Origin of the sequence: Halomicrobium zhouii (assembly GCF_900114435.1) — an archaeon.
Lineage (GTDB): Archaea > Halobacteriota > Halobacteria > Halobacteriales > Haloarculaceae > Halomicrobium > Halomicrobium zhouii.
Genome location: NZ_FOZK01000003.1, coordinates 219,565 through 332,122 on the forward strand (window position 1 = coordinate 219,565; position 112,558 = coordinate 332,122).

A 112,558-nucleotide genomic window follows, 5' to 3' on the forward strand; every position below is an offset into this window, starting at 1 on the left:
GAACCGGTTGAGGATGTCCCCGAGCGGGCGTGCGTAGCGTTTGAGTTTCTCCGCTCGCGAGGAGACCTCGTTCAGCTCGGCGGCCTGTTCCTCGGCCGCACCGGCGACGTTCTCGGACTCGGCCATCATGCGTTCGCTGGTCTCGGCCGCCTCCTGCATCGTCGTCGCGACCTGGCGGAACTGGTCGATGGAGTCGCCCATGTCGACCGAGGGGTTCTCTGCCTGAAACCGTTCGAGCGTGTCGACGAGTTCGTCCAGGTTCTCGGAGACGCCCTGGAGCCGGTCCTTCTGCTCGTAGGCGTCGTCGGAAATCTTCTGGATGGACTCTGCGACCTGCTCGGAGGCGTCCCGGACGGACTCGGAACTGGCCAGCACGACGTCACCGGACTCAGCGACCTCGTCGGCGAAGCTCTTGAGCTGGCCCGTCGTCTTCTCGAGTTCCTCTATCATCGAGTTGAACTCGTTCGCGATGCGGTCCATCGACTCGTTCTCGCCTTCGGTCTCCATCCGCTGGGTCATGTCCCCGGCGGCCGTGGCCTCCATGGCCTGGCTGAACTCGTCGGCCTTCTGCTGGAGGTAGTTGTTGACCTCCATCGCCTCGGCGCGGGACACCTCGGCCTCCTTCCGCGCCCGTTCGGCCTCGTCGATCTGGTTCTTCAGGGAGTCGCGCATGTCGGCGAACCCGTCGTACAGTCGACCGATGTTGTCGATGCGGGAGGAGCTGATCTCGACGTCGAGGTTGCCCTCGCGCATCTCCTCGGTCTTCCGGGTGAGTCGGTCGATCGTACTCGACGTACTGTATCCGAGGATGGCACCGACGCCGCCGATGAGGACGACACCGCCACCGGTAGCGATCAGGCCCCACTGCTGGACGTCCTGCACGAAGCCGAACACGGAGGAGTACGGTGCGTGAACGAGCACGACCCAGTCCGTGCCGGAGACCGGTGAGTACCCAACCGTGTACCGCTCGTCGATGACGTTGTCGTTGGCCTGCATCTCCTGGATGACGCCGGCGTCATCGCTCGAGGAACGGAGTTCGATGGCCTCCTGGAGCGGCCTGTCGGCTTCTCCGCCGCTGTAAGAGTACAGCGTCACGTTACCGACGCCGGATTCGCCCTGTCGAGGCTCGTCGATCATGACCGTGCCCTCTTCGTTGACGACCTGCGTGAACCCGCCCGTCGCCCGGTCGGCTCCCTGCAGCGAACCGGCGATGTCCTCGATACTGTACTCGATGAGGATGTAGCGACCCTCCCCGGACGGGACGGGACTGACGAAGCCGACGACGTGTTGCCGGTTCGTGAGATACGTCTCCGACATCGCGACGTCGCTGGCGCTGGAGAACGACTCCTCGAGGATCCAGCTCTGGGGTCTCCCCGAGAGCGTCGGCCCCTCTCGAAGGGTGTTACTGGCGACGACCTCGGCCTGCTCACCCGAGGTGTCGACGATGTGCATCCCTACCACTTCCCCGGAGAGTTCGGATTTCTCGTTTTCCAGTTTGAGACTGAGGTCCTCGTTGCTGTCCCAGCCCTCGTCGCTGGACATCAACTTGGTCGAGAGGCGGTTCCGCGACACCCACTGTTCGATGATGTCCGCTTCCTGGAGCGCGCCGTTCCGGTACTCGTTTTCGACGTTCGTCTGCGTCTCGCTCTTGACCTGTTCGGTCGCGACGAGTCCGATGACGCCCACGGACATCCCCATGACCAGGAGCACCAGGCCGAATTTGAGCGCGAAGCTCTGTCTGATGAAGTTCGGCGTCACCGTCTGGGCGATCCCCCCGGAACTGCCCGCCGCTGAGTCGTCTCCGCTCATTTTCGATACCCTCCACTGCCACCCTGCGTCGGTACGACACCCTGGCGAGACGTGTCACAGTCGGACCGACGTGAACACGGCTCCGCTTGCCGTACTGTCCTGCAGTACATAGCTCTCCTTGTAGCATTTGATCACATAAGGGTTTGGGACGTTTCGGGCTACCACTAGGGGTGCACGTGGACCGTCGACGCTCCCGCGACCCCACTCCGGTTGGTCGGGATTTATACTCGCTGCCGGCCCATCCGACTGTATGACGGACCTCGTGACCTTCGGCGAGACGATGCTCAGGCTCTCCCCGCCGGGAGACGAACGGGTCGAGACGGCAGACGAGTACGACGTCGACGTCGCGGGCGCGGAGAGCAACGTGGCCGTGGCCGCCCAGCGCCTCGGCCTCGACGCCGCCTGGCTCTCGAAAGTGCCCGACAGCCCGGTCGGGCGTCGGGTGACGAGCGAACTGCGCCAGCACGGCGTCACCGTCGACGTCGCGGAGTCCCCCGACGGACGGCTCGGGACGTACTACCTCGAATCGGGAGACGTCCCGCGCGGAAACAACGTCATCTACGACCGGGCGAACGCCGCCGTGACGACGGCGACGCCCGACGAACTTCCGACAGAACGGGTGCGCGAAGCGACCGCGTTCCACACCACCGGTATCACGCCCGGGCTCTCGGAGACACTGTTCGAAACGACGCGAGACCTGCTCTCGCTCGCCAGCGAGGCCGGAACGACCACGACCTTCGACCTGAACTACCGGTCGAAAGTCTGGGACCCGGCGGAGGCCAGAGCCGCGGTCGAGGCACTGTTCCCCGACGTAGACGTCCTCTTTACGGCCCAGCGCGACGCCGAACACGTGCTCGGGCGCGACGGTGACGCCGAAGCCATCGCCCGTGGACTCCAGGCGGAGTTCGACTTCGACGTCACCGTCGTCACTCGCGGGAGCGAGGGAGCGCTCGCGGCCATCGACGACGAGGTGTACGAACAGCCCACGTTCGAGGCGACGGACGACCACCCCGTCGGTACCGGCGACTCGTTCGTCGGTGGCTTCCTGTCCCGATTCGTCGACGGGGCCGACGTCCCGACGTCGCTCGAATACGGCGCGGCGACGGCGGCCCTCAAGCGGTCTATCCCCGGTGACATCGCGGTCGTCACGCCCGGCGAGGTCGAATCGGTCATCGACGGTGCGACGGCCGCTATCTCCCGGTAACGGCCCCTCTCTGTCTCGCCTGCTCCCGTTCGCGGTAGATAAGGTTCTTATCCCCTCCGTCGGTAGTTCCCCGTATGTTTACTGTCGCTATCGAGTCGAGATCCGGAGGTCGGTGGGATGATACGTAGCGCGAAGATCGTCTGCACGCTCGGCCCGGCCTCCGAGTCTGTCGAGCAGATAACCGCCCTCGCGAAGGCGGGGATGTCGGTGGCTCGGCTCAACGCGAGCCACGGTTCGCCGGAGCACCGCCGCGAGATGATCGAGCGGATCCGCGAGGTGGATTCCCGTATCGAGGCGCCGGTCGCGTCTATGCTGGACATGCCGGGCCCGGAGGTCCGGACCGCTCCCATCCGAGATTCAATCGAACTCGTGGAGGGAACCACCATCAGGTTCGTCGAGGGAGACACGGCGACGCCGGAAGAGGTCGGCCTCTCGACGTCCATTGCCGCCGTCGAACCCGGAGACGTCGTCCTCCTGGACGACGGCCGGATCGAGACGACCGTCGAGCGGGTCGAAGACGACGTCGTCCACGCGACCGTCGAGAGCGGCGGAGAACTCGGTGCCCGGAAGGGAGTCAACGTGCCGGGCGTCGAACTCGGCCTCCCGGTGATCACGGAGAACGACGAGCGGGAACTCGACGTCGCGGCCGAGATGGAACCCGACTTCGTGGCCGCCTCGTTCGTCCGCGACGGAGAGAACATCTACGAGATCGAGGAAGCACTTGAGGACCGGGGCGTGGACATCCCCATCATCGCGAAGATAGAGCGGGCCGGCGCCGTCGAGAACCTCGATTCTATCGTCGACGCGGCCGACGCAGTGATGGTCGCCCGGGGCGACCTCGGCGTCGAGTGTCCGCTCGAAGACGTCCCGATCATCCAGAAACGGATCATCCGCAAGTGCCACGTCGCCGGCGTTCCGGTCATCACCGCGACGGAGATGCTCGACTCCATGATCCACGAACGCAGGCCCACGCGCGCGGAGGCCTCCGACGTCGCCAACGCGGTCCTCGACGGAACGGACGCCGTCATGCTCTCGGGAGAGACGGCCATCGGCGACCACCCCGTCCGCGTCGTCGAGACGATGGACCGCATCGTCCGCGACGTCGAGTCCAGCGAGGAGTACGCCGAGTCGCGGGAACAGCGCGTGCCGAACGCCGACAACACCAGGACCGACGCGCTCGCTCGCTCGGCCCGGTTTCTCGCCCGCGACATCGGCGCGTCGGCAGTCGTCGCAGCCTCCGAGTCCGGGTACACGGCGCTGAAAGCCGCCAAGTTCCGCCCCTCGATCCCGATCGTCGCGTCGACGCCGAGCGACAAGGTCCGCCGCCAGCTGGCGCTGTCCTGGGGGATCATCCCAGTCACGACGCACTACACGAACGAGGGCGCGGACGCGATCATCCAGCAGGCGGTCCAGGCCGCGCTGGACACCGACGCCGCGACGGGCGGCGACACCGTCGTCGTCCTCGCTGGCATGATGACCGAACTCGAGGGGCTCAACACCGCGAACACGCTCAAGGTCCACGTCGCCGCGGAGACCGTCGCCAGTGGCCGGTCCGTCGTCGACGGCCTCGTCTCGGCGCCCCTCCACCGGGTCCCGGACGGTGACCTCACGTCGATACCGGACGGCGCCATCGTCTCCGTCTCCGCCGACTTCGAGGGAGAGTTCGAGGGCGACATCGGGACGATCGGCGGCATCGTCGACGCGCACGAGGGGATGACGAGTTACGCCGCCATCGTCGCCCGCGAACTCGACATCCCGATGGTCTCGGACGCACAGATCCCCGGACACGTCGCCGACGGTGACGTGATCACCCTCGACGCCGAACGCGGCGTCATCTACGAGGACGCCATCGGCGAGCACGACGTCCGCGAATAGGATCGAACACGGGACGACGAGTTGGCCGACCCCGCCGGCGGCGAATTTTTAATTCAGTTCCGTGCTTGAAGATCTGTGTAGTTAAGTAGCGAAAGGTACACCCCACAGATAGCATGCCCGCTTACGCAGGGGTCGACCTGGGCGCCACGAACGTCCGGGCGGTTATCGGCGACGAGACCGGCCGCGAACTCGGTTCGCACGCGGCCGAGACGCCGCGCGGGCCGACCGGCATCGCCGTCACCGAGGCCATTCTCGACACGGTCCGACGGGCCGCCGACGAAGCCGACGTCGAACCGACGGCCATCCGGGCGGCCGGCATCGGCTCTATCGGGCCGCTGGACCTGGCCGAGGGGATCATCGACAACCCGGCGAACCTGCCTGACACCATCGACCGCATCCCACTGACCGGCCCCATCTCCAAGCTGATCGACTCGGAGGACGTCTACCTCCACAACGACACGACCGCCGGCGTCATCGGCGAACGCTTCTTCTCCGACCGGAACCCCGACGACATGGTGTATCTCACCATCTCCTCGGGCATCGGCGCCGGCGTCTGCGTCGACGGAAACGTCCTCACCGGCTGGGACGGCAACGCCGGCGAGGTCGGCCACATGCAACTCGACCCGACGGGGTTCATGCCCTGTGGCTGTGGCTGGGAAGGCCACTGGGAGGCGTACAGTTCCGGCAACAGCATCCCCCGGTACGCCACGCAGCTCCATCGTGACGACCCCGTGGAGACCTCGCTCCCGGTCGAGGACGACGAGTTCGGCGCCGCGGACGTGTTCGCCCACGCCGAGGAGGGCGACGAGTTCGCCGACTTCGTCCTCGAACAGGTCAACCACTGGAACGCGATGGGCGTCGCCAACCTCGTCCACGCGTACGCACCGCTGGTCGTCTACGTCGGCGGCGCCGTGGCGATACACAACCCCGACCAGATTCTCGACCCGATCCGGGAGCGCATTCCGGATATGATCCTCGGCAACATCCCGGACGTCCAGTTGACGAACCTCGGCGACGACGTCGTCGTCATGGGCGCGCTCGCGAGCGCGCTCACGGGCGGAACCGGAAAACGATAGAACCAGGCCTAGCTGTTCTGGAGGTCGTACAGGCGCGCGAACACCGTCGACGGAAATCGGGGCTCGACCCGGCTGGGCGGTCGACCCTGGCGGTCGGCGTCGGTGTTCTCCTCGCGTGCGAGTATCCCTGCCTCGGCCATCTCGTAGAGGAACCGCTTGACCGTCCCCGGAGAGAGGTCGACCCGGTCCGAGGCCGCGATGGCGTCGGTGGCGTCGGTCACGGTGGCCCGATCCACGGTGTCGAGGCTCACGAGTTCTCGCAACACGGACTGCCGGTTGGTAGGTAACGCCAGCACCCGGCCGAGCGAGACGGACGGACGTGGGACGTCGGCGATGCCGGCCGAGACGTCGGCTGGTTCGATGCGGTCCCGGCCGGCCGCCGCGGCGGCGTCAGCGGCGGCGAACAGGGCGGCGAGGGCGTCGTGGGCGTTCCCGTCGGCCCACTCGGCGATCTCCCGGGCCTGGTCGTGGGCGAGCACCCGGGTGGCCAGCCCCGCCGAGGCCCGGTCCATGACGACGTCGACGAGCACCTGTCGCCGGTAGGCCGGCACTTCGAGTACCGTCGCGTCGGTCTCGTCCCACCCGTGTCGATCGGGCGGATCGCGACCGACGCAGATCCAGCGGAGTCCGTCGAAGGGCTCCAGCGCGTCGAGTACCGTTGCCCGGTCCAGCGTCGCCGGTTCGTCGACGTGGTCGAGGACGGCGACGACCGGTCGGTCGGTGACTCGGTCGGAGAGGCGCCTGCGAACCTCCTCGGTCCCGACGCCGTGTTCCGGGACGGGGTCCTCGACGAGCCCGTCCAGCAGGCCGTGGTAGAGCCCGAACTCGCTGGCGGCCTCCCGGAGGTCCAGGGAGACGAACGACGGCGTCGAGACGGGTCGTGACCGCGTCGTCGTGTGGATGACGGCGTCCGCGTGGGCTGGCAGGTCACGGAGGTGGGCGAACAGTGCCGACAGCACGGCAGACTTGCCCGCGCCCTGGGGGCCCCACACGTAGGCGTTCTCCGGCAGGTCTCCATCGAAGACCGGGTCCAGGTGGTCGAGGAGGCGTTCGAGGAACGGTCCCCGGTCGGCTGGTTCGGTGACGTGAGTCACCGGCGAGAGGTCCCCGTAATCGAGGATCAGCTCGGCCGCGTCGCCGCGGCGACGCCGACTAATTCGCGATTCGATGTCCATGCTCTCGTTCGCTAGGTGACCGTCGACCAGTTGTGTACTTCGATACGACGGCCGTTTCGCCGGAAACGCAGTGGTGGGATACCACGGCTAGAGGGCCAGGTACCCCGCGTTCGGCAGCACGCCCAGCAGGAAGAGGACGCCGATGACCAGCGTGTATATCGCGATCGACATCGCCGGCGGGTCCACGTGCGTTCCGGAGTGGGCGTACGCGACCCGCTGGGTGACCTCGCCCAGGAGCGCACCGACGAGTCCGCCGAGCGCGGCGACGACCATGAGCGTCGGCTCGCTCACGGCGTAGGCGCCGGCGACGACCGCGAACGTGGAGCCACCGAGCGTGATGTGGTGGGTCACGGGGAAGTTCGCGACGCCGAGGTTGAGAAAGAGCAGGCTCGCCGCGGAGATGCCGTAGGCCATGAAGACCGTCCCGGTGATCATCCACGTCCAGCCGCCGAGGACGCCGCCGACCAGGCCGATGGCCGCGACGCCGGACCACCTGTACTGCTGTGGCAGCCACGGCTCGACGGCGGGGCGCTCGCTCCCGTCGTCCCGGAGTTCGTCTCGCTCGAACGGCGTCATGTCGAAGTAGCCGTCCCCGGCCGGAGCGCCAATGAGCGGATAGCCGAACACCAGACGGGCCAGGAATGCGGTCGCCACGACGGAGAACGCGATGCCGTCGATCGGCACGCCGAGGCCGCCGAAGAGGCGGGCGATGAGCATCCCGAGGACGCCGAAGGCGGCGCCGACGGCGAGGATGTCTGGCTTCGTCCCGAACGCGAACAGGATGTCCTTCCCGAAGTGGTAGTCCCAGTCGGGTTCCATCTCGGGGTACCGCTTCGCCGCGTACGCGGTGGCCGCGACGCCGGCGGCGAAGCCGACGTGTGGCCCGGTCACGGGGCCGAACCCGACGACCCCGGTGACACCGGAGGCCAGTTCCGCGCTGGCCAGTTCGTTGTATCGCGTGCCCGGTCCGGCGAGGGCCGCGAGCCCCTCGCCCAGCAGCACGACGAAGCCGGTGAAGACGAACGCCGGGAGGGCACCGACGGCCGCGCCGAACGCGCCGCCGGCGGCTGCGGCGATGACGAGCGCGGCGAAGTGCTCCCACGGCACGTCCAGGAGTGGAACCTGGAGGACGACACCGTCGATCATCTCACTCCTCCCGCGCCCAGTCGAGCGAGCGTTCGACGGCGTCACCCCACCGGTCGTACAGCCGGTCGGCGCGCGCGGCGTCCATCTCCGGCGTGAACTCCCGGTCGACGTGCCAGTTGTCCCGGAGTTCGTCCACCGACTCCCAGTAGCCGACGGCCAGGCCAGCGGCGTAGGCCGACCCGAGCGCCGTCGTCTCGTCGACCTCCGGGCGGACGATGCCGGTCCGGATGATGTCGGCCTGGAGCTGACAGAGGAAGTTGTTCTTGACGGCGCCGCCGTCAACCCGGAGCTGTCCCATCTCGATGCCGGAGTCGGCCTCCATCGCCTCGGCGACGTCGCGGGTCTGGTAGGCGATGGACTCCAGCGTCGCGCGGACGATGTGTTCTTTCCTCGTGCCGCGCGTCATCCCGACGATCGTCCCGCGTGCGCGCCCGTCCCAGTGGGGCGCGCCGAGGCCGGTGAACGCCGGCACCATGTAGACCCCGTCGGTCGAGTCCACGGAGCTGGCGAGTTCGGCCGTCTGGGCGGCGTTGGTGATCAGGTCGACGTCTTCGAGCCACTCGATGGCCGCGCCGGTGATGAAGATGGACCCCTCCAAGGCGTACTGGACCGGCTCGCCGGAGCGCTGGAACCCGACGGTGGTCAGCAGGCCGTGCTCGGAGTCGACGGCCTCGTTCCCGGTGTTCATCAGGAAGAAGGAGCCGGTGCCGTAGGTGTTCTTCGCGTCGCCCTCGTCGAAACAGGTCTGGCCGAACAGCGCGGCCTGCTGGTCGCCGAGCGCGCCGGCGACCGGAATCTCCGCGCCGAGGAACCCATCCGGGTCGGTGTGACCGTACAGGTCCTCGTCCGAGGAGGGCCTGACCTCCGCGAGCATCGACCACGGGACGCCGAACTCCTCGAGCAGTTCGTCGTCCCAGTCCATATCGTGGATGTCGTACAGCATGGTCCGCGAGGCGTTCGTCACGTCGGTTATGACGTTGCCGGTCAGCTTCGAGATGAGCCACGTGTCGATGGTCCCCATCCGGAGCTCCCCGGCCTCGGCCCGGTCCCGGAGGTTCTCCGGACGACTGGCCTCCAGTTTGAGCGGGTCGGCGTTGTCGAGGATCCACTCCACTTTCGTCGCCGAGAAGTAGGCGTCGGCTTCCAGTCCAGTCTTGCCGCGGATCCACTCGACCTTGTCCTCGGCCTCCAGTTCCTCGACGCGGTCCGTCGTCCGCCGGTCCTGCCAGACCAGCGCGTTGTGGACCGGGTCGCCGCTATCGTGGTCCCAGACCAGCGTCGTCTCTCGCTGGTTCGTGATACCGATGGCGGCCAGCTGGTCGGCCTCGACGTCCGCCTCGTCGAGGGCCCTGCCGACGACGGATTTCGTGTTCTCCCATATCTCGACGGGGTCGTGTTCGACCCAGCCGGGTTCGGGGTAGATCTGCTCGTGTTTCTCGTACGCGTTTGCGACGACCTGGCCTCCGTGGTCGAACACCATGAAGCGTGTGCCGGTCGTCCCCTGGTCGATCGCGCCTACGTATGTGTCGGTCATGTCAGTGATCTCTCTGGAGCTGGCGGGTAGTTACGCTCGTCACCGCCTTGTCGGTAAAGTTCATGTGGAATCAGTATAAAACTTCGCGTCGTGCCGACACGTCCGGGCAGAATATCCTGAAAGGCGCCAGAATAGCGAATGTGGCCACGACGAGTGATGCACGGTGTCGAATAACAATCTGGTACGAACGTGATGATTACTGTCTGGGCAAGGGTGCCGGTAAAGATTGAAGTGGCCGGCCCGAGACCGTTCACGCAGTTGCATGGCATCGACACCCAGGGTCGTCGTCGTGGGCGGTGGGTCGACGGGCGTCGGCGTCGCCCGCGACCTCGCGATGCGCGGCCTCGACGTGATCCTCGTCGAACAGGGGAACCTCACCCACGGGACGACGGGTCGGATGCACGGACTGCTCCACAGCGGCGGTCGGTACGCCGTCTCGGACCAGAAGAGCGCCCGCGAGTGCATCGAGGAGAACCGCGTCCTGCGGGACATCGCTTCGCACTGCGTCGAGATGACCGGCGGACTGTTCGTCAAGCGCCCCGAAGACACCGGGGAGTACTTCGAGCAGAAACTCCGCGGCTGTGAAGAGTGCGGCATCCCCGCCGAAGTCCTCTCCGGGCGCGAGGCTCGCGAACGGGAACCGTACCTCGCGACGGACGTCGAGCAGGCCATCGCCGTCCCCGACGGGGCCGTCGACCCGTTCCGCCTCGTCGTCGCGAACGCCGGGAGCGCGCTGGAACACGGCGCCCGCATCGAGACGCACACGAGAGTCAGGGACCTGATCGTCGAGGACGGCGAGGTGGTCGGCGTCGAGGTCGAACACGGGGCCAAGTCCGGTGAGCGCGTCCACGGCGTCCAGTCCGGGCGCGAGGAAATCAGGGCCGACCACGTCGTCAACGCGACCGGCGCCTGGGCCGGCCGGATCGGCGACATGGCCGGTCTCGACGTCGAGGTCCGCCCGTCGAAGGGCGTGATGACGATCATGAACGTCCGCCAGGTCGACACCGTGATCAACCGGTGCCGGCCGAAGGGCGACGCCGACATCGTCGTCCCCCACGAGACTACTGCGATCCTGGGAACGACGGACGAGGAGGTCGAGGACCCGGAGGACTACCCCGAGGAGCAGTGGGAGGTCGACCAGATGATCGACACCCTCTCGGAACTCGTTCCGATCCTCTCGGAGGCCCGCACGATACGGTCGTTCTGGGGCGTCCGGCCGCTGTACGAACCGCCGGAGACCGGAACCGCCGATCCGACGGACATCACGCGCGACTACTTCCTGCTCGACCACGGGGACCGCGACGGCGTCCCCGGGATGACGAGCATCGTCGGCGGGAAGTTCACGACCTACCGGATGATGGGTGAGGAGATCGCCGACCACGTCTGTGCGAAGTTCGGCATCGACGCCGACTGCCGGACCGCCGACGTCCCGCTCCCCGGGAGCGAGGATTTCGACGTGCTACGGAACTACATGGAGGATTTCGGCCTCCGGTCCCCCATCGGTCGTCGCAGCGTCGAGCGACTCGGGTCGCGGGCCGACGAGGTGCTCGGCACGAACGCGCCGAACCCCGTGGTCTGCGACTGCGAGGGCGTCACGCGGGCGGAGATCAGAGACGCCATCGACCGGGCGGGCAGCGACCTGAACGCGACCCGGATACGCACGCGGGCCTCGATGGGCAACTGCCAGGGCGGGTTCTGCTGTCACCGGATGGCCAGTGAACTCCATCCTTCGTACGCGGAACCGGTCGTTCGCGACTCGTGGGACGACCTGCTCCAGGAGCGCTGGAAGGGCCAGCGTCACGCGCTCTGGGGGGAACAGCTCTCCCAGGCGATGCTCAACTACGCGCTCCAGGCGACGACACAGAACCGTGACAGTGATCCCGCGAATCGGGAGGATTCGATCGACTTCGACGCGTTCGACGGCGGGCCGGGCTCGTCCGCCCCTTCGACCGCGTCGGCCGCCACCGACGGCGGCCTCACGGAGGGCGAAGATGGCGATTGACTCCGACGTCCTGGTGATCGGTGGCGGCCTCGCCGGGACGATGGCGGCCCTCTCGGCGGCCCGCGAGGGAGCGACCGTCCGACTCACCTCCTACAAGCAGAGCACCCTCCGGATGGCGACGGGGCTCGTCGACGTCCTGGGCTACGTCGACGGCGAGGGCCCGGTGGCCGAACCCTTCGAAGCGATGGAGCGCCTGCACGACGAACATCCCTATCGACTCCTCGGCGAGGCGACGGTCCGGGACGGGCTCTCGCTGTTCGACGATTCGGTTCCGGGGTATCGCGGCGGCCACACCGACGCGAACGCGCTCGTCCCGACACACGGCGGGACGGTCAAGCCGACGGCGCGCTACCCCGCGAGCGTCGCGCCCAGCGTCGCGTCGGCCGGCGGCGACGTGCTCCTGGTCGGCTTCCGGACGGTCACGGACTTCGACGCGCCGCTGGCGGCCGGCCACCTCGAAGCGGCCGGCGTGCCCTTCGCTGTCGACGGCGTGACGCTGCCGTTCCCGGGCGACCTGCGCGACGACGCGAAGGTGACCCGGTACGCCCGGGCGCTCGACGAGAACGAACGGGTGACCGGGGGCGGCCGAGCGATCGGTACTCGGCGGGACCTCGCCGAGCGAGTGAAAGCGAAGCTCGACGGCCACGAGCGCGTCGGCTTTCCCGCGCTGCTCGGCGAGGAGGACCACGACGAGGTGCGCGCCGACCTGGCCCGGTATCTCGACGTGCCCGTCTTCGAAGTTCCGATGGGGCCGCCGTCGCTCCCGGGAATGCGCCTCGAGGACCGGCTGTTCGCGGCCCTCGACGCCGCGGGGGCCTCCATCGACAGCGGCAACCCCGTCGTCGACTACGAGGCCGGCGGCGACGGCCGCGTCGAGAGCGTGATCCTCGACCGCAACGGGAGTCGCGTCCCCTACTACGCGGACCAGTTCGTCCTCGCGACGGGCGGCCTCGTGGGGAAGGGAATCGAGTCTGATCGGGGCGGTGTGCGCGAACCGATTTTCGACTGCCACGTCCCCCACCCGGCGGACCGCTACGACTGGTTCGAGGACGGCGTCTTCGACGACCACGAGTTCGCCCGGTTCGGCGTCGACGTGGGACGGGAGTTGCGGCCGCGGGAAGACAGCGGTGATCCGACGTTCGACAACCTGCGGGCGGCCGGGAGCGTCGTCGGCGGCTACGACCTGGCCGCGGAGAAGTCGGGCGCGGGCGTCTCGATAGCGACGGGGTACGAAGCAGGCCGGCGGGCGGCGACGGAGGTGTGACCAATGAGTGACGCAAATACGACCGACGAGACGACGTTCGACGCGGGAGAATCGGGACCGGACGAGGAGTTCGAACCGGTCCAGGTGTTCCCCGAGGCCGAGGAGATGGACCTCCGGCCCGGCGCGGACTCCTGTTACAAGTGCTCGACGTGCGACACCAACTGTCCGGTCGCCGAGGTGGACGACGAGTTCCCCGGCCCGAAGTTCCAGGGCCCCGAACAGTGGCGACTCAAGCAGACCGACGAGGACTACGACGTCGACGACTCGGTGATGAAGTGCTCGAACTGCATGCGCTGTGACAGCAGTTGTCCCTCGGACGTCCCGCTCAGCCAGATGCACAACACCGCCCGGGGCGAGTACGTCAGCGAACAGCAGTCGAAGACGTCCGTCGAGTACTGGCGGAATCGGTTACTCGCCAACTACCGGACGTCGGCGTGGCTGGCGAGCTACGTCCCCCGCCTGGCGAACGCTGCGATGAACTTCGGGCCGGCGCGCTGGGTCATGGAGAAGACGATGGGCGTCACGAGCGAGCGGGAGTTCCCCGCCTTCGCGACGGAGACGTTCCGCGAGTGGTGGACGGCGCGAGGCGGTGCGGAGGCCTCGCGTGAACGCGCCCGGCAGGCCCGCGTCGAGCGGGGGCTGGTCGCCGCGGACGGCGGGGTCGGTAGGGACGGCGGAGACAGTGGAGAGGGCGGCGGCGAAACGACCGAAGCCGACGCGGTCGACCGGAAGATCGCCTACTTCCACGGCTGCTACGCGAACTACAACACGCCGGAGGTGGGCAAGGCCCTGGTCCGCGTGTTCGAACAGTTCGGCTACGAGGTGGTCGTCCCCGAGCAGGGCTGTTCAGGGACGCCCATGTTCGCCAACGGGATGCTCGACGACGCCCGGCGCCACGCCGAGACGAACGTCCCCTCGCTGTCCGCCCTGGTCGAGGAAGGATACGACGCTATCTGTTCGTGTACGTCCTGTTCGATGGCGCTCCGCCAGGAGTACCCCGAACTGTTCGACTACGACGGCGTCGACGACGTCGCCTCGAACACGTACGAGGCGGTCGAGTACCTCCGCATCAACGAGGATCTCTTCGGAGCACTCGCCGACGTCGAGGTGGAGTATCCGGACCTGTCCTATCACGCACCCTGTCACGCGCGCAACCAGGGAATCCACCGGCAGGCGGTCGAACTGTTCCGCGACCTGGAGGGCGTCACCGTCACCGACGTCGGCGACTCCTGCTCGGGCATCTCGGGCACCTACGGCTGGAAGGCGGACCGGTACGACGTCTCGATGGCCATCGGCGAGGAGATGTTCGAGCACATGGAAGCGGCCGAGGGGACGACGGGCCTCACCGAGTGTCCGACCTGTGCGATGCAGATGGAACACGGGACGGGCTACGAGATACGTCACCCGCTGCAGGTGCTCGAAGCGGCGCTGGTCGACGCCTGAGAGGCGTCGTCGGGTCAGAATCGGGAACGTGAGTGGTGGCTCAGTCGCCCCGGACGAACGTCACGGGGGCGGGCGCCTCCAGCATCACCTGCTGTGCCGTAGAGCCGAAGACGGCCTTGCCGGTCGGCGAGCGTTTCCGACCGCCGACGACGACGAGGTCAGCGTCGACGTCCGTCGCGATGTCGACGATGCGGTCGCCGTGGTCGCCGATCTCCGAGGTGATCTCGTAGTCTATCATCGCGTCCTCCAGTCGGCTGGCGATGTCGCGGACGGTCGCGTGCCTGCTCGCGACGTCCACCGCCGTCGCCTCCTCCGGTTCGTCGAAATCCAGACGCGAGGCGGCCTCGCTGAATTCCTCGTCGGTGAATACGTGCGCGAGGGCGACGTCAGCCCCCGCGGGACCGGCGATGTCGATGACGGTGTCGGCGAGTTCGTCCACGCGGTCTCTGTCGTTCGGTCCGAGTGCCAGAAGTATCGTTTCGAGTGCCATAGAGGTAGATACGGTCCGAACACCGTAAAAATCCCGGCCGTCACAGCCCCTACCTCTCATCGAAACGTCACGTCCGGCCCCGTTCGTGGATCAGGTCAGCGATCCGTAACAAAGGTTCTAATGGATAGCTCGAATAACTCGATCAAATGGTTTCGGGTGCCGATCTCTACGGACTTCTCCTGCTTCTGACGGTCGTCCCGGCAGGCTGGTTACTGCAACTCGCGTGGGAGAAACGCGAGAAGCCCGGTGGCCGATGGCTCGCTCTCCTCCTCGTCGGGATGGCCGGTTGGTCGGTGAGCTGGGCACTCCTCGTGCTCGTCGACGACCACTCCTGGTCGCTGGCCAGCGTCGACACCCTCCTCCTGTTCGTGAACCTCTCTGTCATCGGATGGTTCATGCTGTCGCTGGAGTTCACGCGACAGAAACGATACGCACTCAGACACGTTCTCCCGCTGTTCGTCGTCCCGGCAGTGACGCTGCTACTCGTGGTGACGGACGCGTCCCACTCGATGCTCTGGGGACCGGAGCTGACCCTCGACGCCGCCACCGGCATCACCCTCGACCAGGGTCCGTGGTTCTACGCCCACGCGACGTTCAACTACCTCCTGTTGCTTGTCAGCGGCGTCCTCCTCGTGAACAACCACACGGAACTCGAGGGGATCTACCGGAAACAATCGGCGATTCTGATCGCCGGCTGGTCCATCCCAGTCGTGACGAGTATCGCCTACAACTTCGGCGTCTTTCCCCAGAGCTACCTGAATCCGACGCCGATCGGGTTTCTCGCCGGGGCCGCACTGTGGGGGTGGGGACAGTACCGGTTCCAGTTACTGGAGATCGCCCCCGTCGCTCGCCGTCACGCCCTCGACGAGATGGACGAAGCAGTCGTCGCCGTCAACGACGACGACGTCGTCGCGTACCTGAACGAGGCAGCCATCGAGATGTTCGACCTGGAACCGACGGCGACGGGCAAACGCCTCCCGTCGTTGCTGGCGGCGTACCCGGAGATACTCGAACGCCTCGAAGACGGCGAGGTCGACGACGAGATCGTCCTTGAGCGTGAAGGCCGTCGCCAGTACCTCTCCGTACAGAAGACCCCCCTCGGCCGGAGCGACGGGTCGGAGGGGTCGGTGGTCGTCTGCGAGGACGTCTCCGAACTCAAACGTCACCAGCGCGACCTCGAACTGCTGAAACAGGTGTTCGCGCGCGTCTTCAGGCACGACCTCAGTAACGACCTGAACGTGATCCGGGCCCACGGTGAGTTACTCTCGGCCAACATCGACGGCCCGCGGGCCAGTCACGCGGAGACGATAGTCCGCACGTGTGACGACGTCATCGAGACGAGTCGGAAGGCCCGCGCCATCGAGAAACTCGTCGACGCCGGCCGGGACCGGTACGAGACCGACCTCGTCCACGTCGTCTCGGAGGCCGTCGAGTGGTTGCGGGCGAACTTCGACGACGTCACCGTCGAGACCGACCTTCCGCGGGACGGGTTCGTGCTCGCCGACGGGGAAATCGAACTCGCGGTTCGCTGTCTACTGGAGAACGCCGTCGTCCACAACGACTCGGCCGAGCCGTGGGTCAGGATAGCCGTCACTGAACGGCCTGACGAGTTCGTACTCACCGTCGAGGACGACGGCCCCGGTATCAGGCCGAACGAGCGCCACGTCTTCGAGGACCGCGAGGTCGACCCGCTGTCCCACAGTAACGGACTCGGCCTCTGGACCGTCAACTGGGTCGTCCGGAACTCGGGCGGTGAGGCCCACTTCGAACACACGGACCGGGGGACGAAGTTCGAACTCCGTCTCGAACGGGTCCACCGGGCAGACGCGACCCCGCCGGGTCCACAGGACTAGTCCTCTACCTCGTCCAGTCCCCAGGAGTACAGCGCGAAGGTGCACGAACAGTCGGAGTCGAACCCACACTGGGGGCACTGTCGGCCCGACAGGTCCACGTCCTCGAACCTGGCGAGTTCTTCCCCGCCGAACTTCGCAGCGAGACTCTTCGTCGCCCCGTCGTCACGGAGCCACAGGACCGTCAACACCGGTGGCGTCTCCGCCAGGTACGCCAGGCCGTGGCTCGCGAGCGCCGTCCCGATCCCTTCCTGCTGGTGTTCGGGGTGGACGGCCGTCGCTTTGAAGACGCCGACGGGGAAGTGTTCGGGCTCCAGGTCGGAGTCGGCCATCGCCCGCTCGGCCGAGACGACCATCACGTCGGAGAACGACGCCTGGTCGAAGACGGCCGTGACCGTGAACCCCAGAATCGTCTGCTCCCTGGTCAGCTGCGCGGCTGTCTCGATTTCGTCGACGCCGTCGTCCTCGACGTAGACGTAGATGTGACGGTCGTCGGGCCGGACGTACGATTCGAGGACGTCCTCGACGGATTCGAAGTATCCTGGTCCGAGCGACGCCTCGCTGATGCCCAGTATCTGGGCGCCGATGTGGGACCCGTCCTCCAGTAACTCGATCCTGTCGGCGAGATTCCGGAGTGCCGCCGTCCTGTCGCCCGCTCTGGTGACGAGGCCGGTCTTTCGGTCTGTTATCCGGTAGGACCCCTCGTGGGCGTGGCCGACGAACGTCTCGATTGGGCGTTCCCAGCCGACGTACTCGTCTCCGAGTTCCACTTTCTCCAGCTCTCCACGCTCTGCGAGACTGTCGAGATGTGCGCTCACGACCGCCTCCTCCTCGTCGACGGCTTCGGTCACCGTCCGGGTGCTCAGGGCCGCCTCGGTGCTCTCGTCGAACACGTCGAGGATGGCGTCCTCGAGTTCCGGTTCCACCACCACCTCATGGTCGCCTGTTTCCTCAGGCATACTGGTACCACATGGACGGGGACGTGAAATAGTTATGCGGAGATTTGGCACACGTAACGAGGGTTCTCCGGCGTGGAGGTGGGATCTATCCGGTTCAGGATAGAACTGCGGCTGGAACGGGTCTCGGGTCCCGACGATACCCGTCCCGGTACCGCGTGATTAGCCGGTGTTCTTCATCCCGGCTGCGACGCCCTGGACCGTCAACCGGAGCGTCCGCTGCTCGGACTCGGTGAGGTGAGATTGCTGTAGCAGACGGACCTGGAGGAGGTTGAGCGGGTCGACGTACGGGTTCCGTCGTTCGAGGTTCTCCCGGAGCCACTCCCGGTCGAGCAGTTCCTCGCGTTCCGTGATGGTCGTCACGAGGTCGACGGTGTGGTCGTACTCGGCTTCGATGCGCGAGAAGATTCGTTCGCGCAACTCGTCGTCGGCCAGGTCCGCGTACTGGTCGGCAATGTCGAAATCGGTCCGGGCGAGCGCGAGCGTCGCGTTGTCGAGTTTCGTCCGGAAGAAGGGCCACTCCCGGTACATCTCCCGGAGCGTCTCCATCTCACCACCGTCGTCCAGGTACGCCTGGACGCCGGTCGCGACGCCGTACCAGCCGGGGATGATACAGCGGGCCTGTGTCCACGAGAACACCCACGGAATGGCACGGAGGTCCTCGACGCTCCGGTCTCCACTGCGCGAGGCCGGCCGCGACCCCATGTTGAGGTTCTCGATGACGGTGATGGGCGTCGCCTGTTCGAAGAAGTCGACGAAGCCGTCGGTCTCCAGGAGTGACCGGTACTCCAGCCGGGCTGCCTCGGCGGCCGTCTCCATCGCCGTCTCCCACTCCGCCGGCACCTCCTCGACCGGCTCTTCCATCGCGTTGAACCGCGCCCGCATCTGGGCGTCGAGCATCTGTTCGAGGTTGCGCTCGGCGATGTTCGGATTGGCGTACTTCTCGGCGATGGACTCGCCCTGCTCGGTGAACTTGATCTGGCCCGACACCGACTCGTTCGGTAGCGCCAGCATGGCGTCGTTCATCGGCCCGCCGCCCCGCGAGATAGAGCCACCACGGCCGTGGAACAGCCGCATGTCGACGTCGAAGTCGTCGGTGATCGCTGCCAGGCGCTTCTGGTTGCGGTAGAGGCTCCAGTTGGCCGCCAGAAAGCCGTTCTCCTTGTTCGAGTCGGAGTAGCCGAGCATGATCTCCTGGACGCCGCCGCGCGCTTCCAGTGCCTGCTCGTAGGCCTCGTTCTCGAACAGGGTCCCCATGATGCGCCGGGCGCCGTCCAGGGCGTACTTCGACTCCAGCAACGGAACGACGTCGAAGCCGCAGTAGCCCGGCAGGTCGACGATCCCGGCCTGGTCGGCCAGGAACAGCACCTCGAGGACGTGGGACGGTTCCTCGCACCAGCTGATGCAGTAGGTGTCGATGGCGTTGACACCGAATTCCTTCTGCCACTCGGCGGCCTTCCGGAAGAGGCGAACGACGCGAGCGGCTTCGTCCGAGAGTTCGTCGGTGTCGTCCACGTCGACGATGGGTTCGTCCTGCAGGATGGCGTCGGTGAGGAGTTCGACCCGTCCCGCCTCGTCTTTCGCCTTGTAGTCGATGCCTTCGGGTTCGAGCGCCTCGTCGATGGCGTCGGTGTGCTTCTGGCGGTGGTCGCGCAGGTCGAGGCTCGCGAGCGTGAACCCGAACGTGTCGACTTTGCGGATCAGTGGGTCGACGTGGGCTTCGGCGATCACGTCGGCGTCGTTCCGCCGGAGGTCGTCTGCGAGGATCCGCAGGTCCGCGAGTAGCGCGTCGGCGTTCTCGTACCCACCGGAACGGACGTCCGCGACGCGGAGGACGGACTCGCGCATCAGCTTGAGTTTCTGGCGATACGGCTCGTCCGGGTAGCGCTCCTCGGCCTCGACAGCGACGCCGGCCAGTCGTTGCTTGTGGTCTTCGAGGCGCTCGTCGAACGCTCCGCTCGTCTCGATGTTGCTCGCGTCCTGGCTCAACACGCCTGAGAGCGCCTTGAGCCGGTCGCGGTACAGCGGCAGGACGACCTCGCGCTGGCGTTCCAGGGTCTCTTCGGTGACCTCCGGGGTTACGTAGGGGTTGCCGTCGCGGTCCGACCCGGCCCACGACCGGAACTCGTAGAGCTTGGACACGTCGACCGCGTCCGGGTCGTACTCGTCGGCGAGGGCCGATTCGAGCGCCTCGTACACGTCGTCGATGACGTCGAAGAGGACGTTCTCGATGTACCACTGGACGTTGAGCGCCTCGTCGGTCACCTCGGGACGTCGATCACGCACCTGCGGCGTTTGCCAGAGGCTCGTCACCTCCGCGGCCAGGTCGCGCTCGACGTGGCGCTGCTCGTCGTCGGTGAGCCGGACCTCGTCCAGCGTCTCCAGGTCGCTCGCGACGGCCCGGAGCTTCGCCTTCACCGTCTTGCGGCGGGCCTCCGTCGGGTGGGCCGTGAAGGTGGGCTGGATGAGGACGTCGTCGAGGACTGCCTCGACCGTCTCCGGGTCGGCCCCGCGGTTCGACAGGTTCTCGACGGCCTGTTCGACGCTGTCGTCGAGCGTGCCGTCCTGACTCCCCTGACGGATCTGGCGCACGCGCTGGCGCTCTTCGGCGAGATTGATGAGTTCGAAGTACGTCGTGAACGCGCGCGCGACGACGTCTCGTCTCTCCGGGTCGAGTTCCGCTATCGTCTCCCGAACGGCGTCGCGCGTCTCGGCGTCCCCCCGTCGGTACGCGATGGAATCGGTCCGTAGCTGTTCAACAGTCTCGAACGCGCTCGTCGACGACTGGGATTCGAGCACGTCACCCAGGAGTTCGCCGAGTTCTCGGACGTCCTGGTTGATCTCTCTGGCGTGCAAAGTCATACCCGAGAGTGCAGAGGCGAGTCCTAAAACATTAGCGGAAGCCCACACCCAGGCGGACGAGCCGTCACAGTTCGTTTCTCGGAAGGATTCGAGTAGCGAGGATTATAATTCAGTGATGGTGAACGCATGTTCACCGTCTGTTCACCGGATTGTAACTGCTCTCCTCCCAGCCGGCTGGAACGAACACCGTCGAGAAAGCGGACGAACGGCGGCCTCCGACGACTGTCGGGTTCGACGCGGACGAAAGTCTGGACGAAGTCCACTGGCCGTCTACTGGCCGCACCAGGATCGGGGTCGGGACGGGGGACGGGACCGAGACCCGGTTTCAGACAGAGGCTGAGACCGAGCCCGAGACAGAGACCGAGTCCCAGACAGAGGCTGAGACCGAGCCCGAGGCTAAGTCTGTGCCGGTACAGGGCCGACTAGCTGACTGCAGGCCGACTGCAGGCCGACTGCAGTCCGAGGTGATTCGTTCAACCTGAACGAATACCAGTTACGTACTGGTAATACGAACGGGACGGCCCGACTCTCTCGACGGCGAGAACTGCCTGATGCCGGTAGATTCCGACAGCCCAATATCGATTTTAATAATTTCGGCCCCCGATCGGCGGTAGATTTAAGCGATACTGGGTGCGTTTATTTACCAAATTTCACCGATGACACTCAGAAATCCTCTCCAACGTCGGATGGTCGTCGCGATCGGTGGCCAGTTCGTCCACGGGCTGTACCAGCTCGTCGTCGTGGCTGCTGCGCCGCCAGGGGTCCGTGCCGCACTGGTGGGTGCGGGACTCCTCGCCGCAGTCGCTGGCGGCGCGTACTCTCTCCGGTGTCTCACTCGACGGACGTCTTCTTTAGAGTCCGAACTCGCACGTGTGCGCGAAGAGCGAGACGACGAACGAACCGAGGCGGCAGAGCTCCGGGCCGAACTCGAAACGGTAACGTCTGACCTTCGCGCCGCGCGCGAGGCCACTCCTGCCTCACCGTCACCGACCGCCGTTTCGACCGACGGTGGCCTCGCGGCGGCGGACGGTGCGTCGATGGCGGAGATAGACGACTACCTGTCCGAGGCGGCCCAGGTGGTCGACGCCGCTGGCGAAGGTGACCTGACTCGTCGCATGTCGGTCGAGATTCCCTCGGAGGCGCTCGCGCAACTCTCCGCGGAGTTCAACGAGATGGCCGACGCCTTCGAACAGACCATCGAGACTGCGGAGGGGTTCTCGGAGGAGGTCGCCGGGTCCAGCGAACAGGTCACGACCGCGACAGAGGCGGTCAAAGACGCCAGCGAACGGGTGGCCGGCAACATCCAGGAGATCGCAGACGTCTTCCACGAACAACACGATCAGATCTCCCAGATCAGCGACGAGATGTCCGAGATGTCCGCGACGATCGAGGAGATCGCCGCCTCCAGCAACGAGGTCTCGGAGATGGCCGACAAGACGGAACGCCGGACGGTCGAGGGGATCGAGGCTGGCCGCGAGGCACACGAGGCGATGGTCGACTCCTCGAAGCAGACCGAGACGGTCGTCGAGACGGTCGAGGAGCTGAACGAGCAGATGGACGAGGTCGGTCACATCGTCGACCTCATCGACAACATCGCCGAACAGACGAACATCCTCGCGCTCAACGCGTCGATCGAGGCGGCACACGCCTCCAATGGATCGAACAACAACGGGTTCGGGGTCGTCGCGGACGAGGTGAAGTCCCTCGCCGAGGAGACGAAGGGCGCGACCAACCAGATCGAGAGTCTCATCGCGGAGATACAGGACCAGACCGACGACGCAGTGGCGGAGATACAGAACATGCAGGGCTCCGTCGAACACGGCCGCGAGACCGTCTCCGAGAGCGTCGAGGCGCTGGAGTCCATCATGGAACACGTCCAGGAGACCTCCAGCGGCGTCAAGGAGATCAGCAACGCGACAGACGACCAGGCCGCCTCCTCCGAAGAGGTGGCTTCCATCGCAGACGACGTGGCGAAGACGTCCCAGGACAACGTCGAAGCGGCCGAACACGTCGCTGCCATCGCCGAGGAACAGAACCTCGCGCTCGGCGAGATGTACGTCAACGTGAAGATGCTGACGATGCGGTCGAAACAGCTCTCGGCGCTGTTCGAGCGCTACGAAACGGGCGAGTAGCGACCGCCGCCGCCCCTATTTTTATATCGCCACCTGTCGCAACTGTGGGTATGGAGGTAGGCGTACTCACAGTTCCGCTGGGCGACCAGTCCCTCGAAGACGCACTCGAATATCTCGACGGCATCGGCGTCGAGGCCGTCGAACTCGCCTGTGGCGGGTTCACCGGTGACGACCACCTGAAACGCGAGGAGTACCTCGATAACGAGGAGAAACAGGCCGAGTTGCACGCGCTGCTCGACGAACACGACATGTACGTCAGCGCGCTCGCGACGCACAACAACCCGCTCCACCCCGACGACGAGCGGGCGGCGCGGGCCGACACGGAACTGCGCGAGGCGATCGAACTGGCGGGTCAGCTGGGCGTGGACGCCGTCACCACGTTCTCCGGGCTGCCGGCGGGCAGCGAGGCCGGTGACGTTCCGAACTGGATCACTGCGCCGTGGCCACCCGAGCACGGCGACGCGCTCGAGTACCAGTGGGACGTCGCTACCGACTACTGGAGCGACGCCGCCGAACACGCCGCCGACCACGACGTGAAGGTCGGCCTGGAGATGCACCCGAACATGCTCGTCTACGAGCCCCACGGCCTGCTCCGCCTGCGTGAGGCGACCAACGAGTACATCGGCGCGAACTTCGACCCCTCGCACCTCTACTGGCAGGGCATCTCCATCACCGACGCCATCCGACTCCTCGGGGAAGAGGACGCCATCCACCACTTCCACGCCAAGGACACGAAGGTGTACGAGGAGCAAGCCCGGGAGAAAGGCGTCCTCGACACGGCGCCGTACACGGACGAACCGAACCGCTCCTGGCTGTTCCGCTCCGTCGGCTACGGCCACGGCGAGGACCACTGGCGCGACGTCGTCTCCACGCTCCGGATGGTGGGCTACGACGGTGCGCTCTCCATCGAACACGAGGACTCGCTCACCTCCGGCCGCGAGGGCCTGGAGAAGGGCGTCGACCTGCTCAAGCGCGTCGTCTTCTCGACCCAGCCCGGCGACGCGTACTGGGCGTAGACGGACGTACTCACTGGCTCCGGGGACTAACGCCAGTTCGGACCGGGTTTCATTTCGCTACACAATCTTATTACACAAGGCGGACAAGGGAGCGTCGGGTGGGTGAGACACCCAGTGATACCATGGATTTCGAACTGACGCACCAGCCGGCGTACACGCACGTGATCGTAGAACTCGAAGACGGTGAGACGGTACTGGCCGAACCCGGCGCGATGACCAGTCACTCCCCGAACGTCTCGATGGACACGACGACCAGTAACGACGGCCTCCTGAGTTCCGCGAAGTCGATGCTGGGGGGTGAGTCCTTCTTCGCCAACGAGTTCACCGCGACAGGTGGCTCGGGCAAGGTGACGCTCGCGCCGCCGACGCCAGGTGACGTGATGCACCACCACCTCGACAGTGAGAAGCTGTACGCCGTCGACGGCGCCTGGCTCGCCTCCGACCCCTCTATCGACATCGAGACGGAGTTCGGCGGGCTGAAGTCGATGCTCGCCGGCGCCAGTATCACGCCGCTGACCCTCGAGGGGACGGGCGACGTCTTCGTAGAGGCCTTCGGCGGCCTGGAGACGGTCGAACTCGAGGCCGGCGAGTCCTACCACGTAGACAACGAGAACGTCGTGGCCTGGGACGGCTCGGTGGAGTTCGACGCCCACCGCCCCGGCGGGATGAAGTCGACGCTGTTGAGCGGCGAGGGCCTCGTCTTCGAGTTCACCGGCCCCGGCACGGTCTGGTACCAGACCCGCGGGCTCAACGCGTTCGCCTCGTCGCTCGCACGGGTGCTCCCCGGCGGGGACAGCGGCGGCGGGAACAGCGACGGGAACATCGGCGTCGACGACTTCCTCTGATACTGGCCCATCAGTTCCCGGGCTTCCGCGACCATGAGAGTTATTCCCTGACCGTCCGAGAGGTCAGGTATGACACTCGATGTCGGTATTCTCGGATACCGCTTTATGGGTAAGGCCCACTCGAACGCGCTCGACCGCCTGCCGATGTTCTTCCCGGACGCGCCGGAGACGAACCGCGACGTCGTCGTCGGCCGCGACGAGGAGGCACTGGCCGACGCCGCCGACCAACTCGGCTTCGACCGCACCGCCACCGACTGGCGCGACGTCGTCGACGAGGTAGACGTGTTCTACAACCTCGGGCCGAACCACGTCCACCGGGAACCCTCCATCGCGGCGCTCGAAGCGGGAACCCCGGTCTTCTGTGAGAAACCCCTCGCGCCGACGCTGGCGGGCGCCGAGGAAATGGCCGACGCCGCCGAGTCGGCTGGCGTCACGGCGGGGACGGCGTTCAACTACCGTTTCGTCCCGGCCATCCAGTACGCCAAGAACCTGATCGACGACGGCGAACTCGGCGAGATTCACCACTTCCGCGGCCGGTACCTCCAGGACTGGCTCGTCGACCCGACGGCGCCCTGGAGCTGGCGCAACGACGAGGAGATGGCCGGCAGCGGTGCCCTCGGGGACCTCGGCGCACACACCATCGACCTGGCGCACTTCCTGCTCGGCGACGCAGCGGGCGATATCGACAGACTCAGCGGCCACCTGAAGACGTTCGTGGACGAGCGGCCGGTGCCTGGCGAGGGCGGCGGGACCCTGGACGGGTCCGGCAGCGACGACGCCGTCGAGACGCGCGAGGTGACCGTCGACGACGCCTACACCGCACAGGTCGAGTTCGAGAGCGGCGCGATTGGGACGCTGGAGGCCTCCCGGTTCGCCAACGGCCACGACAACGCCCACACCGTCGAGATCGACGGTTCGAAGGGGAGTCTGAAGTTCGACCTCGAACGCCTCAACGAACTGCAGGTCAAACGCGAGGGCGGACGCGGCTTCGAGCGCGTCCTCGTCACGGACGGGGACGACCCGTACATGGAACACTGGTGGCCCCCGGGCCACGTCATCGGCTGGGAGCACACCTTCGTCCACGAGAACTACGAGTTCCTCTTGGCCGTGCGGGACGGCACCGACTACGAGCCGAGTTTCCAGGACGGCCTCGCGGCCCAGCAGGTCCTCGACGCCGTCGAACGAAGCGACGACCGCGGCGAGTGGGTCACGGTGGAGTGACCCCGGCGACGGTCCAACGTACCCCCGGGCGGTTTTAAGCGACTGGCGGCGCCACAGTCGATATGACACTCCAGGAGCGACTCGACTCGTATCTCGACTCGAACGACCTCGAAGCGGTCTGGTTCGCCCGGCCGAACTCCTTCGCCTGGATTACTGGGGGCGGCGACAACGTCGTCGACCGGAGCGGCGACGTCGGCGTCGCCGCCGCGGGCTACGACGGTGACGGCATCACGGTCGTCACGGACAACATCGAGGCCGGCCGCCTCCGGGACGAAGAACTCGCCGGGGACGTGAGTATCGAGACGTTCCAGTGGTACGACCAGTCGCTGGGCGAGGCCCTCACAGCGTTCAGCCCGGAGCCGGCTGCGGCGGATTTCGACGTCACCGGGATGGACTCCGTCGACGCATCGACGCTCCGCCAGCCGCTGACAGAGGGACAGGTCGCCACCTACCAGAAGCTCTCTCGCGACGTCGCGGACGCGATCGAGGCCGTCGCGAGAGACGCCTCGTCCCCGGACACCGAACTCGAAGTCACGGCGGAACTCCGCCGGGAACTCGAAGCGCAGGACATCGCCGTTCCCGTCGCGCTCGTGGGCAGCGGCGACCGCGCCCAGTCCTACCGTCATTACACCTCGACTGACGCGGAACTCGGCGACTACGCCCTGCTCTCGGTGACGGCCGAGCGCGACGGCCTGTTCACCAGCTGTAGCCGGACCGTGACCTTCGACCCGCCGGAGTGGCTCGAAGAGCGAACCCACGACGCGATGCGCGTCGAGGCGACGGCGCTGGCAGCGACCCGAGCGGTCGGCCGCGACGGCGGCACCGCCGGCGACGTGTTCGAAGCGATCCAGGACGCCTACGCGACCCTCGGCTGGGAGGGCGAGTGGAAGAACCACCACCAAGGCGGCGCCGCGGGCTTCGCCGGCCGGGAGTGGATCGCCACCCCCGACAACGACGCCCCGGTCGAGCTCCCGATGGCCTACGCGTGGAATCCGACCGTCCAGGGCGCCAAGAGCGAGGACCTCCACCTCGTCACGGCGGAGGCCGTCGAACCGATGTCGGTCACCGGCGACTGGCCCACGACCGAGGTCTCGGCCGTCGGGTACGACCTCGAGATCGAGCGGCACCTGCCCCTAGAACTGTAGTCAGCGTCTGGAAAGGAGGTCATTCTCGGTCACGGGTCGCCCCGTTCGCCGCTCGCATCCACGCAGATTCCGAGCCCATCGAGGAACTACCCTACCTCACGGCTCCCTTCGGTCGCCGTTCGGCTTAAGGTGGTTTCTCGCTTCGCTCGTCTCGGATCTGCCTGCTCACGGCTCACTTCGTTCGCCGTTCGGCCTCGAGGTGGTTCCTCCCTGCGGTCGGAACCACCCTATCTCACGGGTCGCTACGCTCCCCGTTCGATGTCAAGGTGGTTTCTCGCTCCGCTCGAAACCACCCTACTCCTCACTCCCGACCCGAATAACCTGCAGCAGAGAGTAGACAGGTACGTCGGCGATGTCGCCGACGCCGCGCTTGTCCGCGAGTACGACGCAGGCGACCGGGTTACCGCCCTGCTCGCGGATTGCCTCGACCGTCTCCGTCATCGTCGTGCCGCTCGTGATGGTGTCGTCGACGACGTAGCAGTCGCGGTCGCGGATCTGGGCGAAGTTCCGGGAGAAGGATCCGTCGAGCCCCTGGTCCTTCTCGTCGTCCCACTGGTGCTTGGTTGGCGCGTAGGTGCCCAGGTCGGTCTCGAGTTCTCGCGCGACGGTCGTCGCCAGCGGGGCGCCGGCCTTCTCGATACCGATGGTGAGGTCGACGTCCTCGCCCTCCTTGGAGAGGAGGTCGGCCATCGCCGCACCGAGGTGGGAGAGGCGCTTGCTGTCGCGACCGATGGCGCTCCAGTCGACGTGGATGTCGTGGGGGCCACTCGTGGGTTCGACGACTGGTTCGGCGCCCGTGTCGCTTCGCTCGACGAGCCAGCTCGCCGTCTCGCGCGAGACGTTCAGTTCGTCCGCGATCTCGCCTTTCGAGAGGCCGCGCTCGGCGAGCTCGGCCGCGCCCTCGATGAGGTCGTCGATGTTTTTCATGGTCCTAGGAGTATCTGGGCGGGGGAGGGATTAATAGCCAGTGCAATCGATCGCGAAATCGATCCTTCGTTTCCCAATGACAGATTTGTAATATATCGGCACCTATTTACTTCGTCTGGTGGTACAGTAACGTGGCTGGGTCGTGTCCGACGACGTCGTCACCGGACGTCGATTCGAACAAGCGCCACTGCCACCCACTGCCGCGTGAAACGCCACGCCCGGCCACGAGTCGTGAACCGGCGGGGAACAGCGCAGTTTACACTGCCATGGTCCTATCATTCCCCGCCGGTGTCTCGACGCCTGCGCCACGCCTGTTCCCGGCTGAGGATTCGTGCTGCACTGTTCTCTCGACCGAGTCTGCCGGTCACCGACTGGGCAGGCCAGCGTGACTGAACGCTCGCTGCCGTCAACGTTTTTACTCGCAGGTGTAGTGGGTGCTGTATGGACTGGGAACGGTTGGATCTGACAGGGGGATCGGTGCACGGCACGGCCGGCGCTGGTTCGTGGACATCGGCGCAGCGCTCCCGACGCGAACGGCCACACCGCAGACGTGAGTGCGCTGCAGGAGAACATCCGGCGAACGTCCCGAACCCGGGTCGAAGTCCACCGGGAGGGCACGGACCAGCGAGCACGAACCGATGAAGGACAGCGAACTGATTCAGATCCTCGAAGACGCGGGGCTCTCGCCCTATCAGTCCGAGGCGTACGTGACGCTCCTCGCGCTAGGGAACGCCTCGGCGACCGACGTCGCCGACGCCTGTGACGTCCCCGACCCCCGGATCTACGACGTCCTGCGGGACCTGGAGGCGAAGGGGTACGTCGAGACGTACCAGCAGGACAGCCTGACGGCCCGGGCCCACGACCCGGACGTCGTCCTCGACGACCTCCGGTCGCGGTCCAGCGAGTACCTCGACGCGGCCGAGGAGATCGAAGAGCGGTGGAACGAACCGGCCGTCACGGAACACGAGGTGAGCATCGTCAAGCGCTTCGACACGGTGATGAACCGCGCGAAGACGCTCGTCGGCGACGCGGAGACACAGATCCAGTTCGCGGGCCACGTGGACCAGTTCCGGTCGATGACCGAAGAACTGGCCGCCGCCCACGAGCGGGGCGTCACCGTCAAGATCAGCCTCTGGAGCGACGAGGGGAAGGGGGACCTGCCCGACGAGGCAGCACTCGAGGGGGTCTGTACCGAGGCCCGGTACCGGGACCTGCCCTCGCCGTTCGTCGTCATCGTCGACCGGACGTCGACGAGTTTCGCGCCGAACCAGCGCTCGACCAACGAGTACGGCGTCCTCGTGAGCGACCGAACCTACACCTTCGTCTTCCACTGGTTCTTCCTCACTGCGCTCTGGGAGAGCTGGGATACCATCTACACCGCGCGGACGGCCGACACGCCCACCACCTACGTCGACATCCGGTACGCGGTCCGCGACCTGGAGACGCTCCTGAACGAAGGGGCAACCGTGGAGGTGACGGTCCAGGGCTACGAGATGGAGACGAACGATCCCACCGAGGTTCACGGCGTCGTCACGGACGTGACATTCTCCGGCGACCCGACGGAGAACGACCAGCAACTACCGCTCTCCCATCTCGCGGGCCGCGTGTCACTCACCGTGGACACGGGGTCGGACGTCGTCGACGTCGGGGGCTGGGGCGCCATCCTCGAAGAGATCGAGGCCGAGTCCATCACTATCGACGACGTCCAGTACGAGTAATCTATCCAGGCGAAAATCGCGTCGTCGCTCGGCGTGTGCGACACTGTCGTGTGCTACTCCGAGCTCTCGCCGACGGTGACGCAGCCGCCGTCCGCCGCCGAGCGGTAGAGAGCGTCGATGACTCGCTGGACCGTGAGCGCCTGTTCGACGGTGTTGCGCTCTGGCTTCTCTCCGCGCGCGACGGCGTCGAGGAAGAGCTTGTCGCCCCCTTTCCAGCCGGTGTACTCCAGCGACGCGTCGGTCACGGTCGACTCGACGAGGTGGTCGGTCCCCTGCCGACCAGCGTCGAACATCTTCAGTTCCTCGCCACCGAGTTCGAGGCGGGCGCCGGCCTCGGTCCCGCGGACGACGAACTCCTCGGTCTCCGTCTGGTTGGCGGCCCAGGACACTTCGAGCGAGATGGTCCGGTCGTCCGCACAGCGGATCATCGCCGTGGCGGAGTCCTCGACGTCGAACACTGCCTGGTCGGTGCTGTCGTACCAGTCGTCCGGGTCGACGTAGTCCTCGCGCGCGCCGAAGGCCGACCGCGTCACCGCGAACACCTCCTCGACGGGGGGGAACTCCATGAGGTAGAGTGCCAGATCGATGGCGTGGACGCCGATGTCGATGACGACGCCGCCACCGGAGAGTTTCTCGTCCGTGAACCAGGAACCGACGCCGGGAATACCCCGCGAGCGGACGTAGTTCGCCTGGACGTGGGTCACCTCGCCGAAGCGCCCCTCGCGCTGATAGCCCTTGAACACCTCCGTCCCCGTCGCGATGCGATTGTGGAAGTTGACCAGGCAGAACCCATCAGAGTCCCGGGCGGCCGCGGCGATGCGTTCGGCGCTCGCCAGGTCGTCCGCCAGGGGCTTCTCGCAGAGGACGTCGTAGTCCCGTTCGAGGGCGGGGACGACCGCCGCCTCGTGAAAGGTGTTCGGCGTCGCGACGACGACAGCGTCGAGGGGCTCGGCGTCGTACATCGTTTCGAACTCGTCGTAGGTCGTCGCGCCGTACTCGTCCGCGAACGCCGCGCGCGTCTCCGGGACGACGTCGGCCCCCGCGACCACCTCGTGGCCAAGTTCCGTCGCGTTCGTCGCGTGCGTCTGGCCCATGAAGCCGAGGCCGACGATACCTAGCCGTACCGAATGCGTGTCGTTACTCATTGTCGTGTCTCGAATCGTGTAGCGGTGTCTTCTGGTCGTCGTCTGCGCAGGGGACCCGGAGCTGTGGGGCGTCGACGGTCACGAGTCCTCCCCCGCGGAGAGCGTGACGTCCGTCGCCTCGTACTCCTCGACGAAGGCGCGCGGCCCACCGACGGATATCGTCTCGTCGCCCGACTCGACGAGGAGTGATTCCTGGGTGGGGAACCCGTTCGCGTACGGTCGAACGAGGCTCTGGTTCACGTCGACGACGGGTCCGGTGAGCGTCTCGACGGCACCTGTCGTCCGGGCTGGTCTGACGGCCACCTCTGCCTCGAGCGACCGGTCCGCGGCGAGGTGCAACGCCGCGTCGAATATCGCGTGACGGAACCCGTCGTAGGCTTCGGGGAGCCCCGACGCAGTCGCGACGTGGGCTTCGCTCCCCATCGGCCAGTAGTTCGCGACGAAGGAGTCGAACAGGGCTGCGGCGATGTGGGCGTCGGCGTGGTAGATGGCGTACTCGCTGGAGTTCGAGTCCAGGATCGCGTCGGCGGCCCCCACCAGTCCGTCGGTCCGGTCGGTCGTGAGGATGACTGGCGCCGGGGCGTCCCAGGTCTGAACGACGTGGGCGAGTCCGTCGTCGACGGTGGTCTCGCCGTCGTATTCGGTGACCAGCAGCAGGCAGAACGTCCCCGTCTCGTGGGCCGCCTGGAGAACCTCCGCGACCACAGGGACGGCGGCCGCGGGCAGCGAGAGGACGACCTCCGTCTCCGCCGAATCGACGAGTTCGGTGACCTTCCGGAGGATCGTCTGGCGGGACTTGATGACGCTGAACGTCTCCTCCTCGTAGCTCTCCGAGTCGAAGATGCTCTCCAGTTCCGCCTCCATCGTGTACAGCTGCGAGACCAGGTTCTCGATCCCTTGCGAGGGGGGCAGCGCCCGTATCTGCGTCGGGACGACGTGGTCGTCGATGGCTATCAGACTCTTCGCTTCCAGCCTGTCCGCGACGTCGTACGTGTAGCTCTTCGAGAGGTCGGCTTCCTCCGAGACGACGCTGATCCTGGTGGTTCCGTTCCGGAGGATCGTCAGGTACGCCAGCGCCTCCTTGTCCGAGAGGCCGAATCGCGTGAGTCTGTCGACGATGTCGTCTTCGTTCATCGTGCGTGGTTCGTTGTCCGTTCGATGGGGTCCTCAGGGGGCAGGGCGTTCCGGACGGTCCCAGCGGGTCGGGTCGTGTCGGCGAGAATGGTTGGCGCGAGTATATGTCAGTGATATTCTCGCCTCATTCGTCGCCGTTCGTCGCGTCGCGAAACGCCACGTACTGAGTTGTTTCCAGCGGGTCAATAATCTTTCTTGTGATATTACAAATCACTTCCCTAACCTATTTGTTTCTGTGAGAACAATACCAGAAGAGAGCAATGACAGCAGCGAACACGGACCACGATCGAGAACGGAGTAGCGTCTCCCGGCGCCGATTCGTCGTCAGTGCCGGTGCGTCGGGTCTCGCCACCGGTCTCGCCGGGTGCTCGGAGCTACTTGGCGGCGGTAACGGCGGTGGCGGCGGAGGGACGAACGGAACACAGACCGGCGACGCGGGCGGGGGCGAGGCGACGACCGTCACCTGGGGGTTCGACGCGACGGTGGCCCAGGACCACGCCGACGAGATCAGCACCGCGTTGCACGAAGAGGGCGGCCTCGCGGACGACGTCGAGGTCCAGTTCGAGCAGGGCCAGCCCGACACCGGCGAGCGACGGGCGAACTACAATCGGCTCCTGAACGCCGGCGAGGCCACGCCCGACATGTTCATGATGGACAACGGCTGGGTGAACATCTTCATCCAGCGCGGCCAGATCCAGAACCTCTCGGAGCTGCTCTCCGACGAGCAGTTGACCACCATCGACGAGGAGTACTTCTCCGGGTTCACCGAGACGGCCATCGACCCAGAGAGCGGCGACCTCTTCGGCGTCCCGCTCTACCCCGATTACCCGACGATGCTCTACCGGAAGGACCTCGTCGAGGCAGCGGGGTACAGCCCGGAGGAGAACAACTGGGCGACGGAGCCGATCACCTGGGAGGAGTGGTCCAACGTCGCGGCGGACACGTACGACAACGCGGACGTCGAGTACGGGTTTACGACCCAGTGGGACATCTACGAGGGGACGGCCTGTTGCACGTTCAACGAGGTGATGAGCTCGTGGGGCGGCGCGTACTTCGGCGGCCGTGACAACCTCTTCGGGCCCGTCGGCGAGCGACCGATCACCGTCAACTCCGAACCTGTGATCCAGTCGCTGAACATGATGCGCAAGTTCGTCCACGACGAGGACTTCGAGAACCTCCAGGGGTACGGCGGCGGCTTCACGACGTCGAACATCCTCGGCTGGATCGAGGACGGCTCCCTGGCGCCGTTCACGAACGGGAACGCCATCTTCCACCGGAACTGGCCCTACGCGATCAACGCGGCGGCCTCCGAGTTCGGCGACGACCTCGGGACGATGCCGATCCCGTACGCGGTCCCCGAGAACGAAGCCCAGTTCCAGGGCACCGGCGGGACGACGTCGGCCCTCGGTGGCTGGCACATCACCGCCAACCCCAACAGCCAGAACCTCGACGCCGTCGCCCAGGTCATCGACGCGTCGATGCAGGAGGAGTTCCAGCTGTTCCTCCTGGAGACGGAGGGGTGGCTACCGCCCCGGAGCGAGCTGTTCAACTCCGAGACGGCCGCGAACGTCGACCCGATGGGCAACTACATGAACACGCTCCAGGTCGCCGGTGAGAACACCATGGCGCGACCGGTCACGGCCGTCTGGAGCGACGAGTCCAGCGCCATCGCCGAACAGGCCAACGCCGCCGTCAACCAGGACCTCTCCTCGGCCGACGCGATGGCCCAGCTCGAGTCGACGCTCGAGAACATCGAGGGATAACGCGAGCGCTTCCAGATTAACTCCGACCGACACACACTATCCATGAACGACCTGGCAACGGAACGGGGTACCAGTCGATGACGCCGGAACCGGCGACCGAATCCGGTCGCGAGTCTCGGCGGACCGGACCGCTGGTCACCCTGACGCGGCGAGTAGAGAACCTGAGCGACACGCAGTACGCCTACCTGCTCCTGTCGCCCGTGTTCGTCCTCCTCGGAATCGTGGCGCTGTATCCGCTGTTGCGGACGTTCGAGCTCTCGCTGTTCGAGACCAGCATCAACCAGGCGTCCCAGACGTTCGTCGGGTTCGACAACTACGTCGAGCTATTCACCGGCGAGAAGGACCGGTGGCTCCCCGGGACGTCGACGTTCCTGCCGACCAGCCTGACCTTCGACGCGATGATTTCGAGTGCGCTGGTCGTGACGCTACTGTTCGCGGTCGTGGCGGTGTCCTTCGAGACGGTCATCGGCCTGGGGCAGGCGCTCGTCCTCGACCAGGACTTCCCAGGCCGGCGCTGGGTGCGCGCGGCGATCATCATCCCGTGGGCCGTCCCCATCGTCATCCAGGGGATGATCTTCTTCCTGATGTTCCACCCCGAGATCGGATTTCTCGTCCAGCCGCTGGCCGACCTGGGGCTGCTCGCCGAGCGGAACACGCTCAACGACCCGGCGAGCGCGCTGTTCATCATTACCGTCGCCGACATCTGGAAGACGTCGGCGTTCATGGCGCTGCTCATCCTCGCGGGGCTCCAGAGCATCGACCGGAACCTCTACGACGTCGCGAAGGTGGCCGGCGCGACCCGGTGGCAGCAGTTCAAGCTGATCACGTTCCCGCTCATCTTGCCGACCATCGGAATCGCCGTACTCTTCCGCACCGTCCAGGCGATGCGCATCTACGGCCTCATCGACGCGGTCGCCGGCTGCGAGGTCGTGCCGTCGCTGTCCTGCATGGTCGTCACGACGTTCCTGACCAGACAGGGAACCTCGGCGGCCATCGCCTTCGTCACCGCGGCCATCATCGGTGTCGCGGTGACTGCGATCATCTACCAGCAGTACAAGGAGGGTATCTGAAATGGCGACGCCAGACCGACGCGACGACAGAGTCGAACCGGACGAGACGGAGGGCGGCCCGCTCGAACGCTGGACCCAGCGGGCCATGCAGAACCCCGAGCGGGTGTACCGCGCCCTGTTCTACGTGGTCATGATCTTCTTCATGGTGACGACACTCTTCCCGTTCTACTGGCTGCTCGTGCTGGCCCTGACGCCACAGAGCCGCCTGTTGCAGGGGAGCTTCCTCCCGCAGATCGACCTGTTCGGGGCGGCCGCCGAGTTCCCGCTGCCGGTGGCGAAGGGATTCAATCCCGCGGCGTTCGTCTCGGTGTTCGAGCAGGTGCCGTTCCACCTGTTCATGCTCAACAGCTTCGCGCTCGCGGTGACGACGACGGTCATCGTCCTCGTCATCGCCAGCCTCGCGGGGTACGCGTTCGGCCGCCTCGACTTCCCGGGGCGGGGGGCGCTGATGCTCGGCATCCTCGCGATCAGTTACTTCCCGCCGGCCGCGTTCGTCATCCCGCTGTTCGAGGCGTTCACCGGCAACGTCCCGATAACGATCCCGTTCACCGAGATCCCGCTGTTCACGCCGCCGCGATTGCTGAACACGCCCGGCTCGATGGTGATCCCCTTCAGCGCGCTGTTTCTGCCGCTGTCCATCTTCATCCTGACGACGTTCTACGCCCAGATACCCGACGGACTGGAGGACGCCGCCCGCGTCGAGGGGACGACCCGGATCGGCGCGCTGTTCCGGGTCATCATCCCGCTGTCGGCGCCCGGCGTGGCGACCGCGGCCATCCTGACGTTCATCGCCGTCTACAACGAGTACTTCTTCAGTACGATCATGGCGACGTCCTTTGCCGCGGGCAACTGGTCGCCCCTCGTCGGCGGCATTCTCAGCTACCAGACCCAGTACACCACCCAGTTCAACCTCATGGCGGCCGCGAGCATCGTCGGGGTCCTGCCCGTCGTCCTGCTCGTCGTCGTCGCCCAGGAACGCATCGTCAGCGGGCTGACCGCGGGCGCACTCAAGGAGTAACCATGGCACGACTCAAACTCGAACACGTCACGAAACGCTACGAAGACGTCACCGCGGTCGACGACATGAACCTCGACATCGACGACGGCGAATTCGTCTGCCTCGTCGGGCCGTCGGGGTGTGGCAAGTCGACGACGATGGAGATGGTCGCCGGACTCACCACCCCCTCCGGGGGGACCGTCACCATCGGCGACCGCGACGTCACGAACCTGCCGCCGAAAGACCGCGGGGTCGCGATGGTGTTCCAGAACATCGCGCTGTTTCCCCACATGGACGTCTACGACAACATCAGCTTCGGGCTGCGGCTGCGCGACTACCCGCGGGAAGAGATCGACCGCCGCGTCGAGCACGCCGCAGACATCGTCCAGCTAGAGGGGATGCTCGACCGGATGCCCGACGAGATGTCCGGCGGCCAGCGCCAGCGCGTCGCCATCGCGCGCGCCATCGTCCGCGAACCGGACGTCTTCCTGATGGACGAGCCGCTGGCGAACCTCGACGCCAAACTCCGCGTCCACATGCGGACGGAACTCCAGCGCCTCCACAAGGAACTGGACACGACGATAATCTACGTGACCCACGACCAGGCCGAGGCGATGACGATGGCCGACCGCATCGCCGTCCTCGACGCGGGCAAACTCCAGCAGATCGACCCGCCGCTCGTCTGTTACAACGAGCCCGCCAACCTCTTCGTCGCCGGCTTCATCGGCTCGCCGTCGATGAACTTCGTCGACGGGACCGTCACCGAATCGGGGCTGGAGTCCGAGTACTTCGACCTCGAGTTCGACCACGCGGCGTTCCAGGGGGTGGGAGTCGGCGACGCGGTGACCATCGGCGTCAGGCCGGAGGACGTCTACCCGGCGTCGGAGGCGGCGTCGCTGGCCAGCGGTTCCAGACCGATCGAGGTGATCACCGACGTCCTCGAACCGATGGGCGACGAGATATTCACCTACCTGCTGATGGGCGAGGGCGAGACGTCGATGGCCCAGGAGGCGGCAACGAACGACCAGTTGCTCATGAGCATCGATCCCAACACCGACATCACGGAGGACCAGGAGATGGACGTCGTCCTCGACCGGCGCAACGTCCACCTCTTCGACGCGGCCAGCGGCCAGGCGCTGACGCACGGCATCGTCTCGCCGCCGGACGCCGACGGCGCGGCAGGGTCCCCTGCGGAGACCGACGACTGACCATGGCGGGTGAGACAGTCGCGCTCGTCTACTGGGGCGGGATGGTCGTCCTCTTTTTCTTCTGGGTGTATGGTATCGTCTCCTTCCTGTTCGACCTGAAGAACAAGATCGTCCCGGGGATCGTCCAGTACAGGCGGGGTCGCCGGAAGCTGAAAGCCGAACGCGAGGAGGAGGCCGAGCGGGAGGAGCGGGAACGGCAGCTCTACTAGCCGCTCGAGGGAGGGCTACGCTTCGCTTGCCGAATCGGGTTCCGGAATCGTCAGTACTCGCTGTTCACACTCGGGACAGACGCGCGTCTCCTGTGCGTCTCGAGGTGATCCGCAACAGCCGGTCGTCGACGACGGGACGAGTTCGGTCTCGCACACCGGACAGGCCTCGAGGAACTGCCGGAGCACCCGTGAGGCCGCCAGCCGTACCGCTTCCGGCTCGACGTCGTCGGGCAGCGTCCTGACGGCGGCGAGTTCCGCGACCACGATGGGACGCGGGATCAGGTCGTGGCGGCCGTCGACGACGAACCAGCGGTTCCCGCCCGACCGGACGTGTTCGACGGATTCGACCGAAGGGATCGATGCGGCCGCTTCCGCGAGCGCCGCGGGCGACCGATCCGCGAGGGCTGCCATCTCCTCGTGCCAGCGTCGTTCGAACGCATCCTCGAGTACCACGTCCTCACCCTCCAGTCGGACGACGCCGGCCACGTCTAGCGCCGCGAGGACGTCCCCACCGTCGACCGATTCGTCGTCCGAGAGCGAGCCCTGCTGTGGCGGGTTCCGGAACCAGTCGTCGGGGAGCGGAAGCGTCTCGACGATCCCCGGGGCAAAGCGCGGCGTGTACGGGACCAGGTAGCCGCGTTGCCAGACGAGGACCGCCCCGGTGACGAGCACGGCGACGGCGAGCCAGGGGGCGGACGCTACGGCGACCAGCGCAGTGACGACGACGAGGAGGACGCCGTTGACCGCGGTACACGGCAGGCACCGGTTCGGCCCAGTGTGGGCGGGGTCATGCAACCGGGAGAGACCGCGCATATCTGCTAGAGAGGTGGCGCTGCCGTTTGAACGTTGGTGCGCGAATCGTGATGGTCGGGCCCGCCTCCTGGGGTCCAAACCACTCCGACGCCGGTGGTCTGCTTGTGGGATCCCTCACGCTTTAACCGTCCGTGCCACGATACGTCGGATGTCGATGACTGACGAGTGCGGTCCTGGTGACGGACGGCGTCCCGTCTCGCGACGTCGATTCCTCGCGAGCACCGCCGGGACCGGTCTCGCCGCGGCACTGGCGGGCTGTCCGATCGGGGGCCGCGAAACCCCACACGGAGCGACGGTGACGGAACGGTCCGAGAGTGAGACGGTGGGTACGACTCGGGAGACGACAGACGACTCGACCGTCAGGTGGGCGTTCGAACCACTCACGGAAGCGGAGGGGAAGGCGATCGAGCGCGCGCTCTACGACCACGGCCTCTCCGCCGACGTCGACGTGCGGTTCGAGCCCGGAGACCCGGACCCGGCCCAGCGTCTCGCCGAGTTCGAACAGGCCCTCGCGTCGGACGAAGGCGGTCCTGACGTGTTCCTCGTGGAATCCGACTGGGTAATCCCGTTCGCCGCTCGGGGCCAGCTGGCCGAACTCTCTGCGCTCGTCTCCGAGGAGCGCCTGGCGGAAGCCGACGGGGAGTACTTCGAAGCGCTCGCCGCGCTCGGTGGCAGTCCCGACGGGGAAACACAGTTTGGCGTGCCGGTCTCCGCGGATTTCGGGACGATGCTCTACCGGACGGACCTCGTCGAGGCAGCGGGGTACGACCCCGTCGAAGACGACTGGGCGACCGAGCCAATGACGTGGGAGGAGTGGTCAAACGTCGCGGCGGACGTGACCGACCACGCGGGCGTCGAGTACGGCTTTACGACCCAGTGGGACATCTACGAGGGGACGGCCTGTTGCACGTTCAACGAGGTGATGAGCTCCTGGGGCGGCGCGTACTTCGGCGGCCGTGACAACCTCTTCGGGCCCGTCGGCGAGCGCCCCATCACCGTCGGCGCCGACCCAGTCGTCCGGTCGCTGAACATGATGCGAAAGTTCGTCCACGACGAGGGCGTGTCGGGGCTGGAAGCGTACGCCGGGGGGTTCGCGCCGACCGAGATACTCGGCTGGATCGAGGAGGGGTCACGGGTTCCGTTCACGAACGGCGACGCGGTGTTCCACCGCAACTGGGCGAGCACGTTGACGGCGATCGTCAGTGACCTCGAAGACGGGGGCGCGTCCGAGCGCGCCGAACGGATTGGTGCCATCCCTCTCCCGTACGCCGTCACCGAGGACGAGGCCCGCACAGACGGTACTGGCGGGACGACGTCGGCTGTGCGCGGTCGATACGTGACGGTGGATTCCGACAGCCGGGACCGGGACGCGGTCGCGCAGGTCCTCGAGGTGGTGACCGACCCGGCCTTCCAGACGGACCTGATCGCTATCCTGGGGTGGTTGCCGCCACGGCCCGCGCTGTACGAGTCGGGTGACGTGTGGAACGCCGAGGGAGTCGGCGAGTACGCACCAACCTTCGGCGTCGCCGGCGCGAACGCGATGCCGGCGCCGGTGACGCGGGTGTGGAACGACCAGGCGAGCCTCGTCGCCCAGCAGGCGAACCGCGCCGTCGGGCAGGAGGTGTCTTCGAGCAAGGCGATGGCGGACCTCGCATCCAACCTCGAGACGATCGAACGGTCGGCCCGATAGAGGCGGTTGTAATTCGTTACCGGTGTCTCTTCGCAACCGGCTGGTTCAGCTCCGGTTCACCACTGGTAGTGTCTGCCTCCTGAAAATAGTTCCAAGCACCACTATGAATGAGTCCCTCGAGACCGGTCTGCCGTCGTAGGCTCTGCTTACCGCAGTACTGACGGCTGCTCTCCCTCGAATCGTCCCCCCGGTTCTCCCTGCACAGTACAGCGGGCGTACTGCTTCTGCCGAGAGAAACAGGAGATTACCGGCCGCGTTCGGATTCGGGAGCCGTTCTGCGACGACTACCGCAACACAGCGGCGGCGCCACGACCCGTCTCTAATTTGTGGGTTCTGTTCGTTTCAGTCTGGGCAGTACGTGTCGTTTATCCGTAGCTTACTACAGTGAAGTCGGCTTCCACGATGGAACGAGACGAGGAATCCTGGATTACCGAGTGATGGCGATCAGGAACAACAGGTGTACTAAATGAAACCTCACCGTTTATGCGAGTGTAGCCATTACTACCAATTAACGAGTATTATGATGGCCATACCAGAACACCCCTCCCCCGTCGTTCGATTCCTGACCACTTCTCACCGGCCCGGTGGAGGAGCGAGATGACTGCTGTCTCGGACGTTCGCGTTGGCTTCGTCGGCCTCGGGAACATCGCCCAGCTCCACGCGGACGAGATAATCGGCCACGGCGGTCAGGTCGTCGCCGGCACCGACGTCTCCCCGGAGGCGCGCGCGATGTTCGCCGAGGACTACGGCGCGGAAGTGTTCGAGGACCACGCCGAGATGTACGAACTCGTCGACGCCGTCGTCGTCTCGACGCCCAACCGCTTCCACGAGGAGTACGTCGTCGCCGCGCTGGAGGCCGGCCTCGACGTCCTCGTCGAGAAGCCCCTCGCGCACACGCTCGAGAGCGCCCAGCGCATCGCCGACGCCGCCCGTGACGCCCAGGGGTTCTGTATGGTCGGCTTCCACAACCGGTTCTGGGGCCCGGTCCAGGTACTCAACAGCTACCGTGAACAGGGCAAACTCGGCGACGTCAACCACGTCGAGGCCAACTACATTCGGCGACGCGGTGTCCCCGGCCGTGGGAGCTGGTTCACCCGCAAGGACGTCTCCGGCGGCGGCGCCGTCATCGACATCGGAACGCACGCTATCGATCTCGCACTCTATCTCATGGGCTACCCGGACGTGGAGGAGGTATCGGCGACGACCCGGTCACAGTTCGGTTCAGAGGAGGAGTACAGCTACCTCTACATGTGGGGCGAGGACCGCGGCGTCGGGAACTTCGACGTCGAGGACTCCGCCACCGCGTTCATCCGCTGTGCCAACGGCGCCACCATCTCGCTGGAAGTCGCCTGGGCGGCGAACCGCGAACCCAGCCAGGACTTCTTCGTCCGCGGCACGGACGCCGGCGCACAGTTCGACATCTCCGAAGAGGGGATGACCGTCCACGAGACGGCCGACGACGGCGTCAACCACCACCGGGACATCGACGTCGAGACGACGGACCGGGAGGCCCACGGCATCGAACAGCAGCACTTCCTGCGGGCCGTCGCCGAAGGAAAACACCCGGTCATGAACACCGTCGAACAGGGTCTGGAGGTCCAGAAGATAATGGACGGTATCTACCGGTCGAGCGAGGAAGGACGAGCCGTCGCCATCGAGTGAGAGACCGGTCGGACCAGACCTCACGTGAGACGGGCCTTCAGCCACGAGGACACTTCGCTCTCGTCGTCTGTTTCAGTCCAGGTGGCTCAGTCCCGGACCGTGTCGAGACGCTCCTCGGCGGCGGTCGCCGCCGCTTCGAACCGCCCGATGTCGGACGATAACGTAACCGTCATCGCGTCCCGGTCGAAGGAGACGAACCCGTGCTCGGAGAGCCGCGGGACGCAATCGTGGTACAGTTCTCTCTCGACGGCCTCGACGGCCTCGACGGCCACTGACGACGTCGGTTCGCCCGCTTCGAGTCGACGGGCCAGTTCCCGGATCGTGAGCGTCTCCCCCGCCGTTTCGAGGACCGAAACGACGGTCCTGAGTCGGCGGTCGGCGAAGACGTCCAGAATCGGATCGGAGGTCGTTGTGCCTGTCATCCGTACGAGAGTGGAACGGCCCCACCACGGCAAAGTGGGAGCCTCATAATTCAACTCTTTAAGTCCCCCATCGCTAGTCTGCGGTTACCTCGGCGGGTTCGACCACGAGCGCGTCGGCGATCCAGTTGCGATTCGCCCGTCGGATCCGGTCGCTCACGGACTGTTTGCTGATGTCGAGTTCATCGGCGACTGCCCCGAGCGTCGCGCTCCGCGGGGTGTCGAAGAACCCAAGCTCCCACGCCGTGAGGAGGGCTTCCTCCTGTTTCGGAGTCAGGCCGTACTGTTCGGCCGGTTCCGCCCGTTCGATCTCGTGTAACCGGGACAGCTGGAACGAGACGCCCGCCCCCTCGCAGAACTCACAGAACGACTGTAACTGGCTGCGGTCGTCGAACTGGAAGCGGATCTCCCATCCCTCGCGTCGCCCGCTCGCTTCGAGTATGCCGGCGTTAAGTTCCGAGTAAGCGTGCTGTACCGGCTCGACCGACTCCGTCCAGTCCGCCCGATAGAGCCCCGCATCCTCGAATTCGTCCAGCCGGACGAGTTGCGAGACGGTCTCGTCCGACTCTGCGGCCGACTCGAAGGCCGCGAAATCGTGAGTAGCGACCCAGAAGTACGGCGCGATGTCGTCGTCCGTCGCGATGACCCGTTCGATGTCGACCGTCGCGTCCGGAACGGCCTGCAGCGTCGAGGACAGTGCGAACTCGTCGACTGGCACCGTTATCTCTGCGAACAGACTCATTAACTGGGGGCTAGAGAGCGAACGGGAAAAGCGACGCTGCGGGAACGGTTCGATTGGTCGCAAAGAAGGTTCGGTTCGTCACGGGACGGTTGCGGGAAACGTCACGTCGAGGCGGCCCACGTGCGCCTGCGGGATTCGCCGAGGCCGTCCAGATCGGAGGTCGGTAGCGCCGTGCCTGTTCCCGTGGCCTCCTGTCGGAAGACTGATTGTGAACGTCACCGAACGCTCGCCCATGGCTGCCCCCGATCTGAGGGACGCACTGGAACGGGTCATCACGCACTTCGATCTCGGCGAGTACGAGGTCTCCGCCTATCTCGCAATTCTCGAACACGGAGAGGTGACGGCGTCGGAACTGTCCGAGACGACCGACATCCCACAGCCGCGCGTCTACGACACGGTGCGCAGCCTGAGTGACGTGGGACTGGTCGAACTGAAGGACACCCGCCCGATGAAGGTACTCGCTATCGACCCGCGCGAGGCCTTCGACGAAGTGCAGGAGTCCCTGGACGAACTGGTCGAGGACCTGTCCCAGCGCTACACCGCGCCGACGCGGAAACCGGAGGCGGTCTCCCTCGTCAAGTCGCGACCGAGCATCCTCCGCTACCTGGACGACATCATCGCGTCGGCCGAGTACGAACTGATGCTGTCGCTGACCCCCGGCCTCCTCGAACGGTTCGCGGGGAAACTGCAAGAACGTGCCGAGGGTGGCATCGCCATCGAGATACTGGTCTCCCCGGCCACGGAAGCCCCCTCGGCCGACGACGTCGACTACCCCTCGATCGCGTCGACGGTCCGGGCCAGGCGCGGGATCACGACACCCGTCGTCGCCGTCGCGGACGGGAACTACTCGATGTACGCGACGCGAGAGAGTATTCGGGGCGACAACGACCGCTACGGCGTCATCTTCAACCGCTCGGAGCTTGGCTTTCTCGTCTCCGGCTTCTTCAACATGGTGCTGTGGACGACCGCCGAGGAGATCTACTCCGACGGGGAGAACCTCCCGTTCCCGCGGCGCTACGGGACGATTCGCCGGTGCATCTCCGACCTGCAGGTGCTCGAGGGCGATTTCTACGCGACTATCGAGGGCCGGGACGTCGAAACCGGCGACCACTGGGTCGTCGAGGGACGCATCTCGGAGGCGACGTTCGGCCAGAACCGGGAGGTGGCGACGCTCACAGTCGCCACCGACGACGGGCCCGTCGACGTCGGTGACCAGGTCGCCTCCTACGAGGACATCGAGGCCTTCGAGATTCGTGTCGGCCGCGAGGAACCGCCGGGGACCGTCGCCGACTAGTCCACCGGTACCCAGTCGCCCCGTTTCGACGGACAGGGTAAACTATTATTTGGCTCGGAGCGCCGATTGTGTACATGAACGCGAGACGCGACGGGTCGAGTCCGGCCCGACGCCCTGTCGCCCACGTGGGCACTCTTTCGAATCCGGAACCCGACCCCGTCGAGCCCGAATTCCACGCCGATAGCGGGCCTGCGGTGGGGCGCGTGCTGACGCGTCGCCGAGGTGAGCGGCTGTGAGCAAGCAAGAAGAGTCAGACGGCGACGACGCGGCCGAGTCGACCGAGCCGTCGGACCCGGTCGAGGAACTCCGGGAACGACGACGCGAGGCCGAACGCGGCGGCGGCGAGGCGCGAATCGAGGCCCAGCACGAGAAGGGGAAGATGACCGCCCGCGAGCGCGTCGACTTCCTCGTCGACGACGGGACGTTCACGGAAGTCGACGCGTTCGTCGAACACCGCTCGACCAACTTCGGGATGGGCGAGAAGACGTTCCCCGGCGACGCCGTCGTCACGGGCTACGGTGAAGTCGACGGCCGGAAGGTGTTCCTCTTCGCCCACGACTTCACGGTCCTCGGGGGCTCTGTCGGCGAAGTCGTCGCCGAGAAGATCTGCAAGGTGATGGACCGGGCCATCGAGAACGGCGTCCCGGTCATCGGACTCAACGACTCCGGCGGCGCACGCATCCAGGAGGGGGTCGACTCACTGGTCGGCTTCGCCAAGATATTCAATCGCAACACGGAGGCCTCCGGCCTGATCCCCCAGATTTCGGCGGTCATGGGGCCGTGTGCCGGCGGCGCGACCTACTCCCCCGCGCTGACGGACTTCACGTTCATGGTCGAGGACACCAGCCACATGTTCATCACCGGCCCGAACGTCATCGAGACGGTCACCGGCGAACAGGTGTCCAAAGAGGAACTCGGCGGCGCCGGCTCACACTCCTCGAAGTCGGGCGTGGCCCACTTCGCGTACGACTCCGAGGAGGAGGCCCTGGAGAACATCCGGCGGCTCCTCTCCTATCTCCCGCAGAACAACATGGAGGACCCGCCGCGGGTCCAGCCCTGGGACGAACCGGACAGGGAGGTGCCGGAACTGGCCGACATCGTCCCGAACGCGCCGCGCAAGCCCTACGACATGACGAAGGTCATCGACCGGGTCGTCGACGAGGACTCCTTCTTCGAGGTCCAGGAGAACTGGGCCCGCAACGTCGTCGTCGGCTTCGGCCGGATGGACGGCCGGTCGGTCGGAATCGTCGCCAACCAGCCCCGCGTGAGCGCGGGCACGCTGGACATCGACGCCTCCGAGAAGGCGGCGCGTTTCATCCGCACCTGTGACTCGTTCAACGTCCCCGTCCTCTCGTTCGTGGACGTCCCCGGGTTCATGCCCGGCACCGAGCAGGAACACAACGGTATCATCCGCCGGGGCGCGAAGCTCATCTACGCGTACGCGGAGGCGACGGTCCCGCTGCTCTCCGTCGTCGTTCGCAAGGCCTACGGCGGCGCCTACATCGTCATGTCCTCGAAGTTCCTCGGCTCGGACGTCAACTACGCCTGGCCCGGCTCCGAGATGGCGGTGCTCGGCCCGCGCGGCGCAGTCAACATCCTCCACCGCCAGGAGATCGCCGACGCGGACGACCCCGACGCCCGCCGCGAGGAGCTGATGGACGAGTTCCGCGAGGAGTTCGCTCACCCCTACGGCCCGGCACGCAGGGGCTACCTCGACGACGTCATCGAACCGAAGGAGACGCGGAAGCGCCTCGTCGACGACCTCGACCTGCTGACACGCAAGCGCGAGGACACGCCGCCGAAGGACCACGGGAACATCCCCCTGTGACCATGTCGTCGCTCGACTCTCCGGACGGCCGGTCCGAATCGACAGACGACCAGTCGGCACACCGGGAGCGCGCGGCGGCGTCCGAACCGGTGACGCTCACGCTGGCCGACACGGACGTCGCCGTCGACGTCCCGGCCGACGCGACGGCGGCCGAGGCGGCCGCGATCGTCGCATCCGTCGGCGCGCACCTGACGGACCAGCAGCGAGCCGCGGCGGCGGCCCGGGAGGCCGAGACCGTCGAGTACGTCGACGAGTGGTGCTTCGCCGACCGCATGCGCTCGTTCGGAAAACGTCGTGTTCCGCGAAACGTACGGAAGGGCGAGGAGTGGAAAGCCGCCGGGCGGGCGTTCCCCCGGTAACGGATCGAGTTCGTCGTCGGCGTCGGCATTCGTGTCCAGAGACCCGTGGGACTGCGCACTATTCGTCCAGCAGTCGAACTGATAGCGCGCGCGACTTATCAGTGAGCCACTGCAAGTGAGACTGATGTCTCCAGACCTTTCCATCGACGCCGACTGGAACGCACAGTACATCGACGGCGAGTGGGTGTCCTCCGAGGGCGACGACGAGATCTCCGTCGAAGACCCGTCGACGCGAGCGGAGATAACGCGCGTTCCGGCCGGCGTGGAGGCCGACGTCGACGCGGCGTACGAGGCGGCCGCCGCCGCACAGCCCGAGTGGGAGCAGACACCGCCGGCCGAGCGTGAGCGCGTGGCCCGCGAGTTCGCCCAGCTACTCCACGAGTACGAGGCGGAGATAAGCGAACTGCTGGCCCACGAGGCGGGCGGGTCACAAATTATGGGCGCGACCTCCGTCCAGATAGCATCGGACCAGGCCGCCGAGGCGGCCACCTTCCCGCGACGAATGAAGGGCGAGCAAGCGGATTCGAACGTTCCCGGCAAGGAGAACCTGGTCAGGCGCGTCCCGCAGGGGGTCGTCACCGTCATCTCGCCGTGGAACTTCCCGGTGAACCTCTCCGGACGGGCGATCGGCCCGGCCATCGCGACGGGGAACACCGTCGTCGTCAAACCCGCGACGAACACGCCCATAACGGGTGGGTTGCTCTTCGCGAAACTGTACGAAGAAGCGGGCGTCCCCGACGGCGTCGTCAACGTCGTGACCGGACGGGGGTCCGATATCGGCGACGCGGTGGCCGGTCACCCCGAGAGCGACGTGGTGACGTTCACCGGGTCGACGCCCGTGGGCCGTGGCGTCGGCGCGACGGCCGGCGAGAACCTCTCGACGGTCTCGCTGGAACTCGGCGGGAACAACGGCCACATTGTCACGGCCGATGCGGACCTGGACGCGGCGATCGACTCGGCGGTGTTCGGCTCGTTCGTCCACCAGGGACAGGTCTGCATCTCCATCAACCGCCACATCGTCCACGAGGACGTCTACGACGAGTACGTCGAACGGCTCACCGAGCGCGCCGAGTCGCTCCCGGTCGGCAGCGCACACGACGAGGAGACGGTCGTCGCACCGATCATCAGCGAGTCCCAGCGCGACCAGATGCTCGAGTACGTCGACGAATCGGTCGAGGAGGGAGCGACTGTCGAGACGGGCGGTGAGACAGTCCCGATGGACGGCGTCGACGACTCGCTGCTCGTCGCGCCGACGGTTCTGTCGGGGATGACCAACGAGATGTCCGCCGCGTGCCACGAACACTTCGGGCCTATCGCGCCCGTCATCCCGTTCTCGGACGTCGACGAGGCCGTCGAGATCCACAACGACACCCAGTACGGCCTGTCGGGGTCCGTTCACGCCGGCGACGTCGGGACGGGGATGCAGATAGCCGAGCGGCTGGACACCGGGATGGTCCACGTCGGCGACCAGCCGATCAACGACGAGGCCCACGTCCCCTTCAGCGGGACGAAGGCCTCCGGCGTCGGCGCGTTCAACACCACCGCGATTCTCGACGAAGTCACCGAGGAGAAGTGGATTTCCCTTCAGCACGAGCGCCGGGACTACCCCTTCTGATCCCCGTTCAGCTCACTGGAACTCCTTGAGTATCTCCAGGCTCCGCTGGGTCTTCGTGAACTCGGCCATCAGTCGCTCCTCGCCGCAGCTGCGGCACTGGAACGTCGCGTCGTGCGACGGGAGGTCCGTCGGGTCCGCTTCCCAGTCTTCGCCGCAGGCCGGACACTCGAGTTGGATCCAGGATCGAGCCATACCACGACGTCGGGGCTTCCGACGAAAATATGTTGGCCAGGTCGACGCACCATGCTGGCAGCGGACCAGTACGTCGGTGTGGCCCCAGCGGATACTGTGAGAACCGCAACGAACACAACCCCTCCACGAGAGACACCGGACATGGACGTCGCAGTAATCGGCGCGTCGATGACGCAGTTCGGGCAACGCGACGCCTGGATCCGCGAACTGATCGCGGAGGCGGGTGAGGCCTGTCTGGCCGACGCAGCCGTCGCTCCGGACGAAGTGGACCACCTCTACGTCTCGAACATGGCCAGCGGCGAGTTCGAGGGGCAGGGCGGCATCATGAACGCGCTCGCCCACGACCTGGGCCTCATGCCGGCCTACAGCGAGCGGGTCGACCAGACCTCCTCCTCGGGCGGTGCCGGGATCTACGAGGCCTGGCAGTCAATCGCCTCCGGCGCCAGCGAGATGACGCTGCTCGTCGGCGGCGAGAAGATGACCCACAGGACGACCGCGGAGGCGACCGACGTCATCGCCTCCATCACCCACCCCGCGGAGTACAAACACGGCGTAACGCTGCCATCCTTCGCGGGGATGACGGCGCGGCACTATCTCGAACGGTTCGACGCGCCCCGGGACTCGCTGGCGAAAGTCGCCGCGAAGAACCACGCCAACGGCGTGGACAATCCCCACGCCCAGTTCCAGAAGGAGGTGGACGTCGAGACGATTCTGGACTCGCCAATCGTCGCCGACCCGCTGCGCCTCTACGACTTCTGTCCCATCACGGACGGCAGCGCGGCGCTGCTGTTCTGTCCGGTCGACGTCGCCGAGGAGTACACCGACGACTACGCCGTCGTCAGCGGTATCGGCGGCGCCACGGACACCCACGTCGTCCACGAGCGCGAGGACCCGACGGTGATGGGCGGTGTCGTCGAATCTGGGAGACAGGCCTACGAGATGGCCGGCATCGGTCCCGACGACGTCGACGTCGCCGAGCTCCACGACATGTTCACCATCCTCGAGTTCCTCCAGATGGAGGGCCTGGACTTCGCCGACCACGGCGAGGCCTGGAAAGACGTCGAGGATGGCCGCACCGAACGGGACGGCGAACTCCCCATCAACACGTCGGGCGGCCTGAAGTCCAAGGGCCACCCGCTCGGCGCCAGCGGCGTCGCGCAGGGTTACGAGATCTACAAACAGGTTATCGGCGACGCCGGTCCGCGACAGGTCGAGGCCGACACGGCCCTGGCCTGCAACGTCGGCGGCTTCGGCAACTGCGTCATCACCACGATCATGGAGGCAAGCCAATGACGTTCGACGCACACATCTGTCCGAACGGTCACGTGACGTATCCCGGCCACACGCTGTGTCCGACGTGCCACGAACCCCAGACCGACACGGTCGACCTGGCCGACCGCACCGGCGAGGTCGTCACGTGGACGACGTCGACGGCCACGCCCCCCGGCGTCCGCGCGCCCAACACCATCGCCATCGTCGAGTTCGACGTGAGCGACGTCACCGACGGCGGCGACGATTCGGTCCGTGCCATCGGCCAGGTGACCGAAGACGCCGACGTCGAGACCGGCGACTCGGTCGAACCGGTGTACGCCGAGGAACTGCGGGACCCAGAGGCCGGGATCAAGGAACCGGAGAGTCAGGCGTGGGACGGGTATCGATTCGAACCTGTCCAGTGAGCGGTTTCATCCGCGAACCACGGTAGGGAAGCGGAGATTCGAACCTGTCCAGTGAGCGGTTTCGATCGGTCGTCAGCACCACGGGTCGTTCGCCGGCACCCAGTTCTATCGAGGCTGCGTCTTCTCCGTTCGCTCGTCAGTTCCCAGCGTCGTCGCCGGATCCGTCGCCCTGATCACCAGTCTCCCTATCGTCGCCGCTCCCGTCACCGTCTCCTGTAGCGTCGCCCTCGGAGTCGCCGTTACCGTCCCCGAACTCCTCTTTGATCGACTCGAGTTCCGCGTCGACGTCGACGGGGACGGACTCGTCGGGAACCGGTTCTGCCGGGACGCCGGAGTCGGTCGAGTCGGCGGCCGGGTCGTCGTCGGCTCGCTCTCGTAGCTTCGCTTCGACCTGGTTTTGCAGGCCGCGAGCCTCGTCGAGCAGTTCGCGTGCGTCGTCGTCCTCTGGCCGCCCCTCGACGGCGTCCTGCAGGTCTGCGAGCGCACCGTCGAGTCGCGAGAGCGTCGTCCGGCTCAGCTGTTCGGCGCGCTGTCGGACTTCGGTGCTGCCCGTTCCCGTCGTCGGCGTCCGGCCGTCGGCCATCCGCAACGCTCGCTGTAACAGCTTCAGTGCCTCGATGTTGGTCCGCAGGAGGAGGATGACGCCGGGGATACCGACGTCGCTGGTAAAGCGCATCAGCTCCCGGGGCGACGGCGGGCGCGGCAGGCCGCGCTCCGTTCGCGGTTCGAACTCTTCTTCCAGTTCCTGTAACGTTCGGACGAGATCGGCGACCAGTGGACCGACGTCGGCGTCGTCGGGCGAAGAACTCATGTCAGCCTCTTGGAGACAGTATCATAAAAAGCCGCCGCGCCGCGTTTAGGCCGACCAAAATCCTTTTAGCTTTAGGGACGCCTAATCGTACTCGATGAGCGAGTCCCCGGACGCGGTCGAACTGCCAGACGTCGACGATGAGACCACGGTGACTGCCCACTGTTGCAATCCGGAACGGACCGTCTTCACCGAAGAAGGCAACTCCGACGGCTGGATCGCGACGGATCTCACGGTCGAACTCGACCGATAAATTCGAAGGCCGATTCTCCGAGCGGTTCCCCGGCTCGAACGTTCTACTGCGCGGTCTCGGCGACCAGCGTGTCGTTCTCGAGGTAGTGTTCGACGTGGTGAGCGTCCTCTTCGACCTCGACGAGGATCTCGCGCAGGATCTCGGCGGTTGCGTGGTCGCCGAGGTTCTGGGCGAGTTCGACGTGGTCGCGCAGCGACTCGATGATGTCGCCGTAGATCTCCAGGTCGTTCTCCAGTGACGCGCGGATCGTGTAGACGTCCTCGCCTTCGGGCGTCACCGTCGCCGCGTCCTGGATCTGATCGAAGCCGGCGGCGGGCGTCCCGCCGAGGGCCTGGAGGCGCTCGGCGAGTTCGTCGGCGCCCTCCTCGGCGTGGTAGGCCGCGTCTCCGAGGAACTCGTGGAGTTCGAGGAACTCCGCCCCGGCCACGTTCCAGTGGTGCTTCTTGAGCTGGTGGTACAGTACGTACGTATCCGCGAGGTCGGCGTTCAGGGCGTCGATGATCTGCTCTGCCTTGTCCTCGGGGATGCGAAGGGCGTTCTCTTCGACGCTGCCGAACGTGCGGTGGACGGACTCCTCTTGCTGACTCATAGCTATCAACAGATTGGGACGCCAGTCACTTAAAGACACCTCTATCGGAAAGCTTCGTTTCCGATTCGATAACAAATGTTTTGGTCTGCCGAATAAACTCCCGACGTTCTGTGGGTCCGCGTGGGACGTCACCCCTCGTCCGCCGCTCCGTCGCCGACGGATCTGTCGAGGACTACGTACGCCTGACGGCCAGGGGGTTCTCGCGGGGCGTCCGTTCGATCATCGGCGGTTCGTCTATGAACGTCCCGGACGGCGTCGAGCATCGCGTCCTCGAGGCCGAGGGCGTCGCCGAACTCGTCCCAGACGTGGTCGGGAACTGCGAGGTAGTAAGCGTCGGGCGTTCGCTCGATGAGCGGCGACTCGCACTGCCTTCGCCACTCGTAGGCAAGGTTCTCGACGCCCGGGAGCGCCTCGACGCTCTCCTGGTGGCGTGTCACGGCGTCCGACAGATCGGATTCGCTCACGTCGTGAGTTCGGGCCGCCACCCCGAGTACGTCGGCGTCGAACAGGTCGGAGTCCTCACCAGGGGTCGTCACAGCCGAGGCTTCGAAACCAGCGGGGAAAAACGATACGGCGAACGCACTGGTCCACCGATTGAATCGAATCCAGACCGACGGCGACGGAGTCAATAAAAACACCCCCAGTATAATCCGCCGGTGACCTGCCAGTAGCAGCAGTTATTTGCGGGCGACGGACGAACGTGTACGCGAGGAATGGGACAGTTATCTACCCTGTTTGCGCCGGAACGTGTCGCGGTAATCGGGGCCACGGACAGCGAGGGGGCAGTCGGTCGCGCCATCACCGAGAACCTCCTCGAGTCGTTCCAGGGTGACGTCGTCGCGGTCAATCCCTACCAGGACGACGTGTTCGGGCTCGAGTGCCACGATTCGGTCGCCGACGTCGACGACGTCGCTATCGACGTCGGCGTGGTCGTGGTCCCGCCGGACGTGGCGGTCGACAGCATCCGCGAGGCCGGTGAAGCCGGTATCCGGAACGTCGTGGTGATCACGGCGGGGTTCGGCGAGACGGGAAGCGAGGGGGCCGCACGCGAGCGGGCGCTGCGCGAAGTCGCCGCCGAGTACGACCTCAACCTCGTCGGCCCGAACTCGCTGGGTATCATGAGCACTCCCGTCGGCCTCAACGCGACGTTCGGCAACGAGATGGCCCAGGAGGGCGACGTCTCGTTCATGAGCCAGTCGGGCGCGTTCGTCACCGCGGTCCTCGACTGGGCCGCCGAGCGGGACGTCGGGTTCAAGGACATCGTCTCGCTGGGCAACAAGGCCGTCCTCGACGAGAGCGACTTCGTCGACCAGTGGGGCGACGACCCCGACACCGACGTGATCCTCGGCTACCTCGAAGACGTGAGCGACGGTGCCGCGTTCATCGAGACGGCACGAGAGGTCACCCAGGAGACACCGATCGTGCTGGTCAAGTCCGGACGGACCGACGCTGGTGCGAGCGCCGCCGCGTCCCACACTGGTGCCATCGCCGGGTCCGAACGAGCCTACGAGGCCGGACTCGAACAGGCCGGCACCATCCGCGTCGAGACGGTCCAGGAGCTGTTCGACTACGCGCAGATACTCTCCGACCAGCCCCTGCCCGACGGCGAGGAGATCGCAATCGTGACCAACGCGGGCGGCCCCGGCGTGATGACGACCGACGCCGTGGGAGATTCAGGGATGGGGCTCGCGGAGTTCTCGGACCACACGATAGAGAAACTCTCGGAGACGATGCCCGACGAGGCGAACATCTACAACCCCGTCGACATCATCGGCGACGCGCCCGCGGCCAGGTTCGAGGCGGCACTCGAGACGGTGCTCGCCGACGAGAACGTCGCGATGGCCGTCGTGGTCGCCTGCCCGACGGCGGTGCTCTCCTACGAGGAGCTGGCGGCGGTCATCGTCGAACAGCAGTCGGCGTTCGACCAGCCAATCGCGTCGACGCTGATGGGCGGAAAGTCCGTCGGCGACGCCGCCCCGATGCTCAACGACGCCGGCGTCCCGACGTACTTCGACCCGGCACGGGCCGTCGACAGCCTCGACGCGCTCCGGCGCTACGGCGAGATCCAGTCCCGCGAGTACGTCGAGCCCGAGACCTTCGACGTCGACCGGGAGCGGGCGCGTGACATCCTGGAAGACGCGGCCGAGCGCGGGCGAAACCGCCTCGGCGTGGAGGCGATGGACCTGCTCGACGCCTACGGCATCCCGACGCCGCAGGGTAACGTCGTCAACTCGCCGGGTGACGCCCAGCAGATCGCCCGCGATATCGGCGACGACGTCGTGATGAAGATCGTCAGCCCCGACATCCTCCACAAGTCCGACATCGGCGGCGTGGAGGTCGGCGTCGCGCCCGAGGACGTCCGCGACACCTTCGAGGACCTTGTGGTCCGGGCCCGGAACTACCAGCAAGACGCCACCATCCTCGGCGTCCAGGTCCAGGAGATGGTCGACCTCGAATCGGGCACCGAGACGATCCTCGGCGTCAACCGCGACCCGCAGTTCGGCCCGCTCGTGCTCTTCGGCCTCGGCGGCATCTTCGTCGAGGTGCTGGAAGACACGACGGTCCGGGTCGCGCCGGTCTCCGAACCGGAAGCCACGGCGATGCTCGACGAGATAGACTCGGCGCCGCTGTTGCGCGGCGCGCGCGGCCGGGACCGCGTCGACGAGTCGGCCATCGTCGAGACCGTCCAGCGGCTCTCCCAGCTGGTGACCGACTTCCCGGCGATACTCGAACTGGACATCAATCCCCTCGTCGCGGCGCCGGACGGTGCGACGGCGGTGGACCTGCGACTCACGATCGACCAGGAGGAACTATGAACACAGTACTCGTCACTTCGACGGACGACGGCATCGGCAAGACGGCTATCGCGCTCGCGCTCGCGCGAACGGCCCAGGATCAGGGCAAGACAGTGGGGTACATGAAGCCGAAGGGGACCCGCCTGCAGAGCGCGGTGGGCAAGACGCGCGACGAGGACCCGATGCTGGCCCGCGAGTTGCTCGGCCTCGACGCCGAGATGCACGAGATGGAGCCCATCGTCTACTCGCCGACGTTCGTCCAGGAGGTCGTCCGCGGCCGCGAGGACCCCGACGAACTCCGGGAGCGCGTCGTCGACAGCTTCCAGGACCTCTCGGCGGACACCGACCTCATGATCGTCGAGGGCAGCGACGACCTCTCGACGGGGAGCATGGTGGACCTGACGGACGTCGACATCGCCGAGGCCATCGACGCCAGCGTGGTGCTCGTCTCCGAGTTCGACGCCGTGGGCGACACGGACGACGTCCTCGCCAGCGCGGAGCGCATCGGCGACAACCTCGGTGGCGTCCTGTTCAACGGCGTCGCCGACGCGCAGATGGACGTGCTGACCGACGACGTCCTCCCGTTCCTGGAGGGACGGGGCGTTCCGGTGTTCGGCGCGCTCCCGAACGTCAAGGAGCTCTCGGGCGTCACGATACGTGAACTCGCCGACAGTCTCGGTTGCGACGTGCTCACGCCCGAGGCAGGACTCGACGCCCACGTCGAGCGCTTCACCGTGGGCGCCATGGGCGGCAACAGCGCGCTCACGCAGTTCCGTCGGACCCGCGACGCCGTGATGATCACCGGCGGCGACCGGTCGGAGGTCCAGGCCGCCGCGCTCGAGGCGTCGGGAATCGAAGCCATGCTGTTGACCGGTGGATTCCGCCCGCCGAGCGCCGTCCTCGGGAAGGCAGCGGACGCTGGCGTTCCGATCCTCCTCGTCCAGTCCGACACCAGGACGACCATCGACCGGGTCGAGGAAGTGCTGCGCTCGGGCCGCACGCGAAGCGAGGCGACCGTCGAACGGATGCGGGAACTCCTCGACGGCGGCGTCGACGTCGAATCGATACTGGACGCCGGCGAATAAAATCAGATAACGGGCGTAGGAGCCTCCTACGGCCCTGAACGGTATACACTACTTATGGGAAAGGGTGGTGAATGCTAACGTGGAGCCACCAGGCTCCGTAGTGTCACACGCTGGGGGTACCACCCCCTCTCCGTTCGTGCAATCCTGTGCCCGTCCGACTCGGAGCGGCCGTAACCTGGGGCAGCAGTCGCTCGCCCGACGGCGCCGTCTGCCACGTGGAGAACGAGCAATCCCATCTTCGACTGCCCAGTCGCCGTCTGCCGTGCGCGAACTCGGCGACGACACCGTGAGATCACTCCGAAGAATCGACGTCGGCTTCGCTGCTCGCCGTCCCGGCAGCGGTGTCGACGGCCACGCCGTCGTCGGCGCGAGCTTTCACTGCCGACAGGTCGAACTCGTTGCCGTCGACGTTCGGTTCTAGTCCGGCGCGTTCGATCACCTCGATATCGTCCCCAGCGGACTGACCTTCGGTCGTGAGGTAATCGCCAGTCAGTACGCCGTCGGCGCCGGCCTCGAACGGGAGGTGCTGTTCGTCCGCGTCGAGATTGGCCTCGCGGCCGCCGGTGAGGCGAACGCGGGCCTGCGGGTGGAGGAAGCGGTAGACCGCGATCGTACGGATGATCTCCTCCGTCGTGACGTCCGGCAACTCGAGTTCGGCCAGAGGCGTTCCCGCCACCGGGTTGAGAATGTTCACCGGAAGCGAAGAGACGCCGACGTCCTGGAGGGCCACGGCGGCGTCGACGCGGTCGGTCGGGGCTTCGCCCATGCCGAGGATGACCCCGGCACACAGGTCCATTCCCGCCTCCTTCGCCACTTCCAGCGTCTCGACGCGGTCCTCGAAGGAGTGGGTGTCCACGATCTCGGGGAAGTACCGGGGCGACGTCTCTATGTTGTGATTGTAGTGATTGATGCCTTCGTCGGCGAGTATTCGAGCCTCCTCCTCGGTGAGGATGCCGAGGCTCGCGTCGACTTCGACGTCGGTCTCGTCCCGGACGAGTCGTATCGCCCGGAGGACGTCGGCCCACTCCTCCGGGCGTTTCTCCTTCGAGACGCCCTTCTCGGCGACGACGATACCGAAGCGCTGGGCACCGTCGCGCTCGGCGCGCTTCGCCGCCGCGAGTATCTCCGCCGGGTCCAGGAAGTCGTAGGTGTCGATGCCGGTGTCGAAGTGGACCGACTGCGCACAGAACCCGCAGTCCTCCGCGCAGTTGCCGGCCTTGGCGTTGACGATGGAACAGGCGTCGACGGTGCCGTCGCCGAACTGTGCGCGGACCGCGTCCGCCGCGGCCGCCAGTTCGTCCACTGGCTGGGCCAACAGCGCGAGGCCGTCGCGCCGGTCGAGTTGCTCTCCGTCGAGTACGCGCGCCATCGCGTCGTCTATCGTCCGGTTGTCCGACTCGTAAACCACGATCCCATCGTCGGTTGACGGCTGGAAAAACGTTCGGGAACCGGCGGGTGACTACGGCGCGTTGTCGACGGACCCGTTCGACGGTCCCCAGTAGTAGACCGGACCGAGGGTCAGGTAGGCCATCGCGGCGACGAGCAGCGCGATGGGAAAGACGCCGTGGAACGCCGACGGGACGAGGATGGCCAGGGCCTGTATCACGCCGAGGGCGAAGGCGTCCCGGACTGCGAGTTTGGGATAGCGGACCGGTGCGACCATGAGGACAGAGAGGACGACGGTCGCCCCGAGGAGCACGGGAACCGGAACGAGGCCCGAGAGGTACGCCGCCGCGAGGATGACCGCGGCCAGCGCGTTCGGGATACCGGGACGGTCCTCGCCTTCCCCGACGTACACCTCGTAGAACGCCGTCCGCAGGATGGAGAAGGCGGCGAACCCCGCAGGAACGAGGAGCGCGACGGCGAGGACGAGCGGGGAGAGGTCGTCGAGAGCGCCGTACTCCAGGCGGACGATACCGTAGACGAACAGGCCCGGAGTCGTGCCAAACGAGACGATGTCGGTGATAGAGTCGAGCAGCGGCCCGACGTCTGAGTTGCCGGCGCTGCGGGCGATGATCCCGTCGAGGGCGTCGACGATGGCGGCCAGAAGGACGAGCCGGGCCGCGAGTCGCGGGTCGGTGAAGGCGACGACGCCGGCAACGAACCCGACGACGGCGTTGATCAGCGTCACCCCGTCGGCCGGCCCCAGCCGACGGCTCACCTGCAAGCTCATACGGGCACGTCATCGACTGCGTACATTAAGCGTCCGGATTCACGTGACACGACGCCGGTACGAGTCAGGACGTCGTTGCCCGTCCGCGCGTCGGCACCGTGGCCGGAAACCGCACGACTGATCGGGTGCACCGTCGTCCGCGCTCCGTCAGACACCTACCAAGAGTTAAGGCCCCCGGAACCAAGCCAGCATATATGGATCCGGACAGCGTTCCGCAAGAGATCACGACGCTCGTGGGCCGTGAGGTGTACTCCAACAACGGCGTCTTCGTCGGCGAAGTCGAGGACCTCCGCCTCGACCTCGACAGACAGGACGTCACCGGTCTCGCGCTCCACCAGCTGAACAGGGAACTCTTCTCGGGCGAAGTCGACGCCTCGCGCGGCGTTATCATCCCGTATCGCTGGGTGCAGGCCGTCGGCGACGTCGTCATCGTCAACAGCATCGTCGAGCGACTGACCGGCCCCGCGGACGAAGACGAAGAAGAAGTCGCTGCCTGATCAGCTCCCGTTCGACGACTCACTGCTACTACTACTGTCGACGCCCATCGCCTCGAACAGTTTCGTCCGCACCGCCTCTTCGGTGAGCGCCAGCAGCGTGTCGCGGCTGTCCTCGCTGGTCTCGATTCCGGTGAAGATCCCGAGCGGGATCTCGACGCTCGCGTCCGTAGAGTGTCCAGCGGTATCGCCCATCTCGCCGAAGGCGTCGTGGAGTACCTTCCCGATGTTCATCCGGATGTCTTTCGAGCGCGCGGCGAGGTAGATGGTGTCGTCGGCGAGCGCGAACACCGCCGTCGTCGTGATCCCCTCCAGGTTGAGGAGGTGCTGAGCCGCCTGTGCCAGCGCGTCCCTGTCGCGGATGAACCCAGCGTTGGAGACGAGGTGTGAGCCCTTGACCTCGCGATTGCGGATGGCCTCCGCGAGGACGTCTAGCGTCTCGGGCGACATCGACGGCGACTCGACCTGTTCGAGCGTGTCGTGATCGGCGAAGGGATAGAGGTACGCTGCTGCGGTCAGGTCTGCCGGGGTCGTGTCGCGCTTGAAGTCCAGCGTCTCCGCACGGATGCCGTACAGCAGCGCGGTCGCGACCTCCTGTTCCAGGGTGAGGTCGAGTTCCTGAATGTACTTCGTCAGGATTGTCGACGTCGCCGAGACGTTCGGCCGGATGTCCACGAACCTGGCGTCGTGGTCGTGGTCGTGTTCGTAGTGATCGATGATGACGTCGACGTTCTCGGGGTCCGGTTCGACCCCCTTCGCGGTGTCGACCAGCGCGAACGTGTCGTAGTCGTCCATGTCGACGGCGCCCCGCGAGACGAGTTCGATGCCGAGCAGGTTGACGAACGCGCGGTTCTCCTGGTGACCGATCTCGCCCTCGTAGACGATGTCGGCCTCGACGTCGCGAGCCTGGGCGATCGCCTGGAGCGCTGCTGCGCTGGCGATGGAGTCCGGGTCGGGCGAGCGGTGGATGAGGATCGACATCCGCCGCTCCGTCCCGTCGATGACGTCGGCGAGCTGGCTCGCCTTGTACTCGAGTTCGCCCGTCTCCAGGGCCCGCAGGGCCGAATCGGCGATGACCGTCGAGGGATTGATGACGACGTCCGCCCCGAGGTCGGTGAGCTCGTCGGCCGAGACCGGGTCGTCCGCGCGCGCGACGACGAACTGGTCACCGTCGTCCGCGGCACGGATGTTCTCCAGCGCCTGGGCGTTGGCGTCCACGTCCGACGAGAGAACGAGCACGACGTCGCGGTCCGCCAGGTCCTCGACGATGGATTGCTCCCTGATGTCCGCGGTCTGTGCGTTCAGGTCCTGGTCGCGCAACGCCTCGACGCGACCCTCGTCCCGGTCGAGGATGAGGACGTCTTTCCCCTCCTCGACCAGTTCTTCGGCGACGGCGTGGCCAACACTCCCACAGCCGAGGATAGCGTACCGCGACATGGAAGCCATCGCGATACCGGTAGCTGTACTCATCTGTTGTCTTTTGCGAGGTGGTGGAGGCCCTTATATCAACCTCTTCCCTGGCTCCGCTGGGCCCCGTAGCTCTCTGGCGGTTTTACCGTCTCGGATTTATTTCACACCAGCAATCTCGTACCTTTTGTCGTCGCAGTGACCCGTTGCCGTCCCGCACTCGGGGGACCGAAAGGAAACCTATTTTACCCGCCACCGGGAATCCTGAGTTGTCTTGGGCCGGTAGCTCAGTCCGGCAGAGCGACGGACTCTTAATCCGTCGGTCGAGGGTTCAAATCCCTTCCGGCCCGTTTTCCTGCGAACGAAGGTGAGGAGCGAAGCGGCTATGGAGGATTTGAACCCGGAGAGTCGCAGCGGTCGAACGAAGTGAGACCGACCGTCTCTCCTCGGTTCAAATCCCTTCCGGCCCGTTTTCCTGCGAACGAAGGTGAGGAGCGAAGCGGCTATGGAGGATTTGAACCCGGAGAGTCGCAGCGGTCGAACGAAGTGAGACCGACCGTCTCTCCTCGGTTCAAATCCCTTCCGGCCCGTTTTCCTGCGAACGAAGTGAGCAGTGAAAACGCCACGAAGGGATTTGAACGACGCCACGAGCGAGCGTCAGCGAGCGAAGTGGAGGTAGTTCAAATCCCGAAAGATGCGCCGAGTACGTGTTCCGATACTCGCGGTCGGGTGGCTCCTGAGCCAATGACGTCCCGCCTCACAGCGCCAGAACCATCTCGACGTGGGGGATGCCCGTCTCGTCGTCGACAGGGCCGAGAGACTCGTAGCCGAGCGATTCGTAGAACTCCGCGACGCGAGTCTGGGCGTGGAGGAGCGCACGGGATCTGTTCTCGTTGCGGGCGTACTCGTGGGCCGCTCGCATCACGGCGTCGCCGACACCGCGGCCTCGGAACTCGGGGAGGACGGCGACGCGCTCTACCTTCGCCGTGTCCGCGTCGACCAGGCGGACGCGGGCGGTGCCGGCGGCGTCGGAGCCGACGCGCGCGACGAAGTGGCGGGCCGCACCATCTCGGTCGTCGAACTCGACGGGCTCCGAGACGCCCTGTTCCTCCACGAAGACGGTGCGGCGGATGGCGTGCGCCTCACCGGGTCGGTCGCTGGCGAGTACCTCGATGTCGTTCGCTGGGGTCATTCGAGTGACTTCTCCATCTCGACGTGGGCGATGCCAGCGTCCTGGAAGACGTCGCTGGTCGTTTCGTACCCGAGCCGTTCGTAGAACTCCTCGACTGCAGTCTGGCTGTGGAGTACGAGCGTGTCGACGTTCCGCTCGCGGGCGACGGCTTCGACGCGGTTCACGAGGCGTCTTCCCCACCCCCCTCCGCGGTATGGCTCACGGACGGCGACGCGTTCGACTTTGGCCGTGTCGTCGTCGAGTCGGCGGAGGCGTGCCGTTCCGATCGGTGTACCGCCCTCACGGGCCAGCAGGTGGGTCGCGTCGTCGTCGTGCCCGTCGCGTTCCCGCTCCGGCGGCACGCCCTGGCCCTCGACGAACACCTCCTCGCGAACGGCGATGGCCTGGTCACGGAGTTCGGCGTCGGCAGCGATATCTATCGACGTCTCGGTCACTGTCCGGTGGTAGGCCGTCGCAGGCGCAAGAAGGTTTCGCGGATCAGATTCACCAGGCACGACCAGCCCGACAGCGCGGGAAGCGGTGTGAGCCGCCTGCCAGTGCAAGCACGCCGGTCATCCCCCGTCAGTAAGAACATACAGTGGGTTGTCATGAAACGGCGTCACTACATCAGGACTATCGGAACCGGCGCGTGCGTCGGCCTGACCGGCCTCGCGGGCTGTGGCAGCCCGGACGACACTGCGGGGACGGATTCTCCGGCGGTGAACGGCGACGACACCGAGACGACGGTCGCGACTGGCGGTGATACAGAGGCCGACGGTGAGTCGAACACCGTCGCGATGATCACCGACGGCGACGAGTACTACTTCGACCCGATCGGGATCGCCATCGACTCCGGCGGAACTGTGACGTGGAACAACGAGTCCGGTAGCCACTCCACGACGGCCTACGTGGAAGGGAATCCCCAGTCTGAAGTGACGAGAATTCCCGAAGACGCCGAGGGGTGGAACAGCGAGACGCTCACCGAGCAGGGGGCGACGTTCTCGCACACCTTCGACGTCGAGGGGACGTACGACTACTACTGTATCCCGCACAAGAGCCTGGAGATGGTCGGGCGTGTCGTCGTCGGCGAACCGAGCGGACTGGGCGACGACCCGCCGGACGGGGCCGTTCCGGACGAACAGACGATCGTCGACGCTGGCACGGTCTCGTACGACGAATTCCAGTCCGGGTGACGGGTAGAGACAGAGAGACAACGGGCGCAGTTAGTCGCTGTCAGGCAATCAGTTGCCGTCGGGGCTGTAGTTGGGCGCCTCGTCGGTGATCATCACGTCGTGGGGGTGACTCTCCTGCTGGCCGGCCGCGGAGACGCGGACGAACTCGGAGCGCTCCTTGAACTCCGGGAGCGTTTCGGCGCCGACGTAGCCCATGCCGGACTGCATGCCGCCGACGAGCTGGTGGAGTTCGGACTGGACTGACCCCTTGTACGGCGTCGCGGCCTCGACGCCCTCGGGGACGAACTCGTCGTCCTCGTCCTCTTCCTTCAGGTAGCGGTCGCCGCCGCCGTCGCTCATCGCGCCGACGGAGCCCATGCCGCGGTACTGCTTGTACTTCTTGCCGTTCATGGTGATGACGCGGCCCGGCGCCTCGTCCGTGCCCGCGAAGTAGGAGCCGAGCATCACGGCGTCGGCACCGGCGGCGACGGCCTTGATGGCGTCACCGGAGTACCGGATGCCGCCGTCGGCGATGACGGGGACGTCGTGCTGGCTGGCGACGTCGGCGACCTGGGAGACGGCCGTGATCTGGGGCATCCCGGCGCCGGTGACGACGCGGGTGGTACAGATGGAGCCGGGGCCGATGCCGACCTTGACGCCGTCGGCGAAGTCGACGACGTCCTCGGCGGCCTCGCGGGTGCCGATGTTGCCGACGACGACGTCGGCGTCGACGGTCTCCTTGATCTCGCGGGCGCTGTCGACGACGTTCAGGTTGTGCGCGTGCGCGGAGTCGATGAACAGCACGTCGGCGCCGGCCTCGTCGGCTGCCGTCGCGCGGTCGAGTTCGAACGGCCCGACCGCGGCGCCGGCGACGAGTCGGTCGTTCTCGTCGCGAGCCGCGGTGTCGTACTCGCGACGCTGGAGGATGCCCTGCATCGTGACGAGACCGATGAGGCGGTTATCGTCGTCGACGATGGGGACGCGCTCGATCTTGTGCTCGTACATCAGTTCCAGGGCCTCGCGGGCGGTGACGTCCTCGGGAGCGGTGACGACCTCGTCGGTCATGGCCTCGTCGACGGCGTCGTCCTCGCCGACCTCGAGGTACGGGCGGATGTCCGTGCCCGAGATGATACCCAGGACCTGGCCGTCGTCGTCGACGACCGGGGCGCCGGAGACGCCCTGTTTGTCCATCATCTGGTCGACGTCGCGGACCGTCTGGTCCGGGGCGGCGGTGACGACGTCGCGGATGATCAGCTCGTCGGCGCGCTTGACGCGCTCGATCTCGGCGACCATCTGGTCGACGTCCATGTTGCGGTGGAGGACGCCGAGGCCGCCGTGTCGGGCCATCGCGATGGCCATGTCGCTCTCGGTGACGGTGTCCATCGCCGCCGTGAGGACTGGGACGTTGATCTCGACGTTCTTGGAGACCCGCGTCGCGGTGTCTGCCTCGTCCGGTTCGACGCGCGACTCCTTGGGTCGCAGGAGGACGTCGTCGAACGTCAGCGCTTCCGGTACCTGGAGTTTTTGCGAGAAGGGCTCGCGCTCGTTCGCCATGTAAACCGTCACAGACGGTGGCTCAAAAGCGTTGCGAGACGATTAGACGCGTGGGCTCCGGTCCCACACGAACCCGGTGAGAATGTGGATCCTCACTCGCGAACGCCGGATCGGTAAAAGATGGAAGAAAGCGCGCCGGAAACCTGACTGATGCCGGCCGTGTGCGGCCAATTCTCACACAACGTTTATACTTCGACCAAAGATAGTGATAGATATGCAATCCGTCAGCCCCACCGGCACGGACGGCAGCCGACGACCGACCGCTTCGTTCCCAGAGGTCGGCAAGACATTCCTGGTGGGCACTCGCTTTACAGCGAACTGGCGGGCGGCGTCCCCGATTCCCGACGCTCTCCTCGCGTATCGGCGTCGTCGCATCCACGGGTCCGCGGGTGAGGACCGCCGATAACGGCCGATGAGTAGCTCTCAACACCCGGTCGCCGTCGGACTCGAGCGGCGCGTCGGCGGCGCCACGCGCCTCCTCGCGACGGTGATGCTGTTACCCCTGCTCGACGGCGTCTTCGCAGCCGTCGTCCTGGCAGGGGCGCTCTCCAGCGTCACCGGCATCATCGAGGTCGGCCTGCTCATCTTCGGCGGGTCCGCGACGCTGGCGGTCATCCTCGCCGAGATGGACGGCGACGTCAGGGAGGTAACGAAGTCGATACTGCTGGTCGGTGCAGTAGTCGTCGTGGGCGCCGTCGTCGTGGCCGCGCTCGCCCCGATCATCCGGAGCGTGCTCGTCCCCGGCGTCTTCGACCGCTTCGCGGCCATCATCATCCTCGCCATCGCGGGCCGCACCGCCAGCGCCCGCATCGGCGAGATACTCCCGCGCCCGTCGATGATACTCATCATCGGCCTGGTCGTCAGCGTCGACCTGAACGGCCTGTCCGTCGTCGTCCAGACCGACCCCGGACTCATGCTCCGCGCGGCCGCTGCCGCCGGCGTCGGCGTCGCATTTGCCCTGACCGCCGCGCTCGCCGGCCCGTGGCTCCGCAACGCCGTCGACATCGACCGGTTCCGCTTCGGCAGCGCCGTCGCGCTGGGGGTCCTTCCGCTGAGCCTCTTCGGTGCCATCCCGGGGGACGCCCCCGTCGCGCTTGCGGTGCTCGGCGTGACGACGTTGCTGGCGTTCGACCCCGGCCGCGCCCGCCAGCGCGACGACGAGTTCGACCCCGACCGCGTCGACGTGACCGCGGCGTTCACCGACGGCGGCGCCTCGCAGGGCGTCGAACACGACGACGCCGACACCGAACCGCACCGCGCGGTCCCGTTCGGCGACGACGGCGCCAACACTGCGGACGGCGAGGACGGCGACGATGACGACGACGAGCGCCTCCCCTGGCTCTGATGAGCAAGGCTTAGGAGTCTCACCCTCCCCAACTCAGGCATGGCTGACAACCGCGTCGTCCAGGGACGGATGGTCACGCCCGAGAGCCTCGCCGAGATAATCGAGGGCGAGTCCGTCATGGACGCCGAAGCGATCGAGGACGCCGACCGCGACTGTCCCGACTGCGGCGGCGACGTTATCAAGGTCGGCTACATGCCCAGCGTGACAGAGTTCGTCACGGGCTTCAAGTGCCAGGACTGCGACTGGGCCGAGACCGACCGAGAGTAATCGTAACCCCTTTAGTGCAACTCGGCAAATGACGATTCACGGGGCTGTGGCCTAGTCCGGGAAGGCGGCTGACTCCAGAGGTCACACGCCAGGTGACGATATCCAGAGCTGATATACCGAGCGTCCGACTGATCATCGGCCGCGTTGACGACCCTCTGGAGTACCGAGGCGTGGTACGGAGATATCAGCCGATCGTGGGTTCAAATCCCTCCGGCCCCACTCTTTCATCGAATGAAATCCACGAGCACCGCTTAGCGTGTGCTCGTCTCCAGTGAGCGGTAAGCGTGGTACCTGGAGGAATTTGAAGTAGACGAGTCAATGCCCGCGCAGCGACCGCAGGGAGCGAGGATGAACATCTCGGCGTAGTTCAAACTCACTCCGACCCCGCTCTTCCAGCGAATTAGCAACCAGAGAGTTGTAGAGGCAAGTCCCGGTGTCCGGTAGTGAGCTGGTACGACGTACTAAGTACCATAGTAGCAACATCTGCTCCATGGCTACCGTCTACGAATCCCTCGACGAGTTCGATTCTCGGTCGAGAGACGGAATCGAGCGGATGCTCTACGACGGCGAGACGTTCATCGGTGCAATCCCCTGCTGGGACTTCATGGTCACACGCCGAAGCGCGACGAAGTTGATTCTCACCGACCAGCGCGTCGTGGCGTACAAACGAGGGATTATCCGGCAAAAGGAGAAGGACGTCCTCCTTCCCAGAATCACCAGCATCGGTTTCAAGAAGGGGATTCTGTTCGGTAAAATCGTGCTCAAAGGAGCGGGGTTCAAATACTCGAACTACGTGAGCCGGTCGAAGGGCCGTGGATTCGCCTCGGAGATCAGGAATCAAACCCGGTGAGTCCCACTCGACAGTTCAATCGTCCGCGACTGGCTCTTCGATGATCGCGAGCCAGAAATCCTCGACGGATTGCACGAACGCGATGAACTCGTCGGGTTCGATCGGTTTCTGGATGTAGTGGTCGGCCTCGATGCCGTGGGACCTGGCGATATCCTCGCCGACGTCGGAACTCGTCAGGACGGTGACGGGGATGTCCGAGAGGGCAGGTTCGTTCTTCAGCGCCGAGAGGACGTCTCGTCCGCCAGTGGCGGGAAGGTTCGGTTCGAGGAGGACGAGGTTGGGGCGTGGGGCGTCGGCGAACCCGCCGCGCTGGTGAAGGAAGTCGATAGCCGATTCGCCGTCGGAGACGGTGTGGAGACAGTTGGCCAGTTTGCCGTCTCGAAACGACTCCGTGAAGAGTCGGGTATCGCCCGGGCTCGGCTCGACCAGCAGGATGTCGATGGGGTCGCCCGGCTGTTCGTCGTCTACCGGCATTGCTACACGTATCGCGTCGAGGTTGATAAAGAGGCTCCAGGGATGCCTGTCGGTCGATTTCCAGTTGCTCACGGATAGTTACAACTACCACTACGAAACCACCTGCAGTTCCCAATCGCAGGTCCAGTACTCGTGGGCTCGCGCCGACGCGGACAGGGAACCGACCGAGGACGATACTCTTTGGCTCGAACAGCGGACGTGTGTGTCATTCGTTCACCCACATCGTCAAATTCAGAGCGAGAACCACGACTGTGAGCACTCTCTCCGAAGCCACTATCCAGGACAATCCACACTCGGCAGTGCTGCCAGCCACCGGATACGGGACGGAAGCCTGGGCAGTAAGACGCTCGCGCTACTCAGGAACTCACGCCGACGCGACCGGAGCTATCGAGGACCACGTGGCGTCCGGCGTACTCGAACTCGACCTGGACGCTGGTTCCGTCAGCGGACTCGAACAGCGCGTCCAGCGCGTCCGGATCGATCGATTCGTAGAGCGGTGGGAGCGCCAGCGGATCGGTGTCGGTCTTCTCCGAGACCTCCTGTATCACCGTCTCACTGGGCGAGACGTCGTCGAAGGTTCGAAAGCCGTCCCGTCCGTTTTCCATCGGTGTACCACGCAAGAACGACTACCGGTAAAACAATATCGGCCTTTCGACGTTCCTGTGCGTGGCGGTGGACGACAGATGGAACCGCGAACTCTGCCACTGTGACACGGCGTGCCGGCAGAACGCACGGATAGCCGCACGGCTATCCACCCGTTGGCGTGCGACAGAAGTGTCAGATTACTGTTCGACGAGCGAATCGGATCCGCACTCCGAACACCGCTCACCGGTGTGCTGGATGAACACCGACCCGCAAGCGGTACACTCGTGTAGCACGGTCTTGGGCTGCTCGTCCTCGGGCGCCGCCTCGGTGTCCGTCGACTGGCGATTCGAGAACTTGTTTCGTATCTTCGTCAGGGGACCAGACATCACCCGTCGCTAAGCGGCGCGTGGCCAAGACCGTTTGACCTAATGAATTAGGGACGTGGCGGCGATAGCTGGTGGTCAATTCGGCGCTTCCGGAGGTGTGGTTGAGACGTACGTACCCACCGCTGGCGACGACCGGTCCCTGTAGGGGGTTCTCCACGGCGTGAATCTGGCTCGAAGGCGAGAGGAGCTGACGACCAAACTCGCACACTGGCCCTTCGTCTCTCCGTTGTGGCGATGGTCAACCGACTGGACGGGAGGTGCGCGAGAAGACGGAGGGACGAGACCGCCCAGGACGGAGTGACGGGACTGCACAGGTCAGGACGATGGGACGTGAGGAACGCGGTCCCCGAATGCTACCGGGTTCGAGTGTTTTTTGACGACGTCACACTGACTATTCGTTCAGGACGGTGATCCAGTAGGTGTCCCGCGTCGGAGGATCGGTCGCGCTCCTGCGAGACCGCGAGTTCGCTGCGCTCGCCGGCACGGCGTTCGCCAGGAGCCAGGCGTTTTCGACCATTCTGATCGCCCTCGCGCTGTACGCCGACGCGTTCGGAACGACCGGCCTCGTCGAGGGGCTGTGGGGGACCGGATTCGCGCTCGTCCAGTTACTCGTCGTGCTCCCGCTCGGGCGAAAGATCGACACCGGGAACGCCAAGGCCTACCTGCTCGCCGGGTTCGTCCTCAATCTGGGCGTCTTCGCCGGGTTCGTCTTCGTCGACAACGCCGTCCACGTCGTTCTCGTCCGGATGCTCCAGGGCCTGGGCGCATCCGTACTGTGGATAACGGGTTCCACCGTCATCGGTGAGATCAGTCCCGACGGCGAGCAGGGCCGATGGCTGGGGTCCTACAACCAGTTCGGCGCAATCTCCTCGCTCGCCGGCGACGTCGTCGGCGGGTACCTCCTCTTCGCCCACGGGTTCACGTTCACGTACGCGGTACTCAGCGCCATCACCGTCGCGACGTTCGTCCTCGTCTGGCGATTCCTCCGGACGAACCCGGGCGGACGGAAGGACCCCGAAGACGCCGGCGGCGTCGAGACGTTCCGCACCCTGCTGGCCAGACCGATGGTGCGGGCGCTCGTCACCTTCCGGTTCACCTTCAGCGTCGGCAAGATGGCGGTGATCATCTTCCTCCCGATCTACGCCCGGACGGTGTTCGGGTTCAACGCGCTCGAAATCGGGTGGATCATGGCCGGGGGGAAACTGACGAAGGCGCTCAGTCAGGGGTACGTCGGCGACCTCACGGACAGACTCGGCAGGCGGTACCTCTTCGTGACCGTCGGCGCGGGCCTCTACGGCCTGGGCACCGCGCTGATCCCGCTCGCGGCCTACTTCGAGGGGACAGTGACGCCACTACGGATCGACACCTTCGCCGGAACCACGGTGATCGGCGGTGCGTTCCTCACCCTGTTCGGCGCGTTCGGGCTGCTCGGCGTCGCCGACAGCATCCGCCTCCCGGCGAGTATGTCGCTGTTCGTCGACGAAGGCGCGGAGTACGACGCCGTGGCCTCCAGCATGTCGCTGCGGTCGATCTCGTGGAAGGTGGGGCAGGTCGTCGGACCGGTGCTCATCGGCGGCGTCAAGGAATTCGTCTCGGCGGAGGCGGCGTTCCTCGCAGCCGCGGGGTTCATCGTCTTCGCGACGACCGTCTTCGGCGTCACGACGATCAGAGCACACCGTCGGGAACGAGCGGACCCCGTCCCGGGAGACTGACGAGACTGCCCCGTCCCGAAGCGGGAACTATCTGACCGGCCAGCGAGTGGCGGACCGGAGTAACATTGAAGTGTGGTAAGCGATAACACGTAACTGGAGCCAGAGAGCTCCCGGCGGGAATCACCGCCGACGCCTCTGGAAGCCGTACCGGATTCCGATCAGCGTCGACGGCGGACCTGGCCGCCCGCCGTCTCGGCTTTTCGATTTTTCACTCCGTCCCAGTGACTACCTTCACCGCGGTACGCGAACCTTGATAGGCGTCCACCCGAGAGGACACGACTATGGACGGGGAGCGGCTCCCGGGAACGCAGACGGACGACGGGGCCCGCATCGTCACCCACGTCGACATGGACTGCTTCTACGCGGCCTGCGAGCGACTGCGCGAACCAGCCCTCGACGGGGAACCACTCGTCGTCGGGATGGGCTTCGAACCCGGGGAGACCATCGGCGCGGTCGCCACCGCCAGTTACGAGGCCCGCGAGTACGGCGTCGATAGCGCGATGGCCATCTCGGAGGCCCTCGAGCGACTCCCCCGCAAGATAGACGTCGTCGACGACCCCGACCGCGACGTCGACGAGGCCGGCTTCTACCGACCCGTGGACATGTCCTACTACGAATCCGTCAGTTCGGAGGTCAAGGCGATCCTCCAGGAACGCGCCGACGTCGTCCGCGAGGTCAGCATCGACGAGGCGTACCTGGACGTCAGCGACGAGATACGCTGGGAGGAGGCCGAGGAGTGGGCCGAACAACTGAAATCCGACATCGAGGACGCGGTCGGCGTCGCGGCGAGCGTCGGCGTCGCGCCGACGATGAGCGCCGCGAAGGTCGCCAGCGACCACGACAAGCCCGACGGCCTCGTCGTCGTCGAACCCGGCGAGGTACGGGACTTCTTCGCCGACCTCCCCGTCGACGAGGTCCACGGGGTCGGCCCCGTGACGGCCGCGGAACTGAGTTCCCTGGGCATCGAGACGGCTGGCGACCTCGCCGATGCCGACCCCGACACGCTGGCCGACCGCTTCGGCGAACGCGGGATGGAAATCTACCGCTACGCCCGCGGCGAGGACGAACGCGAGGTGACGCCCCGGGGCCTGCCCAAGAGCCTCTCGCGGGAGTCCGCCTTCGCCAGCGCGACGAGCGACGAGGACGCGAAACGTGACCGCGTCCGCTCGCTCGCCGACTCCGTCGCCGACCGGGCCACCAGCAAGGATGCACTCTACCAGACCATCGGGATCAAGGTCGTCACGCCACCCTACGACGTCCACACGCGCGCGCACTCGCTTCCGGGCCCGGTCGACGAACCGTCGCTGGTCGAGGAGGTGGCGCTCGACCTGCTGGAGGAGTTCGAGGGCGACCGCGTCCGGAAGGTCGGCGTCCGCGTCTCGAAGCTCAGTTTCTCCGGCGGCGACCAGTCGAGTCTCGACGGGTTCGAGAGCGCGGCCGGGTCGGCCGAATCGGCCGATTCGACCAGTTCGTTCGAGCGCGAGCGCAGCAGTCACGAGACATCACCGACGAACGCGACGACGGACGACGGTCCGGTTTCGGAAGGGCAGGCGAGTCTCGACGGATTCGAAGCAATGGCTGACGGAGCAGACAGGTCTGATGACGACAGTCCCACGGATTCGACTGGCGACGGTGCCGACGACGAAGCGGCCGAAAGCGGCCGCTCGTCAGAGGGACAGTCGACGCTCGGTGAGTTCTAGACGCACCCCTCAGGCCACGCCGTTCTCCAGGTTCTCCAGCAGCTTCCCGACGAACAGGCCCGTCCGGGGCGCCATCTCGTCGTCGGCCGCGGTCTCGACCGGGTGTGCCTGGAGCGTCCGGACGAACTTCTCGCCGTGGGTCATCGCCTGGATCATGTCGACGACGTCGACGACGAGCCCCTCGTCGGATGTGTCCATCGCCGGATGGCGCTCCTTGGCCGCGTCGGTGTACGTGATAGTCCAGGCCGGGCCGCCGATGACGTCGAGGATGTCGTCGACGTCGCCGACCTCCACCTGCCCGTCCTCGCTCCCCACGTAGACGGTCCCGGCCTCGACGAACGTCGCGTACCGGGTCATGCCTCCCCACTCACAGGCGGAGTATGAGCGCCATTCGGTTTAGCGTTTTGTGCGGCGAACGGTGGTGGTGCTACCAACCTGTGTCGCGCGTGACACGCGTCTGACGGACAGTTATGGGCCGCTAGACACTGCTCTCTACCAAGATCGAATGGCCGAGACAGAACACATCACAGTCGCGACGACGAGTCCCGGCGTCGGCGGAGCGGAGGAACCCGGCAAGTCCGTCGACCTCCCGGTGGTCGAACTCCTCACCGGCCGCGGGTTCGTCACCGGGAAGTCGGGGTCCGGGAAGTCCAACACCGCGTCGGTCATCGCCGAGAAACTGCTCGACAGCGGCTTTGGCATGCTCATCGTCGACATCGACGGCGAGTACTACGGACTCAAAGAGGAGTACGAGATCCTCCACGCCGGCGCCGACGACGAGTGCGACATCCAGGTGACCGCCGAGCACGCCGAGAAGATCGCCTCGCTCGCGCTGGAACAGAACGTCCCCATCATCCTCGACATCTCCTCGTTCCTCGACGGCGACGAGGCCGAGGAACTCCTGAAGGAGGTCGCCCGACACCTCTTCGCCAAGGCGAAAAAACAGAAGCAGCCGTTCCTCATGCTCGTCGAGGAGTGCCACGAGTGGATCCCGGAGAACGGCTCTGTGGGCGAGGTCGGGAAGATGCTCATCAAGATCGGCAAGCGCGGGCGCAAGCACGGCCTCGGCATGGTCGGCATCAGCCAGCGCCCGGCCGACGTGAAGAAGGACTACATCACCCAGTGCGACTGGCTGGTCTGGCACCGCCTGACCTGGAACAACGACACCAAGGTCGTCGGCCGGATCATCGACTCGCAGTACGCCGACGCCGTCGAGGACCTCGACGACGGCGAGGCGTTCCTCATGACCGACTGGTCCGAGTCCATCCGCCGCGTCCAGTTCCACCGCAAGCAGACCTTCGACGCCGGCGCCACGCCCGGCCTCGACGACTTCGAACGGCCGGAACTCAAGTCCGTCAGCGACGATCTCGTCTCCGAACTCTCCGAGATCAGCGAGGAGAAACAACAGACCGAGGACCGGGTGAAGGAGCTCCGGGAGCAACTCGACGAGAAGAACTCCCGCATCGCCGAACTGGAGACCGAACTGCAGGACGCCCGCGACATGCGCAAGATGGCCGAGCAGTTCACCGACGCGCTCCTCCAGCACGTCGACGGCTACAACCCGGGCCGGACGGAGAAGGAGAAGCAACGGCGGCGACGGGCCCGATGGGAGGAGGACGACGGGGAGAGCGCGGCCGAAACGCACTCCGACGGCGAGACGACCACGGCAACGGCCGACGACGACCTCGGAGATCCATCCGCGGACCAGACCTCCGGCGGGGGTTTCGGCGACGCCTTCGGGATGTTCGCTGACGACGGGGCCGCGATGGCCGGCGGCGACGCCAGTGGAGCACCGGATAGCGACGACGCGGCCGCCGCGTCCGCTGCAGCCGACGGCGCGAGCGTGTCGAACGGCGGGAACGAGAGCGAGAGCACGGCAACCGCTGCAGTCGACTTCGACTTCGAACCGCAGGACTTCACCGACGACAGGAGTGACGGCAGTCAGTCGACGGCGTCGGCAAACGTCGCGGAGTCGGAGCAGTCGACTGCCTCGGAGGACTCGGCGTCGTCGAACGGGTCGACAGCTTCCAGTGGCGCGCTTCTCGTGGAACGGGACTCCAGCGAGTCCGACTACGAGACGCCATCGTTCCTCCACGACGTCGAGGCCGACCTGCGAGGGCTGGACGAGAAAGCTCGGCGGATGCTGGCGTACTACGTCGAGCAGGGCCCGGACACACCACTGAACGCGCACTTCTCGGCCGGCGGGTCGGGCGACCGGACGAGAGCGTACGCGTACAACCGACAGCTTCGACTCGGTGGTTTCGTCGAGCACGCCGGGTGCGGTCGGTACGAACCTGTGTTGCGAGAACTGGTGAGTGACGAGGCGCCAGCCGACACTTCCGCCCCCGACATCGCCGACGCCGTCGCCGACCTGCGGACCGTTCTCGCGGGCGAGTAGCCGGAGACCGGTTTTCAGCGACCACGGGACGTCGCGAGTAGCCCGTACCGACCGCGGCCGAGTTAGTTTCTCGTATTGCCAAGATATTATATCCGAAGAGTTGTCATGTGACATATGGCAGACCGAGGCAGGAGCGGTTCCCCTGAACTGACGCGCCGACGCCTCCTCCGGGCCAGTGGCTCCGCGGCGCCCCTCCTCCTGGCGGGGTGCTCGGACCTCGAGTTCGGCGGAGACCAGGCTACCGACACGACGACCGGATCCGCAACGTCTGGTCCTGACGGAACCGGATCGACGGAGGACGAAGCGCTCCGACGAAGGGTCGAGGACCTCTCGATCCGCGAGAAGGCCGGCCAGATGACGTTCCTCGCGCTCGACGCACAGGTGTCGGAGGACCGGGCACGCGACGTCGTGGCAGACCCCGGCATCGGCGGGATACTCTACGGCGGAGCGAATCCAGGCTCGTTCGACCCGGAAGCAGTCGCGTCGAAGCTAAACGAGTACCAGCAAATCGCGACGACAGAGACTGACCACGGGCTGGGAATGGTCGCGGGAATCGACGCGGTCCACGGGAACGCCACCAACGAAGCAGCCGTCGTCTTCCCCCACAACGTCGGGATGGGCGCGACGTGGCGGCCCGACCTGGTCCGGAAACGTGCGGCGGTCACCAGTCGGTCGCTCCGCGCGATGGGGTTCCAGTGGAACTTCTCGCCGGTCGCCGACGTCCTGTACGACCCGCGCTGGGGGCGGTACTACGAGGGCTTTCACGAGAGCCCCAGCGCCGTCTCGTCCTTCGTCTCCGCAGCGGTCGAGGGACTGGAGTCGAGCGGCGACGGAACGGCGACGGTCGCGTCGTCGGTCAAACACTTCGCGGGCTACTCGATGCCCGACGCGGGCAACGACCGGGACGACGCGCGCATCCCGCTCCGCGACCTCCGCGAGAAAGTGTTCCCGCCGTTCGAGGCGGGCGTCGAAGCGGGAGCGGAGACGGTCATGGCCAACAGCGGCGCCGTCAACGGGACGCCGGTCCACGCGTCCGAGTGGCTGCTGCGGACGGTCCTCCGGAAGCAGATGGGGTTCGAGGGGGTGGTGGTGTCGGACTGGGCCGACATCCGGAACCTCATCAGCGAACACGCGTTCCTCGGGCACGGACAGTTCGAGGAGGGGGTGAAAGTCGTCGTCAACGCCGGCGTGGACATGTACATGGCGGCCGAGAGCCCCGGTCAGTTCGTCGACGCAGTCGAGACACACGTCCAGGACGGCGAGATTCCCGAAGCCCGCGTCGACGACGCCGTCTACCGGATCCTCCGACTGAAGAAACGGCTCGGCCTCCTGGAGGACCCGACGGTCGATACCAACGCCGTCACGGACCGCGTCGTGACCCAGGGGGACTTCGAACTCGCGCGCGAAACCGCCGAGCAGTCGATGACCCTGCTGACGAACGACGACGTCCTCCCGTTCGACGGCCCCGACACGGTGCTGGTGACGGGGCCGAACGCGGACGATCCGAAGTCCCAGCACGGCGGCTGGACCCTCGGCTGGCAGGGGCTCGCCACGGAGACGACGCCACCGACGACGACGATACTCGAGGGAATCCGGGAACGGGCTCCGCCCGACACGAGCGTCGAGCACGTCCCGACCGACCGGGGGGCCTTCTCCGAACACGACGCCGTCGCCGACGCGGCGGCGGCCGCCGACGTCGTCGTCGCGGTCCTGGGCGAAGGGGCGTACGCCGAGACGGACGGCGACGTCGAGTCGCTCGCGCTTCCGCAGGGACAGCGAGAGTTGCTCTCCGTCGTCGCTGAGGCAGCAGCGCCGACCGTGGGCGTCCTCGTCGCCGGCCGACCTCGGGGCGGCGACCGTGCGTTCGACGCCCTCGACGCGGCGCTGATGGCGTACTACCCGGGCAGCGAGGGCGGGCCAGCGGTCGCGCGCACGCTCTTCGGTGACGTCAACCCCGGGGGGCGGCTCCCGTTCTACTGGCCAGATTCGACGGGCGACGTCCCCGTCGCGAGTACGGTCCGACAGATCACGCCGGGCGACGCCGATCGCTTCCCGATCGGCCACGGAGAGACCTATACCGAGTTCGACCTGACGGTGCCGGCCGTCGAGCCCAGCCAGGTCGACCCGGCGGAGACGGACACCGTCCGAATAGCGTACGACGTAGAGAACGAGGGCGACCGTCCGGGCGACCACCTGGCCGGTGCGCTGATCTACCGTAACGGCTCCGACCCGACGACGAAACCGTGGATTCGCGTTGGCCCGTTCGAACGGAAGACGATAGCGCCGGGCGAACGGCAAACCGTGACGCTGGACGTGCCCCTAGACCGACTGGCCGTCGTCGGCGGTGACGTCCGGGGCCGTGGTGACTGGGTCGTTCCCGCCGGAACCTACCTGGCGTATATCGAGGGACAAGAGACCCAGTTCACGGTCACCCAGACCGTTTCGCTGGACTGATCAGGCCAGCGGTTCGACCAGATCTTCGAGGGCCGCGCGTGGGTCGTCGGCCTTCGCGACGCCGCTGGCGAGCAGGACGCCCGTCGCGCCCAGGTCCTGCGCCGAGACGACGTCGTCGCCGGTCGAGATGCCGGCGCCACAGAGCACGTCGACGGACTCGTCGACGGCCGCGGCGGCCTCGACGGCGTCCGTCACGATGTCGGGGTCCGCCTTGCTGACGGGCGTGCCGGTGCCGATGAGTTCCGGCGGTTCGACGGCGACCGAGTCCGGGCCGAGCGCGGCCGCGGCACCGATCTGGTCGGGGTTGTTGGCGCAGACGATGGTCTCCAGGTCGGCGCGGTCGGCCGCGTCGATGGAGCCGTCGACGTCCGCGAGCTTGAGTCGGTTCTCGGAGTGGTTGATCAGCGTGCCGGTCGCGCCCGCGTCGGCGGCGGCCTCGGCGAGCGTGCTGCCGGTGTGACTGCCGTGTTCGACCGGACTGACGTGCTGGGCCCACGTCTCGACGCCGGTGTCGGCCACGGCGGAGAGGTGGGCTGCCTGGGGTGCGATCGCGACGCGGACGCCGGTTTCCTCGCTCACGTCCTGTGCGGCCTCGGCGACGGCCACCGGGTCGCACGGATACGCTTTCAGGTTGACGAGTACGAACATATCGGAACACCACCCGGGGGCCGCATATATGTTGCGTCCTCCGTAAACGGCCAGCCCGATGCACCCGGTTTTCGAACGGTGAGTGGACAGTGACGGTTAAGGTGCATAGCAGGAGATATCCAGACGAATACACGTGACAGGGGACGCGACGTCTGACGCGACGGTCCTCGTCATCGAGGACGAGCGACACCTGGCCGACCTCTACGCCGACTACCTCGGCGACGAGTACGCCGTCGTCACCGCCTACACCGGCGAAGAGGGGATCGAACGTCTCACCAGTGACGTCGACGTCGCCGTCGTCGACCGCCGGCTGGCGGGAGTCTCGGGGCACGAAGTGGTCGCCGCTATCGAGGACAGCGACGTCGACTGCCGCGTCGCCCTGGTGACCGACGCGGCGCCGGACTTCGACGTCATCGGCCTCGGCGTCGACGACTACCTCGTCAAGCCCGTCACGCGCGAGGAGGCCCTCGACGTCGTCGACCGCCTGCTGGCAGTCACCGAGTACACCGACGCGCTGCAGCGACTCACGCGCAAGAAACTCACCCGGAATGTCCTGCGCGTCGAGCGCTCACGGGCGGAACTGAGCCAGAGCGAACGATACCGGGAACTCCACGGGGAGATCAGCGACCTGCAGGAGACCGTCGACGAACTCGCCGCGGAACTAGATCTCGAAGAACGCGAACTCGTGTTGTGAATCTCGGGAACCTGGAGGACGGTAGCAGTGCCGAGTAAGTGGAGGAGGCTCGTTCGCAATCGCCGCTATCTAATAAGCGAGAGGAGTTCTCTCGCGTCCTCGAGCTTTTTCTGTCGTAACTCCTCCTCGATGCCTGGGGAATCCAGCCCGTCGAGTGCGTTCAGCGCGCGGTCGATACCGTAGATGCTCCGCACGAGTCGTTCGCCTTCTTCGCACGAAATCTCGTCGCGAGCGATCCGGTGTTTTCGCTCGAGCCGTTCGCGCTGGAGTTTCGTTTTCATTTCGTCGATACGCTCGCGCTCGCTCTCGGGAACGGTATCGAGCCGTTCGCATTCGAACACGAACTCGTTCAGGTCGATCGTCGCACCCTGGATGGTGATCTCGTCGGGGATTTCTTCACCGATGGTCCCCGACGGCCGTCTGACCTTGTCGACGAGGCGCTGTCGTTTTCTCTCGTTCATGCGCCCTGTTTCCCGGCGATACCCAATGGGCAGAGTCGGTGTTCGACCGGCGTTGAATAATTACGAGACACTGCACTTGGACCAGTACGCATCGGTTCGATGACCATCGCTGATTACGTTCGAAGCTCGTTCTGCGGGGAATGTATTCGTTCGGAGTACCGAATTACTCAAAGCAATTTGACACGAACGTTTACCATCAAGGCACCGCATCTCCGAACGATGGAGGGGGAAGAACCGGACCCGACCAGGGTGTTCGACCTGGTGAGTGATTCTACTCGGATGGGAATTCTTCGAGCGCTCGCGGATGCCTACAGCGAGGAACCGACCGATCCGTGGCTGGAATATACGGAACTCCAGGAGGCGGTCGGGATCCGGGACAACGGCAACTTCAACTACCACCTCGAACAGTTGGGCGACCTCGTCGTGAAAGAGCCGACGGGATACATGATCTCCCGCATCGGTATGGGGGTCGTCTCGGCGGTTTCCTCGGGCGCCCTCGACCCAGAGCGGACGTGGGGTCCGATCGACGCACCAGGAGCGTGTTACCACTGTGAGGATTCGTTGCAGCTCCACTACGAAGACGGGATACTTCGACTTACGTGTGGAAGGGACGAACACGCAATCCCCCTGTCGGTCCCGCCGAGCCTCCTAGAATCACACCCGGAAGACGAGTTGATCGAGCGAATCGCGTTCCTGGAAAACCGGTGGGGTGCACTCCTCCGTCAAAACATCTGTTCGGAGTGCCACGGACGCGTAGACGGAGAGATAGAGTTGGGCGGCGCTCGGAGCGAGCATTACCACTATCACGGTCACTGCCACCGCTGTGGGTTCCAGCACGGAATTCCGGTCGGGATGTATCTCGTCAGTCACCCAGCCGTGACGAGTTTCTTCTACGAACGCGGCGTCGACGTCCGGACCGTCCCGTTCTGGACGCTGGAATTTTGCAAACCCCATAGCGAGACGGTGCTATGTACGGATCCGCTCCGTCTACGGGTGGACGTAACTCGGGAGAACGAGACCTTATCCATCACGCTGGACAGAGCAGGAACAGTCACTGCGACGGAGCGAGCGCAGACGACCGCCTGAGAATACGGGCCACCTCGTTCCCCGTTCGTACAACCACCGTTCTCCCTACGGTCAAACCGCTCAGTCTTTTCGCTTGACGACGTCACCGAGCGTGTAACTTCCGCTGCTCGACCCCCCTTCCCATTCCTCGTCGGCGTCGCTCGACCCGGCCGTGAGCGTGATATCGAGCGAACTTTCGAGTTTCTTCTGGACGTCGTCGCTCGGGAGTGTGTCGCCGCGTTCGAGTTTCCGGATGAGGCTCGCCTTCTCGTTGAGTTCGTTGGCCAGGTCCTCCTGACTCATGTCCGTGTTCTCGCGAGCGTTGCGGATGCGCTCGTCGTAGTCCTGGGCGAGTTCGTCCATCTGGTCGAACATGTCGCGGCGGCGTCCCCCACCGGAGCTTCCCGAGGACCCGCTGGACCCGCTCCCGCTGCTCGAGGAGGACCCGGAGGACCCCGACGAGCTACTGGTCGAATACTTGGTGGACGTGCTCGACGCGGAGTCCTCGGTCCGAATCTCGGTGCCGAACTCCGTGCAGTCGTCGCACACGTCGAGTTCCGCGCCCTCGATCTTCACGCGGTTCGGACTCCCGACGTCTTTCCCGCACATCTCACACTGAACCATGTCCGTCGCTTCGACACGCCCCGGCATAAATCGCACGCACCGTCAGGAGAGCGCGCGCATCGAGTAGTAAAAGCGCTGGAGCGCAGTGAGGTGGCCCACGAGCGCGAGGGCGACCAGCAGCCAGCCGACGATCGTGAGTCCGGCGACGGCGTCGGTGTAGAACGCGGCGACGCCGGCCGTAATGCCGATGAGGGCGAGCCGGTCCGCGCGGCCGACGAGGCCGCCGTAGACGCGGTCGAGGCCGACGGCCTGAGCCTGGGTTCCGAGGTACGAGGTCATCAGGACGCCAGTGACCGCGGCGAGGCCGATGTCGTACCGACCGATGCCGGCCGCGAGCCCCACCAGGAGGACGATGTCGGCGTAGCGGTCGAGGACGTGGTCGAGCAGGTCGCCAGCCCGGGAGCTGACGTCCAGCTCCCGCGCGAGCGCGCCGTCGACCAGGTCGAGCCAGCCGTTGACGAAGACGAGCACCGCGCCGGCCAGGTAGAGGACTGGATCGGAGCCCGCCAGGTAGAAGACGACGGCGGCCGCCGCGGCGGCGACGAAGGCGACGACGCTCACGCCGTCCGGCGAGATACCGAGGCGCTTGGCGCCGCCGACGAACGGCCCGAGCATCCTGTCGGCCAGGTCCCGGTATTTGTCCAGCGTCATAGCCACTCGATGTACGTGACCTCGCCCGCGCTCGGTTCGCGCTCGCCGGCGACGACTGCCGCTATCGCCGCGGCGACGTCCTCGGGCGACTGCTCCGTCGTGTCTATCTCGTAGACGCTGTCGAGCCCGTGGGTCTCGACGGCCTCGGAGAGGACCACGTCGAGCGCTTCGCTCTCGGCATTTTCGTAGGCCTTCGCGTCGCCGTCGCCGCGCTCCCGGAGCCGCTCGACCACGGTGTCGGGATGGGCCCGGAGCACGACCACGCGGTCGGCCTCGAAGTTGTGGGCCAGATGGGATTCGAAGAGAAGGTCGTCGCGACCCTCCAGCCATCCGGCGACGGCGTCGAGGTCCGCGATGACACTCCCCCGGTCTTCGTCGGTGCCTTCGTCGAACCCCTCGGACTTGATCACGTCATTGAGGTGGACGACGTCGAGGTCGAAGTCGGGGTCCGATGCGAGCAGGTCTGTCGCCGTCGTCTTCCCGGTTCCCGGCGTCCCCGTGACGGCGACTCTCACTCGGCCAGCACCTCGTTTATCGTCTCGACGGCCGTCTCGGCGTCTTCGCGGGTCCCGCAGGTGACGCGGACGCACTCGGGGAGGCCGAAACTCGTGCAGTCGCGGACGATGACGCCCTCGCGTTCAGCCGCGTCCGCGACGGCCGTCGCGTCGCCGACTTCACAGAGCACGAAGTTGCCGCCGCTGTCCCACGTCGGCGCGTCGAGGTGCTCGTGGTAGTACTCCCGGGCCCAGCGAGCGGTCTCGACGGTCCGCTCGACGTGCTCGTCGTCGTCCAGCGCGGCGAGTCCGGCGCGGCAGGCCAGTTCGCTGGCGGCGAACGGTGTGTTGATCCGGGCGTAGGCGTCGGCCCACGCCTCGGGGACCAGCCCGTAGCCGAGGCGGACGCCGGCCAGCCCGTACACCTTCGAGAAGGTCCGGAGGACGGCGACGTCGTCGCGTTCGTCGAGCAAGTCGGCGGCGCTCGGGTTCTCGGTGAACTCGCCGTAGGCCTCGTCGACGAGGATCAGCGTCTCCTCGTCGGTGCGTTCGGCCAGTTCGACGACGTCCTCGTTGGTCATCTCCGACCCCGTGGGATTGTGCGGGCTCGTGACGTAGACGATGCGCTCGCCGTCGTAGGAATCCAGGACGACGTCGGGCGTCTGGGCGAAGTCGTCGGCCTTCGATAGCTTGTAGGTCCCGACGGTGCCGTGGTGGAACCGGGCGCTCATCGGGTAGTAGGCGAAGCCCGGTTCGGGCGCGAGTACGGCGTCGCCCGGTTCGAGCATCGCGCGAGCGAGGTAGTCGAGCACGCCGTCGCCGCCGTTGCCGAGCCACACCTGCTCGCCTTCGACGGACCACTGCTCCGCGATGGCCTCGACCAGGTCTGCGTGGGACGCCTTCGGATAGGAGTGCATCCGGTCGGCGCCCTCGCGGATCGCCTCGACGGCGGCCGGGCTCGGGCCGTACATGTTCTCGTTCGACGCGAGTTTCACGAGGTCGTCGGGGTCCATCCCCAGTTCGCGGGCGACTTCGTCGACGCCGCGACCCGCCCGGTACACCGTGTGGGCGGAGAGGTCGCGTGGTTGCATGGGTGAGGCAAGCAGACGGCGCGGCTTAAACGTGCCCAACTGACGTGATCGGTCCACACGCGAGCGCGGGAGGCGGGTGAGTGCGGTGGCTTTCACCGGGCTTCAAGGGACCTGCTACCCCATCATCGCTATGGGATTCGTCGAAGCCGCCGTGTACGGGGTGCATCTGCTCTTCGCGGGCCTGTGGTCCGGGAGCGTGCTGTTCGTCACGCTCGCCGTCCTGCCGACGGCGATGGACGGGGACATCGACCCCGCCCCGATGGAACTGGTGTCGAACCGACTCAAACAGGTGTCCCGGGTGAGTGCGCTCTTGCTCCTGCTGACCGGCGGGCACCTCGCCGCGACGTTTTACACCGGCTCCTCACTACTGAACACGACGCGAGGCAACCTCGTCCTCGTCATGGTCGCGCTGTGGTTCCTGCTGGCGGCGTTCACCGAAATCGCCGCGAGTAAGCTCTCGGACGGACTCGCACAGCAGAAGATCAGAGAACCGGCGCGGAACGCCAGACCGTTCCTCCTCGCCGCGTCGCTCGTCTCGGTCCTCCTGCTGTTCGACGCCGGCGCGCTACTCGGACTGTAACGGAGGTCGCGACGGAATTTTCCGGGAGAAGAACCGCGTAGCGACGGTCAGGGGATGCGAACGGTGTGCGAGAGCGTCCCGACGCCCTCGACCTCTATCTCGACCCGGTCGCCGTTCTCCAGCGGGCCGACGCCCGAGGGCGTCCCCGTCGAGATGACGTCGCCCGGTTCGAGCGTCATGTAGCTCGTTATCTCCTCGATGAGCTCCGGGATGGAGAAGATGAAGTTGTCGCGGGAGGAGGACTGGCGGGTCTCGCCGTTGACGCGGGACTCGATGGTGGCGTCCTCGGGGACGTGCTCCGGGGTCGCGACGAGCGGGCCGATGGGACAGGCGTTGTCGAAGGCCTTGCCGCGGACCCAGTTTTGCTCCTGGCGCTGGTCGTCACGGTTCGAGAGGTCGTTGACGCAGGTGTAGCCCGCGATGACGTCCTCGGCGCCCTTCGCGGTGACGTTCTTGCACTGCTCGCCGATGACGACGCCCAGTTCGGCCTCGAAGTCGATGCGCTCCTTGTCCGGCAGCAGCGTCACCGTGGAGTTGTGGCTGGCGACGGTGTTGGGCGGCTTCAGGAAGAGCATGGGCCGGTCCGGGATGTCCTTGCCCGTCTCCTCGGCGTGGTCGGCGTAGTTGAGGCCGACGCAGACGATCTTCGTGGGCTCGCAGGGGGGCAACACCTCGACCTCCTCCGGCGAGTACGACTCGTCGCCGAAGGCGATGCGGCCGTAGGGGCCCGCGGCCGCGGTGACGACGGGTTCGCCGTCCTCGACGGTCCACCGGCCGCCCCGGACGTTCCCGGCGGAGTCGCGGAATCGGACGCGTTTCATGCCTCGGGGATCACGACCTGACCTGATAAGCGTTTACAAGGGGAGTTCCGGCCCCCTCGGTCGGTTCGACGTGCGTCTACGGAGCCATCGTCAGCCGTGAATGGGCGTGCGGGTCGGCGGCGTCGTCGCCGGTCACGTGAAACCCGATTCGGGGCCGCGATAGACCGGACCGAACCGCTTTTGCACGGGCACGGGCTATCCGCGGTCGATGAAACTGCTCGTGGTGGGTGCCGGCGCGATGGGTCGGTGGTTCGCCGAGCGCGTCGCCACCGCGGACGACCAGGTCGGCTTCGCCGACACCGACCCGGACGCCGCCCGGGCGGCCGTCGAAGACGTCGGTGGCCGCGTCGTCGATCCGGAGAGCGACGAGCGCTTCGACGTCGTCTGCGTCGCCGTCCCGATGCCGGCCGCGCCGGACGCCATCGAAGCGTACGCTCCCCGGGCGGAGCGGGCTATCTGCGACGTGACGGGCAGCATGCGCGACCCGATGGCGGCGATGCACGAGCACGCGCCCGACTGCGAGCGACTGAGCCTCCACCCCCTCTTCGCCCCGGAGCGAGCGCCGGGCAACGTCGCCGTCGTCACGGACAACGGCGGCGAGGTCAGCGAGACCGTCCGGGAGCGACTGACCGCCGGCGGAAACGACGTCGTCGAGACGACGCCCGAGGAACACGACCAGGCGATGGAGACCGTCCAGGCGCGGGCGCACACGGCCGTCCTCGCGTTCGCGGCGGCCGCCGATGACGTCCCCGACCACTTCCAGACGCCCGTCTCCGCGGGCCTGTTCGACCTCGTCGAGCAGACGACCGGCGGCGAGGGGCGCGTCTACGCGGACATCCAGGCCGCCTTCGACGGCGCCGACGACGTCGCCACCGCGGCCGCCGAGATCGCCGACGCGGACGCCGACCGATTCGTCGACTTCTACGAGCGCCTCTCATGAATCCTGACCAGCGCGAGCAGGTCCTCTCGAACGCCAAATACCTGCGCAACGTCCGCCCGCTCGACCCCGACGAGATCTCCGAGTACGTCGAAGGCCAGCCACATCCGGCCGTCGTCCGGCAGGTCATCCGCGAGGAGGCCTTCGACCTCGGCGTCGTCGAGCGCGACGACGGGACCTTCGAGCCAGCGCCCGAGGAACCCATCTCCGTCGCCTTCCACGGCGTCGAGACGTTCCCGGAGCGCCACGCCGCGACGCTCGAGGAACTGCTCGTCGAGGAATTCGGCGTCGACTGGCCGGACGGCGAAAGCGGCGAGCGCCTCCGGGACCGGATCCGCCAGGTCAAGGACCGCTACCTGCGGCAGGTCGACGTCACCTACGACGAACTGACGGCGCTGGGGTACGCGATTTACCACCTCCCAGACTACTACGCGACGACCCAGTACGTCCTCGCGGACCTGGCCCGAGACGGGCTGATCGAACGGCCGCTCCGCGTCCTCGACGTCGGCGCCGGCGTCGGTGGCCCCGCGCTCGGCCTCCTCGACCTGTTGCCGGAGGACGCGCTCGTCGACTACCACGCGGTCGAACCGAGCGACGCCGCGGACGTCCTCGAGCGGATGCTCGAGGGCTACGGCCCGAACGTCCGGACCACGGTCCACCGGGAGACTGCGGAGGCGTTCGAGCCCGGCTCTGCGGACGCGGACGGGAGCGGAGGTGCGAGCGAAAGCGGAAGCGGGAGCGAGGGCGGGACGGACGGCGGGTTCGACCTGATCCTGTTCGGCAACGTCCTCAGCGAACTGGCCGACCCCGGGGCCGTGGTTCGACGATACCTCGACGCGCTCGCGACCGACGGCTCGCTGGTCGCGCTCGCCCCGGCAGACCGGAACACGGCCATCGAACTGCGGGAGATAGAGCGCGATGTAGCGGACCGCGGGCCGGCGACGGTGTACGCGCCCACGGTCAGGCTCTGGCACGGCGAATCTCCCGAAGGCGAGTCCTGGTCGTTCGACGTCGAGCCCGATCTCGCCGTTCCGGAGTTCCAGCGTCGACTCGACGAGGCCGCGACCGATCCGGACCACGAACCCGGCGAGTTCGTCAACGTCGACGTGCAGTACGCCTACTCCGTCCTCCGCCGGGACGGCGAGCGGGCCATCGAAGCCCAGGGGAGCAGGGAGTTCGCGGCGAAGATGGCCGACGCCGAGGACCACGTCACCGAGCGCGTCAACCTCGTCGCGGTCAAACTCAGCAACGACCTCTCCGAGGGCGGCAATCCACTCTTCCTGATCGGCGACGGGAGCCAGGAGACCGACCACTTCGCGGTCCTCACCGACGAGTCGACGCTCAACGCAGACCTGCGGCGGGCCGACTACGGCGACTTGCTCTTCTTCGAGAACGCGCTGGTGCTGTGGAACGACGACGAAGCGGCCTACAACGTGGTCGTCGACGGCGAGACGGTCGTCGACGCGGCCTCGTGACCGGCCCGGGCACCGAGTCCGTGGGCTCCGACGAGAGCGGTCCTCGCCACGGCTCGACCACCCGGCAGGCTTTTCGTCGGCACGCCCACACAGCGGACCATGGTAGGAACGGAGCCGTCGATCCTCCTGACGAACGACGACGGCATCGAGAGCGTCGGGTTTCGCGCCCTCTACGACGCCCTGTCCGAAGTCGGCGACGTGACGGCCGTCGCACCGATGGCGGACCAGAGCGCCGTCGGCCGGGCCATCTCTCACGAGGTGACGGTCCACGAGTACGACCTGGGCTACGCCATCGAGGGCACCCCGGCCGACTGCGTCGTCGCCGGGATCGAGTCGCTCGTCCCAGACGCCGATCTGGTCGTGGCTGGGTGTAACGAGGGAGCCAACCTCGGGTCGTACGTCCTCGGCCGGTCGGGGACGGTAAGCGCCGCCGTCGAGGCGACGTTCTTCGACGTCCCGGCCATCGCCGTCTCGATGTACATCCCCGTCCGCGAGGACACCGCGTTCTCCGACGTCGAGACCGACCCCGGGAGCTACGCCGAGGCCCAGCGAGTAACGAGCTACCTCGCCGACAACGCCCTCCAGTCGGGGGTCTTCGAGCGATGTGACTATCTGAACGTCAACGCCCCCGTCGCGGAGTGGGGCCCCGCGCCGATGGCAGTCACCGAGCCCTCGACCGTCTACGAGATGGGCGCCGAGAAGGAGGGCGACCTGATCACGCTCCACGACCGTATCTGGGAGCGGATGGCCGACGGGGACATCCCCGACCCCGAGGGAACGGACCGCCGGGCCGTCGTCGACGGCAAGGTGAGCGTCTCGCCGCTGACCGCACCCCACACGTGTCAGCACCACGACTCGCTCGACGCGCTCGCCGAAGCGTACGACCCGGCCTGAACCGGCGCGAAGTCGTCTCTGGCCCTATATTTTAGGCATTATATACTGCATAAAACCGTCGCGGCTCCAGTGCGTTTACGTACCTCCCCGGGAAACTGCCCGGCGATGGACGGCGTCCTCTGGCAGTTGCTCGCCAGTTCCCGCGGAGCAGCGACGCGTTCGCGACTGGTCCGGGAACTCGAGGAGAGACCGAAGAACGCCAACGAGCTCGCCGAGTCGCTCGGCGTCGACTACACCACCGTCAGACACCACCTCGACGTCCTGATGGAGCACGACGTGCTCGAACCGACCGGGGACGGCTACGGGGCAGTGTACGTCTTCACGGCCGAGGCCGACGCCCACTGGGACGTGGTCGAGGAGATACTCGGGACGGTTCCGGAAGAGGAGGCCTGATCTGGGACCGCATTCGGAGAGTGGATCCAACGAAGAAGTAGTACCGCAAGACCATCATGGGTCGGAAGGGCCCGCAGTGAGTCGACGAGTTGGGACGGATTTCGGACGGAGTTGGGAAAATCCTGAAATGGAATTCGGCCGACTGTCAGGCCGTGCCAACTACACGGCGAAAGTTCGTGGGGATTGCGGGGAGTACAGTCGCGCTCGCCGGGTGTCTGGGAATCGGAGAGGGCGGGTCAGGATCGGACTCAGACAGCGGATCTGGGTCGGGGTCGGGATCTGACGCTGGATCTGACTCAGGCTCCGGTTCGGACACAGGTTCCGGGTCGAACTCCGGGGCGGGGTCGGGAGCAGACTCGGGACCGGCTGTCACCGTCCGCTCGCACGAGGAACACGGGGAGATCCTCGTCGGGAACGACGACATGGCTCTCTACATGTACGACAGGGACTCACAGGGTGAGGGGGAGAGCGCCTGCGGCGCCGACTGCGCGGACGGGTGGCCGCCGCTGACTGTCGACGGGGATCCGGCGAAGGGCGACGACGTCGCCGCGGACCTGACGACGTTCGAGCGGGAGGACGGCGCGACGCAGGTTGCCGCCGCCGGCTGGCCGCTGTACTACTTCGCCTCGGACGAGGAACCAGCCCACACCAGAGGACACGGCGCCAGCGACGTCTGGTGGCTCCTCCGTCCCGACGGGTCGAAGGTCGAGTAGAGGTCACCGACTGCGGCGTGCGACGACCGGTCGAACCTCGTTCGTCAGCAGACGCGCGCGCCAGTCGATACACTGTTTAGCCACCAGCGGTCGAGTAAGACCGTGATGGTCGGAACAGTCCTCGAAACGGACCGTCGGGCGGGTGGGCCGGCGTGAGGTACCGCAATCTCGTCCTGTTCCTCGCGCTGGCCGTCGCCTGGGGCTCGGCCTTCACCGCCATCAAGGCGGGCCTCGAGTTCTTTCCGCCGGTGCTGTTCGCGGCCTTCAGGTACGACGCCGCGGGCGTCCTGATGCTCGCCTATGCGGTCTACGCCACCGACCAGTGGCGCCCTGTGTCCCGTCAGGAGTGGTACCTGGTCGGCGTCGGCGGCCTCCTGCTGATCGCCGCCTATCACGCCTTCCTGTTCGTCGGCGAACAGGGTACCACGAGCGCCGCGGCGGCCATCATCGTCAGCCTCTCGCCGGTCCTGACCACCGGCTTCGCGCGCGGCCTGCTCCCGGACGAGCGCCTCACGGCGCTGGGAATCGCCGGCCTCCTCCTCGGCTTCGCCGGCGTCGTCGTCCTGAGTAACCCCGACCCGAGCAACCTCGTCACGAGAAGTACCGTCTCGCAACTGCTCGTCTTCCTCGCCGCCGCGTCGTTCGCACTCGGCAGCGTCCTCACGCGCCGCATCGACGCCGACCTCCCCATCGAGACGATGGAGGCCTGGTCGATGCTGCTGGGCGCGGTGCTGATGCACGTCGTGAGTCGCTTGCTCGGCGAATCCGTGGCCGGAGTCGAGTGGACCGCAGACGCCGTCCTCGCGCTCGCGTACCTCGTCGTCGTCGCGAGCGCACTGGGGTTCCTCGTCTACTTCGACCTGCTGGAACGCCTCGGCCCGATCGAGATCAACTTCGTCTCCTACGCGGCGCCCGTCGTCGCCGCCGTCACCGGATTCCTCGTCCTCCAGGAGACGCCGTCCGTCTTCACCGTCGCCGGGTTCACGTTGATCGTCATCGGGTTCGCGCTCCTGAAACGCGACGCCCTCCGTGACGAGGTGCGTTCGATCCGGCGCTCGATCGGAACGCGGGACTGAACCCACACGGTAAACGGTACCGTCCCACAGTCCGGGAGAACACTGAAGCGCGTGCTCTTCATCTGCCGTCGCATGAGCGAAGCGGACGCCATCGACCGAGCCGACGAACCTGTCACCGTCTCCTCGCTGGTCGCCGACCTGCGCGACCTCGGCGTCGAAGCGGGCGACACGCTCCTGGTTCACTCGTCGACGAGCGCGCTCGGCTGGGTTTCGGGGGGACCGCTGGCCGTTATCGACGCCTTCCAGGAGGTACTGACCGACGCGGGAACGCTGGTGATGCCGACGCACACGACCCAGTACACCGATCCGGCGGACTGGGAAGCGCCGCCTGTCCCCGACGACTGGGTCGACTCGATCCGCGAGTCCAGGCCGCCGTATCGGCCAGAGGTCACCCCGACGCGGGGGATGGGCGCGATACCCGAGTGCTTCCGGAACTACCCGGACGTCGTTCGCAGCTGCCACCCACAGTACTCGTTCGCTGCGTGGGGTGGGGCGGCCGACGCCGTCGTGACCGACCACGGCCTGGACGACCCTCTCGGGGAGAACTCCCCGCTGGCCCGGGTCTACGACCGCGACGGTGACGTCCTCCTGCTGGGCGTCGGCCACGACAGCAACACGTCGTTCCACCTCTCGGAGCACCGGGCCGACTTTCAGAAAGAGCGGACAGTGAGCACGGCGCCGATTCTCGAAGACGGCCATCGAGTGGACGTCGAGATATCCGACCTCGAGACGAGCACAGCGGACTTCGACGCGCTGGGGTCAGCGTTCGAACGAGAGGTCGGACTCGTCTCCGGGGCGGTCGGCGCGGCGACGGCCAGACTCGCCAGCCAGCGGGCACTCGTCGACTTCGCCGTCGAGTGGTTCGAGGCCCACCGCCGACCGGACGGTCCCTGACCGGGAGCCAGCGCGACGGGCTGTCGACCGGATCCGCCGGCAGGCTCCCGGACCCGTCGCCGATCTGGCCCTGGGCGAAGTACTATACCGGCTGGCGCACGTCCGGTTAGCCATGCGGCGATCCTTCGTCGACATCCTGGAACGGAACGCCGACCACGCCGAGGCGTTCCAGTTCAGCTTCGACGACCTCCAGGAGGACCAGCACCCGGAAGTCGTCAGCGTCAGTTGCTCTGACTCTCGCGTCCTCCACGACCACGTGTGGGGCAACGACGAACCCGGCCACGTCTTCACCTGTAGCAACATCGGCAACCGCGTCACCCAGCGCGGGGCCTCGGGCGACGTCGTCTCCGGGGACGTCCTCTACCCCGTCGAACACACTGGCACGGAGACAGTCGTCGTGATGGGCCACACCGGCTGCGGAGCCGTCACGGCGACCTACGACGCGCTCAGCCACGGGCTATCGGACCTGCCTGGCATCGAGTACTGCCTCGAACTGCTGAAGCCCCACGTCGAACCCGGCGTCGAGGCGCTCCCCGACGGGCTGGACCGCTCGGCCGCAGTCAACCACCTCGTCGAGTACAACGTCGACCAGCAGGTGTCGGTGCTCCGGGACTGCGACGAGATCGGTGACACCGTCGACGTGATCGGGGTCGTCTACGACTTCCAGGGCGTCTACGGCGGCCGTCGCGGGGAGGTGCACGTGATCAACGTCGACGGCGAGCGCTCGGTCGAGGCGCTGCGGGAGGCGTACCCCCAGATCGACTCGCGCATCGACCGCCTCTGGACGTACTGAGAGCGGACGGTCTGGTCCGAGCGAGGGGCGGGAAGGGCGAAATCGTGCGGGCGGTCAGTGAACGATCGGTTCGCGCACCTGCGGCTCCCACTCCAGGTCGCCCTGGTAGTGGAACGGCTCGTTCTCCTGTTCCGGGTCCACCACGGTGAGCGACAGCCAGCCGTTGTCGAACAGTTCACCGACCGCCGCGTGGTCACGGAGAATCTCGGTGACTCGATCGACGGGGGCGTGGATCACCGCCGTGAGACGGAGCGGCTGGTGGTACGGCTGGTCGTCGGCCGCCATGAGCGACTGCAGCGGGAGCCCGGTCATCAGGTCGCCACCGTTCCCCTGCACGACGCCGACGTTGCCGCGCGGGTTCTGCGTGACCTTCGAGCCGCTCCCGTAGACGCCGTTGTCGACCGTCGCGAAGTAGTACTGGTTGTTGATCCACTGGGTCACGACGAGCGGACCGGTCACGATGGCCTCCAGGGCCTCGCCGTCCGGGTCGGTGGTCCAGTCGTAGGAGTGCAGGAACGCCCGGCCCTCCAGGTTCCGCCCCTCGGTCAGTTCTCGCGGCCCGATGACGAAGGAGGCGTTGCCGGCCAGTCCCCACTCGGGACGGGTCTCCGCCCAGTCGGCCGTCCGTCGCTCCGTCTCCCGGACGGCGTCCGCCGGGTCGCTGCCCGGCATCGACGCCGTCCGTTCGGCCGCGGCCGCGGCGCGCGCCCGTTCGAGGACCTCGCGCAGGCGTTCGAGGTCCGACGCGTGGCTCTCGGGGACGTGGCCGTCGAACAGCGCGATCTCGTCGGTCGTCGTGTTGTGCTCGCCGGCGAGGAACACCGTGTCGGCGGGGACGTCGAATCCGCGCTCCCGCAGGGTGGCCCTGACGTCCTCGTCGTTGCAGATGGCGGCGAGGACGCGCGCGTTCGGACCGCCCGGGTTCCCGGCGCAGGCGCCGCAATCGAGGCTCGAATCGAACGGGTTGTTCGTCGTCTCGCTCGCGTGGCCGGTGAAGACGACCAGCCTGGCGAACTCCTCCCAGCCCATGAGGTCGAAGGCGGTCTCGGCGTAACTGACCTTCTCCTCCAGGGTCATCCCCTGGGGGAGCGGTTCGTCGCCCTCTGGGTCGGCGCAGCGATCGACCGTCGGCCTGCAGATCTCGGCGTGGTCCGGCGTCCAGTCGTCGATGGCCCCGGAGACGTCAGCGACAGTCGACGGGAAGAGCGTCCGTGCGGCCATCGCCCCTCCGTAGGCGCTCCCGCCCCCCTCGACGAAGGTGAAGGCGGCCGCCACGTTCGTCTTGAGCGACTTGAGGTGCTTTCGGCCGGCCGTCGTCAGCTGGGACCACCAGTCGCGGGGCGTCTTTCGGGCGTCGGTGTCGGAACGGCGACGTTCGGTGACGCGGTGCTGCGGGTCCACGATCGGCGGACAGGCGTCGACCTCGACGTCGGAGTCGTACGCCTCGTAGCGCATGGGTACGCCGAAAAAGCCTGCGTACCCGTGGGTCTCGTACGGACCGGCGGCCTCGACGTGGCGCCGGATAACCTCCGAACGCGTATCGATGCAGAAGACGAGCTGGGCGGCCGGGCGCTGGTCGTCGGTGGACTGCGACGTCGTGGCCTCCCGATCGATCTGGTCGAGGAGCCGGGCGCGGTAGCTCTTCTCCCACGCTGTCAGCCACATCTCGGGTAGCGGCACGTCCTCGTCGCCTGCTCGAGCGATTTCGTCGGTATCGGCCTCGTGGTCGCCGGCTCCGTGCTCCCCCTCGTCGGGGGCGACGGGCGCGTCCAGCAGCTCGGCCAGCGTCAGCCGCACGGCGAGGTACTCCAGCAGCGAGACGGGGTGCGCTTCCTGCCACGGGCCGGCGTGGCCGTCGGCGCGCTGTTTGATGAAGCCGGTCCAGCCGGGGAGTGCAGCGAGGTGGTGTTCGAAGATAGCTTCCCAGCGACCCTGTGGGTACTCCGAGAGGACCGTATCCAGCGCCGTTGTCGGGCTCTCGGGGAGGTCGGCTGGGTCCTCACAGGTCGGCACCTCGTCGTCGTGCGGGACCAGGGCCCGCCAGGCGGCGTAGAATCCCTGATCGCGGCCCGGCATCGACCACTGGGCCTGCCCCTGGTCGAGGAACGCGGCGAGCCACTTCGAGAGGACTCGGTCGAGCGTCTCCGCGGCGGCGTCCGTCTCGGTCTGCCGCCTGGATTCGGCCGCTGTCATCTCCTCGAGTAGCGTCTCCGGGTCCCCGGAGACGTCGTGTGCGTCCAGTTCCGCGGCCAGCACGTCGGGGTCGATCTGGCCGTTCTCCCACGCCTGGCGGAACACCGTCGGGTGCGGATAGCCACGACCACCGAACAGCTGTTCTGCCTCCGCGACGGCGCGGTGGAACGGTTGGTCCTCGAACCCGGCCAGGGGGTTGGCCGTGACGAACGAGTGGAGCGGCCAGACCGATCCGACGGTCTCGGCGGCGCGGTCGATGCTGTCGGTGAGGGCGTCTCGTTCAAGCGTCATCGTAGTCCTCCTTGCGCGTGAGAATCGTGTCCGGGTCCGGCTGCGAGACGTTGAGCAGCGCCACGTAGAGACGCTCGCTCGAACGGTGCCAGCCCAGTTCCGTCGCGACGTACGCCGCCGTGAACAGGACCGCGAGGGCGCCGTGGACGGCGGTCAGTTCGGTCGGCGCCTCCGACATCGGAGCGCCCGAGATGATCGTCGAGATGGCGTTGAACAGGGCGGCGTAGGCGCCGATGGCCGTCAGGACGATCACTGGCACGCTGACGAGCCTGAGCCACGGTAAGAGGACCGCTCGCCTGAGGATGTCACGCGTCGCGTGCATCGTCGTCAGGACGACGATAAAGGTCAAGAAGAGCCCGCTGTTCAGTTCCGTCCCCTTGCCGGTGAGCGCCGCGAACAGGACGCCGCCTCCGAGGGCAGTGAGGAGACTGACGCCGACGCGTGCGAGCGACGACTCGGTGTGTTTCCCGACCCCTGGGGTCGTCCGTTCGACTGCCTCACCCGAAGAGAGGAACAGGTACGCCTTGTAGAAGCCGTGCAGGACGAGGTGGGTGACGGCGGCGGCGAAGAAGCCGAGGCCGCACTGGAGGATCATGAAACCCATCTGCGCCATGGTCGAGGCGCCGAGCTTTCGTTTGACGTCCGTCTGGACGAGGAGCATGGCCTGACCGAGCAGCGCGCTGAAAGCGCCCACGACGACGATGGCCGACAGGAGGAGCGTCTCGCCCGAGAGGAGCGGTGCGAAACGAGTCAGCAGGATCCCGCCCGCGTTGACGAAGCCGGCGTGCATCAGGGCGGATGCCGGCGTGGGCGCGGTCATCGACGACAGCAGCCACGTGTGAAACGGGAACAGCGCCGACTGGATGGTCGCCGCGAGGAAGAGACAGCAGACGGCGGCGAGGAGTGCCAGCCGCGGTATCTGCTGGGCCTCTTGGAGAATTCCGGTGATGGCGGTCGCGCCGGTCGTCCAGCCCAAGATGGCCACGCCGGCAGCGAGCAGGGCGCTACTCGCGAGGAAGTACCGGCGAGCGGTCCCCGCGGCGGCCTGTGCCTGTGCCCACTCGCGCTCGTGGCCGATGAGTGACGCCATGAGGAACCCCATCGCCAGCCACGCCGCCACGAACAGCCCGACGTTGTCGGCCGCCGTCATCGTCATGACGACGACGGTGAACGCGAAGATGCGACCGAAGAACCCCTCGAGGTAGCGGTCGCCGGCCATGTAGCGACGGGAGTAGCTGTGGACGATGCCGCTGAAGAACGTGACGACTGCCCACACGACCGCAGTCAGCCCGTCGACGACGAACAGGTCCAGTACCGACCACCCACCTCCTGCCCGGGCTGTCAGCGCGAGCACGCCAAGGCTGAAGAGAAACAGCGCCCAGACCGCCGCGGTCGCGGCCCGCGGAACGAGTGAGTCAGACTGCGTCGCTGTTTCGGAGAGCGTCACTGCCTCGTTCGAACGCGTTTGACCTGCCATTGTTCGTATCCTCGGCGCGACCAGCACAGCGCTCCGTCACCACACGCACTCCGAGACGTCTGGCGTCACTCGCGCGACTGGTCGTCGTTACTATGGATTGGAACAGACTGGTTATTATATCCATCGAAATTACCAATATGTTCGCTGGACTAAAATGAAAGAACGTTATGGTCGCGCAGCGTCGGCGACGGCGGGTGGACGCACCGAGTCACTGACGGCGGCCGGACCCGGCCAACCGTCGTTGTATCGACGACGACGTACTCCTTTCAGGCACCGGTATCGGACGTGAGCGTGCCCGTGTGCGTCGCGATTCGGATCGATCGAAGGCTGGAAGCGGACGGATAAAACACCACTGGAAGAACGATCCGGTAGTGAGTTCCCGTAAACCGAACGGTTCGTTCAGGGGGGCGACTCGGTGGGGTTCCTCGTCACGAACGCGGATCGACCAGCGGAGAATCAGCGCGAGGAAAAGCCGTCGAACGGCGTCGCCTCGTGACTGCGGACCAGCACCTCGTCGGCCACAGTCAGCCCCATGTCGAGCAATTCCTGAGCGACGGGGGTGATGTCGTCGTCCGTCTCGCCGACGGCCGTCACGAGGAGGTTCTTCTCGCCGGTAACCAGTTCCTGAACCGAGACGACGCCGGATATCTCCAGGATGTCGTCGATGAGCTCGCCGCGTTCCGGGATCGGGGCCGTACAGAAGAGGAGCATCCGGAGCGGATAGCCGGACTGCTGGTAGTCGACGTCGGCGCTGTAGCCCTTGATGATCCCGTCTGATTCGAGCCGCTGGATGCGCTTGCGGACCGTGCTCGACGAGGCGTCCGTCCGCTCGGCGATCTCACCCGACGAGAGGTTGCGAGCGTCGTCCTGTAGCGCGAACAGGATCTCTCTGTCGACGTCGTCGAGTTCGTACTCCGTCATGGCCGTGGTTCCCCACGGAGAGTATAAGGACCTTGGGCCTGGAGAGCGCGGCGTGGCCGGCGAGCAAGGATTCCCATAACTGGACTCCCGGATAGGGCAGTGAGCCGGCTATCGAGACTCCCGCTGTTCGACCTTGTTCAGGTCTATAACTCACGTTACACGGTTCCGCACATCTCGCCGGCTTTCCGCTATGTGATACTGAGCGATCGGGCCTCGCGCGAATTTTTTTAAGCGTACACGTACTACTGTGTACTACGATGGCCACGAAGACGATCTCACTCGACGAAGAGGCCTACGAACGGTTGAGGGCCCGAAAGAAAGAAGGGGAGAGCTTCAGTGAAACCGTCAAACGCCTCGCGGGGGAACGGTCGTGGAATGAAGTCGCAGGTATCCTCTCCGAGGAGGAGGCTTCGGACCTCGAAAGCGCGATTGGGGAGGGGCGAGATCGGTCGGGAGAACGGAGCGACCGCCTCACAGCGGAGCTAGACGAAGCTATTGGTAACGGGAAGGCGGAATGATTCAGGACACGTCGTTTATCATCGACCTGTTACGTGGAGACGGAAACGCAAAACAGCTTCTCGACATCGTCGAGAAGGAATCAAAGCCACAGAAGGTATCTTCCGTAACGGTCCTCGAACTCTACGAGGGCGTTGCCCGTTCGCAAGCGCCAGAAACGAAACGTCAGCGTATCCTCGACGTATTGGAAACGAAGCACGTGGTAAGTGCCGACCAAGCCGTAATGCGAAAAGCCGGGAAACTCGCCGGTCAACTAATCAACGGTGGCAAGCAGATCGAGCGGGAGGATTGTATTATCGCAGCGACTGCCCTCCTGAACGACGAGTCGATTATCACGAGAAATACCAAACATTTCAACCGAGTCGATGACCTCGAAGTAAGGTCGTACTAGTGGAAATTATCCGGTGGAGCAACTTCTACCAGCTCTCGCGCTGCTCCACTTTGTTCAGGTAGCCGAAATCCATACTGTATCTGGTCGAAATTTAACGGGTTCCGCACTTCAGATCCGTCGATAACGGTCATTACAGCCACACACGACTTCGCATATATAAACCGACTAACCGTGGAGCAATGGGTCGCTCAGGGTTGGGGGTCAGGAGACAATTCCGTTGAATACCCGAGCCTCGATTTTCTGTAGATGTTCACCAACGGTCCCGACCGAGAGGCCCATCTGATCGGCGATATCGCGGTGGGTCGCTTTACGCGGAACGTCGTAGTAGCCAAGGTCGAGAGCGACGTCCAACACCTCTCGCTGACGGTCAGTCAACAACGACACGACGTTACCCCCGACCTCAGGATAGGCACCAATGCGTTCTACAGTGACGTCGAGTTCCGCCGGAACGTCGGCGAGGGCTTCCTGTAATGCGCTGTTCGTCTCACCGATCATCGTCACTCGGAGACCTCCACGTTCGGCGCCCTCGATGGGGAAATCGAAGAACACCTCGTGAGTGCGCGGCAGTTGCAAAAATCGTTTTATCTCCGGTGGCGGTCGAGCATGTACGAATACGAGTCCGCTTCGGCTTCCCTGGCCGGAGATGCTATAGCCGAGCACGTCTGCGTCCTCTTCCAACAACGTTCTCGCTCGCTCTATGTCCCCCCGTAATTTACCGAACAGGACGGCGGTTCCGTCTTCCAGCACGTTGAGGTGATAGACGCGTTCTCTTTCGAACTCGGAATCCGTACCAAACATCCGATACGCGATGTGGGGTTCGTTTCGTTGCCCGAGGGTAAAGATGAGTGCCCTCATGCGTTGTCCGTTTTCTCGTTCGTCGTTCTCCGAACGCATAGACTCACTTTCGATCGCTGCACCGTATATTAACTCCCGATAATGCTCGGCAGCATTTGAATATTCGTGTCCGCCGTATGGCCATCTATGAGTACAAAGAAGGGAACTCGAGCCGGAGACAACGAGCGGTATGATGCCGGACTAGAACCACTCGGCCTCGGTGACCGACTCCTGGATACCGTCTCATCGCTACTCGGAGTAGTGATGGTACTCAGCGGTGGCTCAAAACTCGCCGGTGTGGACCGTCAAGTCCAGAGTTTCGAACACTGGGGGTATCCGCAGTGGTTCCGGCTGGTTACCGGAACCGTCGAAGCGGTCGGTGGTCTTGGACTGTTAGCTGGCCGGGGACGACCAGTGTTCGGCGTCATGGGCGGCGGACTTACCGCCGGAACGATGGTGGGAGCGGTTTATACAGAACTCGTCCGTGCGCCCGACTCGTCGTCGAATCCCCGTCGGCCGGCCGCGTTGTTGATCGGCGGATTGCTAGCGACAGGACGGGCCTGGGAGCGAGTAAAGGAGGAGTGGGATCGGGAGGGACGTCGTGACTGATCCCGTCACGAGCGAGACGGAGGTACTGATCGTGGGTGCGGGTCCCACCGGATTGACCACGGCCATCGAACTTCGTCGGCGCGGCGTCGACTGCCGACTCATCGAGAAGGAAGACAGCTCCGTACAAACGTCACGGGCGCTGGCGATTCAGCCCAGAACGCTTCAAGCGTTCGAGGACATGGGTGTCTTGGACGAAGTATTGGAGAAGGGAGTTCGCGTCACCGGCGCAACCGCCTACGATGACGACGAATCGTTGTTCCACCTCGACATGGACAACGTTCGGCCTCCGTCACCGTATCCGTTCATCTGGTTCCTTCCGCAGAACCATACCGAGCAAATCCTCGGTCAGCGACTCGACGAACTGGGCGGTGAAATCGAATTCGAGCGCGAACTCGTCGGGTTCGGTCAATGGGACGAAATGGTCACGGCGACTGTCCGACACCGCGAGGACGGCAAAGAGCAGACCGAGGAGATCACAGCGAACTGGCTTCTAGGAAGCGACGGCGCGCACAGTCACGTTCGGGAGACGCTCGGTCTCGAACTCGAGGGTGTGACGACAGAACAGGAAGTCCTCGTCGCCGATGCGAAGGCCGATTGGACGCTCCCGAGCACCGAAGCGTCCATCTGGTTCCACGAGGAGGGTGTCGTGGCCGTCCTGCCGATGCCGGGCGAAGACCTCTGGCGGTTGTTCATCGACGTGACCCCCATCCCGCAAGCAGAGCGACCGGATGCGACTATCGACGTTCTCCAGCGATTGCTCCGGGAGCGGACGAGCCACCAGAACGTCACACTCCACGATGCCCCGTGGACATCCAATTTCGTCGCCAACCAGCGAATGGTTTCACGCTACCGTAGTGGACGGGTCTTCCTCGCAGGTGACTCGGCGCATATCCACAATCCGCTCGGTGGATTGGGAATGAACTTAGGCATCCAAGACGCGTACAATCTCGGGTGGAAACTCGTCCTCGTCTGCGAGGGGGTCGCCTCGGATGCACTTCTCGATACCTACGAGGAGGAGCGGAAACCGATTGCCCAGTCCGTACTGGAGAAAACGGGGAGATCGGGATCAGTGCTCGTCACCGCAAACCCAGCGGTGAAGGCGGTTCGGAACACCATCCTCCCTCGCGTACTTCGATCCAGTGGAGTTCAGGGACGTATACTACGGACGATGACACAACTCGACGATACGTACCGAGGTGGTTCACTGTCCACCGTTCAGATCGATTCTCCGCTCACTGGTCTACTGGATTGGACGTCAATACGAGACTTACGTGAACGGATCGAAGCTTCATGGCACGCACCGAGGGCTGGAGAACGAATTCTCGACGGTTCCTGCTACTACCCGGACGGAGCTGAGACATCGTTGTATCGCGAGATGCACGGGAAGATTGGATTCGTGATCCTGCTGTTCGCCGGCGACGTAGCCGCCGACGTCGACGCGTTGTTTCACGTTGCCGCTGAACTGGTCGATTTCGATGCCATCGAGATCCATCCGTACGTAATCGTCTCCGACGGCGTCGACGAGGTTCCGGATAGCGGAGAGGTCTCAGTATTGGTCGATAAAGCCAATCGACTTCACTCGCAGTACGATGCCACGGTTCCAACCCTCTACCTAATCAGACCCGACGACCACATCGGGTTCCGTGGTCAGCCGCCGCGGGTAGCTCCCCTCACCGCGTATCTCACCGACCGCCTTCACGCGCAACGCGATGACCGCGAGGTGGGTCTGAGATAACCATGGCGCTCGAATTGGTATCCGGAGTGGTTCTCTCACTGTTCGCGTTCGGTACTGCGATATTTTACATCCTTTCCCGGATCGAACGGTTCGTCTTGCCGCTGGCGTTCGACGTGGATGCAGAGACTGTCGATGACGACGACGTGCGGTTCGTTCACCGAGTGCTAAAACATCTCATTCCTGTTCTCCCGCCTTCGTACGGATTCGTGATTCTATTCGGGACTGTCGCCTTACTGTATCAGGGATTCGAACGCGGATGGGATTGGCCATCGGTGGTGATCATCACGTATTACTGGGGTATCTCGGGCTACTCTCTCGTGTTCGGAGATATAATCGGGGCAGTGAATCGCGTGAAAAACACGTCCAGCAACAGCGACATACAATCGGTGCGACAAGGTGTGCGAGAGCTGCTCGTTCAACACCATCTCGGGCTTGCTGCGAATTTGGGTGTCGTTGTCCTAGAATTCACGCTCATCGTCTGGCTCTCGTTCGGCTGAGAAGTTGTGTGAAGGTGCCAACTTACCTCTTTACGAATGACGACAGATAGAGCAACAGCCGGAAGAAGAATCGACTACTCTGACGGTGATAGAGGCTCTAAAACGCCCAAATTGGACTATCTGCTTTCCCGCTGCTCCACTTTGTTCAACTCGATGAGCAGCCGAAAGATCGCCTTGACGAGGTTGTCGTCGACGTCGAAGCGCTGGGCGTTGTCGCCGGCCCGGTCCATCACGGCCTGTTCCTGCTCTTCGTCGGTCGTCGGGAGGCCCTGCTCGTCTTTCACCTGTGCGATGGTGTCGGCGACGTAGGTGCGCTGGGCGATGAGTTCGACGATTTCGCGGTCGATGCTCTGTATCTCTTCGCGCAGTTCGTCGAGGTCCATGTCGTCGGGGTTCGTGCTCATAGTATCTGGGTACCCTCCGTCTGCGTGGTCGTCAGCCAGGTCCGGCCGGGGCGCTCGCTCCAGTACTCGCGGACCTGTTCCAGGGCGGGACGTTCACCGACGGCGGTGAACGACGGCCCGGTGCCCGAGAGCGAGACGCCCTCGACCTGTCGAAGTCCCTCGACCAGTGGTTCGGGGTCGAAGCCGAGCGCGGCGCAAAAGGCGAAACCGTTGACGGTCATCGCGCGCTGGTACTCGCTCGATAGCGCCAGGTCCTCGACGAGTCGGGCCATCGGCGCGATCTGCTGGCAGCGGCGGATGTCGGCGTCCGCGCTGAAGGACTGCTCCGGCGGCGTCCACACCAGCACGTCCCAGTCGACTTCCTCCCTCGAGAGGAGGTCGTCGTCGTCGTTGTCGGTGATAGTGACGCCACCGAGCATAGACGCCGACGCGTCGTCGAAGGCGCCCGTGGCGGTGACACCGACGTCACGGGCAGCCATCACGCCCAGGCGAGCGGCGTCCTCGCGGGTCATCCGGTCCGACTTGCCGAGCGCATCGAGCGTCGCGAGCACTGTCGCGTTTGCGGCGGCGCTGGAGCTCTTCAGGCCCGAGGCCATCTGGACGTCGCTCTCGGTCCTGACCGTCCCGCCAACGTCGTCGGGCCCGTGCGCGTCGACGACGTACTCGACGCACGTCTCGATCAGTCGCGTGTCCGCGTCCGGTTCGTCCTCGACGTCTCCCTCGAAGCCCCCGTCGTCCTCGGAGAGCTCGACAGTCGCCGTGGTGTACTCGTCGATGGCGAACGCCGACCCGACACCGGTCGAGAGCGCGTTGAGGACCGTGCCCGCGGCCGGGGCCGATGCCTTCCCCTGCATTGGGTGAGTGTCCCGCGCGCCGGTATTTACCTGTGGCGGTAGGTCGGCGCACGAGCGAACGCGAGGGCGCCGACGACAGAGCGCAGCGGGGAACGACGTGACCCGCGAGCAGGCCGGCGCGCGAACGAATGTGAGCGGGCCGTTGAAATAGCGCAGCGGGGAACGGAGTGACCCGCGAGCAGGACGGCGCGAGCGGAGCGAGCGCCGTCGGAAAGCGCAGCGGGAGCGACTGGAGCGGGCGCGAAGCGTCCGCGGTTACTCGAACGGGGAACGGAGTGACCCGTGAGAGCGGAGGGAGCGACACGCGAGCAGGACGGCGCGAGCGGAGCGAGCGCCGTCGGAAAGCGCAGCGGGAGCGACCGGCGCTGGCGACGGAGAGAACTGACCGATCGGTGACGACGCGTCGTCATCGAGACGACGGTCCCCAACAGCATTGAACGAAACGGTCGTACGGGTCGGTATGGTCGACGGATTACTCGTCGTCGGGCTGCTGGTCGCCGCCTTCGTCGGGTACAACATCGGCGGATCCTCCACGGGCGTCGCGTTCGGACCTGCCGTCGGGAGCCGGATCCTCGGAAAGGCCACCGCGGCGGGGCTGTTCACCGTCTTCGCGCTGTTGGGCGGCTGGACCATCGGCCGGAACGTCATCGAAACGATGAGCAGCGAGATCGTCCCGGCGACGCAGTTCAGTCTGACGGCGAGTGTCGGCGTGCTCTTCTTCGCCGGCGCGTCGCTGCTGATCTCGAATCTCTACGGCGTGCCAGCGTCGACGTCGATGACGGCCGTCGGTGCCATCGTCGGCCTAGGGCTCGCGACGGGGACGCTCAGGGAAGAGGTGATGTTCCGGATCGTCTCGGCGTGGATAATCGCACCGCTGCTCGCGTTCCTGGTCGGGATGTTGATCGGCCGCTACCTCTACCCCCACCTCGACGCGCGATTCACGTTTACGAGACTGGAGAACCCGCTGGTCCGGCTCGATCGCTCGGGAGCGGTACCGCGACCTGCGTTCAACGACCGGGCCTCGCTGTGGGACGTCCTCGGGGCGGCCCTCGTGCTCGTCATCGCGTGTTACATGGGCTTCAGTGCTGGTGCCTCGAACGCCGGCAACGCGGTCGCCCCGCTCGTCGGGAGCGGAGCGGTCTCCGTCGAGAGCGGGATCTTGCTGGCGATCGGCTCGATCGGGCTCGGCGGGTTCACCATCGCTCGCCGGACCCTGGCGACGGTCGGTGATGGGATCACCGAACTGCCGATCCTGGCGGCGCTAATCGTCTCGACTATCGGCGCGACGGTCATCACGGTCCTCTCGCGGCTCGGGATCCCCGCAAGCCTCGCGGTGAGTACGACCTGTTGTATCATCGGCCTCGGCTGGGGCCGTGCCAGCCGGGCAGTCACCGTCGCCGAGGCCGCGAAGGGGGCAGTCGACCCGGACGCCGCCCAGTTCGACGAGGGGGCGGGCCTCACCACCGGTGCGCTCACGGCCGACGACCCGGAGACCGGCGTGCCGAGCGGGCCGACGCTGGGAACGCTCGCGGCGAGCGAACGAGAACAGGAGGCGAACGCTCCCGGAGCGGAGGAAGATATCGACGTCCCCCCGATCGGCGAGGAGGACTTCGACGACCTCGCGGCCGAGAGCCTGTTCGACCCGGCCGCGACCAGTCGCATCGTGTTCCTCTGGGCGCTGACGCCCACGATATCGACGATCGGCGCGTACGTACTGTTCTCGATCGTCCTCTGAGCCGGACGCTGTCTCGGACCAGACCTTTCATCCGTACCCTCCTAACGAGTCACATGGGATCACACGTTCTCGTCCCGGTCGACGGCTCCGAGGAATCGCTGCGTGCACTGGCTCACGCGTTCGACCTCGAGGACGTGGACGTCACCGTCATCACGGTCGTCGACCCGTTCGACATCGACCCGCTCACTCCGGGGCTGCAGTCGCCGCTCGGCAAAGCCGGCCTTCCCGCGTACTCACAGGAGTGGTACGAGAAGGAGTGGGAGAACGCCCGAGAACTCCACGCCGACCTGCGTGCGGCCGCCGACGACTTCGACGGCGCGTACGAGAGCGTCGTCAAACTCGGCAACCCGGTCAGGCAGATCCTGCGCTACGCGGACGAACACGACGTCGACCAGATCGTCATCGGCGCGGCGAGCGACGACCCGCTCTCGCACGTGCTGCTCGGGTCGACCGCCGAGGGCGTGACGAAACGCGCCAAATCGACTGTGACGGTCGTGCGGTGATACGACGCTCCGGGAGATCACCGAGGCGAAGGAGTTGGTACGTCGCGACGACCGCGGGCGTTCGATCTGTCGTGACCGATACGCGTCGCTTTTGACGGTTCACGCGCAACGGCCAGCTATGAGCGCTCGCAACGACGTCGCCCCGGACACACTCGGCGTCGAACTCACCGAGGACGGCATCGCCGTCGAGTACAACGATGGCCGGACCGTCTTCTACCACGGCGTCCCGAGGAAAGCCGAAGAGACGGTCAGGACGGCGCCGGCCAAGGACGCTCACGTGCTCGTCACCGACGCCTCTGAAACCCAGGGCATCCTCGTCTACGTGAACGACCTGAACACCCACGACGACATCCTCGAGGACACCGGCGTCGGGCGGATCATGCTCGACGACGAGGAGGACGAACTGTTCCCCGGCGTCGTCGTCCGCGACCACCAGATGCGCGTCGAAGTCGAGGCTGACCTGGACCAGGTGGACGGACGGGTGTTCGTGTTCGAAGAAGACGAGATGGGTGAGCGGAGTTACGAGATCGTTTCTCCGGATTCCGAAGGCGCGGACGAGCGGAGCGAGTGAGCGCGTTCCTGGTCCAGCGGTTACTGAATGTAGGAGGGCTCCTCCGAATCGCAGTTCTTCTCGTGTTGTCGCGCGTCGCCCTGATCGTCGAACATCAGGCCGCAGTGCTCGCACTTGAACCACGTCATATCGTCCCGCTCCGTTTGGACGACCATGTGAATCTCATGGCTGGCCAACAGTAAAGGTATTACTCCGATAGCGGACGGATTCGCCGTCGTTCCGTCGACGCCGAAGAGTGGCCGGATACGGAACCCCGCAACGCGAACGCTCAAGGCGTTCGGATCCCAACGCGACGACATGAGCGGTCAGAACGCGGCCGGACTCGAACTCTCTGTCGAGGGGGCCAACAAGCGCGACGCCGGGCGGGGCATCGCGCGACTCCCCGAATCGGCCCGGAGTCGACTCGGCGTGCTGAGCGGCGACCCCGTCATCGTCGAGGGCGACCGGCGGACCGTCGTCAAGGTGTGGCCCGCGGACGAGGACGGCCAGTTCGTCCGCGTCGACGCGGACACGCGGGCCAACGCCGGCGTCAACATCGGCGACGTCGTCACCGTCCACAACGCCACCGTCGACGACGCGACGAGCGTCACCGTCCAGCCGGCCCAGCCACTCCCCGGGAACGAGGCCTACGAACACACCGTCAGGGACCGCCTCGTCGACCGGATGGTCCAGGCCGACGAGCGGGTCCACGTCGAGGGACTGGGCACCTTCCTCGTGCGCACGACGACGCCGGACGGCTCGGTCCGCGTGGCCGACGACACCCGGCTCACCGTCCTCCCCTACGGCGGCGACGAGAGCGCCTCGCGCACGGCCGAACCGAGCGAGCCGACCGGCGAGAGCCCCTCGCCGGAGGACGCCGACATCGACGTCTCCTACGAGGACATCGGCGGCCTCGACGAGGAACTGGACCTCATCCGCGAGATGATAGAGGTGCCCCTCTCCGAACCCGAGCGCTTCCGCCGGCTCGGCATCGACCCGCCGTCGGGCGTCCTGCTGCACGGCCCGCCGGGCACCGGGAAGACGCTCATCGCCCGCGCCGTCGCCAACGAGGTCGACGCCTACTTCGACACCATCTCCGGGCCCGAAATCGTCTCGAAGTACAAGGGCGAGTCTGAAGAGCGACTGCGCGAGGCGTTCGAGCAGGCCGAGGCCAACGCGCCGGCCATCCTCTTCATCGACGAGATAGACTCCATCGCGGGCGCGCGCGACGAGGACGCCGACATGGAGAACCGCGTCGTCGCCCAGTTGCTCACGCTGATGGACGGGCTCGAAGACCGGGGCCGCGTCGTCGTCATCGGTGCGACGAACCGCGTCGACACCATCGACGAGGCGTTGCGCCGCGGCGGCCGCTTCGACCGCGAGATCGAAATCGGCGTCCCCGACGAGGGCGGCCGGCGCGAGATTCTGGACGTCCACACGCGCGAGATGCCGATGACCGACGACGTGGACCTGGACCGCGTCGCCGGCCGGACCCACGGCTTCGTCGGCGCGGACCTCCAGTCGCTGACGACGGAGGCCGCGATGAACGCGCTCCGTCGGGAGAAGGAGGACCCCGACGTCTCGCGGGAAGACTTCGGCGCGGCGCTGGCGGCCGTCGACCCCTCCGCGATGCGCGAGTACGTCGCCGAGTCCCCCACCGTCACCTTCGACGACGTCGGCGGCCTGGAGGAGGCCAAGGACACGCTCACCGAGGCCGTCCAGTGGCCCCTCGTCTACGGCCCGCTGTTCGACGCCGCGAATACCGATCCACCGACAGGCGTCCTGCTCTACGGCCCGCCGGGCACCGGGAAGACGCTGCTCGCCCGCGCCGTCGCCGGCGAGAGCGGCGTCAACTTCGTCCACGTCAACGGCCCCGAGCTGCTGGACCGCTACGTCGGCGAGTCGGAGAAGGCGGTGCGAGAGGTGTTCGACCGCGCCCGCCAGACCGCCCCGAGCATCGTCTTCCTCGACGAAATCGATGCCATCGCCGGCCAGCGCGGCGAGACCCACGAGGTGACCGAGCGCGTCGTCTCCCAGCTGCTGACGGAACTCGACGGCGTCACCGACAACCCGAACCTCGTCGTCCTCGCCGCGACGAACCGCCGCGAGGGCCTCGACGACGCGCTCCTCCGTCCCGGACGACTCGAACAGCACGTCGAGGTGCCGAACCCGGACGAGGCGGCCCGCCGGAAGATTCTGGAAGTCCACACCGAGGGGAAGCCGCTGGGCGACGACGTCGACCTCGACCGACTGGCTGCGGTCACGGAGGGGAGGTCTGGCGCCGACCTGGAGGCGCTGGTCCGCGCCGCGTCGATGCGCGCCATCCGCGAGGTCGCAGACAGCGCCAGCCCAGACGAGGCCAACGAGCGAGCCGATGACGTCGTCATCGAGGGGAGCCACTTCGACGACGCGATGGACGGACTCGACTGGTCCGGGTAATCCAGCCGACTGGCCGAACAGACGCCGTCTGCGAACCTGCGACCCACCTTTTTGTCCGTCCGCGACCAACTTCCGGGACATGACCGGACAGCAAGACGACGCCTCAGGGCACTACGTAAACGGCGAGTGGACCGACGGCGACGGTGAGGAGACCTTCGAGAGCGTCGATCCGGCGACCGGTAAGTCGCTGCGGACGTTCAGGCGCGGGATCGAATCCGACGTCGAACGGGCGGTCGACGCCGCGGCCGATGCGTTCGAGGAGTGGCGCGAACTGTCGTACATCGACCGCGCGGAGTACCTCTGGGACATCTACCACGAACTGCGCGACCGACACCAGGAACTCGGCGAGATCGTGACGAAGGAGTGCGGCAAGGAGATCAGCGAGGGGAAGGCCGACGTCACCGAGGCCTGGCACATGGTGGAGTGGGCCGCCGGCAACGCCCGCCATCCCCACGGCGACGTCGTCCCCTCCGAGATCGCGAGCAAGGACGCGTACATGCGCCGGAAGCCCAGGGGCGTCGTCGGCTGTATCACGCCGTGGAACTTCCCCGTCGCCATCCCGTTCTGGCACATGGCCGTCTCGCTGGTCGAGGGCAACACCGTCGTCTGGAAACCCGCCGAACAGACGCCCTGGTGCGGCCAGGTCGTCGCGGAGATGTTCGAGGACGCCGGGATTCCCGACGGCGTCTTCAACGTGGTCCAGGGGTTCGGCGACGCGGGCAACGCTATCGTCGAGGCCGACGACGTGGACACTGTCCTCTTCACGGGCTCCGCGGAGGTCGGCCAGCAGATAGCCAGCAAGGTCGGCGGCGAACCCGGGAAGCTGGCAGCCTGCGAGATGGGCGGGAAGAATGCCATCGTCGTCACCGAAGAAGCGGACCTCGACGTCGCCGTCCACTCGGCGATCATGTCGAGTTTCAAGACGACGGGGCAGCGCTGCGTCTCCTCCGAGCGATTGATCGTCCACACGGACGTGTACGACGAGTTCAAAGAGCGGTTCGTCGACCTCGCGGAGGACGTCGCCGTCGGCGACCCGCTCGACGCGGACACGTTCATGGGTCCGGTCATCGAGGAAAGCATGGTCGAGAAGTTCGCGAAGTACAACGACCTGGCCCAGACGGAGGGCGGCGAGGTGCTCGTGGACCGGGCTGACCTCGATCCGGCGGAAATTCCCGACGGTCACGAGGACGGCTACTGGGCCGGACCGTTCGTCTACGAGATCGAGTACGACACCGACCTGCGCTGCCTGAAAGAGGAGGTGTTCGGCCCCCACGTCGCGCTCGTCGAGTACGAGGGGGACGTCGACCGGGCCATCGAGATCCAGAACGACACGCCGTACGGGCTCGCGGGCGCGATCATCTCCGAGGACTACCGCCAGATCAACCGGTACCGCGACCGCGCGGAACTCGGGCTGGCCTACGGCAACCTGCCCTGTATCGGCGCCGAGGTCCAGCTCCCCTTCGGCGGCGTCAAGAAGTCGGGCAACGGCTACCCCAGCGCGCGCGAGGTCATCGAGGCGGTCACCGAGCGGACGGCGTGGACGCTCAACAACTCGACGGAAATACAGATGGCCCAGGGGCTGTCAGCGGACATCAAGACGGAATCGGAGTAGCAGAGACTCGAGAGCAGGTACGGCGTGACGGAAAGGCGATAGCGCGGAACTGGACCCGGACGCGGGGGGTCCACACTGCCCAGGTGCGGACCGGTCCCGGAGCGTCCAGGCCCAGCGAGTTGCGAGGGAGGCTGTCCGGACAGCCTTTCGGGCGCGCGTCGCCGTGGCCGAGCAGCGAGACGGGATTGCGCCGGCAGCAACGTGAAAAGCGCCGTGCCGGCATTGGAGTATGATACGTCTTCCGTGATAAAGCTCGGGGTTACCGTCGGTCGGCGAGCGCCGGGAACTCGCGTCGAACCTCCTCGACACGGTCGGGGTCGATATCGGCGACCACGAGCGCCTCCTCGTCGTTGGCGCTCGCGAGCGTCGTCCCCCACGGGTCGTAGACGGCCGACCGGCCGAGCAACGTCGCCTCCTCGAACTCCCCGACGCCGTTGACGGCGCCGACGTACAGCTGATTTTCGACGGCGCGGGTCCGGGTGAACAGCTCCCAGTGTTCGACGCGCGGGTACGGCCAGGCGCTCGGGACGAGCGCGAGGGTCGCCCCGGCGTCGACCAGGTCCCGATACAGTTCGGGAAATCGCAGGTCGTAACACGTCGTGACGCCGACCGTGAACCCGCCGACTGCTGCAGTCTCGATCGTTTCGCCGGGGACCAGCAGGTCCTGCTCGGCGGAGCCGTATCCGAACAGGTGGCGCTTTCGATAGGTCACGCGGCGTGCGCCGTCCGCGTCGAAGAGGACGGCAGTGTTCGCGTACCCCTCGTTGGCCGGCGTCTCGAACCCCGCCGCCGCGCTGGCGGCCAGGTCCTCGACGATACTCCCCGCGAGCACGGCGACGTCGTGTTCGACGGCGGCCTGGCGTATCCGTGAGAGCGTCTCGCCGTCGAGGGATTCGGCGCGGCGCGCGTACGCGTCGAAGGCGAAGTAGCCGACGTTGAATATCTCCGGGAGCGCGACCAGGTCCGCCCCCTGCTCGGCCGCGTCCGCGATGGTCGACAGCGCGCGCTCGGTGTTCGCTTCGACGGCGGCGCTCGCGATACGAAACTGTGCGAGCGCGAGTTTCACGACCCGTCCTCCAGGTCGGCGCGGAGGGCGTCCTCCAGGTTGGACAGTTCCCTGTCGAGGTTCCGCTCGAAGAACCGCTCGACGCCCGGCAACCGGCCGTCGACGACGAAGGTGTTCGTGAGTCGCGTCCCGCCGTCGACCGCCTCCAGCCGGTGTTCGCCGCTGACGCGCATCACGCTCGACTTGCCGGTGAACTTCACGTACTCGTTCTGGCGACGGTCGACGTCTTTCGTCTCGACGGTGATGGTCCGGTCGACGATGGGAATCGGCAACGCGACCTGCCAGGTCGCCGAGCCATCGTCGTGGACTGTCCAGTCCTCGACGACGCTGAGCGGTTCGGCGCGCCTGTCCGGATCCGCGATGAACGCCCACACTCGCTCCGGGGAGGCGTCCACGACGAGCTCACGCTGGACCCGGATCGTCATACGTCAACGGTGGGAGCGCTCCCCGAAAAAACCGCCGGACTAACTGGGCGTGACTCGCCACGTCGTCGAGCGCGCACGACCCCACTTCTCGATGTCGACCTCTTCTGCCTCCTCCGCCAGGCGGGGGAGGCGAGCGCCGACTTGCTTGGACGAGAGGCCGAGCTGCTCAGCGATGTTCTTCGCGCGGAAGTAACTCTCACCACGCGCGACGCTATCCCGGAGGTAATCGAGAATGCGGCGGTCTTCCTCGCTGAACTGACCCATACCTCTGTTGAGGGGGTTGAGTCCCTTAACGGTTCCTTTCGTTCACGATAGGATATCAGTTATCGTAGACGTGTATGGCGGATACGGCGAGGCCACCGGCCAGCAGCGCGACACCGAACGCGACGGCGGCGGTTATCTGGGTCGTTCCGGCCGCTTCGCCGGCGGCGTGAGCGATAGCGTAGTTGTAACCGAGTACGGTCGTCGCGATGGCCGCGCCGAGGGCGACCAGCGAGAAGAGGAGTCCGAGACCGACGCCGAAGTCGGACTGCGTCGTCGTAGCCATATCCAGGGATTCCCCGAGCGCCCACTTAGTTCATTCGTCAGCGGCTGGCCGCCCCGGTCGCGAGTGGGTATCGAAATCGGGGGAGCGCTCGACTCACTGGATGGTCGTGTGCTCGGACTGCTCGTTGAGCGCCAGGTTCGTGGCAATCTCGGAGTTCCGGACGGCGAACCCCGCTGTCTGCTGGAGGCTGACGAGCACCTCACGGACCTCCAGCAGGCTCTCGTTCGACATCTCCGGCAGGTCGCGAAGGATCTCGTGTTCCCGGTCACCGATCTCCTCGAACAGCTCTTTCACCTCGATGGCCAGGTCGTAGTCGCGTTCGACGGCGGCCTGGACCGCCAGTTCGGTAAGTTCGTCGACCTGGTCGGTGAACTCGCGGATCCGGCGCATCGTCGAGGAGTCGATCGACAGGGAGTGGTCGTCGGCCTCCAGGGAGATTTCGGCGATGTCCTCGGCGTTGTCTGCGGTGAGTTCGAGGTTCTTGGCGATCGACCGGTAGCCGATCAGGGGGAACCCGTCCTCCAGGCCGACGGCCCGCGCCAGGTTCGGGTTCTGGTAGGCGGTGAAGATGAGGCGCAGGAGGAGAACGAATATCTTGTTGGCCTGGCGCTCCCGGTTGAGCGCGCGCTGGGCGAGGTCCGGATTGCTGTTGGCCAGCGCCTTGATCGCCTCGTTGCGCATGGTGCTCCCGGTGGATTCGAGCCGTTCGAGGAGGTTGTCGAGGGTGAAGTCCTCGGGGTCGACGGAACACCGGATCGCGATCCGTTCGGGGGTCTCCTCGATGACGCCGAGGCCCATCAACTGGGTCTCTGCGTTGTAGACGGCGTTGATGTGGGCCGAATCGAGCGTCTCGCCCTCGGCGGCCTCGACGTGGATGATCCGACGGCCGAGGACGTACTGGGCGACGATGGCCCGTTCGACGGAGCTGGCGTCGAGGTTCTCGGCGTAGATGATCGCCTCGGACTCTTCGGACTGGACCGATTCCGGTAGCACGGTCAGCGTTCCCTTGCCACCCATTCTGAGCGACACCTCGTCGCCCTTCTCGACGTTGTGTGCACTCGCCCACTCCGCGGGGAGCGTCATCGCGAGGGTCGACGGACCCAGGCGCTGGACTTTCCGGGTTTCCATACGTCCTTAGTCGGGAGCAGAATACCTTAGTCTTGTCCTTACACCCATATATCGTCCAGGCGCGATAAGGATGAAAGCAAGGGAGAGGGTTTCCGGGCCCCCTTCCACGCGAGCGGTCAGACGACCTCGACGAGTCGACGCTCGAACGTCCCGACGCGGACCCGGAGCCAGCCGCGCAGTTCCTCGTCGAGGTCGGGGTCGCCCGTGTCGACCCGCAACGTACCGATCGTGTCGAGTTTACTGCGCGACGCGACGACCTCGACGTCGCACTGTCGGAGAACGGCAGGTGAGAGCTGCTGGTTCCCCCGGCCGAAGACGAACCCCTGACCGCCGATAGGCGAGACGACGACGACGTTCTCCTCGCCGAGCGCGTCGAGTATCTCCCGTTCGCCGCCGTCGCGCACCAGCACCTCGCCGTCGCGCCAGACGTCGACGCCGAGCGGTGAGCCGTCGAACCCCAGCGCTTCCTTTATCGCCCCGACGGTACTCCCCGGACCCAGTACGTATGTCACGCCCTCGCGGATATCCTCGGCAAAGCCCGATGCGAGCGTCTCGACGGTCCCGCCGCCGAGTTGCTTCGAGGACTGGCGCTGTTCGGCGACCGGGACGGTCGCGACTGCCCGGAGTTCCGTGTGGACCGCACCCTCGCGATACTGGTCCTCGTCGACGTCGTTGACCTCGGCGCGTTCGGTCTCCGAGAACGTCGCGGCGACGTGGCCCGCGGCGCGCGGCGAGACGGCGAACACGGAGGAGTAAATCTTCACGCCCGCGGGGACGCCGATCATCGGAACACGACTGCCCTCGTCTTCCAGCGTCTCCGCCACGTCGGCCGCCGTCCCGTCGCCACCGACGAACAGCACCAGGTCGACGTCGTCGGCGACGAAGGCCCGAACCGCCGTCCTGGTGTCTGTCGCGGACGTCTCGTCGGGATCGTTCGGACTGCCGACGACGACCGGGTCGAACCCCGCCTCGCGCGCGACGTCCTCGCCCATCGGGCCGCCGTAGGTGACCAGTTCCAGGCCTTCGTCGCCAGCGTACTCCCGGAGGGCGTCGAGCGCTTCACGCGTCCGTCCGGGTGCGCGTGGCTCCGCGCCCCGTTCTCGTGCCTCCTCGACCTTTCCATCGGTTCCCTTCAGGCCGACGCGGCCGCCCATGCCGGCGATGGGGTTGACCACGAGGCCGATCCGTCGCATAGGGAGTCGTTAGCCGGGCCCCGGCAAAAGCGACCCGGAGCGGATCGCCGAAATCGACGGTATGAAGCCACCGGGGGTGAAATTTCCCTCCATGTTCGTTCCACTCCAGGAGACTGTCAACGCGGGCGTCGTCAACGCTGCGGGCTGGGCCGTCGGCCTCGGTGGGATCGCCCTGACCGCGCTGTGGCTCCGCGACCTGTACAGCTAATCGCCGGCGAGCTCGACGCGTTCTCGCATCCAGGCGGCGGCCTCGGCCACCAGGTCGGGGTCGGTGCCGGTGAACCGAATCCGAACGTTCTCACCGGGGTAGCTCCCCACTTTCACCGGGAACTCCTCCTGGACAGACGCCAGCCTGTCCAGCAGCGCACTCTCGGGTTCCGGCGTCTCGACCACCTCGACGTGCCGGGACCCGACCGCGAACTCGTCTTCGATCTCGGCGAACATCCGCTGCATCTCGTCGGGCACGCCCGGAAGCACGTAACAGCTCATGACGACACAGCCAGGGGCGACGCCCTCGTGGTTCGGCAGGACCCTGGCGCCTTCTGGAACGTGGCCCGTTCGCTCTGTCAGGTCGTCTCGCGAGTACCCGCCGTGTTCTTCCAGCCAGTCGAGGGCGTCCTTGCTCTCGACGACGTCGCGACCGAACGCCGCCGCAACTCCCTCGATAGTGACGTCGTCGTGGGTCGGACCGAGCCCGCCGGTCACGACGACGGCGTCGTACTCGGCGTGGTACTCGTTGACGACCCGGGCGATGTCGGCGGTCCGGTCGGGGACGACGGTCGTCCGCTCGACGGCGACGCCGCGGTCGCTGAGTTCCCGTCCCAGCCAGGCGGCGTTCGTGTTGACCGTGTCCCCAGTGAGAAGTTCGTCACCGACAGAGACCAGCGCGACGCGCATAGGAGCGATAACGGTGCCGTGAATAAAAGCCTCTAGCGCATCCCCGGGGGCGGCCCCCGGTCGCGCGGGTCGTCGTCCCCGTCGACGTCGATGGCCGACTCCTCCCGGCGACGCTTCAGTTGCAGGATCTGGCGGTAGTAGTACAGCGCGCCACCGCTCCCGACGAGGATCGCCACGACGGCGACGCCGGTGAACAGCAGGAGGTCGCGCTGCAGGTACCACCGCACGCGGAGTGACTGGCTCGTCACGTCGTCCCAGG

At 66.1% G+C, this 112,558-nt stretch carries 108 protein-coding genes and 2 tRNA genes (2 of these 110 running past the window's edge); 61 read left to right on the top strand and 49 right to left on the bottom strand.

The window, feature by feature from the left end:
* Positions 1-1,809, bottom strand: the 5' portion of a protein-coding gene (locus BM337_RS14820) for a PDC sensor domain-containing protein (protein ID WP_089817423.1). It extends 75 nt beyond the left edge of the window; only the first 1,809 of its 1,884 coding nucleotides appear in the window; it begins with the start codon at positions 1,807-1,809; its stop codon lies beyond the left edge, outside the window.
* A 250-nt stretch (positions 1,810-2,059) separates the two neighbouring features.
* Between BM337_RS14820 and kdgK1 the strand changes: the two genes are divergently transcribed.
* From kdgK1 to BM337_RS14835, 3 genes are all read left to right on the top strand, one after another.
* On the top strand, positions 2,060-3,013 hold the full coding sequence (gene kdgK1, locus BM337_RS14825) for a bifunctional 2-dehydro-3-deoxygluconokinase/2-dehydro-3-deoxygalactonokinase (protein WP_089817424.1): 954 nt from the start codon (positions 2,060-2,062) through the stop codon (positions 3,011-3,013).
* 120 nt (positions 3,014-3,133) lie between these two features.
* On the top strand, positions 3,134-4,888 hold the full coding sequence (pyk, locus tag BM337_RS14830) for a pyruvate kinase (protein ID WP_089818164.1): 1,755 nt from the start codon (positions 3,134-3,136) through the stop codon (positions 4,886-4,888).
* A gap of 113 nt (positions 4,889-5,001) precedes the next feature.
* On the top strand, positions 5,002-5,964 hold the full coding sequence (locus tag BM337_RS14835; RefSeq protein ID WP_089817425.1) for an ROK family protein: 963 nt from the start codon (positions 5,002-5,004) through the stop codon (positions 5,962-5,964).
* Positions 5,965-5,972: 8 nt separating this feature from the next.
* Here BM337_RS14835 and BM337_RS14840 read toward each other — a convergent pair whose 3' ends face one another.
* The 3 genes from BM337_RS14840 to glpK all read right to left on the bottom strand — a co-directional run bounded on the left by BM337_RS14840 (position 5,973) and on the right by glpK (position 9,819).
* Entirely contained in the window at positions 5,973-7,139 is a 1,167-nt protein-coding gene (locus BM337_RS14840) for a Cdc6/Cdc18 family protein (protein ID WP_089817426.1), read from the bottom strand.
* Positions 7,140-7,226: 87 nt separating this feature from the next.
* Positions 7,227-8,285, bottom strand: a complete 1,059-nt coding sequence (locus BM337_RS14845) for a DUF7973 family transport facilitator (RefSeq protein ID WP_089817427.1) — start codon at positions 8,283-8,285, stop codon at positions 7,227-7,229.
* Position 8,286: 1 nt separating this feature from the next.
* On the bottom strand, positions 8,287-9,819 hold the full coding sequence (gene glpK / locus BM337_RS14850; RefSeq protein WP_089817428.1) for a glycerol kinase GlpK: 1,533 nt from the start codon (positions 9,817-9,819) through the stop codon (positions 8,287-8,289).
* Positions 9,820-10,081: 262 nt separating this feature from the next.
* On the opposite strand from glpK, the gene glpA reads away from it, so the two are divergent.
* Genes glpA through BM337_RS14865 form a run of 3 tightly spaced genes read left to right on the top strand, consistent with a single transcriptional unit; the run spans position 10,082 to position 14,528 of the window.
* The gene (gene glpA, locus BM337_RS14855; RefSeq protein WP_089817429.1) at positions 10,082-11,821 is read left to right on the top strand and encodes an anaerobic glycerol-3-phosphate dehydrogenase subunit GlpA; all 1,740 of its coding nucleotides are present in this window, start codon (positions 10,082-10,084) and stop codon (positions 11,819-11,821) included.
* Positions 11,811-13,085, top strand: a complete 1,275-nt coding sequence (gene glpB / locus BM337_RS14860; protein ID WP_089817430.1) for a glycerol-3-phosphate dehydrogenase subunit GlpB — start codon at positions 11,811-11,813, stop codon at positions 13,083-13,085. The genes glpA and glpB overlap by 11 nt, the downstream gene beginning before the upstream one ends.
* Positions 13,086-13,088: 3 nt before the next feature.
* Positions 13,089-14,528: an anaerobic glycerol-3-phosphate dehydrogenase subunit C gene (locus BM337_RS14865; RefSeq protein ID WP_089817431.1), complete on the top strand. Its 1,440-nt coding sequence runs from the start codon at positions 13,089-13,091 to the stop codon at positions 14,526-14,528.
* A 40-nt stretch (positions 14,529-14,568) separates the two neighbouring features.
* Here BM337_RS14865 and BM337_RS14870 read toward each other — a convergent pair whose 3' ends face one another.
* Positions 14,569-15,018: a universal stress protein gene (locus BM337_RS14870; protein ID WP_089817432.1), complete on the bottom strand. Its 450-nt coding sequence runs from the start codon at positions 15,016-15,018 to the stop codon at positions 14,569-14,571.
* A gap of 146 nt (positions 15,019-15,164) precedes the next feature.
* On the opposite strand from BM337_RS14870, the gene BM337_RS14875 reads away from it, so the two are divergent.
* Entirely contained in the window at positions 15,165-16,871 is a 1,707-nt protein-coding gene (locus BM337_RS14875) for a sensor histidine kinase (protein WP_089817433.1), read from the top strand.
* On the opposite strand, the gene BM337_RS14880 is transcribed toward BM337_RS14875, so the two are convergent.
* Together BM337_RS14880 and ppc are read right to left on the bottom strand one after the other, a co-directional pair.
* On the bottom strand, positions 16,868-17,827 hold the full coding sequence (locus BM337_RS14880) for a GNAT family N-acetyltransferase (RefSeq protein WP_089817434.1): 960 nt from the start codon (positions 17,825-17,827) through the stop codon (positions 16,868-16,870). The genes BM337_RS14875 and BM337_RS14880 overlap by 4 nt on opposite strands.
* Positions 17,828-17,986: 159 nt before the next feature.
* Positions 17,987-20,686, bottom strand: coding sequence for a phosphoenolpyruvate carboxylase (gene ppc, locus BM337_RS14885; RefSeq protein ID WP_089817435.1), 2,700 nt, complete (start codon positions 20,684-20,686; stop codon positions 17,987-17,989).
* A 686-nt stretch (positions 20,687-21,372) separates the two neighbouring features.
* On the opposite strand from ppc, the gene BM337_RS14890 reads away from it, so the two are divergent.
* The 5 genes from BM337_RS14890 to BM337_RS14910 all read left to right on the top strand — a co-directional run bounded on the left by BM337_RS14890 (position 21,373) and on the right by BM337_RS14910 (position 27,045).
* On the top strand, positions 21,373-22,818 hold the full coding sequence (locus tag BM337_RS14890; protein WP_245778681.1) for a methyl-accepting chemotaxis protein: 1,446 nt from the start codon (positions 21,373-21,375) through the stop codon (positions 22,816-22,818).
* A gap of 50 nt (positions 22,819-22,868) precedes the next feature.
* Positions 22,869-23,834: a sugar phosphate isomerase/epimerase family protein gene (locus BM337_RS14895; protein WP_089817437.1), complete on the top strand. Its 966-nt coding sequence runs from the start codon at positions 22,869-22,871 to the stop codon at positions 23,832-23,834.
* 122 nt (positions 23,835-23,956) lie between these two features.
* A complete protein-coding gene (locus BM337_RS14900) occupies positions 23,957-24,679 on the top strand; it encodes a TIGR00266 family protein (protein WP_089817438.1) in 723 nt (240 codons plus the stop codon).
* Between the two features lie 69 nt (positions 24,680-24,748).
* Positions 24,749-25,900 (top strand): Gfo/Idh/MocA family protein, encoded by a 1,152-nt coding sequence (locus BM337_RS14905; RefSeq protein ID WP_089817439.1) that lies wholly within the window; start codon positions 24,749-24,751, stop codon positions 25,898-25,900.
* A 62-nt stretch (positions 25,901-25,962) separates the two neighbouring features.
* Complete coding sequence (locus BM337_RS14910; protein WP_089817440.1) at positions 25,963-27,045, top strand: M24 family metallopeptidase; 1,083 nt, start codon at positions 25,963-25,965, stop codon at positions 27,043-27,045.
* Between the two features lie 294 nt (positions 27,046-27,339).
* On the opposite strand, the gene gfcR is transcribed toward BM337_RS14910, so the two are convergent.
* Positions 27,340-27,972: a transcriptional regulator GfcR gene (gene gfcR / locus BM337_RS14915; protein WP_089817441.1), complete on the bottom strand. Its 633-nt coding sequence runs from the start codon at positions 27,970-27,972 to the stop codon at positions 27,340-27,342.
* Between the two features lie 638 nt (positions 27,973-28,610).
* Between gfcR and BM337_RS14920 the strand changes: the two genes are divergently transcribed.
* Positions 28,611-29,690, top strand: a complete 1,080-nt coding sequence (locus BM337_RS14920) for a TrmB family transcriptional regulator (RefSeq protein ID WP_089817442.1) — start codon at positions 28,611-28,613, stop codon at positions 29,688-29,690.
* Between the two features lie 53 nt (positions 29,691-29,743).
* Here BM337_RS14920 and BM337_RS14925 read toward each other — a convergent pair whose 3' ends face one another.
* Entirely contained in the window at positions 29,744-30,835 is a 1,092-nt protein-coding gene (locus BM337_RS14925; RefSeq protein WP_089817443.1) for a Gfo/Idh/MocA family protein, read from the bottom strand.
* A 78-nt stretch (positions 30,836-30,913) separates the two neighbouring features.
* Entirely contained in the window at positions 30,914-31,969 is a 1,056-nt protein-coding gene (locus BM337_RS14930) for a TrmB family transcriptional regulator sugar-binding domain-containing protein (RefSeq protein WP_089817444.1), read from the bottom strand.
* Positions 31,970-32,229: 260 nt separating this feature from the next.
* Here BM337_RS14930 and BM337_RS14935 point away from each other — a divergent pair, with 260 nt between their 5' ends.
* The 5 genes from BM337_RS14935 (at position 32,230) to BM337_RS14955 (ending at position 37,216) form a co-directional block, all read left to right on the top strand.
* The gene (locus tag BM337_RS14935) at positions 32,230-33,732 is read left to right on the top strand and encodes an extracellular solute-binding protein (RefSeq protein ID WP_089817445.1); all 1,503 of its coding nucleotides are present in this window, start codon (positions 32,230-32,232) and stop codon (positions 33,730-33,732) included.
* A 77-nt stretch (positions 33,733-33,809) separates the two neighbouring features.
* Positions 33,810-34,802 carry a carbohydrate ABC transporter permease gene (locus BM337_RS14940; RefSeq protein ID WP_089817446.1) on the top strand — a complete coding sequence of 331 codons (993 nt, stop codon included), beginning with the start codon at positions 33,810-33,812 and terminating at the stop codon, positions 34,800-34,802.
* Between the two features lies 1 nt (position 34,803).
* Positions 34,804-35,820: a carbohydrate ABC transporter permease gene (locus BM337_RS14945; protein WP_089817447.1), complete on the top strand. Its 1,017-nt coding sequence runs from the start codon at positions 34,804-34,806 to the stop codon at positions 35,818-35,820.
* A gap of 2 nt (positions 35,821-35,822) precedes the next feature.
* Entirely contained in the window at positions 35,823-37,007 is a 1,185-nt protein-coding gene (locus BM337_RS14950) for an ABC transporter ATP-binding protein (RefSeq protein ID WP_089817448.1), read from the top strand.
* A 2-nt stretch (positions 37,008-37,009) separates the two neighbouring features.
* On the top strand, positions 37,010-37,216 hold the full coding sequence (locus BM337_RS14955; protein WP_089817449.1) for a DUF8005 family protein: 207 nt from the start codon (positions 37,010-37,012) through the stop codon (positions 37,214-37,216).
* 15 nt (positions 37,217-37,231) lie between these two features.
* On the opposite strand, the gene BM337_RS14960 is transcribed toward BM337_RS14955, so the two are convergent.
* A complete protein-coding gene (locus tag BM337_RS14960; protein ID WP_089817450.1) occupies positions 37,232-38,029 on the bottom strand; it encodes a DUF8054 domain-containing protein in 798 nt (265 codons plus the stop codon).
* Positions 38,030-38,183: 154 nt separating this feature from the next.
* Between BM337_RS14960 and BM337_RS14965 the strand changes: the two genes are divergently transcribed.
* Both BM337_RS14965 and BM337_RS14970 read left to right on the top strand, forming a co-directional pair.
* Positions 38,184-39,719: an extracellular solute-binding protein gene (locus BM337_RS14965; protein ID WP_089818166.1), complete on the top strand. Its 1,536-nt coding sequence runs from the start codon at positions 38,184-38,186 to the stop codon at positions 39,717-39,719.
* Between the two features lie 597 nt (positions 39,720-40,316).
* On the top strand, positions 40,317-41,381 hold the full coding sequence (locus BM337_RS14970) for a Gfo/Idh/MocA family protein (protein WP_089817451.1): 1,065 nt from the start codon (positions 40,317-40,319) through the stop codon (positions 41,379-41,381).
* Between the two features lie 86 nt (positions 41,382-41,467).
* Here BM337_RS14970 and BM337_RS14975 read toward each other — a convergent pair whose 3' ends face one another.
* Entirely contained in the window at positions 41,468-41,803 is a 336-nt protein-coding gene (locus tag BM337_RS14975; RefSeq protein ID WP_089817452.1) for a DUF7344 domain-containing protein, read from the bottom strand.
* Between the two features lie 73 nt (positions 41,804-41,876).
* Positions 41,877-42,542: a helix-turn-helix domain-containing protein gene (locus tag BM337_RS14980; protein ID WP_089817453.1), complete on the bottom strand. Its 666-nt coding sequence runs from the start codon at positions 42,540-42,542 to the stop codon at positions 41,877-41,879.
* Between the two features lie 232 nt (positions 42,543-42,774).
* Here BM337_RS14980 and trmB point away from each other — a divergent pair, with 232 nt between their 5' ends.
* From trmB to BM337_RS15000, 4 genes are all read left to right on the top strand, one after another.
* Positions 42,775-43,836, top strand: coding sequence for an HTH-type sugar sensing transcriptional regulator TrmB (gene trmB / locus BM337_RS14985; protein WP_089817454.1), 1,062 nt, complete (start codon positions 42,775-42,777; stop codon positions 43,834-43,836).
* Between the two features lie 232 nt (positions 43,837-44,068).
* Positions 44,069-45,664, top strand: coding sequence for an acyl-CoA carboxylase subunit beta (locus tag BM337_RS14990; RefSeq protein ID WP_089817455.1), 1,596 nt, complete (start codon positions 44,069-44,071; stop codon positions 45,662-45,664).
* 2 nt (positions 45,665-45,666) lie between these two features.
* Complete coding sequence (locus BM337_RS14995) at positions 45,667-46,023, top strand: DUF8022 family protein (protein ID WP_245778682.1); 357 nt, start codon at positions 45,667-45,669, stop codon at positions 46,021-46,023.
* Between the two features lie 124 nt (positions 46,024-46,147).
* Positions 46,148-47,638, top strand: a complete 1,491-nt coding sequence (locus BM337_RS15000) for an aldehyde dehydrogenase family protein (protein WP_089817456.1) — start codon at positions 46,148-46,150, stop codon at positions 47,636-47,638.
* A 12-nt stretch (positions 47,639-47,650) separates the two neighbouring features.
* On the opposite strand, the gene BM337_RS15005 is transcribed toward BM337_RS15000, so the two are convergent.
* The gene (locus BM337_RS15005; RefSeq protein ID WP_089817457.1) at positions 47,651-47,830 is read right to left on the bottom strand and encodes a DUF7836 family putative zinc-binding protein; all 180 of its coding nucleotides are present in this window, start codon (positions 47,828-47,830) and stop codon (positions 47,651-47,653) included.
* Positions 47,831-47,971: 141 nt separating this feature from the next.
* On the opposite strand from BM337_RS15005, the gene BM337_RS15010 reads away from it, so the two are divergent.
* Together BM337_RS15010 and BM337_RS15015 are read left to right on the top strand one after the other, a co-directional pair.
* Positions 47,972-49,123 carry a thiolase family protein gene (locus tag BM337_RS15010; protein ID WP_089817458.1) on the top strand — a complete coding sequence of 384 codons (1,152 nt, stop codon included), beginning with the start codon at positions 47,972-47,974 and terminating at the stop codon, positions 49,121-49,123.
* Positions 49,120-49,506, top strand: a complete 387-nt coding sequence (locus BM337_RS15015) for a Zn-ribbon domain-containing OB-fold protein (protein ID WP_089817459.1) — start codon at positions 49,120-49,122, stop codon at positions 49,504-49,506. The genes BM337_RS15010 and BM337_RS15015 overlap by 4 nt, the downstream gene beginning before the upstream one ends.
* 136 nt (positions 49,507-49,642) lie before the next feature.
* On the opposite strand, the gene BM337_RS15020 is transcribed toward BM337_RS15015, so the two are convergent.
* A complete protein-coding gene (locus tag BM337_RS15020) occupies positions 49,643-50,317 on the bottom strand; it encodes a DUF7547 family protein (protein ID WP_089817460.1) in 675 nt (224 codons plus the stop codon).
* Between the two features lie 94 nt (positions 50,318-50,411).
* On the opposite strand from BM337_RS15020, the gene BM337_RS21235 reads away from it, so the two are divergent.
* Entirely contained in the window at positions 50,412-50,567 is a 156-nt protein-coding gene (locus BM337_RS21235; RefSeq protein ID WP_177227556.1) for a hypothetical protein, read from the top strand.
* A 43-nt stretch (positions 50,568-50,610) separates the two neighbouring features.
* Here BM337_RS21235 and dpsA read toward each other — a convergent pair whose 3' ends face one another.
* A complete protein-coding gene (gene dpsA / locus BM337_RS15025) occupies positions 50,611-51,156 on the bottom strand; it encodes a DNA starvation/stationary phase protection protein DpsA (RefSeq protein WP_089817461.1) in 546 nt (181 codons plus the stop codon).
* 128 nt (positions 51,157-51,284) lie between these two features.
* Positions 51,285-51,692 carry a DUF8048 family protein gene (locus BM337_RS15030; RefSeq protein WP_089817462.1) on the bottom strand — a complete coding sequence of 136 codons (408 nt, stop codon included), beginning with the start codon at positions 51,690-51,692 and terminating at the stop codon, positions 51,285-51,287.
* A gap of 177 nt (positions 51,693-51,869) precedes the next feature.
* Between BM337_RS15030 and acs the strand changes: the two genes are divergently transcribed.
* Together acs and BM337_RS15040 are read left to right on the top strand one after the other, a co-directional pair.
* Positions 51,870-53,972, top strand: a complete 2,103-nt coding sequence (gene acs, locus BM337_RS15035) for an acetate--CoA ligase alpha subunit (RefSeq protein WP_089817463.1) — start codon at positions 51,870-51,872, stop codon at positions 53,970-53,972.
* On the top strand, positions 53,969-55,036 hold the full coding sequence (locus tag BM337_RS15040) for a phosphotransacetylase family protein (RefSeq protein ID WP_089817464.1): 1,068 nt from the start codon (positions 53,969-53,971) through the stop codon (positions 55,034-55,036). Before acs ends, BM337_RS15040 begins: the two co-directional genes overlap by 4 nt.
* 292 nt (positions 55,037-55,328) lie before the next feature.
* On the opposite strand, the gene bioB is transcribed toward BM337_RS15040, so the two are convergent.
* The gene (gene bioB, locus BM337_RS15045) at positions 55,329-56,444 is read right to left on the bottom strand and encodes a biotin synthase BioB (RefSeq protein ID WP_089817465.1); all 1,116 of its coding nucleotides are present in this window, start codon (positions 56,442-56,444) and stop codon (positions 55,329-55,331) included.
* Positions 56,445-56,495: 51 nt separating this feature from the next.
* The gene (locus tag BM337_RS15050; protein ID WP_089817466.1) at positions 56,496-57,209 is read right to left on the bottom strand and encodes a protein sorting system archaetidylserine synthase; all 714 of its coding nucleotides are present in this window, start codon (positions 57,207-57,209) and stop codon (positions 56,496-56,498) included.
* Between the two features lie 194 nt (positions 57,210-57,403).
* Here BM337_RS15050 and BM337_RS15055 point away from each other — a divergent pair, with 194 nt between their 5' ends.
* Positions 57,404-57,706, top strand: coding sequence for a PRC-barrel domain-containing protein (locus BM337_RS15055; protein WP_089817467.1), 303 nt, complete (start codon positions 57,404-57,406; stop codon positions 57,704-57,706).
* Here BM337_RS15055 and BM337_RS15060 read toward each other — a convergent pair whose 3' ends face one another.
* Positions 57,707-59,173, bottom strand: coding sequence for a DHH family phosphoesterase (locus tag BM337_RS15060; RefSeq protein WP_089817468.1), 1,467 nt, complete (start codon positions 59,171-59,173; stop codon positions 57,707-57,709).
* 213 nt (positions 59,174-59,386) lie between these two features.
* Between BM337_RS15060 and BM337_RS15065 the strand changes: the two genes are divergently transcribed.
* Positions 59,387-59,460, top strand: a tRNA-Lys gene (locus tag BM337_RS15065).
* Positions 59,461-59,867: 407 nt separating this feature from the next.
* On the opposite strand, the gene BM337_RS15070 is transcribed toward BM337_RS15065, so the two are convergent.
* Positions 59,868-60,302 carry a GNAT family N-acetyltransferase gene (locus tag BM337_RS15070; protein ID WP_089817469.1) on the bottom strand — a complete coding sequence of 145 codons (435 nt, stop codon included), beginning with the start codon at positions 60,300-60,302 and terminating at the stop codon, positions 59,868-59,870.
* The gene (locus tag BM337_RS15075; RefSeq protein ID WP_089817470.1) at positions 60,299-60,736 is read right to left on the bottom strand and encodes a GNAT family N-acetyltransferase; all 438 of its coding nucleotides are present in this window, start codon (positions 60,734-60,736) and stop codon (positions 60,299-60,301) included. Before BM337_RS15075 ends, BM337_RS15070 begins: the two co-directional genes overlap by 4 nt.
* Before the next feature lie 153 nt (positions 60,737-60,889).
* On the opposite strand from BM337_RS15075, the gene BM337_RS15080 reads away from it, so the two are divergent.
* Positions 60,890-61,474, top strand: a complete 585-nt coding sequence (locus BM337_RS15080) for a plastocyanin/azurin family copper-binding protein (RefSeq protein ID WP_089817471.1) — start codon at positions 60,890-60,892, stop codon at positions 61,472-61,474.
* Between the two features lie 48 nt (positions 61,475-61,522).
* On the opposite strand, the gene guaB is transcribed toward BM337_RS15080, so the two are convergent.
* Positions 61,523-63,007, bottom strand: coding sequence for an IMP dehydrogenase (gene guaB, locus BM337_RS15085; protein ID WP_089817472.1), 1,485 nt, complete (start codon positions 63,005-63,007; stop codon positions 61,523-61,525).
* 412 nt (positions 63,008-63,419) lie between these two features.
* On the opposite strand from guaB, the gene BM337_RS15090 reads away from it, so the two are divergent.
* The 4 genes from BM337_RS15090 to BM337_RS15105 all read left to right on the top strand — a co-directional run bounded on the left by BM337_RS15090 (position 63,420) and on the right by BM337_RS15105 (position 65,469).
* The gene (locus BM337_RS15090; RefSeq protein WP_089817473.1) at positions 63,420-64,352 is read left to right on the top strand and encodes a DUF5794 domain-containing protein; all 933 of its coding nucleotides are present in this window, start codon (positions 63,420-63,422) and stop codon (positions 64,350-64,352) included.
* 39 nt (positions 64,353-64,391) lie between these two features.
* On the top strand, positions 64,392-64,619 hold the full coding sequence (locus BM337_RS15095; RefSeq protein ID WP_089817474.1) for a DUF5795 family protein: 228 nt from the start codon (positions 64,392-64,394) through the stop codon (positions 64,617-64,619).
* A 40-nt stretch (positions 64,620-64,659) separates the two neighbouring features.
* Positions 64,660-64,838: transfer RNA gene (locus BM337_RS15100), tRNA-Trp, on the top strand.
* A 271-nt stretch (positions 64,839-65,109) separates the two neighbouring features.
* The gene (locus BM337_RS15105) at positions 65,110-65,469 is read left to right on the top strand and encodes a PH domain-containing protein (RefSeq protein ID WP_089817475.1); all 360 of its coding nucleotides are present in this window, start codon (positions 65,110-65,112) and stop codon (positions 65,467-65,469) included.
* 15 nt (positions 65,470-65,484) lie between these two features.
* Here BM337_RS15105 and BM337_RS15110 read toward each other — a convergent pair whose 3' ends face one another.
* The 3 genes from BM337_RS15110 to BM337_RS15120 all read right to left on the bottom strand — a co-directional run bounded on the left by BM337_RS15110 (position 65,485) and on the right by BM337_RS15120 (position 66,914).
* Entirely contained in the window at positions 65,485-65,943 is a 459-nt protein-coding gene (locus tag BM337_RS15110; protein ID WP_089817476.1) for a response regulator, read from the bottom strand.
* 356 nt (positions 65,944-66,299) lie between these two features.
* Positions 66,300-66,548 carry a DdfA family disk-determining factor gene (locus BM337_RS15115; protein ID WP_089817477.1) on the bottom strand — a complete coding sequence of 83 codons (249 nt, stop codon included), beginning with the start codon at positions 66,546-66,548 and terminating at the stop codon, positions 66,300-66,302.
* A 177-nt stretch (positions 66,549-66,725) separates the two neighbouring features.
* Positions 66,726-66,914, bottom strand: a complete 189-nt coding sequence (locus BM337_RS15120; RefSeq protein ID WP_089817478.1) for a hypothetical protein — start codon at positions 66,912-66,914, stop codon at positions 66,726-66,728.
* Positions 66,915-67,333: 419 nt separating this feature from the next.
* On the opposite strand from BM337_RS15120, the gene BM337_RS15125 reads away from it, so the two are divergent.
* Together BM337_RS15125 and dinB are read left to right on the top strand one after the other, a co-directional pair.
* On the top strand, positions 67,334-68,626 hold the full coding sequence (locus BM337_RS15125; protein ID WP_089817479.1) for an MFS transporter: 1,293 nt from the start codon (positions 67,334-67,336) through the stop codon (positions 68,624-68,626).
* A 281-nt stretch (positions 68,627-68,907) separates the two neighbouring features.
* On the top strand, positions 68,908-70,326 hold the full coding sequence (dinB, locus tag BM337_RS15130) for a DNA polymerase IV (protein ID WP_089817480.1): 1,419 nt from the start codon (positions 68,908-68,910) through the stop codon (positions 70,324-70,326).
* 9 nt (positions 70,327-70,335) lie between these two features.
* On the opposite strand, the gene BM337_RS15135 is transcribed toward dinB, so the two are convergent.
* Complete coding sequence (locus tag BM337_RS15135; RefSeq protein ID WP_089817481.1) at positions 70,336-70,683, bottom strand: hypothetical protein; 348 nt, start codon at positions 70,681-70,683, stop codon at positions 70,336-70,338.
* Between the two features lie 148 nt (positions 70,684-70,831).
* On the opposite strand from BM337_RS15135, the gene BM337_RS15140 reads away from it, so the two are divergent.
* A complete protein-coding gene (locus tag BM337_RS15140) occupies positions 70,832-72,724 on the top strand; it encodes a helicase HerA domain-containing protein (protein ID WP_089817482.1) in 1,893 nt (630 codons plus the stop codon).
* A gap of 114 nt (positions 72,725-72,838) precedes the next feature.
* A complete protein-coding gene (locus BM337_RS15145) occupies positions 72,839-75,178 on the top strand; it encodes a glycoside hydrolase family 3 protein (protein ID WP_089817483.1) in 2,340 nt (779 codons plus the stop codon).
* On the opposite strand, the gene tpiA is transcribed toward BM337_RS15145, so the two are convergent.
* A complete protein-coding gene (gene tpiA / locus BM337_RS15150; protein ID WP_089817484.1) occupies positions 75,179-75,826 on the bottom strand; it encodes a triose-phosphate isomerase in 648 nt (215 codons plus the stop codon). It abuts the gene before it with no gap.
* A 133-nt stretch (positions 75,827-75,959) separates the two neighbouring features.
* Here tpiA and BM337_RS15155 point away from each other — a divergent pair, with 133 nt between their 5' ends.
* Positions 75,960-76,520, top strand: coding sequence for a response regulator (locus BM337_RS15155; RefSeq protein ID WP_177227558.1), 561 nt, complete (start codon positions 75,960-75,962; stop codon positions 76,518-76,520).
* A 65-nt stretch (positions 76,521-76,585) separates the two neighbouring features.
* Here the strand turns inward: BM337_RS15155 and BM337_RS15160 are convergent, their stop codons facing one another.
* Complete coding sequence (locus BM337_RS15160) at positions 76,586-76,981, bottom strand: DUF5788 family protein (protein WP_089817486.1); 396 nt, start codon at positions 76,979-76,981, stop codon at positions 76,586-76,588.
* A gap of 249 nt (positions 76,982-77,230) precedes the next feature.
* On the opposite strand from BM337_RS15160, the gene BM337_RS15165 reads away from it, so the two are divergent.
* Positions 77,231-78,067, top strand: coding sequence for a winged helix-turn-helix domain-containing protein (locus tag BM337_RS15165; RefSeq protein ID WP_245778683.1), 837 nt, complete (start codon positions 77,231-77,233; stop codon positions 78,065-78,067).
* Between the two features lie 60 nt (positions 78,068-78,127).
* Here BM337_RS15165 and BM337_RS15170 read toward each other — a convergent pair whose 3' ends face one another.
* From BM337_RS15170 to hisC, 4 genes are read right to left on the bottom strand one after another with little or no spacing between them, the layout of a single operon-like run.
* The gene (locus BM337_RS15170) at positions 78,128-78,670 is read right to left on the bottom strand and encodes a multiprotein bridging factor aMBF1 (protein WP_089817488.1); all 543 of its coding nucleotides are present in this window, start codon (positions 78,668-78,670) and stop codon (positions 78,128-78,130) included.
* Positions 78,671-78,712: 42 nt separating this feature from the next.
* Entirely contained in the window at positions 78,713-79,321 is a 609-nt protein-coding gene (locus BM337_RS15175; RefSeq protein WP_089817489.1) for a CDP-alcohol phosphatidyltransferase family protein, read from the bottom strand.
* Positions 79,318-79,836, bottom strand: a complete 519-nt coding sequence (locus BM337_RS15180) for an adenylate kinase family protein (RefSeq protein WP_089817490.1) — start codon at positions 79,834-79,836, stop codon at positions 79,318-79,320. The genes BM337_RS15175 and BM337_RS15180 overlap by 4 nt, the downstream gene beginning before the upstream one ends.
* Positions 79,833-80,906 carry a histidinol-phosphate transaminase gene (gene hisC, locus BM337_RS15185; RefSeq protein WP_089817491.1) on the bottom strand — a complete coding sequence of 358 codons (1,074 nt, stop codon included), beginning with the start codon at positions 80,904-80,906 and terminating at the stop codon, positions 79,833-79,835. The genes BM337_RS15180 and hisC overlap by 4 nt, the downstream gene beginning before the upstream one ends.
* Before the next feature lie 130 nt (positions 80,907-81,036).
* On the opposite strand from hisC, the gene BM337_RS15190 reads away from it, so the two are divergent.
* On the top strand, positions 81,037-81,486 hold the full coding sequence (locus BM337_RS15190) for a CopD family protein (RefSeq protein WP_089817492.1): 450 nt from the start codon (positions 81,037-81,039) through the stop codon (positions 81,484-81,486).
* Between the two features lie 47 nt (positions 81,487-81,533).
* Here the strand turns inward: BM337_RS15190 and BM337_RS15195 are convergent, their stop codons facing one another.
* Positions 81,534-82,307 (bottom strand): fumarylacetoacetate hydrolase family protein, encoded by a 774-nt coding sequence (locus BM337_RS15195; protein WP_089817493.1) that lies wholly within the window; start codon positions 82,305-82,307, stop codon positions 81,534-81,536.
* Positions 82,308-82,515: 208 nt separating this feature from the next.
* Here BM337_RS15195 and BM337_RS15200 point away from each other — a divergent pair, with 208 nt between their 5' ends.
* From BM337_RS15200 to BM337_RS15235, 8 genes are all read left to right on the top strand, one after another.
* Positions 82,516-83,247 (top strand): NAD(P)-binding domain-containing protein, encoded by a 732-nt coding sequence (locus BM337_RS15200; RefSeq protein WP_089817494.1) that lies wholly within the window; start codon positions 82,516-82,518, stop codon positions 83,245-83,247.
* The gene (locus tag BM337_RS15205) at positions 83,244-84,719 is read left to right on the top strand and encodes a small ribosomal subunit Rsm22 family protein (protein WP_089817495.1); all 1,476 of its coding nucleotides are present in this window, start codon (positions 83,244-83,246) and stop codon (positions 84,717-84,719) included. Before BM337_RS15200 ends, BM337_RS15205 begins: the two co-directional genes overlap by 4 nt.
* Before the next feature lie 99 nt (positions 84,720-84,818).
* Positions 84,819-85,613, top strand: coding sequence for a 5'/3'-nucleotidase SurE (gene surE / locus BM337_RS15210; RefSeq protein WP_089817496.1), 795 nt, complete (start codon positions 84,819-84,821; stop codon positions 85,611-85,613).
* A gap of 105 nt (positions 85,614-85,718) precedes the next feature.
* Positions 85,719-86,006, top strand: a complete 288-nt coding sequence (locus BM337_RS15215) for a winged helix-turn-helix domain-containing protein (protein WP_089817497.1) — start codon at positions 85,719-85,721, stop codon at positions 86,004-86,006.
* Between the two features lie 176 nt (positions 86,007-86,182).
* The gene (locus BM337_RS21775) at positions 86,183-86,719 is read left to right on the top strand and encodes a COG4315 family predicted lipoprotein (protein ID WP_281244915.1); all 537 of its coding nucleotides are present in this window, start codon (positions 86,183-86,185) and stop codon (positions 86,717-86,719) included.
* Positions 86,720-86,871: 152 nt separating this feature from the next.
* Positions 86,872-87,795 carry a DMT family transporter gene (locus BM337_RS15225; RefSeq protein WP_089817499.1) on the top strand — a complete coding sequence of 308 codons (924 nt, stop codon included), beginning with the start codon at positions 86,872-86,874 and terminating at the stop codon, positions 87,793-87,795.
* Between the two features lie 72 nt (positions 87,796-87,867).
* A complete protein-coding gene (locus tag BM337_RS15230; RefSeq protein WP_089817500.1) occupies positions 87,868-88,689 on the top strand; it encodes an AAC(3) family N-acetyltransferase in 822 nt (273 codons plus the stop codon).
* Positions 88,690-88,801: 112 nt separating this feature from the next.
* Positions 88,802-89,482 (top strand): carbonic anhydrase, encoded by a 681-nt coding sequence (locus tag BM337_RS15235; protein ID WP_089817501.1) that lies wholly within the window; start codon positions 88,802-88,804, stop codon positions 89,480-89,482.
* A 54-nt stretch (positions 89,483-89,536) separates the two neighbouring features.
* On the opposite strand, the gene BM337_RS15240 is transcribed toward BM337_RS15235, so the two are convergent.
* The 3 genes from BM337_RS15240 to BM337_RS15250 all read right to left on the bottom strand — a co-directional run bounded on the left by BM337_RS15240 (position 89,537) and on the right by BM337_RS15250 (position 94,364).
* Positions 89,537-91,966, bottom strand: a complete 2,430-nt coding sequence (locus tag BM337_RS15240) for a DUF2309 domain-containing protein (RefSeq protein ID WP_089817502.1) — start codon at positions 91,964-91,966, stop codon at positions 89,537-89,539.
* Positions 91,956-93,443: a proton-conducting transporter transmembrane domain-containing protein gene (locus BM337_RS15245; RefSeq protein WP_089817503.1), complete on the bottom strand. Its 1,488-nt coding sequence runs from the start codon at positions 93,441-93,443 to the stop codon at positions 91,956-91,958. Before BM337_RS15245 ends, BM337_RS15240 begins: the two co-directional genes overlap by 11 nt.
* A gap of 456 nt (positions 93,444-93,899) precedes the next feature.
* On the bottom strand, positions 93,900-94,364 hold the full coding sequence (locus tag BM337_RS15250) for an Lrp/AsnC family transcriptional regulator (RefSeq protein WP_089817504.1): 465 nt from the start codon (positions 94,362-94,364) through the stop codon (positions 93,900-93,902).
* Positions 94,365-94,621: 257 nt separating this feature from the next.
* Here BM337_RS15250 and BM337_RS15255 point away from each other — a divergent pair, with 257 nt between their 5' ends.
* Both BM337_RS15255 and BM337_RS15260 read left to right on the top strand, forming a co-directional pair.
* Complete coding sequence (locus tag BM337_RS15255) at positions 94,622-94,882, top strand: antitoxin VapB family protein (protein ID WP_089817505.1); 261 nt, start codon at positions 94,622-94,624, stop codon at positions 94,880-94,882.
* The gene (locus tag BM337_RS15260) at positions 94,879-95,271 is read left to right on the top strand and encodes a type II toxin-antitoxin system VapC family toxin (RefSeq protein WP_089817506.1); all 393 of its coding nucleotides are present in this window, start codon (positions 94,879-94,881) and stop codon (positions 95,269-95,271) included. The genes BM337_RS15255 and BM337_RS15260 overlap by 4 nt, the downstream gene beginning before the upstream one ends.
* 201 nt (positions 95,272-95,472) lie before the next feature.
* On the opposite strand, the gene BM337_RS15265 is transcribed toward BM337_RS15260, so the two are convergent.
* Positions 95,473-96,165, bottom strand: a complete 693-nt coding sequence (locus BM337_RS15265) for a helix-turn-helix domain-containing protein (protein WP_218155575.1) — start codon at positions 96,163-96,165, stop codon at positions 95,473-95,475.
* An 87-nt stretch (positions 96,166-96,252) separates the two neighbouring features.
* Here BM337_RS15265 and BM337_RS15270 point away from each other — a divergent pair, with 87 nt between their 5' ends.
* The 3 genes from BM337_RS15270 to BM337_RS15280 are packed head-to-tail and all read left to right on the top strand — an operon-like array spanning position 96,253 to position 98,946.
* The gene (locus BM337_RS15270) at positions 96,253-96,714 is read left to right on the top strand and encodes a DoxX family protein (protein ID WP_089817507.1); all 462 of its coding nucleotides are present in this window, start codon (positions 96,253-96,255) and stop codon (positions 96,712-96,714) included.
* Positions 96,707-98,449 carry an FAD-dependent oxidoreductase gene (locus BM337_RS15275; RefSeq protein WP_143117730.1) on the top strand — a complete coding sequence of 581 codons (1,743 nt, stop codon included), beginning with the start codon at positions 96,707-96,709 and terminating at the stop codon, positions 98,447-98,449. Before BM337_RS15270 ends, BM337_RS15275 begins: the two co-directional genes overlap by 8 nt.
* A gap of 2 nt (positions 98,450-98,451) precedes the next feature.
* Positions 98,452-98,946: a hypothetical protein gene (locus BM337_RS15280; RefSeq protein WP_089817509.1), complete on the top strand. Its 495-nt coding sequence runs from the start codon at positions 98,452-98,454 to the stop codon at positions 98,944-98,946.
* Positions 98,947-99,062: 116 nt separating this feature from the next.
* Here BM337_RS15280 and BM337_RS15285 read toward each other — a convergent pair whose 3' ends face one another.
* Positions 99,063-99,350 carry a chorismate mutase gene (locus BM337_RS15285; RefSeq protein WP_089817510.1) on the bottom strand — a complete coding sequence of 96 codons (288 nt, stop codon included), beginning with the start codon at positions 99,348-99,350 and terminating at the stop codon, positions 99,063-99,065.
* A complete protein-coding gene (locus BM337_RS15290; protein ID WP_089817511.1) occupies positions 99,347-100,204 on the bottom strand; it encodes a shikimate kinase in 858 nt (285 codons plus the stop codon). The genes BM337_RS15285 and BM337_RS15290 overlap by 4 nt, the downstream gene beginning before the upstream one ends.
* Before the next feature lie 460 nt (positions 100,205-100,664).
* Between BM337_RS15290 and BM337_RS15295 the strand changes: the two genes are divergently transcribed.
* The 3 genes from BM337_RS15295 (at position 100,665) to BM337_RS15305 (ending at position 103,013) form a co-directional block, all read left to right on the top strand.
* Positions 100,665-101,939 carry an inorganic phosphate transporter gene (locus tag BM337_RS15295; RefSeq protein WP_089817512.1) on the top strand — a complete coding sequence of 425 codons (1,275 nt, stop codon included), beginning with the start codon at positions 100,665-100,667 and terminating at the stop codon, positions 101,937-101,939.
* 53 nt (positions 101,940-101,992) lie between these two features.
* Positions 101,993-102,442 carry a universal stress protein gene (locus BM337_RS15300; RefSeq protein ID WP_089817513.1) on the top strand — a complete coding sequence of 150 codons (450 nt, stop codon included), beginning with the start codon at positions 101,993-101,995 and terminating at the stop codon, positions 102,440-102,442.
* 118 nt (positions 102,443-102,560) lie between these two features.
* Positions 102,561-103,013: a DUF5796 family protein gene (locus BM337_RS15305; RefSeq protein ID WP_089817514.1), complete on the top strand. Its 453-nt coding sequence runs from the start codon at positions 102,561-102,563 to the stop codon at positions 103,011-103,013.
* A 20-nt stretch (positions 103,014-103,033) separates the two neighbouring features.
* Here BM337_RS15305 and BM337_RS21780 read toward each other — a convergent pair whose 3' ends face one another.
* On the bottom strand, positions 103,034-103,168 hold the full coding sequence (locus tag BM337_RS21780; RefSeq protein WP_281244909.1) for a DUF7128 family protein: 135 nt from the start codon (positions 103,166-103,168) through the stop codon (positions 103,034-103,036).
* A 142-nt stretch (positions 103,169-103,310) separates the two neighbouring features.
* On the opposite strand from BM337_RS21780, the gene BM337_RS15315 reads away from it, so the two are divergent.
* The gene (locus BM337_RS15315) at positions 103,311-105,431 is read left to right on the top strand and encodes an AAA family ATPase (protein ID WP_089817516.1); all 2,121 of its coding nucleotides are present in this window, start codon (positions 103,311-103,313) and stop codon (positions 105,429-105,431) included.
* A 79-nt stretch (positions 105,432-105,510) separates the two neighbouring features.
* On the top strand, positions 105,511-107,043 hold the full coding sequence (locus tag BM337_RS15320; protein WP_089817517.1) for an aldehyde dehydrogenase family protein: 1,533 nt from the start codon (positions 105,511-105,513) through the stop codon (positions 107,041-107,043).
* Positions 107,044-107,302: 259 nt separating this feature from the next.
* Here the strand turns inward: BM337_RS15320 and BM337_RS15325 are convergent, their stop codons facing one another.
* The 8 genes from BM337_RS15325 to BM337_RS15360 all read right to left on the bottom strand — a co-directional run.
* The gene (locus tag BM337_RS15325) at positions 107,303-108,109 is read right to left on the bottom strand and encodes a carbon-nitrogen family hydrolase (protein WP_089817518.1); all 807 of its coding nucleotides are present in this window, start codon (positions 108,107-108,109) and stop codon (positions 107,303-107,305) included.
* Positions 108,106-108,534, bottom strand: a complete 429-nt coding sequence (locus BM337_RS15330) for an SRPBCC family protein (protein ID WP_089817519.1) — start codon at positions 108,532-108,534, stop codon at positions 108,106-108,108. Before BM337_RS15330 ends, BM337_RS15325 begins: the two co-directional genes overlap by 4 nt.
* 39 nt (positions 108,535-108,573) lie before the next feature.
* Positions 108,574-108,798, bottom strand: coding sequence for a DUF7123 family protein (locus BM337_RS15335; protein ID WP_089817520.1), 225 nt, complete (start codon positions 108,796-108,798; stop codon positions 108,574-108,576).
* Positions 108,799-108,853: 55 nt separating this feature from the next.
* A complete protein-coding gene (locus BM337_RS15340) occupies positions 108,854-109,081 on the bottom strand; it encodes a DUF7525 family protein (RefSeq protein ID WP_089817521.1) in 228 nt (75 codons plus the stop codon).
* Between the two features lie 93 nt (positions 109,082-109,174).
* Positions 109,175-110,209, bottom strand: a complete 1,035-nt coding sequence (locus BM337_RS15345; RefSeq protein WP_089817522.1) for a phosphate uptake regulator PhoU — start codon at positions 110,207-110,209, stop codon at positions 109,175-109,177.
* 116 nt (positions 110,210-110,325) lie between these two features.
* A complete protein-coding gene (locus BM337_RS15350) occupies positions 110,326-111,402 on the bottom strand; it encodes an ATP-NAD kinase family protein (RefSeq protein WP_089817523.1) in 1,077 nt (358 codons plus the stop codon).
* Between the two features lie 204 nt (positions 111,403-111,606).
* Positions 111,607-112,299, bottom strand: a complete 693-nt coding sequence (locus BM337_RS15355; RefSeq protein WP_089817524.1) for a competence/damage-inducible protein A — start codon at positions 112,297-112,299, stop codon at positions 111,607-111,609.
* Between the two features lie 32 nt (positions 112,300-112,331).
* Positions 112,332-112,558: the end of a DUF5803 family protein gene (locus BM337_RS15360; protein ID WP_089817525.1), read on the bottom strand. It continues 547 nt past the right edge of the window; the window shows 227 of its 774 coding nt (coding positions 548-774); its start codon lies off the right edge, out of view; it ends in the stop codon at positions 112,332-112,334.

Excerpts from the sequence above, each read along its gene's own strand:
- kdgK1 (WP_089817424.1), top strand. The coding sequence starts at position 2,060 with ATGACGGACCTCGTGACCTTCGGCGAGACGATGCTCAGGCTCTCCCCG.
- BM337_RS14835 (WP_089817425.1), top strand. The coding sequence starts at position 5,002 with ATGCCCGCTTACGCAGGGGTCGACCTGGGCGCCACGAACGTCCGGGCG.
- BM337_RS14840 (WP_089817426.1), bottom strand. The coding sequence starts at position 7,139 with ATGGACATCGAATCGCGAATTAGTCGGCGTCGCCGCGGCGACGCGGCC.
- BM337_RS14845 (WP_089817427.1), bottom strand. The coding sequence starts at position 8,285 with ATGATCGACGGTGTCGTCCTCCAGGTTCCACTCCTGGACGTGCCGTGG.
- glpK (WP_089817428.1), bottom strand. The coding sequence starts at position 9,819 with ATGACCGACACATACGTAGGCGCGATCGACCAGGGGACGACCGGCACA.
- glpA (WP_089817429.1), top strand. The coding sequence starts at position 10,082 with ATGGCATCGACACCCAGGGTCGTCGTCGTGGGCGGTGGGTCGACGGGC.
- glpB (WP_089817430.1), top strand. The coding sequence starts at position 11,811 with ATGGCGATTGACTCCGACGTCCTGGTGATCGGTGGCGGCCTCGCCGGG.
- BM337_RS14865 (WP_089817431.1), top strand. The coding sequence starts at position 13,089 with ATGAGTGACGCAAATACGACCGACGAGACGACGTTCGACGCGGGAGAA.
- BM337_RS14870 (WP_089817432.1), bottom strand. The coding sequence starts at position 15,018 with ATGGCACTCGAAACGATACTTCTGGCACTCGGACCGAACGACAGAGAC.
- BM337_RS14875 (WP_089817433.1), top strand. The coding sequence starts at position 15,165 with ATGGTTTCGGGTGCCGATCTCTACGGACTTCTCCTGCTTCTGACGGTC.
- BM337_RS14880 (WP_089817434.1), bottom strand. The coding sequence starts at position 17,827 with ATGCCTGAGGAAACAGGCGACCATGAGGTGGTGGTGGAACCGGAACTC.
- ppc (WP_089817435.1), bottom strand. The coding sequence starts at position 20,686 with ATGACTTTGCACGCCAGAGAGATCAACCAGGACGTCCGAGAACTCGGC.
- BM337_RS14890 (WP_245778681.1), top strand. The coding sequence starts at position 21,373 with ATGGTCGTCGCGATCGGTGGCCAGTTCGTCCACGGGCTGTACCAGCTC.
- BM337_RS14895 (WP_089817437.1), top strand. The coding sequence starts at position 22,869 with ATGGAGGTAGGCGTACTCACAGTTCCGCTGGGCGACCAGTCCCTCGAA.
- BM337_RS14900 (WP_089817438.1), top strand. The coding sequence starts at position 23,957 with ATGGATTTCGAACTGACGCACCAGCCGGCGTACACGCACGTGATCGTA.
- BM337_RS14905 (WP_089817439.1), top strand. The coding sequence starts at position 24,749 with ATGACACTCGATGTCGGTATTCTCGGATACCGCTTTATGGGTAAGGCC.
- BM337_RS14910 (WP_089817440.1), top strand. The coding sequence starts at position 25,963 with ATGACACTCCAGGAGCGACTCGACTCGTATCTCGACTCGAACGACCTC.
- gfcR (WP_089817441.1), bottom strand. The coding sequence starts at position 27,972 with ATGAAAAACATCGACGACCTCATCGAGGGCGCGGCCGAGCTCGCCGAG.
- BM337_RS14920 (WP_089817442.1), top strand. The coding sequence starts at position 28,611 with ATGAAGGACAGCGAACTGATTCAGATCCTCGAAGACGCGGGGCTCTCG.
- BM337_RS14925 (WP_089817443.1), bottom strand. The coding sequence starts at position 30,835 with ATGAGTAACGACACGCATTCGGTACGGCTAGGTATCGTCGGCCTCGGC.
- BM337_RS14930 (WP_089817444.1), bottom strand. The coding sequence starts at position 31,969 with ATGAACGAAGACGACATCGTCGACAGACTCACGCGATTCGGCCTCTCG.
- BM337_RS14935 (WP_089817445.1), top strand. The coding sequence starts at position 32,230 with ATGACAGCAGCGAACACGGACCACGATCGAGAACGGAGTAGCGTCTCC.
- BM337_RS14940 (WP_089817446.1), top strand. The coding sequence starts at position 33,810 with ATGACGCCGGAACCGGCGACCGAATCCGGTCGCGAGTCTCGGCGGACC.
- BM337_RS14945 (WP_089817447.1), top strand. The coding sequence starts at position 34,804 with ATGGCGACGCCAGACCGACGCGACGACAGAGTCGAACCGGACGAGACG.
- BM337_RS14950 (WP_089817448.1), top strand. The coding sequence starts at position 35,823 with ATGGCACGACTCAAACTCGAACACGTCACGAAACGCTACGAAGACGTC.
- BM337_RS14955 (WP_089817449.1), top strand. The coding sequence starts at position 37,010 with ATGGCGGGTGAGACAGTCGCGCTCGTCTACTGGGGCGGGATGGTCGTC.
- BM337_RS14960 (WP_089817450.1), bottom strand. The coding sequence starts at position 38,029 with ATGCGCGGTCTCTCCCGGTTGCATGACCCCGCCCACACTGGGCCGAAC.
- BM337_RS14965 (WP_089818166.1), top strand. The coding sequence starts at position 38,184 with ATGACTGACGAGTGCGGTCCTGGTGACGGACGGCGTCCCGTCTCGCGA.
- BM337_RS14970 (WP_089817451.1), top strand. The coding sequence starts at position 40,317 with ATGACTGCTGTCTCGGACGTTCGCGTTGGCTTCGTCGGCCTCGGGAAC.
- BM337_RS14975 (WP_089817452.1), bottom strand. The coding sequence starts at position 41,803 with ATGACAGGCACAACGACCTCCGATCCGATTCTGGACGTCTTCGCCGAC.
- BM337_RS14980 (WP_089817453.1), bottom strand. The coding sequence starts at position 42,542 with ATGAGTCTGTTCGCAGAGATAACGGTGCCAGTCGACGAGTTCGCACTG.
- trmB (WP_089817454.1), top strand. The coding sequence starts at position 42,775 with ATGGCTGCCCCCGATCTGAGGGACGCACTGGAACGGGTCATCACGCAC.
- BM337_RS14995 (WP_245778682.1), top strand. The coding sequence starts at position 45,667 with ATGTCGTCGCTCGACTCTCCGGACGGCCGGTCCGAATCGACAGACGAC.
- BM337_RS15000 (WP_089817456.1), top strand. The coding sequence starts at position 46,148 with ATGTCTCCAGACCTTTCCATCGACGCCGACTGGAACGCACAGTACATC.
- BM337_RS15005 (WP_089817457.1), bottom strand. The coding sequence starts at position 47,830 with ATGGCTCGATCCTGGATCCAACTCGAGTGTCCGGCCTGCGGCGAAGAC.
- BM337_RS15010 (WP_089817458.1), top strand. The coding sequence starts at position 47,972 with ATGGACGTCGCAGTAATCGGCGCGTCGATGACGCAGTTCGGGCAACGC.
- BM337_RS15015 (WP_089817459.1), top strand. The coding sequence starts at position 49,120 with ATGACGTTCGACGCACACATCTGTCCGAACGGTCACGTGACGTATCCC.
- BM337_RS15020 (WP_089817460.1), bottom strand. The coding sequence starts at position 50,317 with ATGAGTTCTTCGCCCGACGACGCCGACGTCGGTCCACTGGTCGCCGAT.
- BM337_RS21235 (WP_177227556.1), top strand. The coding sequence starts at position 50,412 with ATGAGCGAGTCCCCGGACGCGGTCGAACTGCCAGACGTCGACGATGAG.
- dpsA (WP_089817461.1), bottom strand. The coding sequence starts at position 51,156 with ATGAGTCAGCAAGAGGAGTCCGTCCACCGCACGTTCGGCAGCGTCGAA.
- acs (WP_089817463.1), top strand. The coding sequence starts at position 51,870 with ATGGGACAGTTATCTACCCTGTTTGCGCCGGAACGTGTCGCGGTAATC.
- BM337_RS15040 (WP_089817464.1), top strand. The coding sequence starts at position 53,969 with ATGAACACAGTACTCGTCACTTCGACGGACGACGGCATCGGCAAGACG.
- BM337_RS15050 (WP_089817466.1), bottom strand. The coding sequence starts at position 57,209 with ATGAGCTTGCAGGTGAGCCGTCGGCTGGGGCCGGCCGACGGGGTGACG.
- BM337_RS15055 (WP_089817467.1), top strand. The coding sequence starts at position 57,404 with ATGGATCCGGACAGCGTTCCGCAAGAGATCACGACGCTCGTGGGCCGT.
- BM337_RS15060 (WP_089817468.1), bottom strand. The coding sequence starts at position 59,173 with ATGAGTACAGCTACCGGTATCGCGATGGCTTCCATGTCGCGGTACGCT.
- BM337_RS15070 (WP_089817469.1), bottom strand. The coding sequence starts at position 60,302 with ATGACCCCAGCGAACGACATCGAGGTACTCGCCAGCGACCGACCCGGT.
- BM337_RS15080 (WP_089817471.1), top strand. The coding sequence starts at position 60,890 with ATGAAACGGCGTCACTACATCAGGACTATCGGAACCGGCGCGTGCGTC.
- guaB (WP_089817472.1), bottom strand. The coding sequence starts at position 63,007 with ATGGCGAACGAGCGCGAGCCCTTCTCGCAAAAACTCCAGGTACCGGAA.
- BM337_RS15090 (WP_089817473.1), top strand. The coding sequence starts at position 63,420 with ATGAGTAGCTCTCAACACCCGGTCGCCGTCGGACTCGAGCGGCGCGTC.
- BM337_RS15095 (WP_089817474.1), top strand. The coding sequence starts at position 64,392 with ATGGCTGACAACCGCGTCGTCCAGGGACGGATGGTCACGCCCGAGAGC.
- BM337_RS15105 (WP_089817475.1), top strand. The coding sequence starts at position 65,110 with ATGGCTACCGTCTACGAATCCCTCGACGAGTTCGATTCTCGGTCGAGA.
- BM337_RS15110 (WP_089817476.1), bottom strand. The coding sequence starts at position 65,943 with ATGCCGGTAGACGACGAACAGCCGGGCGACCCCATCGACATCCTGCTG.
- BM337_RS15115 (WP_089817477.1), bottom strand. The coding sequence starts at position 66,548 with ATGGAAAACGGACGGGACGGCTTTCGAACCTTCGACGACGTCTCGCCC.
- BM337_RS15120 (WP_089817478.1), bottom strand. The coding sequence starts at position 66,914 with ATGTCTGGTCCCCTGACGAAGATACGAAACAAGTTCTCGAATCGCCAG.
- dinB (WP_089817480.1), top strand. The coding sequence starts at position 68,908 with ATGGACGGGGAGCGGCTCCCGGGAACGCAGACGGACGACGGGGCCCGC.
- BM337_RS15135 (WP_089817481.1), bottom strand. The coding sequence starts at position 70,683 with ATGACCCGGTACGCGACGTTCGTCGAGGCCGGGACCGTCTACGTGGGG.
- BM337_RS15140 (WP_089817482.1), top strand. The coding sequence starts at position 70,832 with ATGGCCGAGACAGAACACATCACAGTCGCGACGACGAGTCCCGGCGTC.
- BM337_RS15145 (WP_089817483.1), top strand. The coding sequence starts at position 72,839 with ATGGCAGACCGAGGCAGGAGCGGTTCCCCTGAACTGACGCGCCGACGC.
- tpiA (WP_089817484.1), bottom strand. The coding sequence starts at position 75,826 with ATGTTCGTACTCGTCAACCTGAAAGCGTATCCGTGCGACCCGGTGGCC.
- BM337_RS15160 (WP_089817486.1), bottom strand. The coding sequence starts at position 76,981 with ATGAACGAGAGAAAACGACAGCGCCTCGTCGACAAGGTCAGACGGCCG.
- BM337_RS15170 (WP_089817488.1), bottom strand. The coding sequence starts at position 78,670 with ATGGTTCAGTGTGAGATGTGCGGGAAAGACGTCGGGAGTCCGAACCGC.
- BM337_RS15175 (WP_089817489.1), bottom strand. The coding sequence starts at position 79,321 with ATGACGCTGGACAAATACCGGGACCTGGCCGACAGGATGCTCGGGCCG.
- hisC (WP_089817491.1), bottom strand. The coding sequence starts at position 80,906 with ATGCAACCACGCGACCTCTCCGCCCACACGGTGTACCGGGCGGGTCGC.
- BM337_RS15190 (WP_089817492.1), top strand. The coding sequence starts at position 81,037 with ATGGGATTCGTCGAAGCCGCCGTGTACGGGGTGCATCTGCTCTTCGCG.
- BM337_RS15195 (WP_089817493.1), bottom strand. The coding sequence starts at position 82,307 with ATGAAACGCGTCCGATTCCGCGACTCCGCCGGGAACGTCCGGGGCGGC.
- BM337_RS15200 (WP_089817494.1), top strand. The coding sequence starts at position 82,516 with ATGAAACTGCTCGTGGTGGGTGCCGGCGCGATGGGTCGGTGGTTCGCC.
- BM337_RS15205 (WP_089817495.1), top strand. The coding sequence starts at position 83,244 with ATGAATCCTGACCAGCGCGAGCAGGTCCTCTCGAACGCCAAATACCTG.
- surE (WP_089817496.1), top strand. The coding sequence starts at position 84,819 with ATGGTAGGAACGGAGCCGTCGATCCTCCTGACGAACGACGACGGCATC.
- BM337_RS15215 (WP_089817497.1), top strand. The coding sequence starts at position 85,719 with ATGGACGGCGTCCTCTGGCAGTTGCTCGCCAGTTCCCGCGGAGCAGCG.
- BM337_RS15230 (WP_089817500.1), top strand. The coding sequence starts at position 87,868 with ATGAGCGAAGCGGACGCCATCGACCGAGCCGACGAACCTGTCACCGTC.
- BM337_RS15235 (WP_089817501.1), top strand. The coding sequence starts at position 88,802 with ATGCGGCGATCCTTCGTCGACATCCTGGAACGGAACGCCGACCACGCC.
- BM337_RS15240 (WP_089817502.1), bottom strand. The coding sequence starts at position 91,966 with ATGACGCTTGAACGAGACGCCCTCACCGACAGCATCGACCGCGCCGCC.
- BM337_RS15245 (WP_089817503.1), bottom strand. The coding sequence starts at position 93,443 with ATGGCAGGTCAAACGCGTTCGAACGAGGCAGTGACGCTCTCCGAAACA.
- BM337_RS15250 (WP_089817504.1), bottom strand. The coding sequence starts at position 94,364 with ATGACGGAGTACGAACTCGACGACGTCGACAGAGAGATCCTGTTCGCG.
- BM337_RS15255 (WP_089817505.1), top strand. The coding sequence starts at position 94,622 with ATGGCCACGAAGACGATCTCACTCGACGAAGAGGCCTACGAACGGTTG.
- BM337_RS15260 (WP_089817506.1), top strand. The coding sequence starts at position 94,879 with ATGATTCAGGACACGTCGTTTATCATCGACCTGTTACGTGGAGACGGA.
- BM337_RS15265 (WP_218155575.1), bottom strand. The coding sequence starts at position 96,165 with ATGCGTTCGGAGAACGACGAACGAGAAAACGGACAACGCATGAGGGCA.
- BM337_RS15270 (WP_089817507.1), top strand. The coding sequence starts at position 96,253 with ATGAGTACAAAGAAGGGAACTCGAGCCGGAGACAACGAGCGGTATGAT.
- BM337_RS15280 (WP_089817509.1), top strand. The coding sequence starts at position 98,452 with ATGGCGCTCGAATTGGTATCCGGAGTGGTTCTCTCACTGTTCGCGTTC.
- BM337_RS15285 (WP_089817510.1), bottom strand. The coding sequence starts at position 99,350 with ATGAGCACGAACCCCGACGACATGGACCTCGACGAACTGCGCGAAGAG.
- BM337_RS15290 (WP_089817511.1), bottom strand. The coding sequence starts at position 100,204 with ATGCAGGGGAAGGCATCGGCCCCGGCCGCGGGCACGGTCCTCAACGCG.
- BM337_RS15295 (WP_089817512.1), top strand. The coding sequence starts at position 100,665 with ATGGTCGACGGATTACTCGTCGTCGGGCTGCTGGTCGCCGCCTTCGTC.
- BM337_RS15300 (WP_089817513.1), top strand. The coding sequence starts at position 101,993 with ATGGGATCACACGTTCTCGTCCCGGTCGACGGCTCCGAGGAATCGCTG.
- BM337_RS15305 (WP_089817514.1), top strand. The coding sequence starts at position 102,561 with ATGAGCGCTCGCAACGACGTCGCCCCGGACACACTCGGCGTCGAACTC.
- BM337_RS21780 (WP_281244909.1), bottom strand. The coding sequence starts at position 103,168 with ATGGTCGTCCAAACGGAGCGGGACGATATGACGTGGTTCAAGTGCGAG.
- BM337_RS15315 (WP_089817516.1), top strand. The coding sequence starts at position 103,311 with ATGAGCGGTCAGAACGCGGCCGGACTCGAACTCTCTGTCGAGGGGGCC.
- BM337_RS15320 (WP_089817517.1), top strand. The coding sequence starts at position 105,511 with ATGACCGGACAGCAAGACGACGCCTCAGGGCACTACGTAAACGGCGAG.
- BM337_RS15330 (WP_089817519.1), bottom strand. The coding sequence starts at position 108,534 with ATGACGATCCGGGTCCAGCGTGAGCTCGTCGTGGACGCCTCCCCGGAG.
- BM337_RS15335 (WP_089817520.1), bottom strand. The coding sequence starts at position 108,798 with ATGGGTCAGTTCAGCGAGGAAGACCGCCGCATTCTCGATTACCTCCGG.
- BM337_RS15340 (WP_089817521.1), bottom strand. The coding sequence starts at position 109,081 with ATGGCTACGACGACGCAGTCCGACTTCGGCGTCGGTCTCGGACTCCTC.
- BM337_RS15345 (WP_089817522.1), bottom strand. The coding sequence starts at position 110,209 with ATGGAAACCCGGAAAGTCCAGCGCCTGGGTCCGTCGACCCTCGCGATG.
- BM337_RS15350 (WP_089817523.1), bottom strand. The coding sequence starts at position 111,402 with ATGCGACGGATCGGCCTCGTGGTCAACCCCATCGCCGGCATGGGCGGC.
- BM337_RS15355 (WP_089817524.1), bottom strand. The coding sequence starts at position 112,299 with ATGCGCGTCGCGCTGGTCTCTGTCGGTGACGAACTTCTCACTGGGGAC.